This window comes from Mesorhizobium sp. Cs1299R1N3 (genome assembly GCF_037179625.1).
GTDB lineage: Bacteria > Pseudomonadota > Alphaproteobacteria > Rhizobiales > Rhizobiaceae > Mesorhizobium > Mesorhizobium salmacidum.
The window spans coordinates 1-109123 of sequence record NZ_JAPYKQ010000018.1 but is presented as its reverse complement, the minus strand read 5'-3'; the positions used below and the strand labels follow the sequence as shown (position 1 = coordinate 109123).

Genomic DNA, 109123 nt, shown 5'->3' with positions numbered 1-109123 from the left:
TGGATGGAGGCCAACCGATACATCAATATGGACGATCTGCGCGAGCACAAAAAACTCGCTCTACGCCAAGCCGCATGACCAGCACCATGGCCGCCCAATTTTGCAGAACTTGACGCACACAACCTCGCGGGCGCAGAGCCTGCCGGGAACCAGCGACGGCCACGCAGGTTGAATCAGCGTTGGTTCCCCGAGGCGAGGCGACGTCATGAGCATCCTGCAAAGCATCAAGAAAGCAACCGAACAGGTCACCGGTGCCGCAAGACCGGACAGGCAACAGGCGGCCGATCTTGTCAGGCCACGAAAATCGAACGAGTTCAGGTTTGGGGATGATGGCCTGGTGCCCAACCATCCGTCCTGGCCGCTGGTGGTTTATCACGGTGCCGTCACGCTGCCGGAGGACTTCGATCCCGCGGCCGTCATGGAGGAGCTTTTCTCGGCCAATGGCTGGGGGGACAGCTGGCGCAACGGCATCTATGACTATTGCCACTACCATTCGCGCATCCACGAAGTGCTGGGTGTGGCGCGCGGTACGGCGAAAGTCCGGTTCGGCGGCAAGAAGGGACGAACGCTGGCGCTGAAGGCCGGCGACGTCGCGGTTCTTCCAGCCGGCACCGGGCACCAGCGCATCTCCGCCTCAGACGACTTTCTCGTGGTTGGCGCCTATCCGCCATCCGGCACCTATGACGAATGCACGACCGCCGCCGACCACGCCAAGGCCGTGGCGACGATCCCCAGGGTCGGCCGGCCGCGCAAGGACCCGGTCTATGGAAGCAAAGGCCCGCTGCTGGCGGCGTGGAAGAAAGACTGAATTCGCCAAAGGCAGGAGAGCAAAACTCATTGGCGCAAGCCCTGCCTCGGCACGAGCGCCCGAGCGGATCGACGCAACAGCATCACATCGGTGGAACGCTCTCAAACGCCCGCGATCGCCAGAAGCCAAGCCAGGATATCGAGCAACAGAAAGACCAGCGCAAACTGCAACGCCACCCGGAGCCGCTGGATAATTCGCCAGTTGCTGGCCATGTCCGCCTTGATGCGGAGGGCCAGCGCGCGGTGCATGGCCGATATCGTCGTCGGCTTGTCGCCATCGACATAGTGATGGAGCAGCTCTTCTGGATCGAAGCGGAATGTGTATTGATGGTAGGGCCAAAGCATGAAGACGATCAGCCCGCCGATGCTGAACAGCAGGGTTACGGCGGTCCAGTCCCAAACTCCAAGCCCGTTGGAAAGGGCCGCGCCGCCCAGCAACGAGTTTGCGAATGCGGTGGCGAAGATAAGGCTACCGGCGCGGGTGTTCATGTTCTCGACAACGGTCTGCTGATGCGTGAGACCTCTCACCGCCTCCTGATAAATAAACGCAAGACGAGGATCGTCGTCGTCAAGACCGCCTGCGACAGGTCTGTTGCTTTCTCCTCCATGCGGACGTGCGGCCATAAGGGTGCCTCTCTGGCAGGGCAGGGGAGGCGCAGCTTAACCCAAAATCCTTAGCCGTTAACCACTGCCTTTCGAGATGCTTCTACCGCTCCTCGATAATCCGCAGATACGCAGCCGTCACGAACAGAACGATCAGCCCGAACAAGATCCGCCTCGCACCCTCCGGCATTTGCAGGATGGTGAGCAGCGTGGTCAGCACGGTGAGGATCAGCGCGCCGATGATGGTGCCGGTGTAGCCGCCGCGGCCGCCGAAGATCGAGGTGCCGCCGATGACGGCCGCCGCCACCGAAGGCAGCACCAGCGGCTCGGCGAGCGAGAGCGAAGGGGCCTTGATCAGGCCGATATAGAGCAGGCCGGTGATGCCGGCGAGCATGCTGGAGGAGATGTAGAGCGCTGTTATGACCTGCCAGTACTGAACGCCGGAGAGGCGGGTCGCGCGCTCATTGTCGCCGACGGCGTAGAGCAGGCGGCCGAAACCGGTGCGGGCGAGCGTGAAGACGATGAGGGCGGCCAGCGGCACGAACAGCAGCAGCGCGTTGGGAAAGCCGGAGGTGACGCCGGTGCCGAGCCAGGCGAGGAAGTCGGGGACCTTGGCGCCCGACGCGATCACCGTGCGCTGATAGACCTGCAGGCAGCCGGTGCCGATCAGGCTGGTGCCCAGCGTCATGATCAGCGGGTGGACGCGGAAGACGCCGACGCCGATGCCGTTGACGAGGCCGATCAGCACCGCCGGCATCATCGCCAGCAGGAAAGCCACCGCCGGGTCCTGGTTCACCACTTGCGTCGCCATGATGAAGGCGCTCATCGTCGCCACCGTGCCGACCGAGAGGTCGATGCCGCCGGTCAGCATGGTCATGGTCTGGCAGCCGGCGAGGATCGCCAGCGGTATGGCGAATTTGATCGTGTTGGCGATCCAGCGCTCGTTGACGATGCCAGGGCGCAGGATCTGCAGGATCACCACCAGGATGACCAGCAGGATGATCAGCGGGATAAGGGGCCGGTCGGCCATGAAACGCTTCAGGCGGCGGCCGAAGGGGACGGGCGTGATCGCGGTGCTGCTCATGGCGCGGCTCCTGCTCGCGATGGGGTGGGGTAGGTGGCGTTGCAGGGGAAGGGTGGCGCTCTACGGCGCCCCCCTCTGGCCTGCCGGCCATCTCCCCCTCTAGTGGGGAGATTGGATGTCGTGACGGCTTTCGCCAATAGTCGGCGCTGCAAGAATGAGCGGGGCGCCAAAGCTGCCAATCTCCCCCCTTGAGGGGGAGATGTCCGGCAGGACAGAGGGGGGCGCCGTAGGGCACTACGTGCCAATTCACACCTGCTCATCATTGCCGCCCCCGCATGGTGATAAACGCACCGAACATCACCACGGCGACCATGATCAGGCCTTCGATGATGGCGGTGACGTTGGGGTCGATGGCGAGCAAAGTAAGGTCGGTGCGCACCAGGCGCAGCACAAAGACGGCAACGATGGGGCCGAGCAGGCCGCCCTTGCCGCCGCCGAGCGCCACGCCGCCCAGCACGACCGCGGCGACGCTGGCGAGCAGATAGGGGCCGGGGATGGGCGCGCCGATGCCGGTGCTCATGGTCAGCGCCAGCCCGCCCATGGCCGCGAAGAGGCCGGACAGCGCGTAGGCGATGATGCGTGTGCGGGCGACAGGCACGCCGCTGCGGAACGCCGCCAGTTCGCTCGAGCCAATGGCGTAGATGGAAAGGCCGAGGCGCGAGCGCCGAAGCGGTATCCAGACGATGCAGAGGCAGACGACCAGCACCAGCAGCGCCTTGGGCAGCCAGGCATCGATGGTATCAGGCAGGCCCGGTATCGGCACGGTGCCCGAGATCAGCGCCTTCAGCCATTCGGCGGCCGCGCCGCCCGGCGCGCCGAGCACCAGAAGGGCGGCGCCCTGCAGCACGAACAGCATGGCGAGCGTAACGACAATGTCGGGCACGCGGGTGACGACGATGAGCAGGCCGTTGAGCGCGCCCAGCACAAAACCCATGGCGAGCACGAAGGGCACCACGAACAGGGCGTATTCCTCCGAGGCGCCGTTCATCATCGAGGCGGCGGTGACGCTGGTCAGCGCCATCATGGCGGCGACCGAGAGATCGATGCCACCGGCGATGACGACAACGGTCTGCGCGGCGACGGCAAAGGCGTAGGGTAGCACGGCCCGCGCCAGCGAGCCGAAATCGCCGCTGCCATAGCCGGGCTGGATCAGTTTTGTCGCGATGAACAGAACGATCAGCAGAGCAAACAGGCCTGTTACCCAGCCCTGGCGGCGCAGGAAATGGCTCATGGCGTTGCCTCCGGCGCGTCGGAAGCATTGGCCGTGGGATCAGCCAAAATGCCGATATCGGCCTTGGCGCCGCGCGGCAGGCCGTAGGCGGCGCGCATCAGTGCCGGTTCATCCGCTTCCTCGACAGGGAAGATGTCGACGAGGCGGCCGCCGAAGATGACGATGACGCGGTCGCAGACGCGCTGCACCTCTTCGAGTTCGGAGGTGTAGAACAGCACCGACTTGCCGTTGCCGGCGAGCTCGCGCAGCAGCTTATAGATCTCCTGCTTGGTGCCGACATCGATGCCGCGTGTCGGGTCGAAGCACAGGATGGTGCGGGCATCCGCCGCGATCCAGCGGGCGATGGTCACCTTCTGCTGGTTGCCGCCGGAGAGGCGCTGCACCTCGCCCTGGGCGCGAGTATCGATCTGCAGGCGCTGGATGGCGCTCGCGACCGTGGCGCGCTCCTTGCGCATGGCAATTGGTCCCCAGTTACGCAGGGCGGCGCTGAAGGGGAGCGCAATGTTCTCACGCACCGAGCGCTGCATGGCGAGCGCCTCGGAACGGTCGCCCGGCACATAGGCGATGCCGGCGCGGATGGCATCGATCGGGTGGGCGAATTTCACCGGCTGGCCATCGACCTCGATCGTGCCGCCCGACGGTTTGATCGAACCGGCAAGGGCGGCGAACAGCTCGTCCTGGCCCTGGCCTTCCAGCGCCACCACGCCGGCGACCTCGCCATCCCCGAGGTCGAAGGAGACGTCGCTGAGCTTGGTGCCGACGCGCAGGTTGCGTACGGCGATGCGCGGGCGGGCAGCGGGGCGGGCCTTCTCGCTGGCGCCGCAGCCGGCGACATGGGTCTTGACGATGCGGCTGCCGAGCATCAGCTCGACGATCTTTTCCTCGACACCCGGCACGATGTCGACGACGCCGACGGTTGCGCCGTCGCGCAGCACCGTGGCGCGGTCGCATAGTGCGGCGATTTCGACGAAGCGATGCGAGATGAAGATCACGGCGCGGCCGGCGTCGCCCTGGCGGCGCACCACCTCCAGCACTTTTTCGGCAAGGTTGGCGGGCAGTGCCGCCGTCATCTCATCGAGCAGCAGCACATCGGGCTCGACGGCCAGCGCGCGGGCAAGGTCGAGCACGCGCAGCACGGCCAGCGGAATGTCGCGCGCGGTGTCACGCAGGTCGAGGCCAGGAATGCCGAGTTCGCGCACCCAGGCGCGGAACGGCTCGACCGGCGTGCCGGTCAGCCGCAGATTGGACAGCACGTCGAGATCGGGGATCAGCGACGGCTCCTGGTAGACGGGCAACAGCCCGGCGCGCCGCGCGGCGGCGGGCGAGCGTATGTCGCGCGCCTCGCCACGGATCAGGATGCGCCCGGCATTGGCTGATATGGCGCCGGTCAGGATTTTCACCAGCGTCGACTTGCCGGCGCCATTGGCGCCCATCAAGGCGTGCACCTCGCCCGGTAGGACGGAAAGCGACGCGTTACGGAGAGCCGCGACCGCGCCGTAATTCTTGGCGACGCCCGTGGCGTCGAGGAGGAGATTGGTCAAATCGTGTGGTTCTCGGTGAAGCTGTTCAGATGTTTGAAGGAGCTCAATTGCTTTGACAGGTTGGCACTCTACGAGGCCCCCCTCTGTCCTGCCGGACATCTCCCCCTCAAGGGGGGAGATTGGCCGTCGTCTCGACTTTCGCCAACTTTCAACGTTGCAAGACGAGAGCCGGCGCCGGAATTGTCAATCTCCCCCCTTGAGGGGGGAGATGTCCGGCAGGACAGAGGGGGGCGACGTAGAACGCCGACCTTCGCATGACGAGGAGGCGACCCGCCGTCCTCGTCATGTAATTCAAACCCGGCTTACTCCCCCGGGCCCTTGCAAGCCACGATCTGGTCCTTGGTATACGTCGTCCAGTCCGGGATCGAGATCGAGACCGGCCATTCCGGGCTGAGCGACGGGTCGGCGGCGGCCTTCAGCTTGGCCTTGCCTTCGTCGGTGGCGTTGTCCCAGAGCTGCGGGTCGACCAGCACGGTCTGCTGGGCCGGCTTCTTGCCGTCGAGGATATGCAGGGCGAGCGTTACACCGGCGCCGCCGATCGAGCCGGGGTTGGTGACGGCAGCGCCGACGAGGCCCTTGACCGAGCTCAGCTGGCCGACGAAGCCGGCATTGTCGGCCCCGACCACCGGCACCAGCGGCGCCTGCGATTCGACCAGCGCGTCGACGATGACGTTGTCGATGCCCGAGGTCCACACGCCGTTGAATGGCGTGCCGGTGGCCAGGAACGACAGCATCTGCTGCTTGGCCTGGTCCTGCTGCCAGCCGGTGAAGACTTCCTGCGCGACCTTCACGTCGGGGAATTCGGCCAGCGCCTTCTTGAAGCCTTTGTCGCGATCGCTATCGGCCGACGCACCGGCCGCACCGCGCATATAAAACACCTCGCCCTTGCCGCCCATCTGGCCGAACAGCCATTTGGCGCCGAGATAGGCATATTGTTCCTGGTTGTTGGAAATGATATAGGCCGACGGTTCGGTGACCGCCTGGTCGACGGCGACGACGACGATGCCGGCCTTGGTGGCTTCTTCCAGGCCCGCCTTGATGCCGGCCGGATCGGCGGGGTTGACGACGATGGCGTCGACCTTGGCGCTGATCAGGTTGCGGATGTCCTCGAGCTGGCCGGCGGCATCGGTGTTGCGGTGGGCGATGTTGAGCTTGGTCACTTCGCCGGAGGCGAGCGCCTGCGCCTTCATGGCGCACACCATCTCCTCGCGCCAGCCATTGCCCTGCACGGTGTTGGAAATGCCGATCGTGTATTTGCCGGCGGCGGACGACACACCCACCGAGGCCAGCAGGGCCGCGCTGGCAAGCAGCGGGACCATGGTCAGATATTTCTTCATTTCAGTCTTCCTCCACATTTGTTTTTCAGTTCAGTTTTAATCCGCTAAGCCGCGCCACTCACAAACAGAGACAAGTGGCCCGCCATGCCATCACTTGACGAAGGGACGCAGCACGTCGCGGGCGAGCAGAAAGCCCCGCTTCACCTGATCGTCGCTGCCTTCAAATCGCCTGTCCTCGTGTTCGATGATGACCGATCCGTCATAGCCTGCGCGATAGAGGCCGGAGAAGAAGCCGCTCCAGTCGACATCGCCCAGCCCCGGCATGCGCGGCACCTGCCAGCCTATGCCGGCTGACAAAATTCCGCGCTCGTACAAACCATCATGATCAATCATCAGGTCCTTGGCGTGGACATGCAGCATGTAGGCGCCGAATTCCCTGATGAAGCGGGCCTGGTCGATCATCTGCCAGACCAGGTGCGAGGGGTCGAAATTCATGCCGACATCGCCGCCCCAGGTCTCCAGGATGCGGCGCCAGACCTGCGGCGAGTAGGCGATGTTGTGCCCGCCCGGCCATTCGTCATGGCTGAAGATCATCGGGCAGTTCTCGAAAGCGAGTTTTATCCCGTGGTCGCGCGCATGGGCGACGATTTCAGGCCAGACTTTCAGCGCGTCCTGCCAGTTGACGTCAACGGTCTTGGACGCATCGCCGCCGCAGAAGGTGTTGACCACTGATACACCCATGTTTGCGGCCAGCACGATGACCTTTTTGAGGTGGCCGATGACCGCTTCGCGGTGCGCGGCATCGGGATGCAGCGGGTTGGGATAATAGCCGAGGCCGGAGATGGACATGTTCTTTTCCGCCAGCGCGGCGGCAATCTCCTTTGCCCGCGAGGCCGACGTGCCGGCAGCGTCGATATGGCTGGTGCCGGCATAGCGGCGGGTCGCGCCGGAGGTTTTCGGCCAGCAGGCGATTTCCAAGGCCTCGAAGCCGACGGAGCTTGCCCAGCCGGCGACCTCGCCAAGCGGCGCCTCCGCGAACGGTGCGGTGAGCAGTCCAAGTTTCATCATGCCTCCCCTGACCGCGAACCCGCGATCGATGCCTATAATGCCGATTGTTTGGATCGCTTCAACCTCGCGACCTCGTCTTGTTCGAGACTGTGACGGACTGCCGCCATCGGATCGTCCGACAGCAGTTCGCCAAGCGCCGAAGTCGCGACCTGCCGGAACGTCTCGTTCGCGGCAAGGTCGGGATCGAAAATCGTGTCGATGGCCAGGATGGCGGAAGCCAGAGCCGGCGCATCGTTGCCCGTCGCGTCGGCTATTGCCGCGACCCTGCCGGCATAGGGATCCGAAACCGGCCAGCGTTTGCCGAAGCGGGCCGAGGCCAGGATCAGATAGGCCATCCAGCCGGCGACCGGCACCGACAAAAGGCCGATGCTGGCCCCTTGGTTCAGCCGGTCGCGGATCGGGTTGAGCAGGCGCTGGACGATCTTCTGCGAGCCATCGGTGGCGATCTGGTGGTTGCGGTGGCGGATGGCGGTATTGCGCAAGCGGCCGAGGCTCTGGTCGACATAAGCCAGTGGCTCCATGCCAGGCACCGGCGTCAGCGTCGGCAGCGTTTCCTCGACCAGCATGCGCCTGACGAAGACCGATAGCAGCGGGTCGGCGACGGCATCGAATGTGTGTTCCAGCCCGGCCAGCACGCCGAGCGTGGCGAGCGTCGTCTGCGCGCCGTTCAGCACCCGCATCTTGAGATGCTCGAAGGGCGTGACATCGTCGACGAAAGTCGCGCCGGCCAGGTCCCAGCGGGGCACGCGGCCGGCGAACTTTTTCTCGATCACCCATTGCCGGAACGGTTCGCCGACGGCGACGGCGGCATCGCGGTAGCCGAACCACTGCTCGACGCTATCGAGATCGTCCTGGGTCACCGCCGGCGCTATGCGGTCGACCATGGCTGAAGGGAAGGTGGCGTTGGCGGCGACCCAGTCGGTCAGACCATTGCCGCGCCGCTCGGCAAAGCTCCGCACGACATTTTCCAGGATGACGCCGTTGGTCGGAATGTTGTCGCAGGAGAGCAGTGTCAGCTTCCGGCCATGCGTGGCCCGGCGCATCTCCAGCGCCCGTGTGAGGATGCCGGGCACGCTGCGCGGAGTGTCCGGGTTGGCGAGGTCATGGACGATGTCGGGATGGCCGAGGTCGAGTTCACCGCTCGACGGAATGTGGCAATAGCCTTTTTCCGTCACCGTCATCGTCACCAGTTCGATGTCGGGCGAGGCGAGCGCGGTGAGCGCCGGTGCGGCGCTGTCCTGGCTGTCGATCACCTTCACGATGCTGCCAATGACGCGTGCCTCGACATAGCCGTTCTCGCGGATCAGCCTGGTGTAGAGGCCGCCTTGCCGGCCGAGCGTGTCGGCGAGGATGGGCGGGCGGATGTTGATGCCGACAATGCCCCAGCGGTCGAATTGCAACGACAAGAGGTCGTCGGTGTATTCAGCCTGATGGCAGCGGTGGAAGGCGCCGACGCCAAGATGCGCCATTCCCGGCGCCAGCGACGTGCGGTCATAGGATGGCCTTTGCACGGCAGCGGGAAGCCGCTCCAGCAGCCTGGGCTCGAGCGTTTCGATGCTGCTCACCGGTTCGCCCCGATCACCGACTGCTCCTGGTCGATCACCGCACCGGTCATTGGCCCGGCCGCTTCGGAAAGCAGGAAGACGGCGAGGTTGGCGATATCCTCCGGCCTGAGTAGCCGGCCAAAAGGCTGCGCGGCATTGGCGGCGTCGAGCCAGCCCGGGCCGTTGCCTAGCGTCTCGGCCTGCATGATGCGTTCGGCGGGCGTGTCGGTCCAGCCGACATTGATGCCGTTGACGCGGATGCGGTCGAAGCGGTGGGCGTTGGCGGCGTTCTTGGTCAGCGTCGCCAGCGCGCCCTTGGTGGCGGAATAGACGGCAAGCTCCGGCGAGCCGCAATGGGCGTTGATCGACAGGATGTTGACGATCGCCCCGCTTTGGCCGCGCTTCTTCATATCGGCGATCGCGGCCTGCATCAGGAAGAAGGGTGCGCGCGCGTTGACCGCGAACAGCGCCGCCCAGTCGTCCAACGACGCGTCGAGAAAGGAGGCGCGGTCGGTCAGGCCGGCGGCGTTGACCAGTCCGTCGATGCGGCCGAAGTGGTCGATGCAGGCCTGCGCCAGAGCGGCGGGGGTTGCCGGATCCTCCAGGTCGGCGGCGACGAAGAGCGTCGGCGTACCCAATCGCGAAAGCTCCGCCGCCACGGCATCGCCGCGCTTGCTGTCGCGTCCGGTGATCAGCAGGCCAGCAGCGCCGGAACGCGCCAGCGTCTCGGCAATGGCGCGGCCGATGCCTTGCGTCGACCCGGTGACCAGTATCACCTTGCCGTCGAGCCTGGTCTCCATTCCTCCTCCCGGAACAAAGTTTCTATTTTTTGAAATATGGAACGATAATTCCCGGTAGTCAATTGTGCCAGCAGCGCCTCATGTGCCGCGCCGCGCTGCGACGCCTTGGACCAGCGCCATGCCGACCGCCAACGATGCCGCCAGCGAGCGGAAACCGGCGAAGTCGGACTCCACCACCTCCAACCAGCTGTCCGAGAGCCGGATCAGCGGCGAGAAGGTACTGTCGGTGATGGTGACGATGCGGGCGCCGCGTTCGTGCGCCACCGCGACGAGGTCGGGCGTGATCGAATTGTAGGGGCTGAAGGAGACCGCCAGCACCGCATCCTGCCTGCCGATGCAGCCGACCTGGTCGAGCGCGGAGGAGCCGACATTGTCGACCAGCACATTGCGCACGCCTTGCTGCGAAAGCGTCAGCGACAGATAGGTGGTGACGGGGAAGGCGCGCTTGGAGCCGATGACGTAGATCAGGTCCGCTTCTGCCAGCGTCCCCACCATCTTCTCGAAGCTTTCGACATCGAAGCCGCTTTCGATGCGGCCGAGCGAGGCCTGCGAGGCGCCGACCATGCCGTGCAGGAAATGCAGGGCGGCGTTGGGCTCGGCCTCGGCGCGCGGCTCGCCGCGTCCTTCCGGCCAGGATCCCTTGACATGGTCCTTGAACAGGCCCTGGAAATCGGAAAACCCGGAATAGCCGAAGATCTGGGCAAAGCGCACCAGCGTCGAGGGCTGGACGCCGGCCTGCGCCGCCACCTGGGCGATGGTGCCGAGCGCCACCTCGCTCGGATGCTGCCACAGGAAGATCGCCACCTGGCGCAGGCGCTTGGGAAAATGCACGGTGCCGGAAGACAGCACGGCGCGCAGCTCCTCATAGGTCCGCGGCTGTATATAGCCAAGCGCCGCCAGGGAACGCCCGCGCTTGCGCGTCGCGGCTTCCTCGGCACTCGATCGTCCGGATGGTTTTCTCGCCCCGCTCATGAATTCAGGCTAGCGCGATACGATCGTTTTACAATATGGAAATTGGAAATTCCGTTCGAAGCGATGTCTTAGAGAGGATGTAAACGGTTCAAAGTTGGGCTCTACGAGGCCCCCCTCTGTCCTGCCGGACATCTCCCCCTCAAGGGGGGAGATTTGCAGTGTTGATCGCGGCGCCCTTCCTGCAACGCTCATGGTTGGCGAAAGCATAGGCGACGTCCGATCTCCCCCTTGAGGGGGAGATGTCCGGCAGGACAGAGGGGGGCGCCGTAGAACTCGACGGGGATAGCCAGGAGGAGAAAACATGGTCTACGCAACATCGGATGGATCGACGCGCCTGCGTCTGCGGGTCGGCATGGTCGGTGGCGGCCGCAATGCGTTCATCGGCGCGGTGCATCGGCTGGCCATGCGCCTCGACGACCAGATCGCGCTGGTTGCCGGCGCGCTGTCGTCCGACCCGGACAATGCCGCCGCCTCGGCCGCCGAGATCGGCATCGCGCCGGAGCGCAGCTATGCCGATTATCGCGCCATGGCCAAGGCAGAGGCCGCGCGGCCGGATGGCATCGAGGCGGTCGTCATCGTCACGCCCAACCATCTGCACGCGCCGATCGCCACGGCCTTCCTCGAGGCTGGCATCGATGTGATCTGCGACAAGCCGCTGTCGACGACGCTCGGTGACGCCGAAGCGCTGGTGGCGCTGGCGCGCGCGAAAAAGCGCCGCTTCGTCGTCACGCTCAACAACACCGGCTACGCCATGGTGCGCCAGGCGCGCGAAATGGTGATGGCGGGCGAGCTTGGCCGGATCGTGTCGGTGCATGGCGCTTATATCCAGGACTGGCTGACCAAGCCGATCGACGCCGACGGCCAGAAGCAGGCGGAGTGGCGCACCGATCCGGCGAGGGCAGGGCAGTCGGCGGTGCTGGCCGATATCGGCGTGCACGCCTTCAACCTGGCAAGCTTCATTTCCGGCCGCGAGGCCGAGACGGTATCGGCCGACCTGTTCACCGCGGTGCCCGGACGCCGGCTCGACGACAATGCCCATGTGCTGGTGCGCTGGACCGACGGCGCGCGCGGTACGATCCTGGCCAGCCAGACGTCGCCCGGCCACTACAATGATCTCTCCGTGCGCATCTATGGCGACAAAGCCGGACTCGAATGGTCGGGCGCGCGGCCGGAGGAACTGCGCTTTTCGATCCATGGCGAGGAAACCCGCACGCTGGTGCGCGGCGGCCATGGCTCGACGGCTGAATCCCGCCGCGTGTCGCGCATGCCGGCAGCACACCCGGAGGGCTATATCGAGGCCTTCGCCAATTTCTACCGCGACGCCGCCGACATCATCCGCGTCCACCGTTCTGGTGGCGCGGTCGATCCGGCCCGCGCGGCGCAGGTGCCCGACGTGGTCGACGGCGCACGCGGCGTGAAGTTCGTCGCCGCGGCGGTGGAGTCGAACGCGGCCCGCGGGGCGTGGACGGCGGCACGGTTCGGGTGAGGTCAGCCTAGGAATTGGAACGGAATTAGCCGGCGACGGACAACCGACAGGATAGAACGAATCTTCTCAGCCCGTCGGAATCCAAGGGCTGCCCGAAGGCATAGCCTTGCAGAATGTCGCAGCCAAGCGCTTTAAGCAGACGGGCGTGCTCCATCGTCTCGACACCCTCCGCTATGATCTCGATGCCGAGGGATTTGCCAATTTCGATGATCGAAGAGACGACTTGCCTCTGCTGGGGCGAATTCACAATTGGATCGACCAACTGGCGGTCTATCTTCAGGCGGCGAGGTTGCAATTTGAGCAGACTGACGATTGAGGCGTAGCCGGTGCCGAAATCGTCGATTTCGATGTCGATGCCGAGTTGCTTGATCTGCTCGACGTTCCATGTGACCAGGTCATCGTTGTCGTCGAGGAAGATGGATTCGACGAGCTCAAAGGAGAACGTTCCCTTCCTGATGTTGAGATCTCGCAAACTCGCTATGAGTTGCTCATCGTGAAGGCGCCGTGCCGAAACGTTGACTGACATGCGCGGAACGCCAATCTTCTGCGCGGACCATGCTTCGAAATCCAAAAGCGATTGCTGGAGGATTTTGTGGTCTATTATCGAGACGACGTTCAGTTCTTCAGCGGTCTTCAGGAAAACGTCGGGTGTTAGAATGCCCTTCTCAGGGTGGTTCCATCGCGCCAGCGCTTCAACTCCCACGATCTCCTGCGTCCTGGCGCTAAATTGAGGCTGGTAGAATACGATGAATTGATTTCGTTCGAGCCCGGCGAGAATTTCGTCGGCAATTCTCTTCGTGTTGACGATTTCGCTTTGCAACTCGCCGCTGAAGAATTCATGCCGGTTGCGGCCACGTTTCTTTGCCCGGTAGAGGGCGATATCGGCATTTACCAGCAGCTGTCTGGTATCGGCGCTCGTACCATCGTCGATTGCAATTCCGACGCTGACGCCAAAACGGCACTGGTGACCGTGGTAGTAAACGGGCCTGCGCATCTCTTCGATAATGCGGTCCGCGAGCGCGGCCGCCTGGGCATCGTCATCGTCTATCGTGCAGAGCACGATGAATTCGTCTCCTCCAACCCGAGCGACGAAACCTCGATCGCCGACGTTGGACTTGAGAACGGATGCCGCATGCACCAGCATCGCGTCGCCCGCTGCGTGGCCGAGCGTATCGTTGATGTGCTTGAAGCGGTCCAAATCGACGTGAAGCAGTGCGGCATGGCCGCCGTTCAGCCCGGCCTTTGCCGCGTAATCATTCAGTACCTGGTCCAGGTAGCGCCGATTGGGCAAATCCGTCAGCGAATCGTGCATGGCGACATGTTCCGTGCGCGCCTTGGCAGCTTCGAGTTCCCCATTTTTCGACTCGGCCAGCTGTTTTGCGCGAACTAGATCGGTGTTCAGCATTACATCGGATGTCACGTCCCATTCGGCCCCCACCATTCGTGGCGAATTGGTCGCGGTCTCGTAAAAGATCGCCCTGGACCGGACATGGCGAATTTCGCCGTCTGGACGAACAACCCGGTATTCCGATGAATATGTGCCGCGCTCGGTCACGGCACCGTCGAAGTCTGTAAGCGCCTGAGGGAGATCGTCGGGATGAATGGCCCCGGCCCAGTCGGAATATCCGCGCGGTCCGCTATCAGCCTCCCTGCCATATATCTCGTTGACGCGGTCGTCCCAAGCAAGGTGGTTGGTTTCGAGGTCGTGTTCCCAAACGCCAATGGCCGAGGCCTCCAGAGCAAGTTCCAGCCGTCGCGACAGCCGATTCAGTTCCCAATAGTTTCGCTGCCTTTCATTGATCAAGCGGCCCGCCGCCAGGAAGGGAATCAAAATCAGCGCCGCTGCTGCCGCCATGAGCGCCCGGAGCCGCCAGGCGTTGGCGGGCGTTGAGGGCCAACCGCCCTTGGGAATCGCAGCGATCTGCCAGGAGCCCGATGGAAAAAGAACGTCGGCCGTCACAGGATCGCTTTTGACAACCTGTTCGTCGCCGAAGAACCGCATTCCTTTCGTGCCGAGAGCGTCATTGCCGGTGAGGGCTATGTCGATCCCGAGCTCCTTGTCGAGAAGACCGCTTGCCTGGTAGAGGCGCTGCACGTCGACGACCGCGGAAACGATGCCCCAGAACCGTTCGGTGTTGCCCGCGCTTTTAACGAACACCGGAAATCGGCCGATGAAGGCCTGCCCTCCCTGCGCCAGATCGACTGGGCCGGCAAGAATGAGCTTGCGCTCGTCGCGCGCACGCAGCGCCGCCGCACGCTGCTGGTCGTTATTGCGGTAGTCGAGGCCGATAGCCTTCTCGTTGCCGGCCATCGGGTACATCAAGGAAATGACCAGGTCGGGCGCGCCGGCAATGTTGCGAAGCTGGGACTCTTCGTTGAACAATCTGCTGGCAAGCTCGGTGAAACGTTGCTGTCCCATGTAGGGTTCGGTCGTGACTGCCGCGACCAGTCCTCGCGCCAGCTGAAGGTTGCCGTTGATCTTCCCTTCGAGCTTGGCGCGAACGACATTAACCTTGGCCAGGACGTCCGCGCGGGCGACCTGATCCGAAACAATCTTGTTTTGGTGGTCGGCGAGCACCGCGCAAACGGCAATAACCACAACCGCGATCGCCACCGGAATCCTTGCCGGTGAAAAGACGCCCCCCTTAACGCGGGCGAACGTACTGGCGAAAAAAGCCAATAAAGCTATGTTCCCTGTGCTTCTCAGGCCCTCTGGTCGAGCCTCATCAAGAGAATATTAGTTCGCAATAACTTAATTTTGACCTTCACATTGTTTAAAAATTTTCCGCCTTCGGAGACTGCTGCGCGGAGAACGCACACCAGGACCTGCCAAATACGAAACTAGTGGCTGTCGAGCTTCTTCTGGGCGATCCGATACGTCCCGACGCCGCGCTTGGTTGCCCCGATTGAATAGGCCATCGGAATCTTGGGAGCGTTTTCGGGAAGGCCGTACATATCCTTGCCGGCCCTTACCGCGAATGAAAAGTGCTGCCAGGAAACTGTGTCGTGCTCATTGAGGAAATCAAGCGTCAGGCCCGCGGCGATCAAGGCGTTCACCACGTCGCTGATCGGATGAATCCATTCATAGTAGCGGGGATGCTTCAAGGTGCGCTCATCGCCGGTGTAGGTTAGCTCCTCGTTCCAGACGAGCGGTCGCGCTACAGGCGTTCGCCAATCGTCCTTCAACTCGAGCGCAGCAGCCTTGCGATTGCACTGGAACATCAAGGGATGGCCTTCGGCCATATAGAGCCGGCCGCCGGGCCGCAGAAGATCGGCAACCACCCCGGCCCAGCGGAAGACATCGTCAAGCCAGTTCACCGATCCCCAGGTAACGTAGACGATGTCATAGGTCCGGTCGAGCGCTTCGACAGCCTCGTATAGTGGCGCTTCCACGAAGCGAACGTCGCTGCCCGCCTTGGAGGCGAAAACTCGCGCCGCGGCTATCGCCCTTGGTGAAAAATCCAGGCCGGTCACACTGCCAGCGCCGAGATTCCTGAGACTGATCGTGTCGAGCCCGATGTGGCACTGCAGATGGACGATGTCCTTGCCGAATAAGTCACCGATCTCGCGCGCTTCCAGCTCATAGAGATTGGATCCACCAGCCAGCACGTTCTCGATACGATAGCTGCCGGTTCTGTCGGTCGCGTGCAGTTCGGCCCGGTCGTCCCAATTCAGGAGGTTCGCGTCCATGAACGGTTCCAAACTGTCCCCCGATCTCAGCCATGGCATGGTAAACAGCTGGTTAACGCAGATTGCAGCGAGCGGGCGTGCACGTCAATCCCGGCGCCTTGCGGTGTGTCGCAACTGGCAGGGTAACTGGCGCGGTCATCGCAGATGCGGTGCCCGCTAGGGGTGGTTGGCAGCTTATCGCGACCGCATCATGCCGCCCCCAGCCGTTCCGCCAGATCCGTCAGCATCGGGCGCTGGCCCTTCAGGATCTTCACCTCGGCTTCGGCCAACGTGAACCAACCGGCTCTGTCGACCTCCGGGAATTCCTTCATCCTTCCGGACCTCGGCGGCCATTCCATGGTGAAAATGTTGCTCCCGATAGTGGCCACGTCGATGTCGGCCTCGACGGACCAGGCCATGACGATCTTGCCGCCCGGTTGCCGGTAGTCGCCAAGGCGGGCGAAGAGGCCTTCGACCTTTATACCGAGCTCTTCCTCGGCCTCGCGTAGTGCCGCTGCCAGTTCGTCCTCACCGTCGTCGACAAGGCCCTTCGGGATCGACCAGGCGCCATAGTCCTTCTTCGCCCAGAACGGGCCGCCGGGATGGACCAGCAGCACCTGGATGCTATTACCGCCGCGGCGATGGATCAGCAGGCCCGCGCTGCGTTTTGCCATGTTTGCACGTCCGTTTGCGGCACTGGTGCGAACCCGGCCGATCCTGCGTTGATCATTGCCGACCTTGCACCGGGAAATTGCGACGCTATGTCAGGCGCATCTGCATTGCACCTCATGCGCGAGTCCGGCAATCTGATAGCATCGTTTTCGGGGCGGCGTCGAAAGTCAGGTGAGGCGTCTGAATGCAGCTGGGTCTGATCGGCTACTACAGCGACTTCGTGGTCTATCCCCTGGTGATCGCCATATTGGGCGTGGCTGGGCTGATCGAGGCCGGAGAGGAAAGCGCGCCGGATTGGATCGGCACGGCGCTGATCTGCCTTGGCCTGTGGACGCTGATCGAATACGTCCTGCACCGGTTCGTGCTGCACCACGTCCCCTGGATCCGGGACCTGCATGACCGTCACCATGTCGAGGAGCGCAGCCCGGTGGGCACCCCCACCTGGCTCAGCCTCGGCGTGCATGCGCTGGTGGCGTTCCTGCCTGTCTGGATGGTCTCGGATTTCGTGACCGCCAGCGCGGTGAGCTGCGGGTTGATGCTGGGCTACCTCTGGTACATCAGCGTCCACCACATGATCCATCACTGGCATCCGGCCCATCCGAGCTATCTCTATACGCTCAAGCGTCGCCACGCGGTGCATCACCATATCGACGACAACGCCAATTTCGGCGTGACGTCGATATTCTGGGACCGGATTTTCGGCACCGCGCGGCTTTGACGTGGGGTCTTTCGACAGGCCACCAACATCATTTGTGGTCCGCCGTGCGGTCGAGCGATGAAATCTAAGCCGAGCGATCTGGCCAGAATAACCAGATGAGCGCGGCGGCCATCAGAATCCAGATTCCGACGATGAATGCGAGACCGACGCGGCTGGTCGGTTTGGATCGGCGAATGGCCTCCGCGCGAAACTCCGCCATCAGATCGGCGGGGATCAACTTCACCGCAAGCAGGATGCCGAGTGGTACGATGATCAGGTCGTCCAAATATCCGAGTACGGGAATGAAATCGGGTATCAGATCGATAGGACTGAGGGCGTAGGCGGCGACCACGCCGGCGGCAAATTTGGCGTACCAGGGAACGCGAGGATCGCGGGCGGCCAGCCACAGGGCTACCACATCGCGCTTGATTGCCCTCGCCCATTGCTTTGCCTTGTCAAGGATAGTCACACGGCAACTCTCTTCTTATAGGACCCCGCACCGTAGGTCTCTCCGCTCGTTACAGCATGATCCGCTACCCAATTTCGGGTAGTGTCTCAGTTTGAAATCTGGAGCCGCAAAAGCCGTTGTCGCGGGCCGTCCCGAACTCCTATATGCTTAGCGGAAAGCATGGAGGCGCGGTTGCCATACGTCAAAGTGGAAATTGCCAAGGGCATCGCATCGGTCAAGCAGAAGCGCGCCGTCATACGCGGCATGACCGACGTGCTTGTCAAGGAGCTTGGGCGCGACCCGGAATACGTCTTTGTCGTCATTGACGAGGTGGACACAGATAACTGGGGCCGCAAAGGCGAGTCCCTTACCGAGCTTTGGAGGCAGCGCGATGCCGACCGGACCTAAAGGATAGAAGCGCCGCGCCGATGTGATCGGCAATGCTGTCCGCGTCATGCGCATTGCCACAGGCGAGGAAACCGACGAACCGAAAGCAAAAAGCTATAAGAAGGGCCTCGCTCTAAGGCTCCCGCTAAACCGGCAACGAAAGCTGCGAAGCCTTGGCCCTTTTTGAAACAAGGTCATACGGATTTTGAGCCGGAAGGTAGTGGCGAGGGGCCGAGGCTCCTCCGTTCACAACTCCTTTTCAGCCAACTCCCTGAATTCGTCGGGCACCGAGCGGGCCGCTTCCAGTGCCACCGTGCCGTAGCCGACAGCCTGCTTGCCGAAGCGCTCGCGGATCTTGTCGATGGCGCGGTCGGCGCCGAAGCGGGCGAGACCCTTTTGGCTGCCCGGGCGGCGCTTCTCGTCGGCGAGGCCGAGCGGCAGGTCGAGCTGCAGTTCGGCGCTTTCCTCCAGATGTGACACCGAGATCGCCAGCAGCGAGATGGTCTTCTCACGTGGATGATCGGCGAGCACGCCGCGCACCAGGTCGCCGGCGATCTCGGCCAGCATGGCGGTCGCCGAGATCGGCTGCTCCAGCGTGATCGAGCGGGTGACGGCGCTGAGATCGGCGAAGCGCACGCGCACCGTCACCGTGCGGCCGGGGCGGTTCCTGGCGCGCAGCCGGCTGGCGACGCGGTCGGCCAGATGCAGCAGTGTCGGCACGATCACCCGCGCCACGGCCGGCTTTTGCCCGAGCGCCGACTGCGCGCCGGCCGAGTGCGCCCGGCGCTTCGTCTCCAGTCTGCGCGGATCGCGGTTCCACGACAGGGCCGCGAGCTTTTCGCCGGCGGCGGGGCCGAGCAGCCGGGTCAGTGCGCCGCTGTGCGTCCGGGCCAGCTCGCCGATGGTCTCGACGCCGATCTCTGCCAGCCGCGCCCTGGTTGCCGGTCCGACGCCCCACATCAGCGCGACCGGCAAATCGTGCAGGAAGGCAAGCTCGGTGCCGGGATCGACCACCACCAGCCCGTCGGGCTTGGCGACCTGCGAGGCGATCTTGGCCAGATGCTTGGTGCGCGCCACGCCGATCGAGATCGGCAGGCCGAGTTCGGCGCGCACCCGGCGGCGGATCACGGTCGCGATCTCCCGGGGAGAGCCGAACAAATGCGTGCAGCCGGCGACATCGGCGAAGGCCTCGTCGATGGAGATGCGCTCGACCACCGGCGTGAAATCGTCGAGCACCTTGATCGCCGCGTCGCCCAGCCGCTGGTAGTGGCTGAAATTGCCGCCGACGAAGATCAATTGCGGGCAAAGCTCGCGCGCCTTGCGCCCCGGCATGCCGCCGCGCACGCCAAAAGCGCGCGCTTCGTAAGAGGCCGCGAGCACCACACCACCACCGACCGCGATCGGCTTGCCGCGCAATGTCGGGTCGAGCAACTGCTCGACCGAGGCATAGAAGGCGTCGAGATCGGCATGCAGGATGGTGGCCGTCGTTTCCATCCTGTTCCGCTCATCCGCGATTGCTGATAGACCAGAACACATAGAGAACAAATGCAGATCGTTGTCAATGCGGGGTCGTAGGATCCGTCCTTCTTCCGTGGGGGAGGAGGAAAGGCCTAGACAATATGTTCCGCCCGCAGCGCTGCCTTCATCCGTTCCAGCGCCGGCTCGCCCCCGGCCGCCAGTTCTTCTGTGATGCGGGCAAGTTGACCGTCGGCCTTGCGGTGCCTGCTACCCCACGCGCCAAGCGTGGCCAGCACGGGCAAGAGGTCGATGCCGGCCTCGGTCAGCCGGTAGATCGCCTTCAGCCCGTGGCTGGGATCGTCGCTGCGGGTGAGGATGCCTTCATCCTGCAGCGTCTGCAGCCGCTCGGCCAATGTGCGCGAGGAGATGCCTTCATCGGATTGCAGGAACTCGCGAAAATGCCTTTTGCCGGCGAAGACCAGGTCGCGGATGATGAGCAGCGTCCAGCGGTCGCCGAGCAGTTCCAGCGACAGGTTGATCGGGCAAGCGGATCTTTCGCGCGTCGACATGCCAATAGTTCCATTTTTAAATCACTTTACTATTGACACCATTTTTCCAGCGGGTCAAATAGTTCCAAAAGTAAACCACCTCCAGCCAAATCCGACGAGGACACCCCGATGAAAAAGCTCATTCTTCAGATGCAGATGTCGGTCGACGGTTTCGTCGGCGCCGATGCTGATCAGCCGTGGCAGCTCTGGGAGTGGGGCGACGACAATGGCTGGGACGCCGAGCTGAAACAGGATTTCAACGCCGTGTTCGCCGGCATCGACACCATCCTGCTCAGCCGCAAGATGGCCGAGGAGGGTTATCTCACCCATTGGGGCAATGCGGCGAGGAAATATCCGGCTGATCCGTTCTATGCCTTCGCCCGGCGCATCGTCGACGCGCGCAAGGTGGTGCCGAGCGACAGGCTCGAGGCCTCGCGCTGGGAGCGCACGACGGTGGTGAGCGGCGACCTGCCGCGCGAGGTCAACGCGCTGAAGGCGGGCGGCGGCGGCGACATGGCCGTCTTCGGCGGCGCCGGCTTTGCGTCGGCGCTGATCGCGGCTGGGCTGGTCGACGAGTTCCAGCTGTTCGTCAATCCTGCCGTGCTGGGCGCCGGCCGTCGCATCTTCGACCAAGGTGGGTTCCAAAACCTGCGGCTGCTCGGCTCGAAGGCCTACGCCTGCGGCATGGTGGTCAGCCGCTACGCGCCGGCAGGCTGATTGCCGGCGTACAGGCCTGGCGCCGACAAAAAAGACGTTTGGCCGGAATCCTTTGCCCGCTTCTCTTCGTCTTCAAGGTGCGGTCGTCGCAAGGGCGGCCGCATCAATCTGAATGGAGAGACAGACCATGATCCTGGTGACAGGCGCCACCGGCCTGAACGGCAAGGCAATCGTGCGCGAGTTCGCGCGGCAGAAGCATGAAGCGAGGGCGCTGGTTCGCGATCTGGACCGGGCATCGGCGGCGGGGCTCGGCGGACTTGCCGGCATCGACCTGATCGAGGGCGATATGCGCCGGGCGGACACGCTTGGCGCGGCACTTAATGGCATCGATCGCGTGTTGATGATTTCGACCGCCGCCGAGGACATGGTCGAGACGCAGTGTCGTTTCATCGATGCCTGCAAGCAGGCCGGCGTCGCGCATGTGGTGAAGTTTTCCGGTGCCGAATCCAACATCGGCTATGACGCGACGAAGTTCCGCTTCACGCGCATGCATGAGGAAATCGAGCGCTATCTCGAAGCGGTCGGGATGGCGTGGACCCACCTTCGCCCCAGCCAGTTCATGCAGGTCTATTTGCGCGACGCGCCGACCATCGCCACCGAAGGCGCCTTCTATCTGGCGCTTGGCGACACCGAACTGTCGCCGGTCGATGTCGAGGATATCGCCAAGGTCGCCGTCCGGCTGCTGTGCGACGGTGGCCACGAAGGCGAGAGCCTCGACATGACCGGACCCGAGGCGCTGACGATGAGCGACATCGCGGCGCGGATATCACAGGCGGTCGGCAGGCCGGTCCGCTATGTCGATGTCAGCCCGCGGGAGCGCCGGCGCAATCTGCTGGCCGCCGGCGTCCCCGCCGACTTCGCCGACGCACTGGACGAACAATTGGCGGAGCGGCTTCGGCGGCCGAAATCGCGTGTGCATCTGGCGACGCATGAGATGTTCGGCGTCCGACCGACGCCGTTCGTCGAATTCGCCCGGCGGCATGCCGCGATGTTTGGAGGCTGAGCGCGTCCGCAAAAAAGCGCCCACCGCCACGTATCCTTTTTGCCTGCCCGTACGTCTCTGCCTTCCGAAGGTCGCGTCTTCCGCGATCCGCAACCCGAGGAGAATATCATGGCGAGCATCGAGAGCGAGGCAAACAGGAACCATTACGCTATTATGGCGGCCAATGCGGGCAAGCTGACCAGCCCGCAGGCGATCATCGACCACAACGATATCCACTGGACGGCGCTGACCGGCGAGCCGCGCGGCGTCGACTATATCGAGGTCGATGCCGGCGGCGTGCCGGCGATGTGGGTCGTGCCGAAAGGCGCCGACGAGCAGCGGGTGCTGTTTTATGCGCATGGCGGCGGCTTCATCGGCGGCTCGATCTACACCCACCGCAAGCTGGTCGGCCATCTCGCCAAGGCCGTCGGCTGCCGGGCGCTGCTCTACGACTATCCGCTGGCGCATCAGGCCAAGCATCCGGCCCAGCTCGAGGCCGCGCTATCGGCCTGGAGCTGGCTCGTCGACCAGGGCTTCGACCCCGGGCGGATCGTGATTGCCGGCGACTCCTGCGGCGCGGTGCCGACCTATGGCGTCCTGCAGCGGCTGCGTGCGCAAGGGCGGCCGCTGCCGGTCGCCACGCTGATCATCTCCGGCTGGTTCGACATGGCGCTGACCGCCGCCAGCTATCAGACCAACCGCGAAAAAGACCCGGCGTTCGCCAAGGAAGCCGTCGACTGGCTGGCGGCCAATTTCATCGGCGATGCCGATCGGCGTGATCCCGAGGTCAGCCCGCTCTACGCAGATCTCTCCGGCTTTCCACCCGTCTTCCTGCAGGCCGGCGCCGACGAGACGCTGGTCGACGAAAGCCGCATGTTCGCCGAGCGGGCGAGGCAGGCGGGGGTCGAGACGCGGCTCGACGTGTTCGACGGCATGCTGCACTCCTTCCAGATGATGGCCGGGCGGGCGCCGGAGGCCGACGATGCCATTGCCCGCTTTGCCGCCTGGGTACGGCCGAGATTGGGACTGACGGCTGCCGGTGAGAAGACCCGCGAAAAGGCGGCGTGAGCATGCGACGGCTGATCGTGTCGAGTTTCGTCTCGCTGGACGGCGTCATCGAGGGGCCCATGACATGGGCCTCGCCGTTCTTCGTCGGAGAGAATGTGGACCATGCCTTGCAGGCGCTTTCGAACGTCGAGTTCTTCCTGCTTGGCCGCGCCACCTACGAGATGTTCTTCGCGCGCTGGCCTGGGATCAAGGGTCCGTACATGGACCGCATCAACGGCCTGAAGAAGCTGGTCGCCTCGACGACGCTGAAGACGGTGTCGTGGAATGCCGCGCTCATCAACGGCGACGTCGCCGAGGCGCTCGCGGCGCTGAAACGCCAGCCGGGCGGCGACATCCTGAAATATGGCGTGTCGCAGCTCGACCGCACCTTGCTTTCCGCGGGGCTGGTGGACGAGTATCATCTGTCGATCGTGCCGACATGGGTCGGGCACGGCAAGCGCGCCTTCGACGATGTTGGTTCCATCAACCTCGATCTTGTCGGCACGCATCGTTTCGACAATGGTGTGGTGACCCTGACCTATGTGCCGCGATGAACCAGCAGATCCGCAAATCTCTCGACACGACGCAAGGCATGCGGGCCTGGCCTGAGCCCGACCGCGTGTTCGACCTGCGCTATGCCGCGTTCCTGGAGACGGTTTCGCATCTGCGCGCCAGGCTGCATCGCTATTGCGCGCGCATGACCGGCTCGGCGCTGGATGGCGAGGACATCATGCAGGAGGCGCTGTTCGAGGCCTATCGCAAGATCGAGCTGCTCGACGACGCGCAGGCGCTACGGCCGTGGCTTTTCCGCATCGCGCATAACAGGTGCATCGACTTCATCCGCAATCGCCGCACGCGGCACGCGGCCGAGGCCTCCTATGCCGGCGACGACATCGTGCTGCCGGTCGAGCCGGCCGGTCCGGGGGCCGGCCGCGCCATCGAGCGGCTGGTCGTGCATCTGCCACCGAAGGAGCGCGCCTGCGTGCTGCTCAAGGATGTCTTCGACCATTCACTGGAGGAGATCGCCGACCTCGTCGGTTCGACATCGGGTGGCGTCAAGTCGGCGCTCAATCGCGGCCGCGCCAAGCTCGCCGCCCTGCCAGCGCAACCGGTCGCGGCGCCGCCACACGATCCTGAACTGGAGCGGCTGCTCGACCGCTATGTCGCGCTCTTCAATGCCAGGGACTGGGACGGCGTGCGGGCGCTGACCAGCGCCGATGCGCGCCTGCAGGTTTCGGACTGCTACAACGGCCTGCTCTCGGCCTCGCCCTACTTCGTGGAATATGAGCGCAACGAGCTGCCCTGGCGCATGCGGCCAGGCGCGTTCGAAGGGCAGATCGTGCTGGTCGTCGACAGGCAATATGGCGAGGTCTGGCGGCCGGCCTATCTGGTGCGGATCCGTGCCTATGGCGGCGTGATCAAGAGCATTGCCGACTATTACGCGTGTCCCTGGATCCTGGAGATGGTGGCCGCCGACGGATGAGGAGGCTCGGCATCGAAGACCTTCGGAAATAGCCACGTGAGGTTTGACACCAAGGCGCAACGTGGGCGTATTCGGAGCAGGTATAGATGCGGACTGGACGGGGAGCGGGGCGCATGGCCATCAAGAGATTGCCGTATTAGATGGGGGCTGCTTCAGCGGCTTTGTTTCCTCCGGGGTCGGGTTTTCCGTCCAACGCCGTACCCCAGCTTTCGGATTTGAAGGCTGGCAAGCCCAGCACGCGGAATGTCGGCAATTGCGCTCCGGCGAAATGATCCGCCGAGGCCGGCGGGGACTTCTGTTCGCACCTCACTTCGCGTCATGAAAAATGATACCGACGGTATGGCGCATGCCTGAGCGCAGGCGGCTGACGCCGTGGCGCAGATTGACGCGGTAATTGCCTTTGGTTCCCTGCACCGGCCGGTTGTGGACGGCGAAAGCCACCGCGTCGCCCTGGCGCAAGGGCACCACTTCGACCCGGCTCTGCATGCGCGGCCGCTGTTCGGTCAGCGCGAATTCGCCGCCGGTGAAATCCTCGCCGGGCTCGGAAAGCAGGATCGCCACCTGCAGCGGGAAGGCGAGGTCGCCGTAGAGGTCCTGGTGCAGGCAGTTGAAGTCGCCAGGCACATATTGCAGCAAGAGCGGCGTCGGCCTGACCTGGCCGGCGGCATGGCACTGTTCGAGAAACGCTGCATGCGTGCTGGGGTAGCGCATGGCGATCCCCATGCGCTCGTTCCACCGGTTGGCGACCTCGGCCAGCCTCGGATAGAGCGCGCCGCGCAGGCCGCCGATGAGATCGGGCAAGGGATAGCGGAAATAACGGTATTCGCCCTTGCCGAAGCCATGCCTGGCCATGTGGATGTGGCTGCGGAAATGCTGCTCCTGGGGATAGAGGCCGGCGAGCTGCCGGCACTCTTGCGGTGAGAGCAGCTTTTCCATCACCGCGCAGCCGAAGCCGTCGAGCTCGGCCGTGAGCGCCGGCCAGTCGTAGGCGGCGATGCGTGTCTCGGCGGCTTCGACCAGCGATGGTGCAACCCTGGCGTCGGCGTTCATATCGCGGCCTCCCTTTCCAGCAAGGCGCGCTTGCGTTCGATCCCCCAGCGGTAGCCGGACAGCGAGCCGTCGGCGCGCAGCACGCGGTGGCAGGGAATGCCGAGCGCGATGGCGTTGGCGGCACAGGCCGTCGCCGCGGCGCGAGCGCCGTCCGGCATGCCGAGGCGCCGGGCAAGGGCGGTGTAGGTGGTGGTGGCGCCGCACGGGATCGTGCGCAGCACCGCCCACACACGTTGCTGGAAGGGCGTGCCGTGGCGCATGTCGAGCGGCAGATCGAGACCGGCGCCGGGCGTTTCGATGAAGCGCGCTGTCGCCGCGAGATCGTCGCGCAAGCCGGCTTCGTCTTCGAGCAGCACCCTGCCGGGGAAGCGGTCGGCGAAGTCCTGTTCCAGCGTCTTAGCGTCGAAACCGATCAGGATGGCGCAGACGCCGACGGGGCTGCGCGCCACGAGGATGTTTCCAAGCGCGCACTGGCCGATGGCATAGGTGATGGTGTCGAGGGCGGCGGCGCTGGCGGCTGTCGCCGGCATATGGGCTTGCATGTGGTTCATTGCCTTCACTCCTTGTTGTGCCTGAACCCTAGCCACGGGCCGGATGTTCCTCACTCCGGTGCTTGCTTTCAAATTGAAATTTCAGCTCACGAGCGCTCACCACGACCGCCGAGTTCTGTGGCGCCCCCCTCTGTCCTGCCGGACATCTCCCCCACGAGGGGGGAGATTGGCTGTCATCGCGGCCTTCGCCAATCTTCCAACGTCGCAAGAAAAGAGCCGACGCCACAACTGCCAATCTCCCCCCAAGAGGGGGAGATGTCCGGCAGGACAGAGGGGGGGCGCCGTAGAGCGCTAAGTGTATCTAAGCGACACGCGTGACGGACACTTCGCCGAGCACGAACACCTCGCCGGTCACCAACCGCAGCTCGAACTCACCGCTCGCTGTGCGGCCCCATTCGGCCTGGCCATCCTCGACGAGCTCTCCCATGGCGGCCATCACCAGCGTCTTCGCGTCCTCTCGGCTGACGGCAGCGCCGTTGGCGACCTGGCTGTTCGCACCGGCGGTGGAAGACCTGGCCATCGCGCGCATTGTCGGGTCTCCTCAGGCCCGCGAAGGCCGGCCGGCTTCGCGGTCGAGCAGCGCGCGTTTGCGCTCCGCGCCCCAGGCATAGCCCGACAGGGCGCCGTCCTTCCTGATCACGCGGTGGCAGGGAATAGCGACCGCAAGAGTGTTGGCCGCACAGGCGGCGGCGATGGCGCGGGTCGCTTTCGGCGCGCCGATACGCCGCGCGATCTCGGCGTAGGAGACGGTGCGGCCGGCCGGGATGTCCCGCAAGGCCTGCCAGACGCGCTGCTGGAACGCGGTGCCGCGCACGTCGAGCGGCAGGTCGAGACCGAGCGCCGGCGCCTCGACGAAGCCGACGACGCGGGCGACGAGCGCCTCGTAGTCGCTGTCGCCGCCGACCAGCCGCGCCTTGGGGAAACGGTCCTGCAGGTCGCGCACCAGCGCGTCGGGATCCTGGCCAAGCAGGATCGAGGCGACGCCCTTGCGGCTCGAGGCCACCAGGATGGTGCCGAGCGACGTTTCGCCGACGGCGAAGCGGATCTCTTCGTTGGCGCCGCCGGCACGGTAGCGCGTCGGCGTCATGCCGAGCATGCCGGTCGATTTTTCGTAGAAACGCCCGCTCGAATTGAAGCCGGCATCGTAGATCGCCGATGTCACGCTGGCGCCGTCTTCCAGGCCCTGGCGGACCCGGGCGGCACGCTGGGCCGCTGCATAGTCTTTCGGCGTCAGCCCGGTGACCGCCTTGAAAACGCGGTGGAAATAACCGGGGCTGCGGCCGGCGACATCAGCCAGTTCGGCGAGCGAAGGTTCCACCTCGCTCGCCTCGATCCTGCGGCAGGCATCGGCGACCATCGACGCATTGGCGACCTCGAGCGAAGGTCCGTCCGGATTGCAGCGCCGGCATGGGCGAAAGCCTGTCGCCTTCGCCGCCTGTAAAGTGTCGTGCAACTGGACATTGGCGGGGTTGGCGCGCCGCGATGGACAGGACGGCCGGCAATAGACGCCGGTCGTCGCCACGGAATACCAGAATTCCCCGTCGGCCGACTTGTCGCGCGCCACGATGCGCGCCCAGCGCGGATCGTGGGCCACCGGCAGCGGCGCGGGTTGCAGATGTTTGGCCAGGGTGATGAACATGGTGCATTGAAGCCTCCAAAAGCCGGCCTCGCCACCCGTTTCCTGCCAAATGCCTGTCGAACTATCCTACGCCGCGCGTTTGGGTTCCACCGCGAACGGGCTGAGGCCGAGCCACGTCTGCATTTGCCTGCCGATGGCCTGGTCGCCGGTCAGGACGACCTTCGCACCGGCCTTTTCGACGGTGAGCACTCCCATCCAGATCGCCGTCATCGTGTGCAGGTCGGTCGAGACATAGAGGTCGACGTCGAAGCCCGGATCGTACCAGCACAGGTCGACTTCACCGTGCTTTTCGACGATCAGCCACCAGGAGCGTTTGGAGGCGGGGAGCTCGTGATACAGAAATTGTATCACCGTGCGTCCCTCGGGCAGCGGCAAGGGGTTCAGGTTGCGCCGCATGTCCCACATCAGCAGCGACGGATCGAGGTTCTTGAGGGACAGCCGGGACTCGACCCATTTCTGGCCCCAGAAGCCCATCGCCTCGACGACCGGGCGCAGATCGCGGCCGGCCTCGGTCAGCCGGTAGTCGAAAATGCCTTTTTCTCCCTGGACCTCCTTGCGCTCGACGATCCCCGCCAGCTCAAGCTCCTTCAGCCGTTGCGACAGAAGGGTCGGCGACATTTTGGGCACGCCGCGGCGCAGGTCGTTGAAGCGGGTCGACCCCGCCACGAGCTCGCGCATCAGCACCATCGTCCAGCGGGTGCACAGCACCTCGGCGGCCATCGATAGCGGGCAGAACTGTTTGTATCCGTGCTGGGTCATGACTGTGCCTCTCCCTCGAACCTTGGGAGAACATTAGCCCTTCGCGATTGAGGCGGCGAGTACAGAAACTGTACCGGCCCAGTACAGATCGCGGACTGGCTGGCGTGGGCCTTGCCATGCGAGCCCTTTGGCCGGTGCACGGGATACCCCTGTGCGCCGCAACCAGAAGACCACAATGACTGCTTACGTTATCGCCGACATCAAGATGAGAGATCCGAAATGGGTCCCGGCCTATGCCGCCTCGGTGCACGACCTTGTCCACAAGCATGGCGGCAAATATCTGTCGCGCAGCGGCAATGTGAAGACGCTCGAAGGCATGCCGCTCGACACGACGCTGATCGCCCTGATGGCTTTTCCGTCGGAAGCCGCGGCGCGCGCCTTCACCAACGATCCGGCCTATGCGCCTTTCGTTTCGGCCCGTCAGGACGGCAGCGACAGCCGTTTCCAGCTGATCGACGACACCGATCTGGCCGGAACGATCCCGTATCTGCCGAAGGGATGACCGGCATTCGCCGCGTCGTTTTCGGGATCTCCAAGCAGCAACAGCCACGGCGCTTGCCCGTCGCGCCGCCGTATTGCCGGCGGCCGGCCAGCCGTGCTTTTTCAACAGGAATGGAATGGATATGAAATCAAACTTTCGCAACGGGCTTCTCGTGGCGGGGGCCATGCTGGCCGTCTGCACCACCTTCGCACAGGCGCATCAGGAGGCGGCGGCGGGCGCACCGGATGCCAGTCCGCTGGCCGAGAAGGTGCGAGCCGCCAACAGCCGGTTTCTCGACGTCAACGCCGCGACGGCGGAAGGCTATGCGCCTATTCCCTGCGCCAGCGGCATCACCGGCGGCGCCATGGGCATCCACTATGTCAATGGCGGGTATCTGAAGGACGACAAGATCGACATCGCCCGTCCCGAAGCGGTGATGTACGAGCCGATGGCCGACGGCACGCTGAAGCTGGTGGCGGTCGAATACATCGCCTCGAAGGGGCCGGCCTCGCTCGAGGGACAGCTGTTCAACTTCAACAGCGCGCCCAACCGCTATGGCCTGGGTGAATTCTACGAGCTGCATGTCTGGGCCTGGAAAGGCAACCCGACCGGCACGTTCGCCGACATGAACCCGAAAGTGTCATGCGAGCACGCGATGGCGCCGAGCCAGTAGCCGGCGCGGCCAGGCGGCGCCAATGCCGCCTGGCCATTGTCCCGAAGTTCCCGTCGACCCCATGAAATCAGCGATGCAGGCGTAGCAGACGGCTCTTGCTGCCTCCGACGAAGCCAGACAGGCTGATCATTGCGATGCCGTTTCGGGCAGCGGCAGTTCCATCCCGGCGGTGTCCCGGCTCGCCCGCGGAAGAACGAAGCGTCCGGCCAGGTACCACAGCAAGGACACGACAAGGACGGAAAGGTAACCGTCCACGGCATAGTGCCAGCCGGTATAGACCGAACCGAACAGGATAAACGCCGCGAAGGACCAGCTGGCAAACGCCCACCGGCGACCGAAACCGCTCAGAAAGAACGCGTTGAGCGTGGCGAAGGCGACATGCATGCTTGGCATGGCGGAAATGCCGCCGCCAAGTTCCGGCCGTTTGCTTTCGAAGGCGGCAAGCAGATAGTTGGCATAGGTATGAACCGGCGCGGCATAGCTGTTGTGCGCCAGAGCATCCCGCAATGCGCCAAATCGGTCGCCGCCATAGAACTGGTCGTGGAATATCGGACCCGTGGACGACAGCAACGTGGCCAGAACCGTGCCGCACACGATCGTGGTCAGCGCCAGCGCCCAGAGATAGCGCAGACGCCCTGCCGGGTTGTTCCAGAAGGCGACGAACAGCAAAGTGCCGAACCATTGCACGTGCCAACCGTATCCGTAGCCGAAGAAAACGACGGCCGAGACGGATTCGGGAACGACGCTGTGCGCCCATGCCCAGGGGTCGGCGCCATGCAACCCAAGATCAAGTTCCGCCAGCATGCCGTCGGCGTGGAATGGCACGAAGTCCGGGATGGAGATCTTGAAGGTGGTGAAGGCCGTGATGCCGAGAAAGGACAGGAGGATCACCGGTGCGGCGCCCAGCCAGCGCTGCCTGATCGTGTCGAGCATGAACCTGGTTGGGTTTTGCCTGGAGAATGTCAGGGCCACCAGGCCGAGACCGGCTGCAAACAGCGCGGGCAGGAAGAAGGCGAACGGCCGGGCGTAGGATTGGGCCAGGTGCAGGTACCGGTCCGGCGCGAGGCAAAGCGCGGCCAGGGCGTAGGCCAGGCATAGAGCGGTCAGCAGCCAGCCGCTCCTGGTCGTCGCGATGTCCAGGTCAAGAACGGCAAGGGTGCGGCCATCGCCGTCCCGGTGTCCGGTGTACGCACTCATCGAAGACATCCCGCCAGCTGCCCAAGATTTCCGAATCTTGTCTATAACGCGAAGTATTACTTTCCGGTTACACCTGGGAGGAAGGCTCTTTCAAGTATCGGACGGATATGATTCTTCCATTTTCCTCAAGGAATTGTTCACGAAGACGTCGACGAAATGCGGCAGTGTCGATGATTGCCGGTTCCGCCGGAAACGCTGCCGCGCCTCCGCCGCGATCGAAGAGGGCATCGTTTGTCTGATTCCCACCCCTCCGCTGCCCGGTAACTGTTTCTTCTCTGGTTTTGCCGCAGATTGCCGGTGGGGTGGGGCAGGCGAAACGGACGATGGCGGGTCAGGGCAAGAAAAGTCGCAACGGAGCGTTCTGGGCCAAGGCCCTGGAGAGCGCCGATCTTGGCGTCTGGGACTGGAATCTTCGCACCGGCGACTGCTTCTATTCGGCGACCTGGGCGCGGATGCTGGGTTACGAGGAGGACGAACTCGCCGATGCCAGCGACCTGTGGCTGCAACTGACCCATCCCGACGACCGGGAACGGGCGCTGGCCAGCGGCGACCGCCACATTGCCGGGCTGACCGACGCCATCGAGACCGAACTCAGGCTCAAGCACAAGCAGGGCCATTGGATCTGGGTGCTCGACCGCGGCGGCATCGTCGAGCGCGACGCCGACGGCAAGCCGCTCAGGCTGATGGGCGTGCAGACCGACATCTCGAAGCAGAAGGCGGCCGAAGCCGCGCTCGAACAGGTCAATATCCGCTTTCGCCTGGCGCTCGCCGCCAGCGGCAGCGGCATCTGGCACTACGACATCGCCACCAACAAGAGCTATTGGGACGCGCGCACAAGGGAGATATTCGGCCTCGTCGCCGTGACCGACGAGGTGACGGCCGATCTCTGGCACAGCTACCTGCATCCCGACGACAAGGACGCCGCCGAACGCGCGCACAGGGTGCCGTTGGAAACCGACGGCGTCATCGCCGCGCAGTACCGCATTATCAAGCGTGACGGCCAGATCCGCCATGTCGAATCGCTGCTGCGCTTCGTCGTCGCGGCGGGCGCGGCCGGCCTGGTTCTCGGCACGGTGCGCGACATCACCGAGGACAAGGTGCGCGAACAGGAACTGGCCTTCGCCGCCCGTCACGACGCATTGACCGGACTCTGGAATCGCACCGCTTTCGACAGGCTGCTCGCCGACCACATCGCCACCGGCGCGTCGCTGGCGGTGTTCTACATCGACCTCGACTACTTCAAGGCACTCAACGATTTCGCCGGCCATGCCGCGGGCGATCTGGCGCTGAAGAGCGTCGCGGCGGGTATTGGCAGTTGCCTGCCGCCGTCGGCGCACGCGGCGCGGCTCGGCGGCGACGAGTTCGCGCTGATGGTGCCCGATTGCGATACCGTGCAAGCCGAACAACTGGCCGGCGCCATTCTGGCGGCCGTGCGCGACGCCGACCTCGGCCTTGCCGCGACGTCACGCCGGCTGGCGGCCAGCATCGGCATCGCCATCGTCCGCGACCGTGTCACCACGGTTGCCGACGCCCTGGCCTGCGCCGACGATGCCTGCTACGCGGCCAAGGCCGCCGGGCGCGATCGCTTCGCGCTGTTTTCGACCGATGCCGTCTCCGGTTCGGGCGGCCTCAACGCGGCACGGCTCGCCGCCGACACGGTGGACGCCATGGACGACGGCAGGCTGAAACTGTTCGGCCAGGAGATCCACCGGCTGGGCAGGCCCTGGGATGAGAGCCGCCATGTCGAGGTGCTGGCGCGGCTTGACGGAAAGGGCGGCCGGCTGATCCCGCCCGGCGAATTCATACCGGCCGCGGAGCGCTTCGGCGTTGCCGCGCGGCTCGACCGCTGGATCATCCGCACCGCGCTGTCGCGGCACGGCGCGGCGATGAAATCCGGCGCGATCACGCTCGGCTTCAACCTCTCGGCGCAGACGCTGAGCGATCCCGGCCTGTGGGACTTCGTCGACAGCATCATCGAGGAAACCGGGGCGCCGCATTCGGGCATCGGCTTCGAGATCACCGAAACCGCCGCCGTCACCAATTTCGATGCCGCCGAAACCTTCGTGCGCAAGGCGCGCGAGCGGCGCTGCAGGGTCAGCCTCGACGATTTCGGCGCCGGCATGAGCTCGTTCGAATATCTCCGGCGCTTTCCGGTCGATGCCATCAAGATCGACGGCTCGTTCATCGAGCACGTCACGGAAAGCCGCTTCGACCGCGAGATCGTGCTGGCCATCGCCAGCATTGCCCGCAGCCTCGGCTGCGCCGTCGTGGCCGAGAAGATCGAGCGGCAGGACACGGTGGCCATGCTGGACGATATGGGCGTCGAGTTCGGCCAGGGCTTCCTGCTGCACCGGCCCGAACCGCTGGAGCGGATCGTGGCGCGCGCGGCGCAAACGGCGGGCGGCGCATCGAGTCGCAAGGCGTCCTGACGGACAACTTGCATGTCGCTCCGAAAGCGGCCTGGATAACGACATTCGTGAAGACGAAGACTTGATGCGCGCAGCCCGAATCCGCTCAGCGCGGCGGGTTTTGTTCAGCCGCGTCGGCGCGCCGCCGCTCGGGGAAATTCCAGCACCCCTGGTTCCGGCTTCCTGTGCTGTGCTTCCGCCACCGTCTCGATCAACAGGTCGAGGGCCTCGCATGTCGAACGGCTCGTCTCGTCATTGCCGCGCAGATAATGGTAGGCGCGTTCGAGATGAAGACGGGCGGCTGAAAAATCACTGTTCAATGGTCCCTCCATGATACCGCCCTAATGTATCTTGGCCGCCCTGGCGCAATTTGAGGTAAATATCCACAGGCGCCTTTTATTCAAATGCCGGCGAATGCCTGGCGGCTGGCGGCGGCACGTCGTCTAAGGAGTGGCGGCGCCGTGGCCTTGCGCGGTCTGGCGGCGCGCCTACGGCTTCTGATTTTATGCATGTCGTTGTCCCGGAACCGAGGACACTTCCGGGCGACATGCATTAGGCTGCGCTCTTTTGTCCGAGTATGAGCTGAACCTTGTCAGGCCGCGCCGCCGGCGAACTCGGTGATACCCGCCATTCGCGCAGCAAACCCATGTCGCCTGAGGAACAGCTGAAATAAGGCCACATTCGAGGGCGAGGGGAGATGTCCAACTGTTTCGGAGCTCTCGCATGTCGCTGTCCGGCACGACAACCCGCTATGGACGCCTCGCCCAGGCATTTCATTGGCTGACGGCACTGCTGGTGCTCATTGCTTTCCTGGTCTCGGCGGGTGGCCCTCCGGAGCGGGTCTATTCAGCGGCCAGGGCGCCCACGCTGCTGCTGCACGAGTCGCTCGGCTTTACTGTTTTCTGCTTGCTGGTCATTCGCCTGGCCTGGCGCCGGTTCGATCGCATTCCCGAGGCGCCGGCCATGCCCGCCTGGATGGAGATCGCCTCGAAGGCGACGCATTGGGCGCTCTATGCGCTGCTGTTCGCGGTTCCGGCGACAGCCATGGTCGGCGCCTTGTTCGACGGCCACCCGGTCACTGTCTATGGGTTGGGCGCGATCGGTCCGTTTTCCGGCACCTGGGGCGCGCCGCTGGCGGAGATCCATGGCACGCTCGGCGATATCATGATGTGGCTCGCTGGCCTGCACGCGGCCGCTGCCATTTTCCATCACGTCTTCCTTCGCGACCGGGTGCTGAGCCAGATGCTGCCGGGCCTGCCCGATCCATCGTCCGGGCAGGGCGGCTGAACGCTGTCAGTCGAGAATGATGCGGATCGCCTGGTCGACCACCGGGTGCAGGCCGCTGGCCTGGAAGGAGAGGCGGTTGCCGGAGCCGACATTGCTGGTCATGGCGATGGTGAGGTCCGTCTCGGGATCGTGCAGCATGACGGCGACATAACCTGGAATGCTGCCCTGGTGGCCGTAGAAGGCGCGGTCGGCATAGGCGCTCTGGAACATGCCCGCGCCGGTCTCGCGCATGCGGGTGCCTGGAAAGCTCGCCGGCACGCGGTGGTCGAACATCTCGGCGAAGAACGGCGGTGACAACAGCTTCCCAGAAAACAGGCCGCGCGTGAAACCCACCATATCCGATGGCGTCGACACCATGTCGCCGCAGCCATAGGCGGCGCCGAACGGGAAGGAGTCGGACGAGTCCTGCAGCTCATCGGAATAGGGCAGCACGCCGTCCATGCGCCACATCTCGCCGCCCGAGGCGATATCGGTGGGCGCGTTCGGCGCCGGCGGCGGCCGATGGTAATAGCCGCGCACCATCGACTTTTCCGGAAACGCTTCGGTCGCCGGCGACCAGGTGTTCTTCAGGCCGAGCGGCTGCAGGACCGCGCTTCTGACATAGGCGCCTAGCGGCTGGCCGGTGACGGCCTCGATCACCGTGCCGGCCAGGACATAGCCGGTGTTGTTGTAGACGGCTGGCCCGCCCGGCGCCTTCTGCTTGTCGGAGGCAAAGGCGATGTCGACCAGCTGTCGCGGCGTCCACTGCCGGCCCGGGTCCATCGGAATGTAGTATTCGAACTCCGGCAGGCCGCTGCGGTGGTTGATCAACTGGCGCACTGAAATATCGCCGGCGCCCGGCAGGTCCGGGAACCAGGATGAGATCGGCGCGCCGAGGTCGAGCTTGCCGGTCTCGGCGAGCTTGACCAGTGCGGCGGCGACGAAGGTCTTGGTGCAGCTGCCGATCTTGAACAGCTGGTCTGGCGTGACTGATGTGCCATGCGCGCGGTCGGCGAGGCCGGCGGTAAGGGCGGTCGGCGTTGAGTCACCCTTGGCGTAGGCCAGCGAGGCACCCACCGCGCCGTCGGCAAGGTAGCTGTTTAGGAGGGAGGTCAGTTTTTTTGGCATGATGATCTCGCTTTTGTGGAGCACGGGATTTTCGCAAATCTGCTGGCGTTGTGCCCTTGGAGAGGCCCCCTCATCCGGCCCTTCGGGCCACCTTCTCCCCGTCGGGGAGAAGAGGGCGCCATGCTTCGTCAGGCTCGCCATTGGAGCTGTTGAAAGGAGAGCCGAGCGCTCGACCACCTCTTCTCCCCTCCGGGGAGAAGGTGGCCCGAAGGGCCGGATGAGGGGGCGGCGCCCAGCCTTACTCCGCCATGTCGACGGCGGCGAAATTCTGCCGGCCGAAAGGGTCGAGCACGTAGTTGAGCACGCTCTTGCGGATCGGGATCGCCACCATCGAATGGGCGATCGGCGCCACCGGCACCTCGGCCTTCAGGATCGCTTGCGCCTTCCCGTAGATCGCGGCGCGCTCTTTCGGGTCGGCCGCGACGCGGCCCTCGTCCAGCAGTTTCTCGAAATCCTTGTCGCACCAGCGCGATCGGTTGGAGCCGCCCTTCACGCCGTCGCAGGAGAGGAGATAGCTCAGCATGTTGTCGGGGTCGCCATTGTCGCTGCTGCCGCCGAGCAGGAAGGTGTCCTGTTCGCCCGCCGCGGTGCGCTTGAGATATTCGCCCCATTCGAAGCTGACGATCTCCGAGTGCACGCCGACCTTGGCCCAGTCGGCCTGGATCATCTCGGCCATGCGCTTGGCGTTGGGGTTATAGGGGCGCGACACCGGCATCGCCCACAGGCTGACCTTGAGGCCGCTTTCGTGGCCGGCTTCCTTCAGCAGTTTCTTCGCCCCATCGGGATCATAGTCGATGCCGGCATCGGTGACGGCGCCGAGCTGCGCCGGCGGCACGACGCTGCCGGCCACCGTGCCGGCGCCGGCGTAGACGGCATCGACGATCGCCTTGCGGTCGATAGCCTTGGCCAGTGCCGTGCGCACGCGCACGTCGCCCAGCGGCTGGTGTTCGACATTGAAGCCGAGGATGCCGATGTTCTGGCCCTTGAGATCGAGAACCGTGATGTCGGGATCGGCACGCAGGTCGGCGACCGCACTTGGCGGCGGCGGTGCGGCGACCTGGCATTCATTGGCCTTGATGCGCTCGACGCGGGTGGTCGGCTCGGGCGTGACGGCGAAGACCAGCGTGTCGATCTTCGGCGCGCCGCGCCAGTAATTCTTGTTGGCGGCGTAGCGGACCTGGCTGTCGGGCACATAGGCCTGAAGCACGAACGGCCCAGTGCCGACCGGCATGCTGTCGATCAGCTCCGGCGTGCCGGCCGCGACCATCTTTTGCGTCTGCTCCAGCGACAGGATGGAGAGATAGTCGAGCGCCAGCCCGGCCAGGAAGGTGACATTGGCTGCCGTCAGCGTGAAGCGCACCGTGTAGTCGTCGACCTTGTCTATTCGGTCGATCAGCGTGCCCATGCCGAGCGCGTTGAAGTACTCGTAAGCGCCGCCGCCGAGCTTGTGATAGGGATTGTTGGCATTGCGCTGGCGGTTGAAGGTGTAGAGCACGTCATCCGCGTTGAAGTCGCGCGAGGGCGTGAAATGCTCGTTCGACTGGAATTTCACGCCGTGCCTGAGATGGAAGGTGTAGGTCTTGCCATCCGATGAAACATCCCAGCTTTCGGCCAGCGCCGGTCCGACCTCCGTCGTGCCCGGCTTGAACTCGACCAGCCGGTTGAAGATCGTCTTGGCGGCGGCGTCCATGGTGGAATCGGCGATGCCGATCGCCGGGTTGAAGGTCTCGGGATTGGCCTCCGAGCAATAGACCAGCGTCTTGGCGTAGGCCTGCCCGCCGACGAGGACGGATGAAGCCAGAACGGATGTGGCAAGCACTGTGCGCAGAACGGTGGATTTCATCGCAAACGCTCCTGATGACACTTTACGGGGTGAGGAAAGAGCCTGAAATTCATGGGGCCGCCGCCGGGACAAGAAAGCGATCAGGCGCCAGCGCCGCGGCGGTGACGCCGAGCGCCGTGACATCCCCCGGGATGGGCTGCTCGCGCAGCAGCGCCGCGCTCAGCCTGGCCAAGGTCAGCGAAACCTGGAAACCGTAGCCGCCCTGGCCGCCGAGCCAGAAGAAGCCGGGAAGGCGCGGGTCGAAGCCGGCGACCGGCGTGCGGTCGGGCGCGAAGGTGCGCAGGCCCGCCCATGGCGTCGACGGACGGCCGATGCGCATTGATGTCGCCTGTTCGATGCGGTCGACGGCGATGGCGACGTCGATGTCTTCCGGCCAGGCGTCGCAAGGCTCGGAATCCTTCTCGTCGGCGAGCGAGCCGATCAGCCTGCCGGCATCGGGCTTGAAGTAGAACTGCTCGTGCAGGTCGACCACCAGCGGCCAGCCGGCGATATCCATCCCGGCGGGCGGATCGAACAGGAAGGCGGTGCGTCGTTTGGGCTGGAAGCCGAGGCCCGGCAGCCCCGCCATCCCGGCGACGACATCGACCCAGGCGCCGGCGGCGTTGACGACGATGTCGGCCGAGTAGACGCCGGCGCTCGTTTCAACCCGAAAAGCGCTGCCGTCGCGTGACATGGCGCGGACCTCCTCGCCGGTGCGGATGATGCCGCCGCGGGCCTTGAGCGCCGAGGCGCTGGATCCCAGCATCTTGCCGGTGTCGACATCCACCGCGTCCGGCTCATAGACGCCGCCGCAGGAGTTTTGCCTGGCAATGACCGGAACCAGCGCGTGGAGCTCGGCCGCCGACAGGCGGCACACGCTCGGCACCAGCGCCTGCAATTCATGAGCCAGCTTGTCGATGGCGGTATCGTCATCAGTCCATCCGACATGCAGCGCGCCACGCCGATGGGCGACGAAACCGCCCTCGACTATCGCCTGCCGGCTGGCCAGCGTCAGCCCGCGCACCAGGCGGTTGCCATAGGTCTCGGTGAACAAAGCGGCGGAGCGGCCGCTGGCGTGGTAACCGAGATGCGGTTCGCGCTCGATGACGGTGACATCGGCCCAGTCCGCCACCTCGGCGGCAAGGGAGAGACCGGCGATGCCGCCGCCGATGACGATGATCTTCGTGGGAGAATTCGACTGCATCCATCAGTCGTAAAAATAATTTCGTATCCAGTCAATATTTAGCGTATAAGAAAATTGTTGGCGTTGTTGATGGCCCGCTCGAGTTCGACTACCTAGGGTGAACCCCGAACCCCGCGGTAGTGGTGCCGCCGCCTCATGGAGCTGACAATGTCGGAGCAACCGAATCTCGGTGATTGTCTGCGTGCCCTACGAAAAAGACATGGCTGGACCTTGCAGGAGGTCAGCTCTCTCACCGGCGTCGCGGTGTCGACGCTGTCCAAGGTCGAGAACGACCAGATGTCGCTGAGCTACGACAAGCTGTTACAGATCTGCGAAGGGCTCGGTATCCATGTGACGGAGCTGCTCAGCGGCGACCGCAAGCAGCCGGCGGCGCGCACCCGCCGTTCGGTGACCTCGCAGTCCAACACGCTGCGCCAGCTGACCCGCAACTACGACTACCGGTATCTCGCCACCGACCTGGTGCGCAAGCGCATGGTGCCGATCCACGCCTATGCGCGCGCCCGCACGCCGGAAGAGTTCGGTCCGCTGACCCGGCATGCCGGCGAGGAGTTCCTGATCGTGCTCAAGGGCGAGATCGAACTGCACACCGACCAATACGCGCCGGTGCGGCTGAAAGCGGGCGAGAGCGTCTACATCGATTCCACCATGGGCCACGCCTATCTCTCGGTGGGCGAGGGCGACGCCGAGATGCTGTGCGTCTGCTCCGGCGACGAGCCCGACATGGAAGGCACGCTGCTCTCCGTGCTGGAGACGGTGGAGGGGTAGGGGCTTTCGAACACCGCCGCCGTCGCACCCCGGGCGCTAATTTGCGTGGTTATCAATGCCTTCCGGAGGCGATCCCGCAATCGCATCTCGGATGCCTCATTGCCGATCCTGCGTCTCCTCTTTTTTCGTGGTGACGAGGTTTGCATCGCGTGCAAGCCTCCATTGCCCGTCTTTCTCCTTGCGCAGGAGCGTCAGCGTATATCCCGACCGATGCACGCTACCGCCCGGCGAGGTGGCGCTCATTTCAATGCGGTTTCGGATAAAGGCCCAGTCTCCAAGCAGTTGCAGTTCGAGGATTTCGCTCGTTCCGTCGATCCTTGCATCAGCCATGCCTTGCGACGCTTTGGCGAAGGCCGCCTTGCCGAACGGCTCCTGGCCGGGAACCGTGAAGATCACGTCGTCGGTCATGAGCGAAAGCACGGTCGCCAGATCGCCGCTTTTGCTAGCCGTCATCCAGGTGTCGACCACTTGCCTGATGGCTTTTTCGTCGTCGTTCATCGCGCAGTCCTCCGGGTGAGTTCGGACATCGGCGAGAGCAGAGATAGTGCGGTCCGCCGTATCAGCAACAACGGTTGCGGCGGCGATCGCAGGCTGATCGGGTGGCGCCCGCTCGCATTGAGTTTTTCTGCAACCTGGATCAGCCTTTCCGGTTCGAACTGGCCGAGGAAACCGGCTATACGGTGCCTCAGCGTCGGCCATGCCGGTTGCAGTTTTGCCGAACCCGAGAAGGAAAACCCAATGAATTCAGAAAAAACAGCTGTCATCGTGGCCGGTGGCAGCGGCATGGGCGCGGCGGCGGCCAAGCGCCTGGCGGCGGATGGGTTCAAGGTGGCGATCCTGTCCTCGTCCGGCAAGGGCGAGGCGCTGGCCAAGGAATTGGGCGGACTCGGCGTCACCGGCTCCAACCAGTCGAACGACGACCTGCAGCGTCTCGCCGACCTGACGCTGGAGCGCTATGGCCGCATCGACGTGCTGGTCAACAGCGGCGGCCATGGGCCGCGCGCGCCGATCCTGGAGATCACGGACGAGCAGTGGCACACCGGCATGGACGTCTACCTGATGAACGTCATCCGGCCGGTGCGCATCGTGGCGCCGCAGATGGTCAAGCAGAAGGGCGGCGCCATCATCAACATCTCGACGGCCTGGGTGGCCGAGCCGAACGCGATGTTCCCGACCTCGGCCGTGTTCCGCGCCGGCCTTGCCGCCTACACCAAGATTTTCGCCAACACCTATGCGGCCGACAATGTGCGCATGAACAATGTGCTGCCCGGCTGGATCGACAGCCTGCCCACCACCGAAGAGCGCCGCGACAATGTGCCGATGCAACGCTACGGGACGAGCGAGGAGATCGCCGCGACCATTGCTTTTTTGGCTTCGGAAGGGGCCGGGTATATTACCGGGCAGAGTATCCGCGTGGATGGGGGTGTTATCCGGGCGCTGTGAGGGATTTGGTCCGATTTTTTGGAGACGCCGGAGGGCCAGCGCCCCCCTCTGCCCTGCCGGGCATCTCCCCCTCAAGGGGGGAGATTGGCAGCTTTGGCGCCGGTTCTTTTCCTCAACACCGAAAATTAGCGAAAGCCATGGTGACATCCGATCTCCCCCCTTGAGGGGGAGATGTCCGGCAGGACAGAGGGGGGCGCTGGCCCGCCGGCGTTCCGTTTTGGGTGCCATGCTCGTCCCGACGCTTCAGTGGCCCGTCACCGCTGATCCGCATCCGTCAGCGTCTGCAGGAACGCCACGATGTCGTCGATCTCGGTGTCGTTGAGCGCCGGCTTGTCGCCGGGTTTCTTGCCGTTGAAGGGTGGGTCCTGGTTGAGATTTTTCCAGTATGCCTTTGGCAGATCGTCATATTGCCTCACCGTGCCGTCTGCATTCCTGGGATACCAGTGGCCGGGGTCGGTGTCGCGGCTGGCGTAGAAGGCGACGGCGTCGCGCAGCGTGTGGAAATAGCCGTTGTGGAAGAAACTCTTGCGCAGCGCGACATTGCGCAGCGTCGGTGTCTTGAACAGGCCGCAATAGCCGGTGCGGCCGTGGAAATCGGTGCGCAGCGGGCCGCACAGGCCGAGATCGGCATAGGCGGGGTCGGCGTTGGCCGGGATGGCCGGATTGCGCGGCACGGCGATGGCGATCAGGCCGAAATCGGTGAATTGCGGCGGCTCGCCGTCATTGGCGGGTTCGCTGAGGTGGCAGGAGGCGCAATTGCCTTTCGCCTCGTCCTCGAACAGGGCGCGGCCGCGCCGTTCCTGCGCCGACAGCGTCGCCTTGCCGGCGAGGAAGGCGTCGTAGCGGCTGGAATAGGGGTAGAAATCGGCGGCGCTCTGCTCGAACGTGCCGAGCGCCTCGGCGGCGGCGTCGAAGGCGTCGCCCGGGCGGTCGAAGACATCGTTGCCGAACGTTGCCTTGAACTCGTCGGCATAGGCCGATCTGCGCAAGGCGGCGGTGACCGCCCCCGCATCCTTGTTGGCCATCTCGAAGGGCGAGAGCAGCGGGATTTTCGCCTGATCCTTGCCGTGGTCGGCGCGACCGTCCCAGGTCAGGCCGCCGGTCGGACCGTTGTCGACGCTCTCGTCGCCTTCGTCCTCGGAATCGTAGAAGTGCTCGGTGAAGGCGGGAGCGGCCTGGAGATAGCGCAGCGAGGGCACCGCGCGCACGCCGGGCCGGTCGAGATGCGGCCCGCCCATCTCGACCGGAGCTGCCGAGGCCGGACCGAAAGCATGGCGCGGATCATGGCAGGACGAGCAGGCCTGCCTGCCCGAGGCCGACAGCGCCGGGTCGAAGAACATCTTTCGCCCCAAGGCGTTCAGCGCCTCGGCGCGCGCGAAAGCTTGCGCGCGGGATAGCGGACCGGGATGGACGCCATCCGCCGTACTCGCGGGCGCGGCACAGCCAAATGTCGAGATCGCGGCAATCGCGATCATCAGGCTTTTCCATCGTCTCGTCTTCATGGAGCATGGTCCGCTTTGGCCGGGAAATAGGAATGGAGTGCAACGGATTGATGACCGGCCCCTGTGCTCACGAAACCGTGTTCGCCGCAGCGGCGGATGTCACAAAGGTGACAAGGCATCCACGTTAGCTGCCCCTATGGTTTCCGCGCCCCTCCAGCCACAGTCAAGCCACGAGGTCTTCCCGATGACGAGGCTCAAGCTCCTCACTTCCTTCTGCCTGGCCGGTTCGGCCCTGCTTCCCCTCGCGGCCAATGCCGCCCCTGCGGGCTTCGACAAGATCGACACCGTCGTCGTCATCTATGCCGAGAACCGCAGCTTCGATAATCTCTATGGCGGCTTCCCCGGCGCCAACGGGCTGGCCAATGTCTCGGCCGATCAGGCGCGCCAGCTTGACCGCGACGGCAAGCCGCTCACCGAGCTGCCGCCGGCCTGGGGCGGGCTGACCGGAAAGGGCGTCACGCCTGTCGTGACGGAGGCTGAGACCGCGCATCTCGCCAACGCCGCCTTCGCCATCGACGATCCCAAGGGCTTCAACGAGGGCACCAACGTCATCACCCATGATCTGTGGCACCGCTTCTACCAGGAGCAGATGCAGATCGACGGCGGCAAGAACGATAAATTCGTCGCCTGGGCCGATTCCGGCGGCCTTGTCATGGGCCACTATGATGGCTCCATCCTGCCGATGTGGCAGGTCGCGAAGAAGTATGTGCTGGCCGACAATTTCTTCCAGGGCGCCTTCGGCGGCTCCTTCCTCAACCATTTCCAGCTCGCCTGCGCCTGTACGCCGGTCTACCCGCACGCCGACACCAGTCCGATCAAGGGCCAGATCGCCGTGGTCGAGGCCGACGGCACGACACTGAAGGTCGCCGACAATTCGCCGGCCTCGGCACTCGGCGGCGTACCGAAATTCGTCAATGACGGCGCCATCACGCCCGACTTCCATGCCGTCAACACCATGCAGCCGCCCTATCAGCCGAGCGCCAACAAGCCGGCCGAGGGCGGCGACAAGGCGCTGGCCGACCCGGCCGCGCCCACCACGCTGCCGCCGCAGCACGACATCACCATCGGCGATCTGCTGTCGCTGAAAGGAGTGAGCTGGGCCTGGTATGCCGGCGCCTGGCAGGCAACGCTCGACGGCAAGAACGCGACGCCGGTGCCGAACTTCCAGTTCCATCACCAGCCCTTCAACTACTTCGCCGCCTACGCGCCCGGCACCGCCGCGCGCACCGAGCATCTGCGGGACGGCGGCCTGGATGGCGCCGAGTTCATCAAGGCGATCGACGACGGCAAGCTGCCGCAGGTCGCCTTCTACAAGCCGCAAGGCAATCTCAACGAGCACGGCGGCTATGCCGACGTGGCCAGCGGCGACCGGCATCTGGCCGACCTCATTTCGCATCTGGAGAAGAGCCCGCAATGGGGCCACATGCTGGTGGTCGTCACCTATGACGAGAATGGCGGCTTCTGGGATCATGTCGCGCCGCCCAGGGCCGACCGGTGGGGCCCGGGCAACCGCGTCCCGGCCTTCATCGTCTCGCCCTATGCCAGGATGGGCACGGTCGACCACACGCAATACGACACGACGTCGATCGTGCGCTTCATCACCGCGCGCTACGACCTGCCGGTACTGACCGGCATCGTTGCCCGCGACAAAGCGCTGGCCGCCAATGGCGAGCCGCCGATGGGCGACCTGAGCGCGGCGCTGGACCTCAGCCGGTAGACCCGACCCGAATCGCGGATACGCCGCCGCGCCGCGGGGCGCGGTGGCCATCTCAGCCGCCATTCACCAGGGCAAGAATGAGCTTCTGCAGATTGCCGCCCTGGCCGAGTTCGACGCGGTCGAAATCGCGGCTTGCCTGCACCCGGGCCTTCGAGATCGCGTCGAGCCGACGGACCACCTCGGCCCTGGTCTTGCTGCATTTGGGATCATCGGGAACAGTCAGGCCGTCGGTCGCGACTTCGATGTCATTGACCATTTGTATCATGCTGGCGCCATGGACCTTCTCATGGGCACTGACGCCGGCGATGAACACTTCCCAGCTCTTCTGGACGGCCGGCGGCAGCGGCGCGGAGGGGCTTGGCAAGGTGTAGGTGATAATCAGTTTCGGCTTCGCCGCCGTCAGCACGCAGGCCTTGCCGGTAGGCTTGTAGTTCCTGACCCCCCAGGTCAGCTTGAAATTGGTGTGGGCGATGGCGCGGGCAATGCCGGCATTCGGCCCGTTCTGGCCGATCGACCGGTAGAGCTCCAGCCCGGACTGGCCTGAAATGGCGTAGGTCTCGACCTTCTCGACCGGCTTCCATTCGGCCTGCGCGGCGAGCGGCGAGGCCACCAGGGCGGCTGTCACAAGACACAGGCGAATACAAGCTCTCAACACCAAGGCCCCCCGCACATGCAATGCCATTCAATGGCTTTTCCTATATGCTGCCGGCGGGTGCTGCAAATGCCCGAAGGGGGAAGTCATGAAAAGATATCTCGTTGCCGCCGGAGCCTTGGCGGCATTGCTTGGCACTGAGCCGGCCTTTGCCGCATCCTGCGGCTGGAGCGCGAAGATGGAAGAAGACGAGGGCGGCAGCGTGCTGACGGCTTCCGTCTGCGGCGGGCCGAAAGGCGACGCGCAGTTGATGCTGACCTGTTTCGACAATCCGGTGCTGAGCTACGACCTCGGTGCCAGCGGCCCGCAACTGGAACCGGGCATCAACGGTTCGTTCGACTTCAAGGCCGATGGCAAGACGGTGACCAAGACGCTGCAGCTGGAGGAAATGTACAATTATTTCGTGGTCGATCTCGCCAAGGCCGATCCGCTGCTCGACCTGCTGCGCTCGAAGGGGGACGTGTCGGTCAGCGCGGCCAAATATGGCGCTATCAGCTTTCCGCTGAAGGGATCGAGCGCGGCCATCGGCAAGGTGCTGGCGCAGTGCGGCAAGGCCAAGCCCGCGGCGGACGGGGATTGATCGGGTGCTGTGCGGCAGCTGTGGCGGCTATCCATATTGTCGTCATCCTGACATCTGAACATCAGCCCGCCACTAGCCCATTGTCACATCCAACTTCGCGAGCGGTGACGCCTCTTCCTTCTCCCCTTGTGGGAGAAGGTGGATCGGCGCGTAGCGCCGAGACGGATGAGGGGTGCCGAAAGAAAATCCGTTGATAATTCAGCGTAATGTGGTGTCGCGAGAAGCATGTTGCCAAGCTGGAACACCCCTCATCCGACCTCGCTTCGCGAGGCCACCTTCCCCCACAAGGGGGAGCTGAACCTTGCCGCCGGGGACGGCTGGCCGTATCTCATCCGCTATGGCCAACATCCAATTATGAAGGCTTGGGCTTCACCGCCAGCCATATTGGCTACAAGAAGAGCCTTTAGCGGACGCCAGCACGCTGTCGCCGGTTCCGGCTTGGCGGCGACTGGCGTATAGCGGAAGCCTTTCAGGCACTATTCAAATCGCCCGGCAAAGCGGATATAGGTCAGTTAGGTTGACCTATATAAGAAACGTCGGGGAGGCATGTCTTGACCCTTTTGAACCTGTTGGCTTCGCGCTCGACGCGCATGAAGGCGTCGGAAATCCGCGAGCTTTTGAAGCTGCTCGACCAGCCCGACATCATCTCATTCGCCGGCGGCATTCCCGATCCGTCACTGTTTCCGGCCGACGCCATCCGCGATGCCTATGCCGATGTGCTGGGCGGGGCGGAAGCCGGGGCGGCATTGCAGTACCAGGTCTCGGAAGGCTATCTGCCGTTGCGGCGCTGGCTTGCCGGGCAGATGGGCAAGCTTGGTATCGCCTGTGACGAGGGCAACATCTTCATCACCTCCGGCTCGCAGCAGGCGCTGGATTATCTCGGCAAGCTGTTCCTGTCGCCGGGCGATACCGCGCTGGTGACATGGCCAACCTATCTCGGCGCGCTGCAGGCCTTCAACGCCTACGAGCCGCGCTACGACCGGCTGCGGCCCGAAGGCGGCAACATGACGCCGGCGGCCTACCACACCGCTGCCACCGCCAATGGCGGGCGGGTGAAGTTCGCCTATCTGGTGCCCGACTTCGCCAACCCGACCGGCGCCACGCTGGATCGAAAGCAGCGCGAGGCGGTGCTCGACCTTGCCGGCGAGCTCGACATCGCCGTCATCGAGGACGCCGCCTATCGGGCGCTGCGCTATGACGGCGAGGGTGTGCCGCCGATCCTGGCGCTCGACTGCGCGCGGTCCGGCGGCATCGACAAGGCGCGCACGCTCTATTGCGGCTCGTTTTCGAAAATCCTGTCGCCGGGCATGCGCGTCGGCTGGGTCTGCGCGCCGCACCACGTGGTCGAAAAACTGGTGCTGATGAAGCAGGCTTCGGACCTGCACAGCCCGTCGGTCAACCAGATGGTGATGCACCGCGTCGCCGAATCCTTGTTCGACGGCCAGGTGGAAAAACTCATCGGCGCCTATCGCGAGCGCCGCGACGGCCTGCTTGGCGCGCTGGAAGTCAATATGCCGGAGGGCGTGAGTTGGAGCCGCCCGGAAGGCGGCATGTTCGTCTGGGTGACGCTGCCGGAAGGCACCGATGCCACGGAACTCCTGGCGCGGTCGGTGAAGGAGGCGCGCGTCGCCTTCGTGCCCGGCAATGCCTTCCACGCCGACGGCACCGGCCGCAACACGCTGCGGCTGTCGTTCACGCTGGCCGACCGTCGCGCGGTGAGCGAGGGCATTCCACGGCTGGCGGCGCTGCTCAAGGGTTAGACCCGCAGCCAAGCGCCGCGCGACCAGACTTCCGGTCAGCCGAAAAGTTCCGTCGGGCCCAAAAAATTGTCGCTGGTTGTCAGCAGATGCAGGCGCCCCGCGTTGACGCCTTGCCGCCCGCGCCTAAATTCGAGGCCTTGCGAGGAGGAGCTTTCATGGAACTGCATCGCGGCCGGCTCATCGACCACCTGCAGCTCGTGGTCCGGGATCTCCCCGCCAGCCGGCGTTTCTACGAGGCGCTGTTCCAGGTGCTTGGTGTCCCGATCGGCGGCACCGGCGAGGACTATTTCTGGGCCGACGAATTGTTCATCTCCAGCGTCGACAGCCGGGCCGCACAGGGAAAGCTGACCGGCCGCCATCATCTGGCCTTCCAGGCCAGGGATCACGCCATGGTCGATGCCTTTCACAGGGCCGGACTCGAGGCCGGGGGCACGGACAATGGCGCGCCCGGCGAGCGGCCCTATCATCCCGGCTATTATGCCGCCTTCCTGCTCGACCCGGACGGCAACAACATCGAGGCCGTCCACCACGGCCCGGCCAACCGGAGTTCCGCTTCCGTGAAGATCACCTTCTAGCAACACCCGGCCGGCCGGGCGACCGCGATGCGCGTCGGATGGTGATTCTCATGCCGCTGCATGTTCCGCGCATTTGGAAAAAACGCGGGACCGGCGCATCCGATCGGATGCTTGATCTGGGCGGCACTGAAATTGTCCTGCAGGGCATGGATAACGCCGCCTCTGGACAAGAGGCAAATCGGTCCCATACGGTGCGGCTTCAGGGAAGACGCGTGCGCGGGAAAGGCCGGTTGGTCGTTGAAAAAGAATGTCTTCTCGTCGGTCGACCTGCCGCCGCATCTCGACGACCGCGCGCGCTTCGCGCTCTGGCAGGACATCCATGTCGCGGAGATATGGTCGGTCGAATACGCCATTTCCGGCAACGTCCCGTTCCAGGCGGATATCGAAGCCACCGCCATCGGGCCGCTGGTGCTGGGGCGGATGGCAGGGACGATCAGGCATGCCAGCCGCAAGACGCGCAACATCGCCGATGACGGCCGCGACGGCTATCTGCTGCTGGTCAACGACGGCGACACCAAGCTGAGCGGCGCGCAGACCGGCCGCGACTACAGCATCGGCAGGGGCGAAGGCGCGCTGGTCTCGGCTTCGGAAGCGCTGGAAATGACCGGCGGCGACCGAAATGTCTGGACCAATGTCGTGGTGCCCCGCGAAATCCTGGAAAATGCCTTCCCCCATATCGAGGATCGCCTGGCGCTGACCATCGGCGCCGACAATGAAGCGCTCGATATGCTCAAGCGCTATTGCGGCTTCCTGGAAGCGGGACCGGCATTGCTCTCGCCCGACCTTGTCGCCCACGCCACCGAGACGATCGTCGACTTGATCGGGCTGGCGACCGGCGCCAAGGGCGAGATCGCCGAGCTGGCGGGCGTGCGCGGCCTGCGCGCGGCAAGGCTGCAGGCCATCCTGCAGAAGATGCGGGACAACTTCGCCGATCCCGCCATCTCGGCCCAGCACATCGCCCAGCATTTGCGGCTTTCCGCGCGCTATGTCCATGATCTCTTGCAGGAAACGGGCTCCAGTTTCGCCGAGCATATTCTCGAACTGCGCCTGCAGAGAGCCCATCGCATGCTGCGCGACCGGCGCAACGACAGCATGCGGGTCAGCGAGATCGCGCTCTTGAGCGGCTTTTCCGACGTCTCCTATTTCAATCGCTGTTTCCGCCGCCGCTTCGGCTCGACGCCGAGTGGAGCGAGGTAGAGCGATTCATGGAAGGCGCTGCCATGATCGCATCGCAATCGGCTGCATGACTGGAGGCAATCCCGACCTGCCGTTCGTTCCGGCCAGCACAAGCGATGACAGCCCATGCCCGAGAATTATCGCGGTGACGCCCGGCAAACCGGCAGCCGCCGCACCGCCCGCCTGCTGCTGCGGCAGCCGACGGCAGCCGATGTTGCGTTTGTGACGCGGCTGTTCGCCCGGCCGGAGCTGGTTGCGCATAGACCTGATCCCAGCCCTGACACGGCGCGGCAAAGCACCGATCGGCTGCTGCGCGACATCGACCATTGGCGCGAGCATGGATTTGGGCGCTGGGCGATCGAGGCGGACGGCGTGCCGGTCGGCTTCGGCGGCGTCACGGTGTCGAAGGACTTCAGGGGGCTCAACCTGTCCTATCATCTGCACCCCGAAAGCTGGGGGCATGGCTATGCCACCGAGGTGGTCCGCGCGGCGCTGGCTTTCGCCTTCGACGACCTGCATGCCGAGAGGGTCATAGGACTGGTGCGCACGGCCAATGCCGCCTCGCGACGCGTCCTGGAAAAATGCGGCTTTCTCCTCGAAGGCCAGGTGACGCTGCATGGCGCGCCGACCAATCTCTTCGCTCTCGAAAGAAGGCGGGAAACAACCGGCACATCCGGGCGATGACAGGGCGGCCAGCCGTCCCGCGCCGGCAGTTTCGCAAGCAGTTCGAGATGGCGAAGACTGGTTCCGATCAGCTTTGCCGATCGCTGCCTTGCGTTGCCAATTCGATGGCTCCGGTGCTAACCGTGAAAATGGCGGACGGGAATCGGCGAAGCAATGCGCGCAGCCTTTCTCAATAACGTCCCGAACAGAACATCTCTTGCCCACCGTGGAGAACCGATTTTTATGCAGAAATCAACCAGGGCGATCCGTGTCGCCGCGTCGTTGCTTGCGATTTTGTGCATGGCCGCACCATTCATATTACCATTTACTCATATATCTTCGGCGCAGGCCCAGGAGGAATATCTTCCGACCCAGAAGGACTTTGTCGGCAAATGGCAACTCAGCGGCGCGACCACCCGGCCGCCGCGCGACTTGAAGGATGCGCCCACGCCGGAACAGGAAGCGGCTGCCAATGAGTTCCAGCAGACGGTGACCGCGTTTTACGGCGCGTTCGATTATCTGGAGATCACCGCGGACGGCCGCTACAATTTCCATCAGCCCGGAGACCCGACATCGGGTTCCTGCGTCTGGTGCGGAACCTGGTCCTTCAGCAAGAGTTCGGCGTGGCTCAAGCTGGACACGGCGCCCAGGCTCGATATCTACGCCAAGGGCGGCGACATACAGATGACCTACACCGCGGAACCCGACGAAAAATCGAGATACGCCTGGCTGGTGTTCGGCTGGACGAAGGTTGAGTAGACGGCGCGCGACGCGCCGGGAAATTCGGCGCGTCCGAGCGGCTTTTCACCCATCTCGTATTCGGCGGCCCGAGGAGTCCACATGAGTCCATTGCCTGAAGCCGTGCCGTTTTTCAGTCAGTGGGAGACGCCCGACATGACGCTGGCGGTGCTCGCCGACGGCGCCGAAGCCGCGTTGCGGCGGGATCCGCTGTGGCAGGGATCGGGTGCCGCCACGCTCGACGAATACGCGGTCTGGGCCGCCAATGTCTGCGGCATGGCTTGCCTCAAGATGATCCTGGCGACGCGCGGCCAGATCGTGCCGACGATCGAGCTGGCAAGACGGTGCACCGGATATGGCGGCTATGTCGTCAATGAAGGCTCGATCAAGGGCCTGATCTACGCGCCCTTCGTCACTTTCGTGAAGCAGGAATTCGGCCTCGATGCCGAGGTGATGACCAATGTCGCGGCAGCGGACGTCCCGGGGATCCTCGCCCGGTCACGCTTCTTCATCGCTTCGGTCAGCAGTTCGATCCGCTGGCCGGAGCGCGAGCCGCCGTCGAAGGGCGGTCATCTGGTGCTGGTCACGGCGGCGTCGGACGATGGTTTTCGCTTCCACAACCCGTCCGGCCATACCAACGCCACACAGGCGGACGCAGTGTTGGCGCCCACCGATTTCGATCGTTTCTTCGCCAATCGCGGCATTGCCGTCAGCATTTGATTTTTGACAGTTGAGGGATTTCGATGACCGGAAAGATCAGGGTTGCCATCCTCTATGGCGGTCGCTCGGCCGAGCACGAGGTGTCGCGGCTGTCGGCGGCCAATGTGCTGAAGGCGATCGACCGGACGCGCTACGAGGTGGTGCCGATCGGCATTTCCAGGGACGGCAGATGGCTGCTGCAGCCGGCGTCCGAGGCCGTCGGCGATGGGGCAGGGGCTCCAGTGTCGGAGGACGGCGTGGAAGTCGCCCTGCTGCCCGGCGGCAAGGGCCGGCTGATCGCGGCGTCGCACAAGGAAACTGACCTGCCGCCGGTCGATGTCGTTTTTCCCGTGCTGCACGGTCCGTTCGGCGAGGACGGCTCGGTGCAGGGCTATGCCGAGGTTGCCGATGTCGCCTATGTCGGCTGCGGCATCCTCGCCTCGGCCGCCGCCATGGACAAGGACGTCGCCAAGCGGCTGCTGCGCGAGGCCGGCCTTGCCGTCGCCCGCTCGGTCACCGTGCTTAGAGGCGATGTCGGTTCGTTCCAGGAAATCGCCGGGGCGCTCGGGCTGCCTTTCTTCGCCAAGCCAGCGCGCCAGGGCTCGTCCTTCGGAGTGAGCAAGGTAAACGACAGGGACGGCTTCGAAACAGCCATCGAAACCACTTTCCGCTATGACGGCAAGGCGTTGATCGAGGAGTTCGTCGAAGGCCGCGAGATCGAGTGCTCGGTGTTGCAACGGGCAGACGGCTCGCTCACGGTGTCGCTGCCAGGCGAGATCATCCCGGCCGGCAAGCATGGCTTCTACACCTACGAGGCCAAATATCTCGATGCCGACGGCGCGGTGGTCAAAGTGCCCGCCGATATTCCCACTGCGGTCGCCGACAGAGCGAGGGACATGGCGGGACAAGCCTTCAAGGCGCTCGGCTGCGAGGCCATGGCGCGCGTGGACCTCTTCCTGCGCGCCGACGGCTCCCTGCTGGTCAACGAGGTCAACACGCTGCCCGGCTTCACCGATATCTCGATGTACGCCAAGGCGCTTGCGGCGATCGGCATCGGCTACAGCGAGGTCATCGACGCGCTGATCGAGCACGCGCTGGCAAGGCATGCGGTGCGCACAGCCTGAAGTCTTCGCCGATCGAGATACAAACCAGGATGATCCCGTTTGCGCTCCGAGCGCCTACCGATCGACCATCGCCATGCCGCGCTCGGTGTAACGCGGGCCAGAGATTTTTCCCGGCGCCAGGGCATCGTCGAGCGCAGCCATTTCGGCGGCGTCGAGTTTCAATGATGCGGCGGCGACGTTTTCCTCCAAATATCTGATCCGCTTGGTGCCGGGGATGGGCACGATGTCGACACCAAAGCCGTTGCCCTTCTCCAGCAGCCAGGCCAGCGCGACCTGGCCGGGCTTGACGCCCCGGGCTGTGGCGACGTCGCGCACCTTGGCCGCCGCGTCGACATTGGCGTCGTAGTTTTCGCCCTGGTAGCGCGGGTCGTTGCGGCGGTAGTCGCCCTCGGCGTAGTCCTCCGCGCGCTTGACCTCGCCGGTGAGAAAACCGCGGCCGAGTGGCGAGAACGGCACCAGGCCAATGCCGAGTTGCCCGAGCAGCGGGATGATCTCCGGCTCCAGATTGCGCTCCCAGAGCGAATATTCGCTCTGCAACGCCGACAACGGGTGAACGGCATGCGCCCGGCGGATGTTGGCCGCACCTGCCTCCGACAGGCCGAAGAACCGCACCTTGCCTTGTGCGACCAGCTCGCCGACAGCGCCCGCGACGTCCTCCAGCGGCACCGCAGGGTCGACGCGGTGCTGGTAGAGCAGGTCGATATGATCGGTGGCGAGACGGCCGAGCGAGGCTTCCACGACCTCGCGGATATGCCCGGGCCGGCTATCGACGCCCACCTGTTTACCGTTTTCGATGCGGAAGCCGAACTTGGTGGCGATGGTCACCTTGTCGCGCTTGCCCTTCAACGCCCGGCCGAGCAGGGCCTCGTTGGTGTACGGGCCATAGACCTCGGCGGTGTCGAGGAACGTGCAGCCGAGTTCGATGGCACGGTGCAGCGTGGCGACGGATTCGGCCTCGTCAGCCGGGCCGTAGGACTGGCTCATGCCCATACAGCCGAGACCAATGGCCGAGACTTGCAGCCCCTGGCTGCCGAGCTTGCGTGTGTCGAGGGTCATGGGTGGAGCTCCGAGAGGGAAGGAAGGAGGTGGCCGGGATTATATAAGGCGCTCGCTCAATTCCCACAGGGTGTCTCGGGCTTTTGGTTATTGCATCGAGCCTGATCGATGAAGATCGAGATGGACCATCGCACTCTCATCGCCGTTCTCGACCAATCCGTTTCCAGGCGGAGCCAATCCGTTGCTCAAAGCGTCGAATTCGATTGCGGCGCCGAGCAGTTGGGCAGCCTGCACGACCAGATGTTCAATGTCCTCGAGGGCGACATTCTCGGCAAGGTTCCTGACCCTGATCCTCTCCGCCACCACCGACACGTTGATGATGCCCACCGTCTTGAATGCTGTGCAGACGGTCGAATAGACGTCTTCACGCAGCATTGTGGAATAGTCGTATCGCATCGAAACCTCCCAAGGCGAGTTGGTTTCCTCAAGGCGGCAAGATGCGCCCGATACCGCGTACTGACAAGTTAAAACTGAAGAATCCTCAAATAAAATCAGTTAGTTAGCAGAGTTACACGAAGGCCCAACCTGCGTTCAATGAGCATCATTGATACCGTGCTGCATTCGCCCATTGGCAGCGCTTGACGTAAGATGAGGAAGTTCCTAACTGTAAGTGCAGTGAGACATTTACTAACTGTGCAAATCTTGCGCGGGAGGCGGATATGGTTGAACTGGAACGTCCGGAACGATTGCAGGTCATGTTGACCCAGGATGAGCTGGCAGCGCTGGAAAACTGGCGTTTCGACAAGCGCATGCCCAGCCGTTCGGCTGCGGTGCGCGAATTGCTGCGCCGTGGCCTTGCCTCCGACGGGTTCCTGACGGCAGAGATGGGGGCCAAGTCGCAGGAGTTCGGCGTGCTCAGGCCCAATGGCGATGGCAAGACGCCGCCGGAACAGGCGGAGTGAAATGCGTTAAGGCCTATCCATCCTCGCGCCGGCGATTGCCTTGATCCGTTTGCGCCTTATCTGATCGGGAGAAGATGCAATTGCGGGTGGCGATGAACGACGTCGACGGCAGCGACAGACAGGGGGCGACCGCTGATGCCCGGCTCGCGGCAATTGTCGATTCCTCCTTCGATGCCATCATCAGCAAGGACCTGAACAGCATCATCCAAAGCTGGAACCATGCGGCGGAACGCATGTTCGGCTATACCGCCGAGGAGGCGATCGGCCAATCCATCCTCATGCTCATTCCTGATCACCTCAAGAACGAGGAAATCGAGATCATCAGCAAGATTCGCAGCGGCGACCGGGTAGCGAGCTTTGAGACGACGCGCAAGCGCAAGGATGGCATGCTGATTTCCGCCTCGCTGACGATTTCGCCGATCAAGAACGACAATGGCGAGATCATCGGCGCCTCGCAGATCGCCCGCGATATTTCCGCCGCCAAGGAGAGCGAGCGCCGCATCAGGCTGCTGATGCGGGAGGTCAACCATCGCGTCAAGAACCAGTTCGCGGTCATCCTGTCGATGGTCAGGGAGACCAGCAAGCGCTCGACCGATCCAGGCGAGTTCGAGGAGTTGATCCGCGCCCGCATCATGGCGCTGTCGCGGTCGCACGATCTGCTCGTCACCTCGGAATGGGCGGGGGCGAGCCTGTTCGATCTGATCCAGGAGCATCTCAAGCCCTTCGGTCTCGAGGAGCAGATCCTGCTCTCCGGCCCGGTCCTGACGCTGCAGTCGAACGCGGTACAGAACCTCGGCATGGCCTTCCACGAACTGGGCACGAACTCGTCCAAATATGGCGCGCTGGGCAGCGAAGGCGGCCGGGTGGAGATCACCTGGACAATCGACTCCGGGACGCAAAACCCCGGCTCCGTCGGCGAGCGTGAATTCCAGTTGACCTGGGAGGAGACGTCGACGCCGCATCCCGGCGACCGGCGGGACCAGACCACGCGCAAGGGGTTCGGCACCGTCGTGTTGCAGCGTGTGGCGCCGCAGTCGCTGGGCGGTTCCGCCATTCTGGAGCGGTCGCCCGGCTATCTCAAATGGCGGCTGAGCGCGCCCTTGGCATCCATCGTCGTGGCGCAGATCGGTAGCGAGGCTGACGGCGTTTCGCCGGGTTCCGGCATCTAGGGCGATCCGCCGGTCCGGAATGCCGCCCAAATCCGTGGCCCAAAATCCGTGTCAGCTCGACCTACTCGACCAGGATATGGGCTTCGCGCGCGGCCTCGACAAAAGCCTCCCTGGCGACGTCGGGGGGCACGTCGCCGCTCGTTGCGCGGCGGCAGGCGCGCAGCGCGGACTGATGTTTCAGGCTGCCGGCATCGCGCCAATGTGTCGTCAGCAACTCGATGGCCTGTTGTGTGTTGGACAGGTTGCGGGTGGCTCCGGTAACGCCGACCGAAACCACGACGGGCTTGGAGAACCACGCGGTTTGCATTGGAACCTGGACCCTGTTGCAGGCATGGAACGTGTTTGGCCGCGCGAGGTTTCATTGCCGCCGATCACTGTAGCGTGAACTCTCCGGCATCTCCCGGCGAAACGATGCCTAGAGGATGTTGGTCGTCACCTCGACGACAATCGCGGCGCCTTCCAGTCCGCCGTTGGGAACATGCACGACGCGCGAGACCCTGAGATCCTGTGGGCTTCCGTCGACCGACAGGGAAACGCTCTCGCCAATCCGCGGCACAGCCTGGAAAGTGGCGTTGGTGGCGTCAGGCCGGTTGTCGATGGATATGCGGCAGTTGACGGTCATGGAAATGTCTCCTTTGTCTGGCCATGCCGGTCGTTAACGTCGGGTCCCTGAAATGGTTTCAGGAGGGCCGGGTCAAACCCGAGAGCCCGCCGATGCCTATCCGCCAACTGGCGACGTTGGTCGCGGCGCGGCGGCTTCGGCATCCGGACTTGTCGTTGCTGGCGGGCTTCTAAAGCGCGTCGCGTCGAAACGGATTCATGCGACGCGCTTTAGGTCCTTATTTTGATGCATGTCGTTCCCCCAAAACCGAGGTCACTTTTGGGCGACATGCATTAGTTGCTGGCTCTCGGAACGAAATAGTTGGTGGTGACCGCATCGCTGCCGGTTCCCCGCGTGACTTGAACCGCGGCATAGCCTTCCGGTGGAATCGAGCCAGTCGCCGTCTGGTCGACCTGCTTGCATCGGCCGACCATTTCGCCGTTCGGCCAGGGTGCCAATCTGGCTTCAAGTGCCGCTTGGCATTCCTCCATCGATGAATAGACGACCGGGCGCGACTCCGTGGGCCGACAGAGCGATGCGCTGCATGAAAGCATCACCATCACCGCCACGGTTCCCGGATCCATGGAATTCTCCTGTTGGCCGACAATGAACGCGCAACAGGCCGCGAGGTTTCATGCGGGCCCAGCGCGCCGCGACGGCTAGAGTCAAGCACGAGGTCTGATAGCGCACTCACGTTTTGCAAAGGCCCAGCGCCTCGGTCTCCGGGCCTTTGGGTAGAGGAAATGCTGGGAACGTCAAAGGCCGAACGAGGGTATCGTCCAAGCGTTTTCGTACCCAAGGTGCGGCTTGGCATTCGTTGCGTCAGTCTGGGTTGATGTTCCCGTTGCAGTGCAGTCCAATTTTGCCGCCACTGACGCCTTGATCGACAAACAAGCACATGCCTTGGCAGCAGTGACTGTTGCCTTTTTTCCATGCGCCGCAGCGACACTCGACCCGGCGAGGACAAGCGCCAGGCAAACGAAGGCGATCTTCATGAGGATCTCCTATTTTAGGGTTGGCTAATTTAACGTTAACGTAACGTTAACTGGCCGTCAATCGCGAGCGAGGTCCTGGGGCGGAAGCCACCTTCCTCCTGCCCGGCAGGATCACGGCCGGTTCCTTACCTGTCCCGGATTGAGTCCGAATTGATGGGAGAGAATCGGGAGCGACCCGACCTGATTCCGTCCACGCCAGTCGCTCGGGATTAACTGCTTGGTTCCCGCTCATGGGCTCGAACCACGATTCACGCCTTCAAAGGGCGCTGTCCTACCATTAGACGAAGCGGGAAAGGCTGGACGTTATGGCGCCCAGGCAGCTTGCGGTCAATTCGGGAAATTGTTGACCGGCTCTTCGCAGCGATAGACCGGGCAGTCGCCATCGCGGGACGGGACATAGGCCGACATCGGCACCTCAGGCCAGTCGCACTCATTGCCGAATTGCCTGACATAGCGGTCATAGGTGTTGCGGCCGGTGGTCAGCACCACGGCGCGATGGCTCTGGATCATGGCCCGGATCTCGCCGCAGCCCATGGTGCGGCTGTCGGGGCGGGCATCGGCCAGACCGGTCGTCGCGAGCACGGCGCCGATGGCCGTCACCAGGGTCAGAACGCGAGCGGACATGACGGTTCTCTTTGCTTCGACAAAATTGCACAGGCGGCCGGTTCGGATTCGCACTGGAACGGCCGCTTGCATTGTCGCACACAACCCCTTTCGTGTCCTTTGGTTCCGCGACAGGCCGTACGGCGCGCGCGTTCGGGCGCGGCGGCCGCGACCATGGTTTCGAGGCGTGTCCGCGCATGCCCGATCCTTTCCGGCTTGGTGAACCCGAAGGCAAGTCTACATCGGAAGAATCAGCCGGCTGATCCGGGGTGCCCGTCGCGGTGGTTAACCGGCGCCAGCCTCGACCTCGCCGAAGAAATCGATCAGCGCGCCAGCCGTTTGCCCGGGCGCTTCCTCGGGGAAGAAATGTCCGCCTGACATCGCGCGGCCACGCACGTCGTCGGCCCAGTTCCGCCATAGCGCCAGCGGTCCGCCTTCGCCGGCATACCATTCGGCGAGCGCGCCTTGCCCGCTCCACAAGGCCAGCACCGGGCAGGCGATGCGCCGGCAGGCGGCTTTGTCCGCCCGGTCGTGGTCGCGGTCGAGCGTTGCCGCCGCCCGGTATTCCTCGCAGATCGCGTGGATGTGGGCGGGGTCGCGCAAGGCATCGACATAGGCCTGGCGGATGCCGGCTGGAAAGACATCGGGCGGCGAACCCCAGCCGCCCAGCGCATTGTCGACGATGGCGTCGGCGGCGCCCGCCAGGATCTTTTCCGGCAAGGGCTCGGGCTGCGCCAGCAAGGACCACGGCCAGTAGCCGAGGGCCAGCCGGGCATCCGCCCGGTCCCAGGCGTCGGCCGTGGGCACGATGTCGAGCACGGCGAGTTTTTCGACGCGGTCGGGATGGTCGAGGGCCAGGCGGTAGGCGACACGCCCGCCGCGGTCATGGCCGGCGACCATGAAGGAGGTAAAGCCGAGTTTGGCCATCATCGCCACCATGTCCGATGCCATGGCCCGCTTGGCATAGGGCGCATGAGCGGCGGCCGACGGCGGGCAGGCGCTGCGGCCATAGCCGCGCAGGTCGGCGCATATGACGGTGAAACGCTCGGCGAGCACCGGTGCGATATCGCGCCACATCAGATGGGTTTGCGGAAAGCCGTGCAGCAAAAGCACCGCCGGTCCGGCACCGGCGCGGCGCACGAAAATGCCGGCGTCCCCGATGTCGACGTTTATGGCTTGGAACTGCTCGAACATAGCTGGCCTCCGGCACAGGCAACGACTGGAGGACGGGGTTGGTTGCAGCGCCTTTCGTGCAAGCACCGACCCCGACGGGCCGGTCCCGGGAATAGGCCTCTTCGCCAATTCATCGGGCCAACCTTTTGAGCCGACGGGCGTTGTCTCCATGAAGGGAAGGCCGCCGCGGGCGGCCATTCAACGAAGGAGGCCGAGATGAAACCTCTCGCCATTGCATCATGCGCCGCGATGCTGGCCCTGGCGGTGCCGGCAGCGGCTCAGACGGATCAACAGATACCGAACCAGCAGACCGACAAATGCCGGGCACAAACGGATCAGGGCGGCAAGCAGCAGCCCGGCGGCGGCGACCTCAGCGAAAAGCTCAACGATTGCGGCGGCGTGCTGAAGCCGCCGCCCACCGGCGACCAGGGCATGGCCGCGCCGGCGCCCGACGAAGGTAATACGCCGATAATCAAGCCGGGCGAAGTGCCGCCCCAGCCGCCGAAGCAGTAGAGCTGGTCAGACGACATCGTCATCGAGGCAGCCGAACCTCGCAGATCAGGAACAATGATCGAACCTGGTTGTGGACTTTGCTTGACTTACCTGACCAGGAGGCCGGCGTGATCGCAGAGCGCGGTGAAGGCCTCCTGCCCCTGTGCCACGCCTTCATTGTTCTGCAGCGCCGACTCGATCTTTTCGCGCGCGGCTTGGTAGAAAGGGCCGCGCTTGGCTTGTGGCCAGTCGATCAGGATTTCACTGGCGTCCTGGAGCGTGGCCACCTCACGGATCGTGTCCGACCCATGCGGCTTGACCCGCAGCGGCGTCGACAGCATCAAATCCGCCATTTTATTTCCCGCTATTGGAGGATGCGCGCTTCGCGCGCGGCGTCGATCATCGCCCGCATCGCCTTTTCCGGCGGCGCCCAGCCATCCAGGGCATCGCGGCAGCTGCGCAGTGCCGCCCGGTAGCGCCGGCCTTGGCCGGCCGGCCAGTCACCAAGGCACTCCAGCCCCTCCCAGGCGCTGCGCACCACGCGCTCCTGCTCAGGGGCGAATTTCAGGCGGATCGGTCGGGGAAACATCTTATCGTTCAACAGTCGTCTCCATGAATTGTGCATGTGAGCAGAAGCCGACATGCACCGAGGAAGCGGCGGATAACGTGGCCGACAGGAGAGGGTTCCAGGCCCCGACGATCAATTTTCAATCTCGCTTTCAGTCGCGCGCGACGGCGTCCGACAATGGCCTGGGCGCGGGCAGATCCGCGGCCTGCGCCCGCGGCCGGTCATGCTCGAACTGCTCGGCGCCGGGCAAGGCATGCAGCCAGGCTTCGCGCCGGCCGGTCCACAATTCATATTGCGGTGCCAGGTCCGTCGGCGCGACGTCGAGGCTGCCGAGCATCACCTCGGCTTCGTTGTCGTCGACCCAGGCGACGCGGCTGCCGCAGGTCGGGCAAAAGCTGCGTGTGCCGTATCTGGCCACTTGGCCCGATGTCTCGAAAGCATCGCGCGGCCAGATGGCAAAGGCCGAATAGACCGAACCGCCCGCCTTGCGGCAGTCCTTGCAGTGGCAGAGGCCGACCCGGGACGGCTGGCCGGTGACGACGAACTGCACGCCGCCGCACAGGCAGCTGCCGGTCCTGCGTGTTGTCTCGGACATGGTCGCGGCCCCTCCCTTTTTCGCCAGTCTGGCTTCGTCAGTTTGGCTTCGTCAGTTTGGCATGCCGCGGGCCGGGCGGGACAGATGCTCGTCTGCCATTTCGTTGGCCAGGATGAGAAACCGGGAAAAAGACATCCTGTTCACCGTACCGCCGGGCCCGGTTGACGCGGCCCGCAGCATCCTCCAACGCGACGCCGGCGAAATGGTTGCCGCCTCGCGGCCGCCTTCTTCTATCCGCGCGCGGCCATGTGGTTGTCGAGCTTCTTGCGCGAGGGGCCGTAGCGCTTGATGATGGTCTGCGCCTCGCTCTGCGGAATGCCGTATTTGCGCGCGAAGGCGGCGACCTCGTAAGTCTCCTCGCTCGAGACCAGCTTGCGGTCCTGTTTGGTCTTCGATTTGTCGTCGGGCATGTCGGGCCTCACTTTCTGTAAGCCGCATGGTCGCGCGGACGCCTGGATGTCGCGGTCAGACATAACACGGATCGGCCATGCTGGTTCCATGGCGGGTGGCGGTGACCGCAGGGCACTTGCCGCCGGCCCCGGTTCATGCCGACGGAGCGGCCGGGTCGGCGCCGTGGCTGCCGGGCGCCCCGCACTCGGCGCAGCGCGCGCTGGCGCCGGGGCAGCCGCGGGAATGCGTGCCGGCGGGACAACAAAGGCCGTTCGAACTCGCCCAATGCGGGCACTGGAAAACCTGTCCGGTGCCGGCGCAGCCATCGCACTCCAGGACCGGCGACCGGACCAGATAGGACTTCGTCCCCAACCTGACGCTTGCGCCCAAAACTCGACCCACCCAAAATTACTGCACGGAACACGCCGTGCATTACAGCATGTCGCGGCGAATAGGATTCGCCTGACCTGCTGTAAGCTTCTGATTTTATGCATGTCGTTATCCCGGAACCCAGGACACTTCCGGGCGACATGCATTAGCCCCAGCTAACAATATCATGTTGCCGGTTACGGACAAGTTTCAGGATCGTTAATTGTTCGTGAACGCCCGGCGCGTGTCGCGGCGGCCGGCAAACCGAGAGAAAAATCGCTGGCTGATGTCGGATCCGCGCGCGGCGGCGCGTCCTTGGGGCTGATGAAACTGGAGGAATACAACCATGCCGTCGCAAATCACACAATCGCCCTGGCAGACCGCGGCTCTTCTCGTCGCCCGCCTGATCTTCGCCGCCGTCTTCCTGATGGCGGTGACCTTCAAGTTCATGGGCATGGAGGCCACGGCGGGTTATATCGCGGCTGCCGGTTTCCCGTTCCCGCTCTTCCTCGCATGGTGTGCCGCGATCCTGGAGGTTGCGCTGGTGCTGTGTTTCCTCAGCGGCGCCTTCTTCACGCAGGCCGCGCTGGTCGCCGCCGCCTATGTGCTGTTCCTGGCCCTGGCCTTCCACGGACCCAGCCACTGGGCCGGCAACCAGGCCGAATTCGGCTTCTTCGTCGACCATTTTTCGTTCCTGGCCGGACTGCTTTTCGCGGCGGTCCATGGACCGGGAAGAATTTTGGCGCTGAACCTGGGATGGCCGGGCAGGGCATGAGAAGCCCGCCCGGGGCAGGGCCTAGCGGCCCGCCCGGGGCAGGGCTTAAGAGCCCGCCCGGGGCAGGGCATAAGAAGCCCGCCAGGCGAGGCGTGAGGAGCCTTCACATCTGGTCGTTATAAGGCTCCTTCATCTGGCCGACCATGCGGGCCAGCTTCGAAAAGGACGGCATGTCCGCCTCCGGCTGGCACTGGTTGGCAAGTTCCAGCAGCCGGATCGGGAAGTTGACGGCGTCGCGGCTCGACGCCGACATGCCTCCGGACCGCTCTTCGCCGGTTTCCAAGGCCTCGGCCTTGCGGAGCGCGATGTCGATCTCTTCCGATGTCAGCACCCCCTTTTTGACCAGGACGTGGTTGATCGAGGCGACGGCCATCAGCAGGCCCTCGAGTTGCAGATTGGCGACGTTCATGGCGATTGCTCCAGTGGCTTGGTTCCAAACGCGCGAGCGGCATTTCCGATCCGACGTGGAGAAGCGCCACGGCCTTTTGGCGACATGCGTCTACTCCTCCGTCAGGCGCTCGCCATATTCGCGCCACAGCGCCCTGACCTCCAGGCTGCCGAGGCGCGGGATCGAGGGGTCGCCGCAATCTATGGCAACGGTGCCGATGTCGTAATTGGGGTAAGCGCCGGCGACGAAGCGGATTGCTTCGCCAAGCGAGTGCACCCGGATGATCGGATCCGCCTGGCCCTGGCCAGTGCTGCGCACACCGGAAACCGTGGCCGGAGCGTGCCGCATCCTGAAGACGGATGCCATGGCTGGTCTGTCCATCGTCCTCTCCACAAGGCCGTGCGACGGGAATCATTCCATGAGCTGCCGCTGATGATTTCACAGGAGCCGGCTGATGAAAAGCCGGATGGCCAATTGTGAATTTTTTCCTAGAACCATTGACCGGTTGAGGGCAGCCATGCTATAAATTTGTCCATGGTGCTGATTTGCGCCAGCGACCCGCCACCGAGGCGGGTTTTTGTTTTTTGGCGCCATGCCAGGGGACGTTGCCGCGGTTGCGAATTTGAATGCCGGCGGGACAGCGCCCCCCTCTGGCCTGCCGGCCATCTCCCCTCTTGGGGGGAGATCAGATACAATCGCGACCTTCGCCAACCGCCTGCGCTCCAGGACTGGGCGAGGCGTCCAACCTGCCAATCTCCCCCCAAGAGGGGGAGATGTCCGGCAGGACAGAGGGGGGCGCCGTAGAGCGCTACCTCCGCGAGATGCGAGACAACCCATGACACGCTACGCCACCATCATCACCGGCGACGACGGCCTTGAGGTCGTCAGCGCCATCGGCGAATTCGAAGGGGCGGCGCCTCGGGCGCGCCTCGGCCGTGTCGAAGCGGTTGCGCCCGGCATGGTGCGGGATGCGGTGGGCGGTTTCTGTTTTCCGCAAGCAGGCATCGACAGCCGCGCTGTCGGTCTTGTCATGGCCAGGCTCAAGGCGCGAGCCAATGCTGCAAAACCAGCAAGCGCGGCAAAACCCAGCACGGCAAGGCAGAAGGCTGCCAAGCGGACCAGGAAGAAATCCGCCCGCTCGAGAAAGCCGGCCAGGCGGGCCAAGCAGGCGCTGCCGGAAGCTGCCGCCGGTGATACCAATGCCGTGGTGCAGATCCATGACTGACGAAACCGGGCCGTCGCGCGCCAAGGCAAGGTGGGTAAAGCGCAAACCCGTCAGCTCGCCAGCCACGAAGAGACCTCGCCCGAAGCGGACGAAGAAGACGCTGGGCGACGATTTTCTCACCGCCGTGCGGGCCGATTTCCGCATCCACGGCGCCGGTGTCCTCGCCGAGGTGCGCACCGAGAAGCCGGACCAGTATCTCAAGATCGTGCTTTCGGTACTGCCCAAGGACATCGATGTCGCCATCAACCAACTGGACATGCTGAGCGATGAGGACATTCGCAACCGAATCCGCGCCCTCGAAGCCATCCTCCGGCCGTTCCTCGACGCCGATCCCGGCGCCGCTGATGCCGGCGAGCGCGGAATATCTGGCGCTGCTGGCGGAGCTTGACCGCCGCCAGCGCGCAAACCAGCTCGCCGCCTACAAGCCGTATCTGACGCTGCCCGTGGTCCAGTATGCCCGCGCCACCGGGCTGCCGCTGGCCAGTGACGAAACGACAACGCTGGCGGCTGCTTTCCTCATCGGCGTCTGCGCCATGTGGATCTCGGATATATTGTTTGAGGTGATTGTGCGGAAGTTCAGGCCAGCGGCGGAGGAGTGATCCCGGGCTTTGCCCGGCGTTGAGAATCCGCGGCTCGGTCGAGCCAAAGCCCGCCTTGGCTCGCGCCAAGGCGGGCTTTTTGCGTTTGTGGCTGCTCGACGGCAGTTGCTATATCCCAATGCAAGGCTGCCGAGTTCGTGGCGGCACTGGTCCGGCACAGGCTTGTGGATGCAGATTGAGAGATATGACGGGGACCGCGAGGCGCTGCTGTCGCTGTTTGCCCTTGCCGACGATTCGGCCATGCAGATCTCCCGCTATATCGATGAGGGCGAGGTGCTGGTTGCTCGCGAGGGCGGCGAAATCGTCGGTCATGCGCAGATCATCGATACAGGCGATACCGGCGCCTTCGAACTCAAGAGCATCGCCGTCACTCAAGCGCGGCAAGGTGAGGGACTGGGCAGGCTTCTCGTGGCCGCGGCAATCACTCGCTGCCGCGAGCGCGGGGGCCAGCGCCTGATTGTCTCGACGGCAAGCTGCGACATTGGCAATCTGCGCTTCTACCAATTGCAGGGCTTTCGGATGAGCCGGATCGTGCGGGACGCTTTCGGACCGTCGACCGGCTATCCCGAAGGTATGCTCGTGGATGGCATCCCGCTGCGCGACCAGGTGGTCTTCGAATATGACCTCGGCGCCGATTGAGGATGGCGGATGCCCACCTGCGTTGCAGTGCCATTAGACTAGCGACAGCCATCGCAAGACTAGCGACAGCCATCGCAGACAATCAATAGCCCGCTCCGGTTCGCCGGGCGGCTATTTTGCGTTTCGGCCAGATACCTTGGCAAGTCCTAAGCCAGGATGTTCACGGCGCGGGCCGCGACCAGCGCGATCGTCAGCAGCGAGATCATCGCCTCGGCCATCATCAGCAGCTTGGCGCGTTGGGAGAGCGGCAATGTGTCGGTTGGCGAAAACGCGGTCGCATTGGTGAAGGCGAGGAAGAAATAGTCGACGAAGCCCGGCAGCCAGTCGCGGATCTCGCGGTCGCTCAGGGTCATTTGCGGAAACAGGAAATCGGCATGGGCGCGTGTGACGAGGCCACAGGTCGGCGGCCCGCCCCGGTCGGTGCTCCAGAACCACAAGGCAAAGACGATCACGTTGGTGACCCAGATGTTGAGCGCGTCGACCAGCAGCGTCTGGCCGCTGGAGCCCGCATGGCCGGCCAGCAAGGCACGCACCAGAAGCGCCAGCGAGCCGCAATTCATGACGCTGACGAGGCCGGTCATCACCAGGGCCGTCCTGCGGATCATGACGCGAAACCGGCCAACCAAATACCAGTGCTCCTCCTCGACCGCCTTCTGGGTGGCGACCTGCGTCCAGGCGGTGGCTACGGACAGGGGTACGAGCAGGGCGGCCTCCAGCGCCGGCGCCAGCCAGCGGGGGCCGAACGAAAGATCGTTGATGACCAGAAGCTGCAGGCAGATGATGACAAGGACCGCCGCGCGCGCCAGCCAGAAGTCGAGCGCGCGGTGGTGGATGACGGCATGCTGGTGACGCATCGAGTATCCGGGATGTTCAAGTGGGATCAGTGTGCGGGCTGTTCTGCCCGGCGACGGCAGTGAGAGACCGTAGATCCCGCTCAATCTTGGTCTTGCAATGACCTGCAAGTATACTTTTTTGTAAGCTTTGATGTTTGGGGCTGTTCGGCAAACCAGGCGATGTGGTCTAAGCGCCGCATGGCGGGAATTGACGACTCCATCGATCGTTGGATGCCGGCAGGGCTGCCTGCCGTGGAACTGGACTCGTCGTCGGTCTGGTCCGCCCTGCTTCGGCACCCCTGGGGTTTGCTGGCGCTTTTGTGCCTGGCGCAGACCCTGTGCTGGACGGTGGTGCCAACACTCATCAATCCCGCACCGCCCGGTGATGTCGTGGAAGGCTTCATGTGGGGCCGCGAATGGGTGCTTTTAACCTACAAGCATCCGCAACTGCCCGGCTGGCTGCTCGAGACCAGCCATCTTCTGACCGGATCGTTCCGCTGGCCGCAATATCTGCTCGCTCAGCTGACGATTTCGGCCACCTTCGTCCTGGTCTATCTGCTGGCCCGCGACATGCTCGGACAACGGCGCGCGCTGGCTGCCGTGCTTTTGATGCCATCGATATATTTCTTCGGCTGGCCGACGCCGCAATTCAATCACGACTATGCGCAGATGCCGTTCTGGGCCGCGATCTGCTGGCTGTTGTGGCGCGCCGGCCGCGGCGACGGGCCAGGCTGGTGGCTGGCGCTCGGACTGGTGTCCGGCGTCGGGCTCTACGCCAAGTTCTCTACCGGCCTGCTGCTCGCCTTCGGCGCTCTCTGGCTGCTGTACGAGCCGCGCGCGCGCAGCCGGCTGGCGACACCCTGGCCATGGCTTGGCCTGGCCGTTTTTCTCGTGGTCGCCGCGCCGCTGGCCATCGCACTCTACCGCATGGATTTCCTGCCGCTGACCTATTTCGCCGGCCGCGATGCGTGGGTGAGCGAGCACCGTGCGCGCCTCTACTATATCGGCGTCCAGATCGCCGGGTTTTCCGGCTTTCTCCTGGTGTTGGCGCTATCAGGGCTCTTGCGGCGCTCACCAGCCCCGCAAGAGCCGGTCGAGCGCGGCACGCTCGTCTATCTCCTATGGATGGGGCTTGGGCCCGCGGCGCTGGTCATGGTGGCCTCGCTGTTCACCGGCGCCGGCGAGGCCTGGGGCGCGCCGATGTACAATCTTGTCGGCATCGTAGCGTTGGCCTTTCTCGGTCACCGGCTCGGCGCCGTCGAGATGCGAAAGCTGGCGATCTGCGCCTTCATCTGCATCGTCACCATGTCGGGTGCCTATGCGGCAATCCGCTGGACGGACTGCAATTTGCGCGGGCGCATGGACGCCGTCTGCTGGCCCGCGCAGCCGATCTCGGACGAGGCCGAGGCAGTCTGGCACGCGGCGGCGCCCGGTCAGCTCGACATCGTCGGTGGCGACACCAATCTTGCCATGCTGGCGGGCCTCAATGCCTATGACCAGCCGTCGATCTTCACCGACCTCGATATGCGGTTCGCACCCTGGATCACGAGGCAGCGGTTGCGCGACCATGGCATGCTGATGATTTGGCGTGGTCGTGGCGTGCCGCCACAGTTGCGGGCATGGTTGGACAACATCCCGGTCAAGACGGTTCTTTTCAACTGGTCGCGCGCGGCGCCGCCGGTAGCGATCAGTTTTGCCGCCATTCCGCCTGGTATGCGATATCTGCCGGTCTCCGCCAGCAGCCGAACCCGGCATCCGCGCGTCTAAGGCGGGCAATGTCATGCGCCGGTTCGTTAGGGCCGCCTTCCATCGGTATGACCGAATGGCCGCTCGTCTGACTGGACGAACCAGGCGACAATGCCCATTTATGGGGATATCCAAATTTGTTGTCGCGCAATTCCTCGGGGAAAGCCGCTACACTTTTCCTGGGATTGCCTTTTGAGGAGACGTTACATGGCGACTTCGAGCGAACGTGCAGTGCTTGCCGGTGGCTGCTTCTGGGGCATGCAGGATCTGATCCGGCGCTTCCCGGGCGTCCTCGCCACCCGTGTCGGCTACAGCGGCGGCGACGTGCCGAACGCCACCTATCGCAATCATGGCACGCATGCCGAAGCCATCGAGATCACCTTCGATCCGGGGAAAATCAGCTTCCGCCAGCTTCTGGAATTCTTCTTCCAGATCCACGATCCGACGACGCGCAACCGTCAGGGCAACGATGTCGGCATGAGCTATCGCTCGGCAATCTACTACACCAGCGAGGAGCAGAAGCGTGTGGCGGAGGACACCATCGCCGATGTCGATGCCTCCGGCCTGTGGCCCGGCAAGGTTGTCACCGAGCTCGCGCCGGTCGGTGCGTTCTGGGAGGCCGAGCCCGAGCACCAGGATTATCTGGAGAAATATCCCAACGGCTACACCTGCCATTTCATCAGGCCAAGCTGGAAACTGCCGGTTCGCGAAAAGGCAGTTTCATAAGATTTTTTGGCGGCGGGCAGAAGCTCCCGCTGGTTGCCACAAGACCATATCAATAGCGGTGTTAACCACCGTCCGGCGGTTGACAGTTCGAATCGGCGCGAGGGGTGCCGCCGGCCGGTCGTGGCGGACACTGAAATCGATGCGCATGGAAATCGCGGAACCTCAGTCCGCGATTTCCATGCTTCGAAAACTATTTCCCGCAGTTGCTGTCGTTAACGGTCGGCTCGGTCGCATTGCCATTGGCATCCCTCTGCGCGCCCTGCGGGTTGTTCGGGCAATTCTGGTCCGCGTTGGAATTCATGTCACCCGGCGCGATGGTCGTGCTGTTGGTTGCGCCCGGATCGATTGTATTGGGCGAAGCAGGGGTAGTTGGGTCCACAGTGACCGACTTGCCGCTGCCGCCGGGCCGATCCGCGCCGGCTGCGCTATTGCTTTGCGCCATGGCGGATGTTGCAAGGGCAATGGTGAAGGCCGAAGCCGCGAGGATTTTCATAAGCATGGTTTGTCTCCATTTCTATGAATTCATCGCCAGAGCGGTTCACGGGCTTCGCGGAAGCAACTGACCGCTCTATCTCTTTGTTTTGACGCAATTCCGGCCAGAAACCGCTTCACACTTTTCCTGCGATTGCGTCTGGTGGGACAACCCCTCGGCATTGCGAAGGTTTCAGACAAATTTCCGAGCCGGCGGCACCCGGTTGCGTCTGCGCTGGCGCAATGCTTTTGGCGCAGCTTGCTGAAAAAACAGCTTCCCCAACCGATCGAATGGTGCTTTAACGCCGCCATCCACAGGGGTGCTCCGTACGGTCGGGGCTGAGACGGGGGCGGCAAGCCCACAGACCCTAGAAGCTGATCTGGGTAATACCAGCGGAGCGAGGCGGGCGATGTTTTCAGGTGCACAGGTTTCCCTATATCCAATGGCCGACGATTTTGTCGGCGTCATCCTGGGTGCGCTCGGCGCGCTCGATCCGTATCGCGACAAGCTCAGGATCGAGACCGACGACATCTCGACCCTGCTGGTCGGGCCCCCCGAGGTGTTGTTCCCGGCGCTGCGCGACCTTTTCGTGGCTGCGTCCGGCAGCGGCAAGCATTGCGTGCTGTCGGCCACCATTTCGCGTGGCTGTCCGGGGGAGCCGGACGATCCAATCTGCCGCTCCGACACGTTCGGCGGACCCGCCGGGCCACTCGGACCACGCAAGCAAGCGGCCATCACCGCCGTGCGCGGCGCGCCCGCCACTGGCCAGCCAGCGGCGGCGCAGTTCTCGCTCTATGTGATGGGCACGGACGACCACATGGACGAGATCTATGGCTGCATCGATTTCCTGAAGCAGTCCGGCGTCTACGATCGCTCCAAGAATTTCTGCACCAAGCTGCGCGGCGATGCCGGCGCGATCTTCTCGGCGCTCGATGAAGCGTTCTGCCGCTTCGGGCCAGGCGCCGGCCACGTGACCCTCGACGTCACGGTTTCGGCCAACAGTCCCACTGCCGTCTGAACCGCTCGCGCCGAAGCGCGCGCGCCGTCAAGGTTATCCTCTCGTGGTTTCATCGTCATGCAACCCGCGTCAACTCGCGGGCTTCTTCGCCCAGGCAGCGCCGGCCGTGATAACGATCGGTCTGGTGCTCGTGGCTTGGGAACTCTATGCAAGCCATTCCGGCGTCAAGCCGACGGTTCTGCCGGCGCCCTCGCGCGTCTTCGAACAGGCGATGCTCAATCGTGACGCGCTGCTCGACAATGCCATTCCCACCATCCGTGCCACGCTGATCGGTTTTGCCTGTTCGCTCAGCGCCGCCTTCGCGCTGTCGATGCTGGTCGACTTCTTCCAGCCTTTGCGGCGCGCGCTGTTTCCCGTGTTTATCGTCAGCCAGACTTTGCCGCTGGTCGCCATCGCGCCATTGGTGGTGCTTTGGTTCGGTTTCGGGCTGACGCCCAAGATCATGCTGGTGGCGCTGGTCACCTTCTTCCCGATGCTGGTGGCCCTCGTGCAGGGCTACGAGGCGACCGAGGTAGAGATTGGCCAGATGCTGCGCGCCATGGGAGCAAGGCGCTGGCGGGTCTTCATGCTGGCACGGTTGCCTTCGGCGCTGCCGTATTTCTTCGCGGGCCTCAGGATCTCCATCACCTACGCCGTCGTCGGCGCCATCTTCGCCGAATATGCGGGCGCGGCCAAAGGGCTGGGCATCTACATGCTCAACGCCAAGAACAATTTCCGTCCCGACCTGGTGCTCGCCGCCGTCGGCGTCAGCGCCGCGCTCACCCTCGTCCTGTTCGGGCTGACGGTGCTGCTGCAGCGTCTTGCCATGCCCTGGGAACAAGCCGCTGGCAGGCAAGCCGCCGGAAGAGGCCCGCAAGCATGAGCCGGCTCGAATTGCGGCATATGCGCAAGGCCTTTGGCGGGCTCGAAGTGCTCGCCGACATTTCATTGCGCGTGGATGCCGGCGAATTCGTCTCGATCCTTGGGCCTTCGGGTGCCGGCAAGTCGACGCTGTTCCAGCTTTTGACCGGCGCCGAGCATGGCGAGGGTGAGATGTTCTTCGACGGCGTGCCGCTCGACGATCACGGCAGGCATTTCGCCTTCATGCCGCAGCGCGACGCGCTGATGCCGTGGCGGCGCATCCTCGACAACACGACGCTCGGGCTCGAGGTGCAAGGCGTCAGCCGCAAGGCGGCGCGGACGCGGGTCGCGCCGCTGTTTGCCGAGTTCGGGCTTGCCGGATTCGAGCGGCATTTTCCAGCGCAGCTTTCGGGCGGCATGCGCCAGCGCGCGGCGCTGCTGCGCACTGTCGTGCAGGAACGCGACATGTTGCTGCTCGACGAGCCGTTCGGCGCGCTCGATGCACTGACCCGGGCGGCCATGCAGCGCTGGCTCGAACAGATGTGGCGGCATCATCGCTGGACGGCGATGCTGATCACCCATGATGTGCGCGAAGCCGTGTTCCTGTCCGACCGCATCTATGTGCTGTCCGCGCGGCCGGCCCATGTCGTGCGCGAAATCAAGGTGCCACTGCCGCGCCCGCGTGATCCGACCAGCACCGCCACACGGCAGGCCGGGGCACTCGAGGCCGAAATCCTCGATATTTTGCTCAACCTCCAGCCATCCAAAGGACATGACCATGACTGACTTGACGCGCAGGCAAGCTCTGCTGCTCACCCTTGCCGGCAGCGTACCGCTGATCACCGGATCGAGCCGCTCCTTCGCGGCAACGCGGAAGGTTACCGTCGCGCTCGACTGGACGGTCAACACCAACCACATCGGGCTGTTCGTCGCCCGCGACAAGGGCTTTTATCGCGAGGCCAGCCTCGACGTCGACATCCTGCCCTATAGCGATACCGGTGCCGGCACGCTTGTCGCCAACCGCGTCGCCGATTTCGGCATCAACGGCACCATCAGTCTGTTCACCCAGAGGACCGCTGGGGCCGACTTGGAGGGTGTCTATGCCGTCGTGCGGTCCGAGACAGGCCGGCTGGTGTTCAATGCGGCGCGCAGCGAGATCAAAAGTCCGAAGGATCTGGATGGCCTGACTTATGGCGGCTTCGGCAGTGCCTGGGAGAACGCACTGATTTCAACCATCATCCGGCATGATGGCGGCAAGGGCGATTTCGAGACGGTGACGCTCGGCACTTCCGCCTACGAGGCGCTGGCCAACGGTTCGGTCGACTTCACGCTCGAAGTGTCGACCTGGGAGGGCGTCGAAGCCGAACTCAAGGGCGTCAAGCAGCGCAGCTTCGTCTACGCCGACTATGGCGTCCCCGACGAGCACACGACGCTTATCTCTTCGAGCGAAGCCTATCTCCAGGCAAATCCCGAGCTGGCGTCGTCCTTCATCCAGGCAACGCGGCGCGGCTATCAGTTCGCGGTCGATTATCCGGAGGAAGCCGCCACGCTGCTGATCGCCGCCAACAAGGATGCCCTGAGCAATCCGGCGCTGATCCACGCCTCGCTGAAGACACTGATCGAGGGGCACTATCTGCGCGGGCAAGACGGCACCATCGGCATCATGGATCCGGCCAAGATGGAAGCGATCGGCTCCTATCTCCTTGCTGCCGGCATCCTGCACGACGCCGATGGCAAGATCGTCGCGCAACGTCCTGATTTTGCGAAATATTTCAGCAATGTGTACCTCAAATAGGCATCAATGCTGAAACCGCGAAAGGATCGTCCGATGCTGGACGTCGGGATGTCGCCAAGGTTGCGGCCCCGACAAACCTCCGGTGCGGCCCTCACCTGCGATCCGGTTTGATGCCGATCTGATCTTCTCGGTTAACGGCCCGGCAATGGTTGCATGCGAGGGTCGCCCCGAGGGATCATCGGGATGCTTGCCTTGCTCATGTCAAAAAGCGACACCCTTTCGCCTGCAGCAGATAACCGGTTTTTGTCCGCGGCGCGCAAGCGCGAGATTCTGCTCGACCTGCGCGAAGGTTTCTTTCGTGTCTGCGCCTTGGTGTGCGCGGGGCTGTTCGTCTATCGCGGCGTCTATCAGCTTATCGAGGATCCGACCCGGCTCAATGCCGCGCTGGTGGCGATTTCCGAGATACTCACCTTCACCTGGCTGCTTCTGTCGCGACGTCCGGTGACGCGTGACTGGAATCCGCTGACGGTCATCGTTTCGGTGTCAGCCAGTTTTGGCGTTGCGTTGATCACCCTCCAACCAGGCATTGCACTCGTCCCCCTTTATGTCGCCGCGCCGTTGCAGTTCATCGCACTGTTGTTCGTTATCTGGGGCAAGATCTCGCTGGGGCGCTCTTTTGCGATCCTGCCCGCCAATCGCGGTGTGATGACGGGCGGTGCCTATCGGCTGGTGCGGCATCCGATCTATGCCGGTTACCTCGCCGGCCATGTGCTCTACCTCCTGTCGGCCTTTTCCTTCCACAATCTCGCGGTCTATGCGGTAATTACCTATCTCCAGCTTTACCGCATCTTGCGCGAGGAGGCCTTGTTGTCCACCGTGGCGGAGTATCGCGCCTACATGGAACGCGTGCACTACAGGCTGTTCTATCGGCTATTCTGAGAACAAGATCGCCAAGGCACTGTTGGCGAACCCATTTTGGGCTGTTCAGGGGCGGGTCGCCTCAACATCGCCCAGTGAATCAAAGACTCCCGGCAAAAGCCATGGTTGTCAGCAGTCCGAGCCCGCCGTTGAGGCGGGTTTTTCTGCGTTTCGGGGCCGAATGTTCCGCAGCCGCAATGGTCCGGCGGAACGCCAGCCCCCCGAAAACGTTCTTACCTTGCAACATCCGAAATGGCGCGATGTTGAAACAGCGCGAAAGCGCCCATTCAGGAGCAGGGAAGGCCATGGGTCTAGGAACGATACTGATCATTATTCTAATCCTCGCGCTGCTCGGCGGCTTCAGCGGTCTCGGCGGTGGCCCGTTCTACGGAACCGGTTATTATGGTGGTGGCGGTCTCGGACTTGTGTTGCTCATCGTCATCATCCTTGTGGTTCTTGGACGCATTTAGCAGTTCGATCACGGCGGCAATCGCAATAGCGTGACCACGCTCACGTCGCCGGGCACCGGATTGTGATGCAAGCAAGCCGGCTTGTGATCCGGCATTCCGCGGGACTCGCGTATGGTGATTGCGGTCCACACCCCCCGTGGAAACAAGAGGAGAAGGTCCCACCCTTTCATCCTCCTCCAAGGCTCGCCCCGGCGTCCCCGGAGCGGGCTTTCCTTTTTCATCAAGGCGATTGCCTCGAAGTGCTGGCTCGCCGCAGGGTGATGCTGGGCCACTTGCGGTGAAGCGTCCGCCCGCGCCGATCGCTGACAGAGTTCACATAGCTGTGCGTGCTCTCGACGAGCCGCTCGGCGCGCTCGACAAGGCGTTGCGCTTCCATGCAGTCGGCTGTCATCGCCGGTTTCACAGATGTTCCACGTTGCAAAAAGTGTAGTAAGGCTGAAGCTGCCAATCTCCCCCTGGGGGAGATGCCCGGCGGGGCAGAGGGGGGCGCTGTCCCGCCATAAGGGTAGAGTCCGGAGCACACCGATGACTTTGGAACTGAGTGCGCTGGACAAATCCATGCTCGGCAGTGAGCAAGGCCCTTCCGTCGCCGCCGCCATGAAGATCCTCATCGCCTTTTCCAAAGCCATCGGCGCCGGCAGCCTGCTCGACATCACCGGTGCCCATATCGATGGCTGCCTCTACCACGGCAAGGCAGGACTCGATTTCGTCGAACGGCTGGTCGAGGGCGGCGGCCGTGTGCGTGTCCCGGCGACGCTGAATGTCGGCTCGTTCGACCTTATCCATCCCGGCATGGTGAAGATGACCGTCGCGGAAGAAGTGCCGGCGCGGCGGTTGATGAAGGCGCATCTGGAGCTTGGCTGCCAGGCGACCTTCACCTGCGCACCTTATCAGACCCGCTTCCGGCCTGAATTCGGCCAGCAGATCGCCTGGGGGGAATCCAACGCCATTGTCTTCGCCAATTCGGTGATCGGCGCGCGCACCAATCGCTATGGCGATTTCATCGATCTGTGCTGCGCCATGACCGGGCGCGCACCGGCCTGGGGCCTGCATCTGAGCGAAAACCGGCGCGGCCGTATCCTATTCGAACTCGACATCGCCGGTTCAGAGCCGAGCGACAGTCTGTTTGTCGGCGTCGGACTGATTATCGGGCAAGCCTGTGGCGACCGCGTTCCGGTGATCGCGGGCTTGCCGAAACCGCGTGACGAGGATCATCTGAAAGCGCTTGGTGCCGCGGCGGCAACGACAGGCGCGGTGGCGCTGTTCCATGCCGTCGGCATCACACCGGAGGCCGGAACCGTCGACGAGGCCTTTCAAGGCACGGTGCCCGAGGAGATTGTCCGCATCAACCGTGCCGACATCGACCATGCGTTGTCCAGGCTGTCGATGGTGCCCGATGGCGCGCCGCTCCGTGCCGTGTCGCTGGGCACGCCGCATTTCTCGCATGACGAATGGATGCGCTTGCTGCCGCTGCTGCGTGCGGTCGCGCCTGACAGGGGCATTCCGATCTATGTCAACACGGGCCGCGCGACGCTGAGCCGGCTGCGGGAGGAAGGGTCGCTCGACGGCATGGAGGCGTTCGGCCTGATCCCGGTCGCCGACACCTGCACCTACGTCACCTCGATCCTCGAGCGGCTCGACGGCGTGGTGATGACCAATTCCGGCAAATGGGCGCATTACGCACCGGGCAATATCGGTGTGACCGTCGCCTTCGCCGATATGAATGACTGCATCCAGTCCGCCGCGGCCGGCCTTGTCGTGCGGGGTGCGTCATGACGCAGCCGATTGAAGTGAAGGTCGTTGAAAGAGCCGGGACATTCCAGCTGACCGGCGCCGCCGAGGGGGAGGCTTTGGTGTTTTCGCAGCCGCTCAGCTTCTGGGGCGGCATCGATGCCGAGACCGGCAATATCATAGATCGTTCGCATCCGGGCCTTGGCCAGAATGTCGCTGGCAGGGTCCTCATCATGCCAAGCGGTCGGGGATCGTCATCCTCATCCTCGGTCTTGGCCGAGGCGATCCGCAGAGGCACGGCGCCCGCGGGTATTTTGTTGGAGCGGCCGGACCCGATCCTGGCCGTCGGCGCCATCGTCGCCGAGTTCCTCTACGGGATCAGCATGCCGCTGGTGGTCTGCGACATAGCCGGTATCGGTTCCGGCGAACGCATTGCGGTTGGTGTTCGCGAGGACGGTGGGGCGAGCGTGCGCAAGATCTGAGACTTGCCTCAAATCTCCGGGATGTTCTCCTTGAAGATTACCTGCAGCCTCGGCTGGTGCAATTCATAGGGCAGCCCCCGGACGGCATGGGTCAGGATGTTGAGCGCCTCGCGGGCCTCGACGCGCGGATTCTGGTCGATGACCGCGTCAAGCGTGCCGTCGAGCAGCAGTTCCTTGGTGCCGTCGGTCGCCTCGTGGCCGAGGAAAACCATGGATTGCGCACGACCGCGCTCCTTGAGCGCGCGCGCGATGCCGGTGTTGCCGGCGCCGACATTGTAGATCGCGGCAAGGTCGGGGTGCCGTTCCAGAAGGGCCGATGCCTCCGAATAGGCCTTTTCGCGGTCGTCGAGCATTTCGCGCATCTCGACGATCTGAAGATTGGGCGATTCTTCGGTCAATATGTGCCGGAAGCCCATCTCGCGTTCCTCGTGGCCGCGATAGGACAGCGAGCCGGCGAACAGCGCCACCTTGCCGGGGCGCCCAGAACCCATGAAACGGTTCAGCAGATAGCCGGCCAGCCGCCCGGCGGCGCGATTGTCGATGCCGATATAGGCGACCCTCGGCACATGCAGGATGTCTGAGGCGATGGTCACCACCTTGACGTCGTTGGCCGACAGCGAGCGGATTGCCTCGCGCACCGTTGGATGGTCGAGTGCGATGACGCCGACGCCTTGCGTCTGGCCGCGCAGATCCTGCAGCAGGCGGGCGAGCCGGTCGGGATTGAAGCCCTCTATGGTGGCGACATGGACGTCGAGATCGGGGCGCGCCAGGGCCTGCGCCTCGATGTGGCGGTGCAGCATCTTGATGAAGGAATTGGTGCCCGCCGGCAGCGCGAAGTCGAGCCGGATGATCTCGCCGGGCATGGGTCGCAGCGACGCTCCGTTTGGGTTCTCGGCGATGTAGCCGAGGCGCTGCGCCATTTCGAGCACGACCTCGCGCGTGCGAGCCCGCACGCCGGGCCGGTTGTTGAGCACGCGGTCAACGGTGGCGGCGGAGACGCCGGCTTCCCGGGCTATGTCAGTCAGGGTGGAACGCACCGTCTTTCATCTCCTCAATGCATCAAGATCAAGCAATGCCGGCTGCAAGCCCGATGACGTCAGCCGCCTCGTTATCCGCGATTCTGATGGGAAATGATGTATCCGGCCTTAGCCGATGTGCAAGCCGTTGGGCTAAAATCGACCCGCCCGGTACGATCATGCAGGGAAAGGAAACACATTTCCCATCAGATCGAGGCATCTGGATGGGTATAGGAATCCCAGTATGGTGCATTTCCCTGCCTCGTTGCCAGGTTATGAGGTATTTTGATTATTTATGATGTTGACAGCCTCGGATAGTGCCGTCAATATCCCTCATGGGCTCGTGGAGGAAACATTGGGCCTGAGGGAGGAATCCAATGTCTGATCTGATCCGCATCTCGCGGCGCCGGTTGCTGGCGTCCGGAGGAAAGGCGGCGGTATTCGTTGCTGCCGCAGGTATCGCACCGCAATTCATTCGTCCCGGCCGCGCCTTCGCGGCCGATGCCCTGGCGCCCGGCATGATCGGCGGGCCGACGGGCTTCGATGGCGCCGAGCGCTACCAGTATGGCGCCGACACCCCTGAGGGTCGCGCCGTCGAGGCCGCCAAGGCGCTGAAGGGCGCCGGCAAGGCGCCGGCCAAGATCGTGCTTGGCCTGTCGGACGGCTCGATCGGCCAACTCACCCAGCCTTTCCCTGCCGGCGCGCCGTCGATCAAGGAGCTCTGGGAAAAGGAGACCGGGATCCCGATCGAGATCGTCGGCCTGCCGAACGGTCAGGAATTCACCAAGACCATGCAGGACATCTCCACCAAGGGTGGGGCCTACGATATCTATTCGACCGAGTGGAACCGCCTTGGCGATCTCGCCGAGACCGGCGGCATCGCCAAGCTCGACGATTTCGTCGCCCAGTACAAACCCGAGTGGGACGATCCCAAGACCGGCTATGTCGACGGTGCCAAGGGCGTGTCGCTGCTCAACAAATATCGCGGCTCGAACTATGGCGTGTCGCTGGACGGCGACTTCCAGACCTGGGTCTACCGCACCGATCTGTTCGGCGACGAAGCCGAGAAGAAGGCCTTCAAGGACAAATACGGCTACGATCTGGCGCCGCCGAAAACCTGGAAGCAGCACGGCGATATCGCTGCCTTCTTCCAGCGCCCGGACAAGGGGCTGTTCGGCTCCACCGACCTGCGCAACCAGGGCTGGGGCTACACCAACTGGTACCAGCGCTATGTCTCGATGGCCTCGCCCAACCAGTTTCTGTTCGGCGATGACGGCAAGCCGCTGATCAATTCCGAACACGGCATCGCCGCCACCAACGAATATGTTGAATCGCTTGCCCATCATTCGCCGGACGCCATTTCATGGGGCTGGCCCGAGCAATACGGCAATTTCGCCAAGGGCGGTGCGGCGATGACCTGCGCCTTCTCCAACCTGCCGAAATTCCTAGATAATGCCGGCAACAAGGATTCCAAGGTCACCGGCAAGATCGGCTCGATGCTGCCGCCCGGCCGCGAGATCGACGGCAAGCTGATCAGCCGCTCCGTGCTCTGGTTCTCGCTGACCGGCATGGTCTCGTCGCAGTCGAAGAACCAGGAGGTCGCCTATCTCCTGCTGCAATGGCTGGGTTCGGCCCGCATCTACGCCTGGATGAGCGCCAACCCCGGCGGCTATCTCGATCCGTTCCGGCTTTCGGACTTTTCCGATCCGCTGGTGCGCCAGACCTATCATGCCTACCACATGGACGTGGTGCGCGAGACGGTCGCCCGCACGGTGCCAACCATCAACTATCCCGGCGCCACCGCCTTCCACAACGCGCTGGACGAAAACCTCATGGCCTCGCTGACCAAGGCCAAGACGTCGGAGCAGGCGATGGCCGACACGGAAGCCGAGTGGAAGAAGATCGCGCGGCGCATCGGCGAAGACAAATTGCTCGAAGCCATCAGGACCAACAAGGAGGCTTGGCCGACCGTTCTCGATCCGATCAGCTGATCCGTCTCCCTGGATCAGAGACGGAGGGGAGGGGCGAAAGGTCTTCCCCTCCGCAACCGACGCCACCAGCAAAGCAGCCAGATGAAGCGTTCCGTCCCCTTCGAGATATTCCGCTACGCCGCGATCCTCGCGGCGATGGCTGTCACGCTGGTGCCCATCTTGTGGATGGTGTCCATGGCCTTCAAGCCGATCGCCGAATGGTCGGCGACCGGTGCCGACCTGACATGGTGGCCGAAGAACCCGACGCTCAGCAACTTCCAGTTCGTATTCGGCGAGTCCACCAACAATCTGATCGTCGCGCTCGACCGCACCGCGCTGAAGCCGATCCTGTCGTCGCTTCTGTCGGCGGTGTTCGGCACCGCGATCGCCATGTCGGCCGGCACCGCCGCCGCCTACGGCCTGTCGCGCTTCGGCTCCGGCCAGAACCTGCCGCTGGCGCTGATTCAGCTCAGGCTGTTTCCGCCGATGGCCGTCATGATCCCCGTCATGATCATGTGGGCCTTCCTCAATTTCACCGACAGCTGGTGGGGGCTGGCGCTGATCTACGGCATCGTCACGCTGCCGTTCGCCTTCTGGCTGATGAAGACCTTCTTCGACGACATGCCGCGAGAGATCGAGGAAGCCGCTTTGGTCGAGGGCTGCTCGCGGCTGCGCGTCTTCACCCGCATCACACTGCCGATAATGCGCGCGCCGCTGGCGAGCGCTGCCCTCTTCGTCTTCATCCTCAACTGGTCGGACTATCTGATCGCGTTGCTGCTCACGACGCGCGAATGGGTGACGATCCCGGTCTACATGGCCTCCCTGTCGTCCTCGATGACGGGACAGCTCTACGGCGCCAAGGCGGCGCTTGGGCTCATTGCCGCCGTGCCGCCGGTCATCATGGGAATCGCCATCCAGCGCCATCTGGTGCGCGGGCTCACTTTCGGAGCGCTCAAGCAATGAGCGCCGTGACCGCAACGATTTCGGAGGACGAGATGGGCGCCGTGCGCGGCAGGCCAGCCCTGCGCGACGAAGGCACGCGGCTGGGCTTTCGCCTGACCTTGCCGGCGCAGATCCTGGTGCTGTTCATCTCGGCCTTTCCGCTCTTGATGCAACTCTACATCAGCGTCACCGACTGGTCGCCGCTTTCGGGCCTCGGCTGGTGGAACGCCTGGGAGATGTGGAACAGCTTTGCCAACTACACCGATCTCGCCGCCGACGCACGGTTCTGGATCGCGCTGAAGCGAACGGTCATTGTCATGATCGTCTGCGTGCCGGCGGAATTCCTGTTGGGCCTCGCGCTGGCGACGCTGTTCGCCGACGATTTTCCCGGCAAGCGCATCTTCTATTCGATCCTGCTGATGCCGATGATGGTGGTGCCGGCGGTGGCCGGCTACATGTTCTTCATGCTTTTCCAGTCGGGTGGCCCGGTGAACGACATCCTGTCGGTCATATCCGGCACACGCGTCACCATCGCCTGGCTGTCGGACCCGACCCTGGCGCTGATCGCGGTGATGATCGCCGACATCTGGCAGTGGACGCCGCTGATGTTTTTGATCCTGCTTGCCGGCCTGGTCGGCGTGCCGGAGGACCAGATCAAGGCGGCGACCTTGCTCGGCGCCAATCCCTGGCAGCGCTTTATCACCATCGTGCTGCCGAAAATGAAGACGATCATCATCATCGCGCTGGCGATAAGGGTGATCGAGAACTTCAAGATCTTCGATACGCTCTACATCATGACCGGCGGCGGCCCCGGCGTCGCCACCGAGACGATCTCCGTCTACATCTACAAGGTCACCACGCAGGACCTGATCTGGGGCTATGTGGCGGCGATCGCGCTGGCCATTCTGGTGGTGCTCTCCATCGTCGCCGTGTTCGCCATGAAGCGCATGGCGCGGGCAAGGCAGGTGCCGGCATGAGCACGATCCAGCTCAAGCACCTCACCAAGACATTCGGCGACTTCGCGGCGCTGAAGACGATGGACCTCGATATCGCCGACGGCGAGTTCATGGCGTTGCTTGGTCCGTCCGGCTGCGGCAAGTCGACGACGATGAACATGATCGCCGGCATGGAGGAGCCGACCAGCGGCAAGATCCTGTTTGGCGAACGCGATATGGCCGGCGTGCCGATGGGCCGGCGCGGCGTCGGTTTCGTGTTCCAGAACTATGCCATCTTCACCCACATGACGGTGCGCCAGAACCTTGCCTACGGACCGAGGATGCGTGGTGCCGCCAAGGCCGAGATCGACCGTCGCGTCGGCGCCATCGCCGAGCTGCTGCAATTGACGCCGCTGCTCGACCGCAATGCCGACCGGCTCTCGGTCAACATATTGCAGCGCGTGGCGATCGGCCGGTCCGCGATCATGGAGCCGGCGATCTTCCTGCTCGACGAGCCGCTGTCCAATGTCGACGCGGCCTTCCGCGCGGTCATGCGCACCGAGCTGAAACAGCTGCAGCGTCAGTTCAGGCAGACCATGGTCTACGTTACCCACGACCAGCTCGAAGCCATGACCATGGCCGACCGCATCGCCGTCATGGACCACGGCGTGCTGCAGCAGGTCGGCACGCCGCTCGAGGTCTACAACAATCCGGCCAATGTCTTCGTCGCCCGCTTCATCGGCGCGCCGGGCATGAACCTGCTCAAGGGCAGGCCGGCGGAGAGTGACCGGGGTCTGGTCGTCGATCTCGGGCCGCTGGGTGTCACACCGCCGCTGCCGGACGAGCTGGCGGCCAGCTTGCGCGGCGCACGCGGCGACGTTCTCTACGGCTTCCGGCCGGAAGAGGTGACCCTGGCGCAAGACGGGCGCGGTCTGGCCATGCATGTCACCTTCGTCGAGCGCATCGGCGCGCGCACCATCGTTCATCTCGGCCAGGGCGAGGGCGCCGTGAAAGCGGTGTTCGACAATGATGTCGGGCTGTCGATCGGACAAACCGCGGTCGTCGCGCCCACGGCGTCATCGGTGCGCGTCTTCGACGCCGCCAGCGGCGTTGCGATGAGAGCGGGCTGAACCATGGCCGACATCGTCTTCCGCAATGTCACGAAACGCTACGGCACGACGCTCGCCGTCGACGATGCCTCGTTCACCGTCAACGACAACGAGTTCTTCTGCTTCTTCGGGCCGCCGCTGTCGGGCAAGTCGACAATCCTGCGCCTGGTGCTCGGGCTGGAGACGCCGGATGCCGGCGAAATCCTCATCGGCGGCAAGCCGGTCAACGCGGTGTCGCCGGCCGGGCGCAACGTCGCCATGGTGTTCCAGAACCTGGCGCTGTTCCCGCATATGAGCGCGCTCGACAATGTCCGCTTCCCGCTGGTCGAGCGCCGGGTCGCCGAGCTCGATATCAAGAAGCGCGTCGCCGCTGTCGCGGCCAAGCTGCATATCAGCCATATCCTGCACAAGCCGCCGGCGCAGCTTTCGGGCGGCGAGCGGCAGCGCGTGGCGATCGCGCGTGCGCTGGTGCGCGACCCCAACGCCTATCTGATGGACGATCCGATCTCGGCGCTCGACGCGCGGCTGCGCGAGGAAACGCGCGTCGAGTTGAAGCGCATTCAGCGCGAGCTCGGCAAGACGCTGATCTATGTCACCCACGACCAGGAAGAGGCGATGTCGATCGCCGACCGCATCGCTATCCTGGACAATGGCCGTATCAGGCAGATCGGCGCGCCGGCCGAGATCTATGACCGCCCGGCCAGCACTTATGTGGCGCGGCTGCTGGGTTCGCCGGTCATGAATATCCTCAAATCCGTTCGCGGCGAGAGCGGCGTCGAAGCCGCCGAAGGCGTGATCCGCATTGCCGACAAGACGGCTCCCGCCGATGCCGTCGAGATCGGACTCAGGCCGGAAGATATCAGGGTCAAGCCGTGGGCGGATGGCGGCTCGGGTCGCCCGGCGCGGGTGTTCGAGGTCGAGCCGCTTGGCGGCTACACCGTGGTGACGCTCGCCGCCGGGCAGGCGCGGCTGAAGGCCTTGCTGCGCGGCCAGCCTGACATCAGGCCCGACGCGATGGTGGCGATATCCTGCGAGCCGGCACGGGTGCATTATTTCGGACAGGGCGGAGGCGCGTTGGCAAGATGAATGCGGCCGGGAGGACAGGATTTCGGGAGGAAGGCATGACAAGCAAGGGCTTCGAGCCGGACGTGAAGGTCCGCACGAAGGAATACCGGATCGGCTGCGTCGGCGCCGGCATGATCATGGCCGAATGCCATCTGGCTGCCTACAAGGAGGCGGGATTCCCGGTGGTGGCGATCGCCTCGCGCACCAAGGCGAATGCGCAAAAGGTCGCCGACCGTTGGAGCATCCCGACCGTCCACGATACGCCCGAACAGCTGATCGAGGACGCAAACGTCGAGATCATCGACCTCGCCTTTCCGCCCGACCAGCAGCCGGCGCTGATCCGCCATGCGCTGAAGCAGAGCCACATCAAAGGGATCCTGGCCCAAAAGCCATTGGCGCTGTCGGTCGAGGAAGCCGTCAGGCTGCGCGACGAGGCGGAGAAGGCCGGCAAGATCCTCTCGGTCAACCAGAACATGCGCTACGACCAGTCGATGCGCGTGTTGAAGCAGATCATCGACAGCGGCGCGCTGGGCGACATCGTCTTCGCGCAGATCGACATGCATGCCATCCCGCACTGGCAGACCTTCCTTCAGGGCTATGACCGGCTGACGCTCGCCAATATGAGCGTGCATCACCTCGACGTGCTGCGCTTCCTGTTCGGTGATCCCGACGAGATCACGACGCTGACGCGCAAGGATCCGCGCACGGCGTTCGACCATTCCGACGGCATCACCGTCTCGACCTTGCGCTTCCCGTCCGGCGTGCTCGCCGTGTCGCTGGAGGACGTATGGTCGGGTCCGCGCCAGGGCGGCTACAAGGACGATCAGCACATCAACTGGCGTGTCGACGGCACCAAGGGCGTCGCCAAGGGCACGATCGGCTGGCCGACGGGTGCCGCCTCGACACTGACATACGCCTCGGCCGAGACGACCGGCGGCGAATGGATCAGCCCAAGCTGGGAGACGATGTGGTTTCCGCATGCCTTCATCGGCGTGATGGAGCAGTTGCAGTACGCCGTGAAGACCGGCACGCCGCCGGCGCTCACCGTCGCCGACAACGTCAAGACCATGGCGCTGGTCGAGGCGGGCTACCGCTCGATCGCGTCGGGCCGCACCGTCAAGCTCTCCGAAATCTCGACAAACTCAATCAGCTGAAACCACCGGCAGCTGAAATCACCGGCAGCTGAAATCACTGGCAACTGAATCGCTTACTGGGAGGAATTCACATCATGATGCAGGCAGGCATTTTCACGGGCTATTTCCCATACGGTCTCGAAGAGACGGCGAAGAAAATCCGGGGGCTCGGTTTCAACACGGTGCAGCTCGACCTGCATTTCAGGGATGTCGACCTGTCGGCCGGCCAGATCACCAAGGACAAGGCCAAGAAGGTGCGCGACGTCTTCCGCGACCACAACCTGCCGGTCTGCTGCGTGTCGGGCTACACCAACATCATTCATCCCGACAAGGCCGAGCGCGACAAGCGCGTCGGCTACCTCAAGGAGATCATCCGCAACGCGCGCGCGTTCGGCTCGCCTTACGTGATTTCGGAAACCGGCACCTACAACACCGAATCCGACTGGGTGCATCACCCCAAGAACAAGACCGAGGAAGGGTTCGAGGAGTGCCGCAAGGTGATCGCGGACCTTGCCCAGACGGCCTATGACCACGGTGCGGTGTTCCTGCTCGAAACCTACGTCAACAACGTCGTCGGCTCGGTCGAAGAGACGGTGAAGATGTTCGCGCAGGTCGACCATCCCGGCCTCGGCCTGCTGATGGACCCGACCAATTATTTCGAGACCCACAACATCGACCGGATGGATCAGATCCTGAACCAGGTGTTCGACACGCTGACCGACAAGATCAAGATCGCGCACGCCAAGGACGTCAAGCGCTCGGGCGAGGACAAGTCGGAGAAGCATGCCGACATCGGCGACGCCGACGCGATGGAAAGCCACACCTTCCGCGGCGTTGGCGAGATCGAGCTGCCGGCGCCCGGCCTCGGTTCGCTGAATTACGACCTCTATCTCCAGCGGCTGGCCGAGAAGCATCCGAACATCCCTGTGATCATCGAGCATCTGTCGGAGGACGACGTACCGCGCGCCAAGACATTCCTCGATGGAAAATTCCGCGCCAACGGCCTGTGATGGCCGGCCGCGCCGCCCGGTGCATGGCGGCGCGGCTACAAACAAGGGAGGAAAGAATGTTGAAATTCGCATTGAAATTGGCGGCCGCCGCGACAGTGCTGGCCGGCGTTGTCCTTGGCACGGCGGCGCAGGCGCAGGACGGCCAGAAGACCTTCTATCTCTTGTCGCATGGCGGCCCGTCGGATGCGTTCTGGATCGACTGGAACGCCGGCGCGACCAAGGCCTGCGACCAGCTCAAGGTGACCTGCAAGATCTCCTTCAGCGGCGGCGACATGGCGGCACAAAAAGAGGCATTCAACTCGGCGCTCGCCGCCAAGCCCGACGGCATCGCCACGACGTCGGCGCAGCCTGGCCTGTGGACCGAAGAGGTGAAAGCGGCAAAGGCCGCCGGCATCCCGATCGTGTTCTTCAACACCGACGATCCGGCGACAGGACGGCAGGCCTATGTCGGGGCCGACCTCAGGGAAGCCGGCGTCACCTGGGCCAAATATCTGGTGGACCACAAGATGGTGAAGCAGGGCGACAAGGTCTTCCTGCCGGTCGAGGTTCCCGGCGCCAGCTACCAGCAACTCGAGACCGAGGGCATCGCCAGTGTTTTCGATCCGTTGGGGATCAAATATGACGTGGTCGACTGCGGCACCGATCCGGCCGGCATCATCGCCAAGATGACCGACTACATGGTCGGCAACAATCCGCCGGCGATCATCGCGCTCGGCGATTCCGTGGCGGCCAGCGTCAAGCGCGTCTTCGATGGCGCCGGTGTGCCGGCAGGCAAGATCCCGGTCGTCGGCTGGGGCAATTCCAAGGAAACGGCGCAGGCCGTCAAGGACGGCTTCGTCAACGCCGCCGCCTGGCAGTACCCGTCGGCGCAAGGCTTCATGCCGGTGGCGCTGCTCGGGCTTGCCGCCTCTGGCGAGCCGATCGGCTACGACGTCCACACTTTCGGTCTGTACGATGCCTCCAGCGTCGAGCCGATCCTGAAACTCTACGACAAGAAATGAGAAAACCAGCGCCCGCTGCCAAGGCGGCGGGCGTCTTTCAAGCATGGTCCAAGCAGTCATGACAATTGCCGCAGAAGACGACGCGCCGAGAGTGAAGGGCAGATCCCGCCTGATGCGCTCGCCGCAATTCTCCTCCTTCGTCATCCTCATCATTTTGCTGGCGGTGTTCGCTGTCGCCGACGCCAATTTCCTGTCGCCGCTCAACATCTCCAACATGATGGCATTCCTGCCCGAGCTCGGCATCATCGCGCTCGGCATGACACTGCTTTTGACGGCAGGCGAATTCGACCTTTCGGTAGGCGCTGTGTTTGGACTGGCGCCAGTCGTGGTGATGCTGCTGGTGCAGAATGGCGGCGTGGATATCGGTGTCGCGCTTCTGGCCGGACTAGTGCTGTGCATCTCGATCGGCGCGATCAACGGGCTGATCGTCACCAAGATCGGCATCTCCTCCTTCCTGGTGACGCTGTCGATGCTGCTCGTCGTGCGCGGGGCAGCGCTCTACATCACGCAAGGCTTTCCGCTGAAATCCTGGGACCAGCCGGGCTTCTTCGTGACGCTGCTCGCCGGCAGCTTCAACATCGGTTCGTTCCGCTTCTATACCTCGCTGTGGTGGTTCATCGGCCTGTCGCTGTTTGCCATCTACATCCTGCGTTACGCCAAGCTCGGCAACTGGATCAGCGCCATCGGTTCTAATCGCAACGCGGCGGTGGCGCGCGGCGTTCCCGCCGACACCGTGAAGATCTGGCTGTTCATCGCGACCTCGGTGCTGGCCGGCCTTGCCGGCATGATCAGCGCCTTCCGCATCTCGGCCGCCTCGCCGGTGGCCGGCACCGGCTATGAGCTGGAGGTGATCGCCATGGTGGTGGTCGGCGGCACGGCGCTGACCGGCGGACGCGGCACCATCCTTGGCACAATCGTCGGCGCGCTGATGCTGCGCGCCATCCGAAACGGCATCGTGCTGATTGGCGTGCCGGGGCTCGCCTACAACATCTTCGTCGGCCTTATCATCCTCGCCATGCTCATCCTGCACGCTTTGCTGCAGAAGAACGCCGCAAGGGGCTGACGATGATGCAAGACGTACTTCGGCTGCAGAACCTGCAAAAGTCCTTCGGCAGCGTGCGCGCGCTGAAGAACGCCTCACTGACACTGCGGGAAGGCGAGGTGGTGGCGCTGCTTGGCGACAATGGTGCTGGCAAATCGACGCTGATCAAGGCGATCTCGGGCGTGTTTCCGGTCGACCGGGGCGATATCTTTGTGCGTGGCGAGAAGGTCTCGATCCGCTCGACGCGCGATGCGATGGACCTCGGCATCGAGACCATCCACCAGGACACGTCGCTGGCGCCGGACCTCAGCATAGCGCGCAATCTTTTCCTCGGCCGCGAGCCGGTCAATTTCGGTTGGCTCGGCGTGTTCGCGCCGCTCGATCTCGCGAAGCTGCGCAAGGCCGCTTCAGAATTGCTGAAACGCGTTGGCATTTCCAAAAAGCTCGACGCCGACGCGCTGGTCTCGACGTTGTCGGGCGGCGAACGCCAGTCGATCGCCATCTCGCGCGCCATGCAGTTTGCAGCCAAGGTCATCATCCTCGACGAGCCGACCAACAATCTCGGCGTCGAGGAAACCCACGGCGTGCTGCGTTTCGTCAAGGAGGTGCGCGACGCCGGCCATTCGGTGCTGCTCATCACCCACAACATCCACCATGTCTTCCAGGTCGCCGACCGCATCGTCGTCATGCGGCGGGGCGAGATCGTCGCAGAACAGACGGTCGCCGACACCGATCTGCTGACCGTGGAAAGCATCATCACCGGCGCCGACATGTCGGCCCTGCTCAAGGAGGCGAGGGCAAAGTGAAGGGCGTCGCATGGTAGAGCTCTACGGCAAGACGCTGTCGCGCCGGCAAGTGGCCGAGCGATCAGGCATGCTGTCGCAATTCGCCGGCGTGCGGCTGATGACGCTCGGCGACGGTGTGGAGCGCGGCATCCGCATGCTCGAATTCCGCACCGGCTCGGGCCTGCGCTTCACCGCGCTGGTCGACCGGGCGCTCGACATCGCCGATTGCGACTATAGGGGGCAGGCGATCGGCTGGCATTCGCCGAGCGGTTTTCGCAACCCCGGCCTGCATGAGTATGAAGGGGAAGGGGGGTTGGCCTGGGCGCGCTCTTTCTCCGGCCTGCTGGTCACCTGTGGCCTCGATCATATTCTGGCCCGCGAAGACGTGCCGGCCGACAGCTACAACTACCCGGGCAAGAAGACGGTGCTCCATTCGCTGCATGGCCGTGTCGGTACGATCCCGGCGCGGCTCACCGGCTATGGCGAGCGTTGGGACGGCGACCGCTGCGTGCTGTGGGCCGAAGGCCTCGTCCAGCAGTCGACGGTGTTCGGCGAGGATCTGCATCTCATCCGCCGCATCGAGGCCGATGTCGGCGGCAACGAGATCCGGCTTTCCGACCGCGTCGTCAATCACGGCTTCAACCGCACCCCGCATATGTATTTCTACCACATCAATATCAGCCATCCCTTGCTGGATGAGGGCTCCCGCTATCTGGCGCCGATCCGCGACGTCGTCTGGGCCTGCCATGCCGGCGAGCGCTACGAGGCACAGGGGGTCGGCTATCGCGCGGCGCCGGCGCCGCAAATGGGTTTCAGCGAGCAGGTCTGGCAGCATGAGATGGCTGCCGATGCCCATGGCGAGGTGCCGGTGGCCGTCGTCAACGACCGTATTGGGCTCGGTCTCGAACTGGTGACGCGCAAGGACCAGTTGCCGTGTGCCTATCAGTGGCAGAATTTCCAGGCCGGGCAGTACGCGCTGGGCATAGAGCCATCGACACACCACGTGCTCGGTGATCTCGCCGCCCGCGAGCGCGGCGAGATGATCTGGCTGGAGCATGGCGAAAGCCGGGCGTACGACGCGGTGTTCCGGGTTCTCGATAGCGCCGGTGAGATCGCAGCGGCCGAAGCCAGGATCGCGGCTATCGCCCGACAGCCCGTGCAGGATTATCCTCAGCCTTCCGGAAACTTTCCAAGACTGGCCGGCAGGACATGAGCGCGACATTTATCCAAAGCAAGCCCTCCGGCCGGCGGACCGGACTGCCAGCGGTGCGCGACGGTTGGAGGTCAGTGTGACGACGATGGCAAAAAAGCGCGACTACAGCCTTGTCGGCGAAAGCACCAGGGCGGCGATCGAGACCGGGCTTGCCTCGGCCGAATGGTACCACACCGACGTCCCGCGCAAGGCGATGAAGGAACTGATGCAGCGTTCCGACGGGCCGGCGATCCGCGACACCATCATCTGGATTGTCGCGATCCTCGGTTCGGCCGCCGGTATCGTCTGGTTCTGGGGTTCGTGGTGGATGGTGCCGTTCCTGTTCGTCTACGGCGTGCTCTACGGCTCGTCGAGCGACTCGCGCTGGCACGAATGCGGCCATGGCACGGCCTTCCGTACGCGCTGGATGAGCGATGTCGTCTACCACATCGCCTCGTTCATGCTGATGCGCAATCCCGTGCAATGGCGCTGGAGCCATGCCCGCCATCACACCGACACCATCATCGTCGGCCGCGACGCCGAGATCGCCGTCATGCGTCCGCCGGATCTGTTGAAGGCCGCGCTTGCCTTCACCGGCATTCTCGATTTCCGCTATTCGCTGCCGACGCTGGTGCGCCAGGCATTCGGCACGCTGTCGGCCGAGGAGAAGAGCTATATCCCCGAGATGGAACGGCATAAGGCCGTGGTCGCAGCCCGCTGGCACGTCGCGATCTATGTGGCGACAATCGCCCTCGCGATCGCGCTGAGGTCATGGATACCGCTGGTGCTGATCGGTCTGCCGCGCCTCTACGGCACCTGGCACATGGTGACGACCGGCCTGCTGCAGCATATCGGCTTGGCCGACAATGTCGTCGACCATCGGCTCAACACGCGCACCGTCTACATGAACCCGATCAGCCGGTTCATCTACTGGAACATGAACTATCATGTGGAACACCACATGTTCCCGATGGTGCCCTATCATGCGCTGCCCAGGCTGCACGAACTGATCAAGCATGATCTGCCCGAGCCGAATCCCTCGATGTGGCATGCCTATCGCGAGGTCTGGCCGATCCTGCTCAGGCAGCTGAAATACGAGGACTACTACCTCAAGCGCGAATTGCCGCCGACGGCGAGGCCCTATCGCGGCGAATTCCACGAGGTCGATATGTCGGCGGCGGCCGAATAGCGATCGCGAATGGTTGCAGGAGATTGAAATGGCCGATTGGGTTGAAGCTTGCGCGGTGGACGATGTCGAGGAAGAGGATGTGATCCGCTTCGACCATGGTGGGCGGAGCTTCGCGATCTATCGCTCCCCGGATGACGAATTCTTCGCCACCGATGGTTTTTGCACGCATGAAAGGGCGCATTTGGCCGACGGGCTGGTGATGGACGACATCATAGAATGTCCCAAGCACAATGGCCGCTTCGACTACAAGACTGGCCAGGCCAAGGGCGCGCCGGTCTGCGTCAACCTCGCGACCTACCCGGTGAAGGTCGAGGCCGGTAAGGTGATGATCCAGATCTGAAGCGCGGGCATGATCAACCGATCGGCATCGCGATGGTAACCAACAGAGGGACGTTTTAATGAGCCGAAAGAGACCGACCGTCGCCGATTTGCGCGCCATGAAGGGCAAGCGTCAGCTGACCATGTTGCGCGTGCTGACCCTGGACGAGGCGGAGGCCGCCGAGCGGGCAGGGGTCGACATCGTCTCGGTGCCGCCCGAACTGGTGCTCAATCCGCAATACCGCGATGCGGCACCCAGCCTGTTCACCATGCCCGGCGACAATTTCTTCGAAATCGGCACCGCGGATGATTTCGTTCGCTGGGCCTTCCGGCTCTATAAGGCAAGCGCCGACGCGGTGTATTGCAGCGCCGGCTACGCAACCATCAAGCGGATGGCGGACGATGCCATTCCCGTCATCGGCCATGTCGGCCTCATTCCTTCGCGCGCGACCTGGACCGGCGGTTTCAAGGCGGTCGGCAAGTCCGCCGACACGGCGATGCAGGTGTTCGAGGCGGTGAAGCAACTGGAGGCGGCCGGTGCCATCGGCGCCGAGATCGAGGTGGTGCCGGTCGAGGTCGCCAAGGCGATCTCGGAGCGCACTTCGCTGATCATGCTGTCGATGGGCGCGGGCACGGGCTGCGACGCGCAATATCTGTTCGCCGACGACATCCTTGGCCAGAACAGGGGTCACATGCCCCGCCACTCCAAGGTCTATCGCAACTTCGCCCCTGAGTATGACCGGCTGCAGGCGGAGCGAGTGGCGGCATTTTCCGAATATGTCGCCGACGTCAACAGCGGCGCCTATCCCGAGGACCGGCACATCGTGCACATGGATCCGGCCGAGCTACGCCTGTTCCTCGACAAGGTCGGCCGGGGATAAGGCCGGCTGCCACGCACCGCCGGCCAGTGCGGCGTGGAGTGCTTCCGTATCGACGCCGAGCGGCCGGTCCTCCTTCAGCGTCAGAACGAGCGCGCGTATCGCCGTGTGGACAGCTGATGTGCGTGGCGCCAGCGTCAACCCTTCACGCAAGTCGATTGCCTGTGCCGCCGCCATCAGTTCGAAAGCGATCAGCCGGCGCCACAGCGCGATCATGTCCGCGCATTTCGATATCGCCAGCGGCGTCTGGGTGGCGTGATCCTCGACGCCTTCCGAAACCGGCAGGAAATCGAGCATCACCGGATTGGCTTTGTGGCGGATGGCGGCCAGGATCGATGTCGCCGTCTTCTGCAACGGCACGAAGCCTGCCGAGGCGCCACCGACCGGCGACAGGTACTTGGGCAGGCCGTTGCGGCCCGAACCGGTGAGCTGGATGAAGCGGGCGGCACTGGCGGCGGCGCATTGCGCGATTGCGAGGCCCAGCGTCTCGAAGGCGAGCGCCAGCGCCGCCGTGTGGAAGTTGCCAGTCGACATCACCACGCCGTCGTCGCCCAGCACCAGCGGATTGTCGGCGGCGGCATTGAGTTCGATCTCGACGGCGCGTCTTGCCTGGCCGATCGCCTCGATCAGCGCGCCATGGATCGAGGGCATGCAGCGGATCGACAGCGGATCCTGTATGGTGGTGGGCGCCGGCGCTTCGTCGCGGGCGAGAAGATCGTGCAGCGCCTTGGCGGCTTCCTGCTGGCCGGCGGCCGGCCGCGCCATGTGCAGGCGGGGATCGAGGATGGCGCGGTTGGCGCCGATCCCTTCCATGGTCAACGCGCCAGCCTGCTGCTGTTGGGCAAGAGCCGACAGCGCGTCCGTGACAACAAGCGCGCCGCTGCCGGCGGAGACGGCGGATGCGTTGATCAGCGACAGCCCATCCTTGGGCGCCAGGCCGATGGGGCCGAGGCGGGCCATCATCAGCGCCTTGACCGCCGGCATGCGCCTTCCCTGATAGTCGGCTTCACCTTCGCCGATCAGCAGGCGAGCAAGCGCCGTCATCAGCACCAGGTCGCCGGCGCCGATCGAGCCCAGCGACGGCATCACCGGATGGACGCCGGCGTTGAGCGCATCGGCCAAGGCGACAAAGACTGACGGGGAGAGGCCGGATCCGCCGGCCGACAACATTGTCAGGCGGGCGAGCATGGTGGCACGCACGGCCTCGACCGGCAGCGCTTCACCGACCGCGCCGCTGCGGCCTTCGAGCAACTGGCGCTGGAAGGCGCTGGCGTCACCCTCGACCGATGTGCCGAGATTGGCGCCGAGCCCGGTGTTCAGGCCGTAGATCTGCTGGCCGGAGGCCGCGGCCTGATCGAGCACTTTTCGCGCCTTCTCCAGCCTGCCAATGACATCGGGTCCGATTTCCACCTTGCGCGCCTCGCGGGCGACAGCGGCGACATCGCCGATTCTGACGCCAGCCCCGGTGAGGACGAGCGTGCTCATGCGAAGCGCAACCTTTGGCCGATGCCTTGCGCCTGTGCCTTGGCCAGCATCGCCTTGCCGAGCGCAATGTCGGACAGCGACAGGCCGCGATGCCAGAACAGGATTGTTTCGTCGTCACTCTGCCGTCCCGGCTTGAGGCCGGCGGCGATCTGGCCGAGTTCGGCATGCAGCGTTGCTTCGCTCAGCCGTCCGGCCTCGACATGGGCGCGCAGCGAGCCGAACTTGCCTCCTTTGCACTGGCCCCAATCGTCGACGACCATCTTCTGCATGATGTCGGTCAGCGACAGCTCCACCGCGCTCATCGTGCCATAGGGGACGACCAGCGCACCCGGCTTGATCCATTCTGTCTTCAGCAACGGCTGCGGCTCGGGCAGGCGCGATGCTTCGACGACAATGTCGGCGCCCTTGACGCAGCTCTCCCAGTCGGCGACCGCAGTGACGGGTTTGCCAAGATCGGCGGAGAGTTTTGCTGCAAAGCCATCGCGGCTTTCCGGCCGGCGCGAATGGACGCGGATTTCGTCGAAATCGAAGAGATGGTCGAGCAGGCGCACGTTCCAATAGGCGGTGCCGCGTGCGCCGATATGGGCGAGCACCTTCGAATTCTTGCGAGCAAGGTGTTTGGCGCCGATGGCGGTGACGGCGCCGGTGCGCATGTCGGTGATGACGGTGGCGTCGAGGATGGCGCGCGGCGTGCCGGTGCGCGGGTCGAACAAATTGAGGATGCCGAATTCCGACGGCAGGCCGTGAAGATAGTTGTCGACATAGTCGCCGACGATTTTCACGCCGGCCGTGTCGAGCGGCGCCACGTAGCCGCGCAAAACATTGAAATGGCCGTGGAAGGATGGGTCGGGTTCGAGGTGGACACGCGGCTCGATCACCGTCTGGCCCTTGCCTTGCGCAACGAGCCCGGCCTCGACCGCGCCGATGATCTCGGCATCGGTCATGGCAAGCGCTTCGATGTCCAGGGCATTGAGATAGTCGATATAGATGGGCTTCATGCGCACGCTGTTCCTCGGCCACCCCGCCCATCCATAACAGGCCGCGGCGCGACACGAAAGTTTGTTGGCTGTTGTCTGGACGCAGTCGGCCAAATGCTGTTCTAAGCGGTCCGTCATGACTGCCATTTCCGAGACCGAAGCTTCAGCCGACCCAGCCGGGAATTCGCGGCGTGTGGCGCTGATCGTCGCCATCGCCTTTTTCATGCAACTGCTGGATTCGACGATCATCTCGACCTCGCTGCCGCAGATGGGCGCCTCCTTCGGCGTGCCGGCGGTGGCGATGAGCATCGGCATCACCGTCTACATGCTGACCATGGCGGTGTTCGTACCGCTGTCGGGCTGGCTCGCCGACCGTTTTGGCGCACGCAACATTTTCCTCGCGGCAATCGCGCTGTTCACGCTGGCTTCGCTCGCCTGCGGCTTTTCGCAGAACCTGACCGAATTTGTCGTTGCCCGTGCCGTGCAGGGCCTGGGCAGCGCGCTGATGACACCGGTCGGCCGCATCCTGGTGCTGCGCAACGCGTCGAAATCCGAATTGCTCAACGCCACTGCGCTGATCACCTGGCCGGCGCTGTTCGCGCCTGTCGTCGGGCCGGTGCTTGGCGGCTTCATCACCACCTATCTGTCCTGGCACTGGAATTTCTTCATCAACATCCCGCTCGGCATGATCGGGCTGGCGCTGGTCGCCCGTTTCATCCCGGGCGACCGTGAAGCCGATGCCAAGCCACTCGACTGGCCGGGTTTTTTCCTGACCTCGCTGGGGCTCGCCTGCCTGCTCTATGGCCTCGAGCGCATCGCGCATCCGGAAGATGGCGCCTGGCCGACGGTGGGGCTGATCGTTGCCGGCATCGTCGTCGGCTGGGTCGCGGTGCGGCATCTCCGTCGCGCGCCGTATCCGCTGCTCGACCTCTCCTCGTTCAGGGTGCAGACCTTCGCCATCTCGACGCTTGCCGCCGGCACCATCTTCCGGGTGGCGATCAACGCCACGCCATTCCTTTTGCCGCTGCTGTTCCAGGTCGGCTTCGGGCTATCGCCGGTCGATGCCGGCATGATGATCCTGGCCTATTTCCTCGGCAATCTCGGCATGAAGACGGTGACGACGCCGACGCTGCGCCGCTTCGGCTTTCGCTCGGTGATGGTCGTCAACGGCATCATCGCGTCCGCATCGATCATGGCGTGCGCGGCGATCTCGCCGCAGACGCCTCAGGGCCTGGTGGTGGCGTTGATGCTGATCGCCGGCCTGACGCGCTCGATGCAGTTCACCGCGCTCAACACGCTGGCCTTCGCCGATATCGCGGCTGGGCAGCGCAGCTCCGCGGCGACATTGTCGTCGATGCTGCAGCAGGTGGCGATGCTGTTCGGCGTTGCCGTGGCGGCGGCGATCCTCAACCTGTCGCAGATCGCCAGGGACCGGCCGGCGCTCGATCTCGTCGATTTTCGAGCAGCCTTCCTGGTGATCGGCGTCATCGGACTGGTTTCGTCGTTCCGTTTCCTGGTGTTGCCGAAGACCGCCGGCGCCGAGGTCTCGGGCCATATTGCCGGAAACTGAAATCGAATTTTCCCGCCGATCGCAGGGGTTAAATTCCGTCTTCGCCTTTCGGCTTGATGCGGTATCTTCGCAGGCACCGACGATGACGCAAACAATTGCCAAAAGCGCAGGAGTTTCCGGGCATTGCGCCAGATTCGGCAATCAATGCGTCCACTTTGCGAATCTCATCGCCAGCCCGCCTTTTGAACGCGGATTCATTTGACGAAGCGGCGCTGAGCCGATTAGCTTTCTCTCCCAGGGATGGCAGCGCTGCCACCGGGGTGAAAGCAGACAATGAACATCGGCGGCTGGCTGAACTTCAGGAGCCTGAATCAGGAAGGCATTGTCTTTGCCATAGCGGTGGTGCTGTTCGTTGCCGCGGCTATAGGCCTGCCTGGCTTCATCGATCCCAACAATCTTGTCGCCATCGTCCGCTCGGTCTCGGTGCTGGGTATTCTGGCGCTGGGCATGGCGGTCGTCATCATCGGCCGCGGCATTGACCTGTCGGCGGTGGCGATCATGGCGATGTCGGTCGCCTGGTATCTGCAACTGCTCAATACCGGAACGCCGGATGGACTGGCCTTCACCTATGTGCTGGCCGGCGTGCTCGCCATCGGCCTGCTCAACGGCTTTCTCGTCGCCTACGCCGATGTGCCGGCGATCTTCGTCACGCTGGCGACCGGCTCCTTCGTCTTCGGCTATGTCCGTTCGCAATTGATCACCCAGGACGCGGTGCCGGTGCCGCAGGGCCATTGGGTGGAACTGCTCGGCGGCCTGCGCTTCCTCGACGTCCCGATCGAGGTGTTCGTCTTCGCGGGTCTCGCCTTCCTGTTCTTCCTGTTCCTGCGCTACACCAAATGGGGCCGCTATATCTATTTCGCCGGCGACAATCCGGTCGCGGCGCGCAATATCGGCATTCCGGTACGGCCGATGCTGGTGCTGCGCTATGTGCTGTCCGCTTTCGTGGCACTGATCGCCGGCCTTTTGACCGCGGCCAGCCTGCATTCGATCAACACGCGCGTCGTCAATTCGACGCTGCTCTACGACATCGTGCTGGTGGCGGTGATCGGCGGCATCGGGCTGTCGGGCGGGCGAGGCGGGGTGCGCAACGTGCTGGTCGGGGCAGCACTCATCGGCATCCTGCTCAACGCCATGACTATCATCGATATTCCGCTGCTCTACCAAAACCTGATCAAGGCGGCGATCCTGCTTGGCGCCATCATCGTCGACGGCATCATCAATCCACGTGACGAACAGACAGCGCAGCAGGGCGACATTTAGAGCAGATGGGCTAGCCCATCTTGCTCGGGGTACCCGGCGCGATCGGGGGCGATCGGCCGGCAATGAAAACCGAACCAGAGGATGACACATGAAACTGATCAGAACACTCATGGCGGCGGCCACGGCCCTTGCCGTCACCGCCTTCGTGGCACCGACCTTCGCCGCGGACGATCCAGGCCCCGCTGCCTATGCGCAAGCGCTGAAAGGCAAGCGCGTCATGCTGGTGCCGCTGGCGATGGGCTTCGACCTGGCGCAGGGCTGGGCGCATTACCTGAAGAAGGAGGTCGAGGCCTGGGGCGGCACGTTCGAGACGCGTGATCCGAACTGGGTGGTCGATGCCGGAGCGCAGGCGATCACCGATGCGATCTCGTCGGACACGAGGCCCGATGTGCTGATCATCCATGCGCCGGACCTCAACTCCTATTCCAAGCTGATGAAGAAGGCGCAGGCCGCCGGCACCTATGTGATCCTCGTCGACAATCCGGCGAATTTCCCCGCCGACGCCTTCGTCGGCAGCGACTGGGACCGGCTCGGCCAGCTCGAAGCGGAGGCCGCGATCAAGGGCTGCGGCGAGAACTCATCCAAGAAGATCGGGCTGGTGCAGGGCGACCAGGCCAACTCTTCCAGCCTCTACCAGTATGCCGGCATCATGAAGGTGCTGGACAAGCATCCCGACTTCAAGGTCGTGGCCAAGCCCGACTCCAACTGGGATGCCACGACCTCGCGCAACGTGACGACGACCATGCTGCAGCAGAACCCGGACATCTGCTCGATCATCGACTTCTGGGATGGTGACGCGACCGGCGCATCCGCCGCGATCCGCGACGCCAAGCTCGACGGCAAGGTGTTTTTGGTCACGACCGGCGGCGGCGAAAAGGCGGCCGACTGCGACAAGCTGCAGGACGGCACTTACGGTGCCGTTGTCATGACGGAACTTGCCCGGCAGTCGGGCGACATAAACGCTATCATCAAATTCCTGCTGCAGAGCGGCCAGCCGGCCGGCACCTCGCACACCTACATCTATACGCTGGAGAAGGCGACGACGAAGGCCGATCTCAAGCCGGACAGCTGCTGGGACCTGAAGGCGCTGCAGGCCGAAGCGGCGGCGAAGTAAGCCGATTGCCTTCAACCGATATCAGCAAGGTGGCCGGACAATTCCGGCCACCTCTTCTCTTTCCTTGTTCTCTCGTGCCCGCAGTGACCTGATGACCTTTCGCGAACGCCTGCAGTCCTGGCGCTACAATCTCGTGCCCGACCATCTGGTCGGCGAGATCCTGACCAAGCGCTGGACCGACAACGCCATTCCGTTCCTGGCGCTGGTGGCGACGCTCGGCGTATTCGGCTCGATCATTCCAGGCTTCTTCAAACTCTCCTCGCTGCAGGAATCGACCCGGCAACTCGGCGAATTCTCGATGGTGGTCACCGGCATGACGGTGGTGATGCTTGGCGGCGGCATCGATCTCTCGGTCGGCTCGATCTTCGCGCTGTCCTGCTTTTCCGCGGTCTATGTCTTCTTCATCCTCGAACAATCGATCTGGCTGGCGCTGGCCGCCTCGCTCGCCACCGGTCTCGTCTTCGGCGCGATCAACGGCTATCTCGTCGGGTACCTGCGGCTGCGTGCCTTCCTCACCACGCTGGTCACCTTCATCTTCGGACGGGCGCTGTTCGACATCCTGGTCACCACCTATGCCGCCGACGTACAGCTTTCGACCGCTACGTCCGACGTGCTCGATTTCATCGGCGACAGCACTTTCTGGGGCCTGTCCGTTTCGGTGTGGCTGGCGATCATCCTTGCCATCGTCACCCATATCGCGCTGACACGCTCACGTCCCGGCTGGCATGTGCTGGCGGTGGGTGGCTCCCGGCGCTCGGCGCACAATGCCGGCATCCGGGTGCGCCGCACCGTGTTCATGACCTATGTCTTTTCCGGTTTCTGCGCCTCGATCGGCGGCTTTCTCATCGCTTGCCGCCTGAGCGGGGCAGGGCCGGGCACAGGCCTCAACCTCGAGATCATGGCGCTGACGGCGGCGGTGGTCGGCGGCGTCAGCCTCGGCGGCGGGCGCGGCTCGGTGATCAAGGGCCTGATGGGCGCCATCATCGTGCTCACCATGACCAATGGGCTGATCCGGCTTGGCTACGGCACCGGCACCAACCAGATGGTACTGGGCATCATGCTGGCGGTGGCGGTGACCATCGACATCCGCTGGCTGAAGAACCGCCACAAGGTGCTCAACGAGGTCTATGTCGCGCCGGTCTATCTCAAGATGGGCAAAACACAGTCCGCGGTGCCGGGCTCCGGCACGCCTTATGCCCTCGACAACCGACTATCGGCTGCGGACCATATCGGGCTCGGTGAGCTGGAAGGGCCAGAAGACGTCATCCTCGACCGCGATGACAATCTCTATTGCGGCACGCGCCATGGCGAGATCGTCCGCTTCTTCGCGCCGGACTATGTCAGGTCGGAAGTGTTCGCCCATATTGGCGGGTTTCCGCTGGGGCTGGCTTTCGACAAGTCGGGCAATTTGATCAGCTGCGTCGGAGCCATGGGGCTGTATTCGGTTTCGCCGCAGCGCGAAGTGAAACGGCTGTCGGCGGAGACGTCGCGCTCCTGGACGTCGATCGTCGACGATGCGCGGCTGCGCGATCCCAATGATTGCGACATCGCGCCGGATGGCCGCATCTATTTTACGGACTCGACCAAGCGGTATGATGCCCATGATTGGGCGCTGGACTCGATCGAAAACCGCGCCACAGGCCGGCTGCTGGTCTACGATCCCAGGGATGGGTCGACGAAGACGCTGCTCGACGGCTACCGCTACACCAATGGTGTCTGCATGGCGCATGACGGCAAGTCGCTGTTCTTCGCCGAAAGCTGGGCCTGCCGGGTGCACCGCTATTGGCTGGACGGGCCGAAGGCCGGCACCGCCGAATGCGTCATCCGCGACATGCCGGGTTATCCCGACAACATCAACCGGGCGTCGGACGGCAATTACTGGATGGCGTGGCTGGGCATGCGCACGCCGAGCTTCGACCTCTCGCTGCGCCATCCCGACATGCGCAAGCGCATGACGCGCCGGCTGCCGCAGGACGAATGGCTGTTTCCCAACATCAACACCGGCGGCGTGGTGAAATTCAACGAAAAGGGCGGCATCGTAGAGGCGATGGGCGACTTGACAGGCGGTGCGCACCCGATGGTCACCTCGATGCGCGAGCACAAGGGATATCTCTTCGTCGGCGGCATCCTCAACAATCGCATCGGCCGCTACAAAATTGCCGGCGCCGACCCGAGCTGGACCAGCCCCGCCTCCTACTGGGGAGCGAAGCCATGATCCTCGATCCGATCCTGGATATGTTTCGTGGCAAGGCGGTGACCATCCCGCCGCTCGACGGCGCCTTCCGCCCCAACACGCGGCTCGATGATGCGCCGGCATTCGCCGAGCTGACCGAGCCGGACAATCTGCTGCTTGCCGATGGCCGGCTGCTGGCCTCCAGCGGCAACGCCGTCTGCGCGATTACTGTCGGTGTAGCACCTGTCGCAGTCGAGATCTTTCCGTCTCCAGTCACGGCGCTGGCGCTGTCGCCTTCAGGCGAACTGACGGTGGGGCTGGAGAGCGGCAAGCTGTTGATCGCGGGCAGGGAGTTGTCCTTGCCGGCAGGGATTGGCTGCATCACCGCGCTTGCCTATGCAGGAGATGGTACGCTGTGGCTGGCCAATGGTTCGGCCGAATTCGCGCCGTCGCAATGGGCCGCCGACCTGATGAAGAAGGGCGCGTCCGGTTCGCTTTGGGCGCGGGCGGCGGGTGGTGAGTTCCGCAAAGTGGCCGGCGACATCGCCTTTCCCTATGGGCTGCATCCAGTCGGGCGAAATGTGCTGGTCAGCGAAAGCTGGCGCCACCAGCTTGTCCGCTTCGATGGCGCGACCGGCAACCGCTCGACGGTGCTGACGCATCTGCCCGGCTATCCCGCGCGGCTGTCGCCTGCTGGCGAAGGCGGGGCGTGGCTGACGCTGTTCGCCCCACGCAACCGGCTGATCGAATTCGTGCTGCAGGAGACGCATTACCGTCAGGACATGATCGACCAGGTGCCGCCGGCCTACTGGATTGCCCCGGCGCTGGCATCAAACCGCAGTTTCCTCGAGCCGCTGCAATGCGGCGGCATCCGCACGATGGGCATTCACAAGCCGTGGTCGCCCAGCCGCTCCTACGGGCTGGTGGTCCGGCTCGACCGGGAGATGCAACCACAATTCAGCCTGCACAGCCGCGCCAACGGCACGCGCCACGGCATCTGCAGCGTGGTGGAGAAAGGCGGCGAGCTGTTCATTGCTTCCAGGGGTGGCGATTGCGTGCTGGCCGTCGACCTTGCCTCGGGAGGTTTCTGATGGAACCGATCGTTCGCCTCGAAAACGTCACCAAGAATTACCGCGGCGTGCCCGCGGTGAAGAACGTCAGCTTCGAGCTACGCAAGGGCGAAATCCATGCGCTGCTCGGCGAGAATGGTGCCGGCAAGTCGACACTGACCAAGATCATCGCCGGTGTGGTCGATGCCACGTCGGGCAAGATGTTCCACAAGGGGCGGGAGATCGCCTACGCCTCGCCGCATGCGGCGCTCGAGGCCGGCATCGCCATGGTGTTCCAGGAGACCAGCCTGGTGCCGTCGATGACGGTGGCGCAAAACCTCTATCTCGGTACTGAAAAATTCCTCAACCGGCTGCGTGGCACGTATATTTCAGCACAGCAGTTCCTGCAGTCGCTGAATTTTCCGGTCGATCCCAACGCCATGGTGGCGACGCTGGGCGCCGCCAAGCGGCAGATGGTCGAGATCGCGCGCGCCGTGCACCACAATGCCGAGATCATCATCTTCGACGAGCCGACGGCGACGCTGACGCCAGAGGAGAAGCGGCATTTCTTCGCGCTGATCCGGCGGCTGAAGGCGAACGGTGTGTCGATCGTCTTCATCAGCCATGCTCTCGAAGAGGCTCTGATGATCGCCGACCGCATCACCATTCTGCGAGACGGCGAACTGGTCATCACTGACGACACATCAACCTTCGACCGCGACAAGATCGTCGCCGCCATGGTTGGGCGAACGCTGTCGGGACAGATTTATCGCCAGCGCGACGAAGCCAAGCTGCGCAAGGCCGGCAAGAAGGTGCTCTCGGTGCAGGACATCTCGATGAGCAATGTCGTGCGCAACAATTCCTTCTCGATCTTCGAAGGCCAGATCACCGGCGTGTTCGGGCTGATCGGTTCCGGCCGCACCGAGACCTTCAAGATCGTGTCGGGCATCTACAAGCGCGATTTTTTGCGCGGTGGGGCGATCGAGCTGGACGACAGGCCGGTGCGCTACCTCGTACCGAGCGAAGCGGTGGCGGACGGCATCGTCTATGTCACCGAGGACCGCAAGAGCGAAGGTATCTTCGAAACGATGGGCATTGCCGAGAACCTGTTCGGCGGGCTGCTGGCGGCGGGCCGCGAACAGGCCTGGGTGATCAACCAGCAGGAGATGCGTCAGCTTTCGGCCGAATGGACCAAGACGCTGAACATCAAGGCGATCAACGACAATGCGCGCGTGGTCGAGTTGTCCGGCGGCAACCAGCAGAAGGTGGTGATCGGCAAGGGGCTGGTACAGAAGCCGCGCATCGTCATATTCGACGAGCCGACGCGCGGCGTCGATGTGGGCGCCATCGCCGAGATCCACCAGATCATCAACAGGCTGGCCGGCGAGGGCCTCGCGGTCGTTGTCATCTCGTCCTATTTGCCGGAGATCATGAACCTGTCGGACCGGATTCTCGTGTGTCGGCAGGGCCGCATCGTCGAGGAGTTTTCCCCGGCGGAGGCGACGGAGGAGAAGATCATGTATGCGGCGGTGCATTAGGGTGTGTTCGAGGAATACCCGATATGTCTGACAATCTTTGCTGCAGACTTCGGAGATTAGCCGACACGACGATCACTTCGTCATCCTGGGGCGAAGCAAGGAGCGAAGCGACGCGGCGCAGACCCCAGGATCCATGCCGGGACTCCGGTGCGTTGCCACGGGGCAGGATTCTGCTCCGCTGCGCTCTACAACTAAGGTCGCGGCATGGATCCCAAGGTCTCCGCGACGGAGCTTCGCTCCTGCTTCGCCCAGGGATGACGAAGTTTTAGGTGCTTCGGCCAACCTTCAAGGTCCCGTGCATTGAGCGCCAAAACTGAGTCAAAAAAGTTGGTTAGCCGTATTTGCTCGAGACGTGATTCGACGGCCTAATTCATCGATACAGACGAAAGGACCAGACCATGGCCACCACAAGACTCCTCAGCGACGCCGAGGTGGAGAAGATCCCGGTAGTGAAGGCGGTGTTCGACGACATCAGGGCGACGCGCAAATCGGACTTCGTCAACAATTTCTGGCGGGGGCTCGCCAATGATCCGGCGGCGTTGAAGCGCATCTGGGAGCAGCTGAAGATGGTGATGGTCGCCGACAGCGCCATCGACCCACTGACCAAGGAAATGATCTATATCGCGGTATCGACGGCCAATGGCTGTTCCTACTGCGTTCATTCGCACACGGCGGCAGCGCGGACCAAGGGCATGACCGATGTACAGCATGGCGAACTGATCTCGATCATCGGGCTCGCTGGCCAGACCAATCATCTGGTCACGGCCATGCAGATCCCTGTCGATCCGCAATTCGAGGTGAAGTGAGGGAGCTTCCGGGCAGGACTTCCATGGACAAAGTCACAACATTTCCAATTTCGCTCCGCGGATACGAGATCGAAGGGCTGGCTGGTATTGACGCGTCGAGGCTGGTGCCGCTGTACCAGGCCTGCTCGGACTATGTCGTGCTGGAAACAGGTCAACCGCCCAATGCGGCCAATGCAAAGGAAGAGTTTGAGAGCTTTCCACCGAACAGGGTGGAAGCAGACAAGTTCGTATTCGGATTGAAAACAATCAGTGGTGAACTTGTCGGATTGCTGGCCTGTGATCGCGATTATCCGCGCGCGGGGTGCTGGTGGATTGCATAGCTTATGATCGACAAAGCGTTTCGTAGGGGAGGGTTGGGGCGGGTACTTTGCCACGACTTTTTCAGATGGCTGAAGTCCCAGCAGGTCGAACGCGTGGAACTCGGCGTGATCACCGAGAATGAACAAGCCCTTCGCTTTTGGCAAGGACAAGGCTTCGAACAGGTGCGGTTGGCAGGGCCGGTCACTATCGGTGCCAAAACGCATATGGTCCACGTCCTGGGCCGGCTGCTGTGAACACGCCATGCGTTCGGCAGGCGTGGAAGGAAAATTTGTCCCCAGCCTGTTAAGGAAGTGACATGTAACGGCTCTAAGGAGACCCCACGCGAAGTCGCTCGCCGGTGGTTTTTCCGGCAGCCGGCTTTCGCAGTGGAGCCGGCATGAAAATCGTCCAGATCACCGATACCCATTTCAGCCCGACCAAGCCGCATTTCAACGGCAATTGGGAGCCGCTGGCCGCGTGGATCGCGCAAAGCGGCGCCGATCTCGTCATCCACACCGGCGACCTCAGCGTCGATGGCGCCGACAAGGATGCCGACATCAGCTTCTGCATGGACCTGATGCGGGAGATTTCGGTCCCGATGCTGCTCGTGCCTGGCAATCACGATGTCGGCCATCTGCCCGGCTCGTTGCAGCCGGTCAATGCGGAACGTCTTGAGCGCTGGCGCCGGCTGGTCGGTCCCGATTACTGGATGGAGGACGCTGGAAACTGGCGATTTATCGGCCTCGACAGCCTGCTGATGGGCTTTGATGATGCCGAGGAAGAGGCCCAGTTCGAATGGTTGCGGACTGTGCTGGAAAGCCGCGGCGGCCCTCGCGTCGCGCTTTTCGCCCACAAGCCGTTGTTCATCGATCAGCCGGGTGAGGGCGACACCGGCTATTGGAGCGTCAGGCCGGCACAGCGCCAGCGTCTTTATGACCTGATCGGTTCCCATGATGTTGCATTGTTCGCCAGCGGTCACCTGCACCGGGCATGGCAAGGCAAATACGAAAACACCGCGCTGGTATGGGGGCCATCGGCAGCCTTCGTCGTCGGCGACATGGAGCGCGACATGCCGGGCGAGCGGCTGCTCGGTGCGGTCGTGCATGATTTCGGCGACGCAGTCACCAGCGAGATCGTCGCAATCCCAGGTATGAGCGTCCCCCTCCTCGACGACGTGGTCGAGGAGGTCTACCCGCACGAGGCGCACAAGGTCCGCGGGAAGGTCGCATCATGAGCGCGCTCTCGCTTCGCGATCTGAACAAGTCCTTTGGCGGCAATGCCGTCCTGAACGGCGTCAGCCTCGACGTCGAAGCGGGCGAGTTCATCGCCTTGGTCGGCCCCTCGGGCTGCGGCAAAAGCACCCTGCTGCGCATCCTCGCGGGCCTTGATCATGCCGACAGCGGCGAGATTTTCGTCGGCGGCAAGGACATGTCGGCGGTCGCCGCGGCCGATCGCAACATCGCCATGGTGTTCCAGTCCTACGCGCTCTATCCGCATCTGACGGCCAGCCAGAACATCGCGGTTCCACTGGCCATGAAGCGGCTGAGCCGGACGCAGCGGCTGCCGTTGGTCGGCTCGGTCCTGCCGGGCCAGAAAGAGATCCGCGCCGGGATTTCGCGCGATGTCCGCGAGATGGCAACCGTGCTGAAGATCGATCATCTGCTCGACCGCAAGCCGGGACAGATGTCGGGCGGGCAGCGGCAGCGCGTGGCCTTGGCACGCGCCATGGTGCGCCACCCCAGCATCTTCCTGATGGATGAGCCGCTTTCCAATCTCGACGCCAATCTGCGCGTCCATGCCCGCGGCGAGATCGTCGAACTGCACCGCCGCGCCGGCGTGCCGACGCTCTATGTGACGCATGACCAGGCCGAAGCGCTTTCGATGGCCGATCGCGTGGCGGTGATGATTGGCGGCAACCTGCTGCAGCTGGCCGCGCCCGAAGCGATCTACAACGATCCCGCCCATATCGAGGTTGCGCGCTTCGTCGGCCAGCCAAGGATCAACGTCATACCGGCGCTCGCCGAAAACGGTCGGGTCAGTTTCGAGGGCATCAGGCTGGCCTTGCTGGAGAAGGTGGCGAATGGCCCGGTCAGCCTCGGCATCCGGCCTGAATTCGTCAAACTGTCTCCCAGCGGGCGGAGCGGCCTTGCCGGGCGGATCGAGCGTCTGGAATTCCTCGGGTCGGAGGTCGTTGCCTATTGCCGGCTCGACGCGACCGGCGACATCGTCATCGCCAAGCTGGCGCCGCACGAGGCGAGGGAGCTCATTGCGGGAATGCCGGTGGTTGTCCTTCTGGCACCTGAACAGGCGATGGTCTTCGGGCCGGAGGGGCGGCGGCTGCGCACCGCGAGTGCTACGCCCGCACGCCAGGAGCCGGCCTATGTCTAGTATCGCGCTGGCGGGCAATGTCCCGAGCGCCGCGGCCCTCCACAGGCGCAGCGAGGATCGCACCGCCTGGCTGCTGGCGGCTCCGGCGATCGTGCTGTTGCTGCTGTTCGTGCTGCTGCCGGTGGTCGCCGTTATTTTTCTCGGCTTCACCGATTTCGAGCTCGGCTATGGCAAATTTCGCCTGGTCGGCTTCGAGAACTACGCGCATCTCCTGACCGACCGCACCTTCCGCAGATCGCTGTGGAACACGTCAGTCTATACCGCGATCGTTGCGCCGGTCTCGATCGTGCTCGGTCTCGGCGTTGCCTTGCTGATCGAAGGCGAACCGCGCGCGCGCGGCTTCTTCCGCACCGTCTATTTCCTGCCTGTGGCTTCGCTGATCGTCGCCATGGCGACTGTCTGGCAGTACCTCTTCCATCCGACGATCGGACCGCTCAACGCGCTGCTTGCGCTCGCCGGCATTCCCGGTCCGAACTGGCTCGGCGCCTCGAGCACCGTGCTCTACAGCCTGTCGATCATCGGCGTCTGGCAGTCGGTCGGCTTCAACATGGTGTTGTTCCTGGCGGGCCTGACGGCGATCCCGCGCGAACTCTATGCCGCCGCACATGTCGACGGCGCGAAATCGGCGCTCGACCGGTTCTTCCTGGTCACCTGGCCGATGCTCGGGCCGACGACGCTGTTCGTCGTCACCATCAGCATCACCAATGCGGTGAAGGTCTTCGAAACCGTGAAGATGCTGACCGATGGCGGCCCCAACAAGGCCTCCGAAGTGCTGCTGTTCACCATCTACCAGGAAGGTTTCGTCTATCTGCGCGTCGGCTATGCCTCGGCAATGACGGTCGTCTTCCTGGCGATCCTCGTCGTGCTGATGCTTCTCCAATACCGCGTGCTCGACCGGCGGGTGCACTACACATGACCAGCATCCCGGCCGGCCGCATCATCCGTTTCGCGCTGCTTTCGCTCGGCGCGCTGATGATCCTTGCGCCTTACATCTTCATGATCTCGACCGCGGGCAAGACGCAGAGCGACATCTTCACTTCGTCGCTGTCGCTCATCCCCGAGCATTTCTATTTCGCCGAGAATTTCGCCAAGGCGCTGAGCAAGGTGCCGATGGCAACGCTGCTGTGGAACGGCGTTGTCGTCTGCGGCCTGATCTTCTTCTTCCAGGTGCTGGTCGCCATTCCTTGCGCCTACGCCATGGCCAAGCTGAAGTTCCGCGCCGCTCGGCTGATGATGGTGCTGGTCATGCTCGGCCTGCTGGTGCCGATCCATGCCACGGCGCTGCCGCTCTACGTCGCCTTCGACAGGATGTCGCTGCTCAACAGCTACACCTCGCTGGTGGCGCCGTTCACCATCTCGGTGTTCGCGATCTTCATGTTCCTGCAGTTCTTCCGCGCCATGCCTGACGACCTCATCCACGCGGCGCGGCTCGACGGCATGTCCGAACTCGGAATCGTCGCGCGCGTCATCGTCCCCAACGCCTGGCCGGCCGTCACCGCGTTCGCGATCTTCTCGGTGGTCGCGCACTGGAACGATCTCTACTGGCCGCTGATCGTCGTCAGCAAGCAGGGCTACGCCACGCCGCCGCTCGGCCTGATGTATTTCCGCGCCGCCGAGGCAGGCGACGACTATGGCGCGCTGATGGCCGCCACGCTGATCATCACGCTTCCACTCGTCGTCGCCTTCCTGTTCGCACAGAAGCGCTTCGTCGAAGGCATCACCATGACCGGTCTCAAAGGCTGACCGGGTCGAACCAGGAGCACGAGCATATGAAGCAATTTCCCAGGATTCTCGCAGCGGCGGCGGTTTCGCTGGCGTTCGCCCTTCCGGCCTATGCCGACACGACGCTGACGGTTCATTACCCGATGCCCGGCTTCTTCAAGAACGTGATGGACACGATCTCGAAGAAGTTCATGGAAGAAAATCCTGACATCAAGATCCAGTTCGCCAGCCCGTCCGCCACCTATGAGGAAGGCATCCAGACCATCCTTCGCCAGGCCGGCACCGACGAAATGCCCGACATCACCTTCATCGGACTCAACCGCCTGCGGATGCTCAACGAGCGCGACGTTGCCGTCGATCTTGGCCCGCTGGTCAAGAAGGAAGGCAATATGGCGGAGCTCGGCTTCTCCGACACGATCCTGAAGCTGGCGCAGGTCAACGGCAAGCAGGTCGGCCTCGCCTTCGCCACCTCCAACCCGATCATGTATTACAATGCCGACCTGGTGAAAGCCGCGGGCGGCGATCCGGACAATCCGCCCAAGACCTGGGACGAGGTCATCGCGCTCGGCGGCAAGATCAAGGCGCTCGGCAATGGCGTCGACGGCATCGATTTCCGCTGGCAGGGCGACGACTGGATGTTTTCGGCGCTGCTGTTCGGCGCTGGCGGAAAGATGCTGAACGAGGACGAAAGCAAGGTCGCCTTCAACGGGCCGGAGGGCGAGAAGGCAATGGAAATCCTGCAGCGGATGGTGAAGGAGGGCGGCATGCCGGTCTTCACCAAGCCGGCGGGCGAGCAGGCTTTCGCGGCCGGCAAGGTCGGCTTCGAATTCCAGACCACCGGCGCCCTGGTCAACACCATCAAGAATGTCGGTGACAAGTTCACGCTGCGCACGGCCAAGATCCCGCTGATCGATCCAATCAACGGCCATCTTCCGACCGGCGGCAACGCCGTGGTCATCCTGACCAAGGATGCGGCAAAGCAGGACGCCGCCTGGAAGTTCGCGAAATTCGCCGCTGGTCCCTACGGCGCATCGGTCGTCGTGCCCGGCACGGGCTATGTCCCCAACAATGAGCTCGCGGCGAAAGCGCCGGAATATCTCGGCGATTTCTACAAGAAGAACCCGCTCTTCCAGGCCGGGCTCAGCCAGATGCCGCGGATGATACCGTGGTATGCTTTCCCGGGCACCAACGGTGTGAAGGTGACGCAGACCATCGTCGACAATCTGTCGCGGATCGTCGACCAGTCGGCGACCCCGAAGGAAGCGCTCACTGACGCGGCAAGCGATGTCGAAGGCATGCTGCCGACGCAGTAAGGGCTGTGGTCTTCCCTTCTCCCCTTGTGGGGTCCGAAGGGCGGGCGAGGCCCGTGACTCGCCCAGGAAGGTGGCCTCGCGAAGCGAGGTCGGATGAGGGATATTCCAGGGAACGGTTGTGTGCGTCAAGTTCTGCAAAATTGGGCGGCCATGGTGCTGGTCATGCGGCTTGGCGTAGAGCGAGTTTTTTGTGCTCGCGCAGATCGTCCATATTGATGTATCGGTTGGCCTCCATCCAGT

General features: G+C 63.8%; 118 protein-coding genes, 1 tRNA gene and 1 riboswitch. Of the genes, 70 read left to right on the top strand and 49 right to left on the bottom strand.

The window, feature by feature from the left end:
• The first annotated feature begins 205 nt into the window (after positions 1 to 205).
• Positions 206 to 808 carry a cupin domain-containing protein gene (locus tag O7B34_RS27285; protein ID WP_337148941.1) on the top strand — a complete coding sequence of 201 codons (603 nt, stop codon included), beginning with the start codon at positions 206 to 208 and terminating at the stop codon, positions 806 to 808.
• Between the two features lie 101 nt (positions 809 to 909).
• On the opposite strand, the gene O7B34_RS27280 is transcribed toward O7B34_RS27285, so the two are convergent.
• The 9 genes from O7B34_RS27280 to O7B34_RS27240 all read right to left on the bottom strand — a co-directional run bounded on the left by O7B34_RS27280 (position 910) and on the right by O7B34_RS27240 (position 10927).
• A complete protein-coding gene (locus O7B34_RS27280; RefSeq protein ID WP_337148940.1) occupies positions 910 to 1431 on the bottom strand; it encodes a hypothetical protein in 522 nt (173 codons plus the stop codon).
• An 82-nt stretch (positions 1432 to 1513) separates the two neighbouring features.
• On the bottom strand, positions 1514 to 2494 hold the full coding sequence (locus tag O7B34_RS27275; protein WP_337148939.1) for an ABC transporter permease: 981 nt from the start codon (positions 2492 to 2494) through the stop codon (positions 1514 to 1516).
• Between the two features lie 259 nt (positions 2495 to 2753).
• Positions 2754 to 3725 carry an ABC transporter permease gene (locus O7B34_RS27270; RefSeq protein WP_337148938.1) on the bottom strand — a complete coding sequence of 324 codons (972 nt, stop codon included), beginning with the start codon at positions 3723 to 3725 and terminating at the stop codon, positions 2754 to 2756.
• Positions 3722 to 5266, bottom strand: a complete 1545-nt coding sequence (locus O7B34_RS27265; protein ID WP_337148937.1) for a sugar ABC transporter ATP-binding protein — start codon at positions 5264 to 5266, stop codon at positions 3722 to 3724. Before O7B34_RS27265 ends, O7B34_RS27270 begins: the two co-directional genes overlap by 4 nt.
• 302 nt (positions 5267 to 5568) lie before the next feature.
• The gene (locus O7B34_RS27260) at positions 5569 to 6603 is read right to left on the bottom strand and encodes an ABC transporter substrate-binding protein (RefSeq protein ID WP_337148936.1); all 1035 of its coding nucleotides are present in this window, start codon (positions 6601 to 6603) and stop codon (positions 5569 to 5571) included.
• Between the two features lie 90 nt (positions 6604 to 6693).
• Positions 6694 to 7608 (bottom strand): sugar phosphate isomerase/epimerase family protein, encoded by a 915-nt coding sequence (locus O7B34_RS27255; RefSeq protein WP_337148935.1) that lies wholly within the window; start codon positions 7606 to 7608, stop codon positions 6694 to 6696.
• Positions 7609 to 7643: 35 nt separating this feature from the next.
• The gene (locus O7B34_RS27250) at positions 7644 to 9176 is read right to left on the bottom strand and encodes a mannitol dehydrogenase family protein (RefSeq protein ID WP_337148933.1); all 1533 of its coding nucleotides are present in this window, start codon (positions 9174 to 9176) and stop codon (positions 7644 to 7646) included.
• The gene (locus O7B34_RS27245) at positions 9173 to 9955 is read right to left on the bottom strand and encodes an SDR family oxidoreductase (protein ID WP_337148932.1); all 783 of its coding nucleotides are present in this window, start codon (positions 9953 to 9955) and stop codon (positions 9173 to 9175) included. The genes O7B34_RS27250 and O7B34_RS27245 overlap by 4 nt, the downstream gene beginning before the upstream one ends.
• Before the next feature lie 78 nt (positions 9956 to 10033).
• Positions 10034 to 10927: a MurR/RpiR family transcriptional regulator gene (locus O7B34_RS27240; protein WP_337148930.1), complete on the bottom strand. Its 894-nt coding sequence runs from the start codon at positions 10925 to 10927 to the stop codon at positions 10034 to 10036.
• 301 nt (positions 10928 to 11228) lie between these two features.
• Here O7B34_RS27240 and O7B34_RS27235 point away from each other — a divergent pair, with 301 nt between their 5' ends.
• Positions 11229 to 12413: a Gfo/Idh/MocA family protein gene (locus tag O7B34_RS27235; protein ID WP_337148929.1), complete on the top strand. Its 1185-nt coding sequence runs from the start codon at positions 11229 to 11231 to the stop codon at positions 12411 to 12413.
• 25 nt (positions 12414 to 12438) lie between these two features.
• Here the strand turns inward: O7B34_RS27235 and O7B34_RS27230 are convergent, their stop codons facing one another.
• The 3 genes from O7B34_RS27230 to O7B34_RS27220 all read right to left on the bottom strand — a co-directional run bounded on the left by O7B34_RS27230 (position 12439) and on the right by O7B34_RS27220 (position 16756).
• The gene (locus O7B34_RS27230; RefSeq protein WP_442921007.1) at positions 12439 to 15021 is read right to left on the bottom strand and encodes a bifunctional diguanylate cyclase/phosphodiesterase; all 2583 of its coding nucleotides are present in this window, start codon (positions 15019 to 15021) and stop codon (positions 12439 to 12441) included.
• A 233-nt stretch (positions 15022 to 15254) separates the two neighbouring features.
• The gene (locus tag O7B34_RS27225) at positions 15255 to 16103 is read right to left on the bottom strand and encodes a class I SAM-dependent methyltransferase (RefSeq protein ID WP_337148927.1); all 849 of its coding nucleotides are present in this window, start codon (positions 16101 to 16103) and stop codon (positions 15255 to 15257) included.
• Positions 16104 to 16291: 188 nt separating this feature from the next.
• Positions 16292 to 16756: an NUDIX domain-containing protein gene (locus tag O7B34_RS27220; RefSeq protein ID WP_337148926.1), complete on the bottom strand. Its 465-nt coding sequence runs from the start codon at positions 16754 to 16756 to the stop codon at positions 16292 to 16294.
• 182 nt (positions 16757 to 16938) lie between these two features.
• Here O7B34_RS27220 and O7B34_RS27215 point away from each other — a divergent pair, with 182 nt between their 5' ends.
• The gene (locus tag O7B34_RS27215) at positions 16939 to 17472 is read left to right on the top strand and encodes a sterol desaturase family protein (RefSeq protein ID WP_337148925.1); all 534 of its coding nucleotides are present in this window, start codon (positions 16939 to 16941) and stop codon (positions 17470 to 17472) included.
• Positions 17473 to 17536: 64 nt separating this feature from the next.
• Here the strand turns inward: O7B34_RS27215 and O7B34_RS27210 are convergent, their stop codons facing one another.
• A complete protein-coding gene (locus O7B34_RS27210; protein ID WP_337148924.1) occupies positions 17537 to 17920 on the bottom strand; it encodes a YkvA family protein in 384 nt (127 codons plus the stop codon).
• Between the two features lie 171 nt (positions 17921 to 18091).
• Here O7B34_RS27210 and O7B34_RS27205 point away from each other — a divergent pair, with 171 nt between their 5' ends.
• Complete coding sequence (locus tag O7B34_RS27205; protein WP_337148923.1) at positions 18092 to 18307, top strand: tautomerase family protein; 216 nt, start codon at positions 18092 to 18094, stop codon at positions 18305 to 18307.
• A gap of 225 nt (positions 18308 to 18532) precedes the next feature.
• On the opposite strand, the gene dinB is transcribed toward O7B34_RS27205, so the two are convergent.
• Both dinB and O7B34_RS27195 read right to left on the bottom strand, forming a co-directional pair.
• On the bottom strand, positions 18533 to 19780 hold the full coding sequence (gene dinB / locus O7B34_RS27200; RefSeq protein ID WP_337148921.1) for a DNA polymerase IV: 1248 nt from the start codon (positions 19778 to 19780) through the stop codon (positions 18533 to 18535).
• 116 nt (positions 19781 to 19896) lie between these two features.
• Positions 19897 to 20313 carry a winged helix-turn-helix transcriptional regulator gene (locus O7B34_RS27195; RefSeq protein WP_337148920.1) on the bottom strand — a complete coding sequence of 139 codons (417 nt, stop codon included), beginning with the start codon at positions 20311 to 20313 and terminating at the stop codon, positions 19897 to 19899.
• A gap of 108 nt (positions 20314 to 20421) precedes the next feature.
• On the opposite strand from O7B34_RS27195, the gene O7B34_RS27190 reads away from it, so the two are divergent.
• The 5 genes from O7B34_RS27190 (at position 20422) to O7B34_RS27170 (ending at position 24521) form a co-directional block, all read left to right on the top strand.
• Positions 20422 to 21009, top strand: a complete 588-nt coding sequence (locus O7B34_RS27190; RefSeq protein ID WP_337148919.1) for a dihydrofolate reductase family protein — start codon at positions 20422 to 20424, stop codon at positions 21007 to 21009.
• Positions 21010 to 21136: 127 nt separating this feature from the next.
• Positions 21137 to 22012, top strand: a complete 876-nt coding sequence (locus tag O7B34_RS27185) for an SDR family oxidoreductase (RefSeq protein ID WP_337148918.1) — start codon at positions 21137 to 21139, stop codon at positions 22010 to 22012.
• A 108-nt stretch (positions 22013 to 22120) separates the two neighbouring features.
• A complete protein-coding gene (locus tag O7B34_RS27180) occupies positions 22121 to 23059 on the top strand; it encodes an alpha/beta hydrolase (protein ID WP_337148917.1) in 939 nt (312 codons plus the stop codon).
• Positions 23060 to 23061: 2 nt separating this feature from the next.
• On the top strand, positions 23062 to 23592 hold the full coding sequence (locus tag O7B34_RS27175) for a dihydrofolate reductase family protein (protein ID WP_337148916.1): 531 nt from the start codon (positions 23062 to 23064) through the stop codon (positions 23590 to 23592).
• The gene (locus tag O7B34_RS27170; protein WP_337148915.1) at positions 23589 to 24521 is read left to right on the top strand and encodes a sigma-70 family RNA polymerase sigma factor; all 933 of its coding nucleotides are present in this window, start codon (positions 23589 to 23591) and stop codon (positions 24519 to 24521) included. Before O7B34_RS27175 ends, O7B34_RS27170 begins: the two co-directional genes overlap by 4 nt.
• Before the next feature lie 306 nt (positions 24522 to 24827).
• On the opposite strand, the gene O7B34_RS27165 is transcribed toward O7B34_RS27170, so the two are convergent.
• From O7B34_RS27165 to O7B34_RS27145, 5 genes are all read right to left on the bottom strand, one after another.
• Positions 24828 to 25571 (bottom strand): 2OG-Fe(II) oxygenase, encoded by a 744-nt coding sequence (locus tag O7B34_RS27165; protein WP_337148914.1) that lies wholly within the window; start codon positions 25569 to 25571, stop codon positions 24828 to 24830.
• Positions 25568 to 26122 (bottom strand): methylated-DNA--[protein]-cysteine S-methyltransferase, encoded by a 555-nt coding sequence (locus O7B34_RS27160; protein ID WP_337148913.1) that lies wholly within the window; start codon positions 26120 to 26122, stop codon positions 25568 to 25570. Before O7B34_RS27160 ends, O7B34_RS27165 begins: the two co-directional genes overlap by 4 nt.
• Before the next feature lie 301 nt (positions 26123 to 26423).
• A complete protein-coding gene (locus tag O7B34_RS27155) occupies positions 26424 to 26651 on the bottom strand; it encodes a hypothetical protein (protein ID WP_337148912.1) in 228 nt (75 codons plus the stop codon).
• A 12-nt stretch (positions 26652 to 26663) separates the two neighbouring features.
• Positions 26664 to 27761 carry a bifunctional DNA-binding transcriptional regulator/O6-methylguanine-DNA methyltransferase Ada gene (gene ada / locus O7B34_RS27150; protein ID WP_337148911.1) on the bottom strand — a complete coding sequence of 366 codons (1098 nt, stop codon included), beginning with the start codon at positions 27759 to 27761 and terminating at the stop codon, positions 26664 to 26666.
• A 66-nt stretch (positions 27762 to 27827) separates the two neighbouring features.
• Positions 27828 to 28520, bottom strand: coding sequence for a winged helix-turn-helix transcriptional regulator (locus O7B34_RS27145; protein WP_337148910.1), 693 nt, complete (start codon positions 28518 to 28520; stop codon positions 27828 to 27830).
• Positions 28521 to 28695: 175 nt separating this feature from the next.
• Here O7B34_RS27145 and O7B34_RS27140 point away from each other — a divergent pair, with 175 nt between their 5' ends.
• Together O7B34_RS27140 and O7B34_RS27135 are read left to right on the top strand one after the other, a co-directional pair.
• On the top strand, positions 28696 to 29022 hold the full coding sequence (locus O7B34_RS27140; RefSeq protein WP_027141451.1) for a DUF1330 domain-containing protein: 327 nt from the start codon (positions 28696 to 28698) through the stop codon (positions 29020 to 29022).
• Between the two features lie 115 nt (positions 29023 to 29137).
• A complete protein-coding gene (locus tag O7B34_RS27135; protein ID WP_337148909.1) occupies positions 29138 to 29674 on the top strand; it encodes a hypothetical protein in 537 nt (178 codons plus the stop codon).
• Between the two features lie 126 nt (positions 29675 to 29800).
• Here O7B34_RS27135 and O7B34_RS27130 read toward each other — a convergent pair whose 3' ends face one another.
• Positions 29801 to 30871 (bottom strand): phosphatase PAP2 family protein, encoded by a 1071-nt coding sequence (locus O7B34_RS27130; protein WP_337148908.1) that lies wholly within the window; start codon positions 30869 to 30871, stop codon positions 29801 to 29803.
• 323 nt (positions 30872 to 31194) lie between these two features.
• Between O7B34_RS27130 and O7B34_RS27125 the strand changes: the two genes are divergently transcribed.
• Positions 31195 to 33300 carry an EAL domain-containing protein gene (locus O7B34_RS27125; protein WP_337148907.1) on the top strand — a complete coding sequence of 702 codons (2106 nt, stop codon included), beginning with the start codon at positions 31195 to 31197 and terminating at the stop codon, positions 33298 to 33300.
• Between the two features lie 104 nt (positions 33301 to 33404).
• Here the strand turns inward: O7B34_RS27125 and O7B34_RS27120 are convergent, their stop codons facing one another.
• Positions 33405 to 33599, bottom strand: coding sequence for a hypothetical protein (locus O7B34_RS27120; RefSeq protein WP_337148906.1), 195 nt, complete (start codon positions 33597 to 33599; stop codon positions 33405 to 33407).
• A 403-nt stretch (positions 33600 to 34002) separates the two neighbouring features.
• On the opposite strand from O7B34_RS27120, the gene O7B34_RS27115 reads away from it, so the two are divergent.
• Positions 34003 to 34566 (top strand): cytochrome b, encoded by a 564-nt coding sequence (locus O7B34_RS27115; RefSeq protein ID WP_337148905.1) that lies wholly within the window; start codon positions 34003 to 34005, stop codon positions 34564 to 34566.
• A gap of 6 nt (positions 34567 to 34572) precedes the next feature.
• Here O7B34_RS27115 and O7B34_RS27110 read toward each other — a convergent pair whose 3' ends face one another.
• The 3 genes from O7B34_RS27110 to O7B34_RS27100 all read right to left on the bottom strand — a co-directional run bounded on the left by O7B34_RS27110 (position 34573) and on the right by O7B34_RS27100 (position 38699).
• A complete protein-coding gene (locus tag O7B34_RS27110) occupies positions 34573 to 35673 on the bottom strand; it encodes a serine hydrolase domain-containing protein (protein ID WP_337148904.1) in 1101 nt (366 codons plus the stop codon).
• A 238-nt stretch (positions 35674 to 35911) separates the two neighbouring features.
• A complete protein-coding gene (locus O7B34_RS27105) occupies positions 35912 to 37516 on the bottom strand; it encodes an ABC transporter substrate-binding protein (protein WP_337148903.1) in 1605 nt (534 codons plus the stop codon).
• A 49-nt stretch (positions 37517 to 37565) separates the two neighbouring features.
• Positions 37566 to 38699: an NAD(P)/FAD-dependent oxidoreductase gene (locus tag O7B34_RS27100; RefSeq protein WP_337148902.1), complete on the bottom strand. Its 1134-nt coding sequence runs from the start codon at positions 38697 to 38699 to the stop codon at positions 37566 to 37568.
• 147 nt (positions 38700 to 38846) lie between these two features.
• Here O7B34_RS27100 and O7B34_RS27095 point away from each other — a divergent pair, with 147 nt between their 5' ends.
• A complete protein-coding gene (locus O7B34_RS27095; protein ID WP_027141459.1) occupies positions 38847 to 39464 on the top strand; it encodes a helix-turn-helix domain-containing protein in 618 nt (205 codons plus the stop codon).
• Positions 39465 to 39560: 96 nt separating this feature from the next.
• Here the strand turns inward: O7B34_RS27095 and O7B34_RS27090 are convergent, their stop codons facing one another.
• On the bottom strand, positions 39561 to 39962 hold the full coding sequence (locus tag O7B34_RS27090; protein WP_337148901.1) for a YybH family protein: 402 nt from the start codon (positions 39960 to 39962) through the stop codon (positions 39561 to 39563).
• Between the two features lie 240 nt (positions 39963 to 40202).
• On the opposite strand from O7B34_RS27090, the gene O7B34_RS27085 reads away from it, so the two are divergent.
• Positions 40203 to 40907, top strand: a complete 705-nt coding sequence (locus tag O7B34_RS27085) for an SDR family oxidoreductase (protein WP_337148900.1) — start codon at positions 40203 to 40205, stop codon at positions 40905 to 40907.
• 254 nt (positions 40908 to 41161) lie between these two features.
• On the opposite strand, the gene O7B34_RS27080 is transcribed toward O7B34_RS27085, so the two are convergent.
• Positions 41162 to 42382 carry a cytochrome-c peroxidase gene (locus O7B34_RS27080; RefSeq protein WP_337148945.1) on the bottom strand — a complete coding sequence of 407 codons (1221 nt, stop codon included), beginning with the start codon at positions 42380 to 42382 and terminating at the stop codon, positions 41162 to 41164.
• A gap of 211 nt (positions 42383 to 42593) precedes the next feature.
• Between O7B34_RS27080 and O7B34_RS27075 the strand changes: the two genes are divergently transcribed.
• On the top strand, positions 42594 to 44126 hold the full coding sequence (locus O7B34_RS27075) for an acid phosphatase (protein WP_337148899.1): 1533 nt from the start codon (positions 42594 to 42596) through the stop codon (positions 44124 to 44126).
• Positions 44127 to 44178: 52 nt separating this feature from the next.
• Here the strand turns inward: O7B34_RS27075 and O7B34_RS27070 are convergent, their stop codons facing one another.
• Positions 44179 to 44808: a DUF922 domain-containing Zn-dependent protease gene (locus O7B34_RS27070; protein ID WP_337148898.1), complete on the bottom strand. Its 630-nt coding sequence runs from the start codon at positions 44806 to 44808 to the stop codon at positions 44179 to 44181.
• 58 nt (positions 44809 to 44866) lie between these two features.
• Between O7B34_RS27070 and O7B34_RS27065 the strand changes: the two genes are divergently transcribed.
• From O7B34_RS27065 to O7B34_RS27030, 8 genes are all read left to right on the top strand, one after another.
• Complete coding sequence (locus O7B34_RS27065; protein WP_337148897.1) at positions 44867 to 45358, top strand: hypothetical protein; 492 nt, start codon at positions 44867 to 44869, stop codon at positions 45356 to 45358.
• Positions 45359 to 45948: 590 nt separating this feature from the next.
• Positions 45949 to 47118 carry an aminotransferase-like domain-containing protein gene (locus O7B34_RS27060; protein ID WP_337148944.1) on the top strand — a complete coding sequence of 390 codons (1170 nt, stop codon included), beginning with the start codon at positions 45949 to 45951 and terminating at the stop codon, positions 47116 to 47118.
• A 155-nt stretch (positions 47119 to 47273) separates the two neighbouring features.
• Positions 47274 to 47693, top strand: a complete 420-nt coding sequence (locus O7B34_RS27055) for a VOC family protein (RefSeq protein WP_337140200.1) — start codon at positions 47274 to 47276, stop codon at positions 47691 to 47693.
• Between the two features lie 237 nt (positions 47694 to 47930).
• Positions 47931 to 48890, top strand: a complete 960-nt coding sequence (locus O7B34_RS27050; RefSeq protein WP_337142663.1) for an AraC family transcriptional regulator — start codon at positions 47931 to 47933, stop codon at positions 48888 to 48890.
• 105 nt (positions 48891 to 48995) lie between these two features.
• Complete coding sequence (locus tag O7B34_RS27045; RefSeq protein ID WP_337148896.1) at positions 48996 to 49553, top strand: GNAT family N-acetyltransferase; 558 nt, start codon at positions 48996 to 48998, stop codon at positions 49551 to 49553.
• 222 nt (positions 49554 to 49775) lie between these two features.
• Complete coding sequence (locus O7B34_RS27040) at positions 49776 to 50291, top strand: hypothetical protein (RefSeq protein ID WP_337148943.1); 516 nt, start codon at positions 49776 to 49778, stop codon at positions 50289 to 50291.
• Between the two features lie 81 nt (positions 50292 to 50372).
• Positions 50373 to 50990 (top strand): C39 family peptidase, encoded by a 618-nt coding sequence (locus O7B34_RS27035; RefSeq protein WP_337148895.1) that lies wholly within the window; start codon positions 50373 to 50375, stop codon positions 50988 to 50990.
• Positions 50991 to 51013: 23 nt separating this feature from the next.
• Complete coding sequence (locus O7B34_RS27030) at positions 51014 to 52093, top strand: D-alanine--D-alanine ligase family protein (protein WP_337148893.1); 1080 nt, start codon at positions 51014 to 51016, stop codon at positions 52091 to 52093.
• A 54-nt stretch (positions 52094 to 52147) separates the two neighbouring features.
• Here O7B34_RS27030 and O7B34_RS27025 read toward each other — a convergent pair whose 3' ends face one another.
• Together O7B34_RS27025 and O7B34_RS27020 are read right to left on the bottom strand one after the other, a co-directional pair.
• On the bottom strand, positions 52148 to 53149 hold the full coding sequence (locus tag O7B34_RS27025) for an aldo/keto reductase (RefSeq protein ID WP_337148891.1): 1002 nt from the start codon (positions 53147 to 53149) through the stop codon (positions 52148 to 52150).
• A gap of 87 nt (positions 53150 to 53236) precedes the next feature.
• Positions 53237 to 53545, bottom strand: a complete 309-nt coding sequence (locus O7B34_RS27020; RefSeq protein ID WP_337142668.1) for a hypothetical protein — start codon at positions 53543 to 53545, stop codon at positions 53237 to 53239.
• 263 nt (positions 53546 to 53808) lie between these two features.
• Here O7B34_RS27020 and O7B34_RS27015 point away from each other — a divergent pair, with 263 nt between their 5' ends.
• Both O7B34_RS27015 and O7B34_RS27010 read left to right on the top strand, forming a co-directional pair.
• Entirely contained in the window at positions 53809 to 54051 is a 243-nt protein-coding gene (locus O7B34_RS27015) for a hypothetical protein (RefSeq protein ID WP_027141473.1), read from the top strand.
• A gap of 74 nt (positions 54052 to 54125) precedes the next feature.
• Positions 54126 to 55220: a sensor histidine kinase gene (locus O7B34_RS27010; RefSeq protein WP_337148889.1), complete on the top strand. Its 1095-nt coding sequence runs from the start codon at positions 54126 to 54128 to the stop codon at positions 55218 to 55220.
• Between the two features lie 61 nt (positions 55221 to 55281).
• On the opposite strand, the gene O7B34_RS27005 is transcribed toward O7B34_RS27010, so the two are convergent.
• From O7B34_RS27005 to O7B34_RS26975, 7 genes are all read right to left on the bottom strand, one after another.
• Positions 55282 to 55527 carry a DUF982 domain-containing protein gene (locus tag O7B34_RS27005; protein ID WP_140510650.1) on the bottom strand — a complete coding sequence of 82 codons (246 nt, stop codon included), beginning with the start codon at positions 55525 to 55527 and terminating at the stop codon, positions 55282 to 55284.
• A 108-nt stretch (positions 55528 to 55635) separates the two neighbouring features.
• Positions 55636 to 55842, bottom strand: a complete 207-nt coding sequence (locus tag O7B34_RS27000; RefSeq protein ID WP_337142671.1) for a hypothetical protein — start codon at positions 55840 to 55842, stop codon at positions 55636 to 55638.
• 272 nt (positions 55843 to 56114) lie between these two features.
• Positions 56115 to 56405, bottom strand: a complete 291-nt coding sequence (locus tag O7B34_RS26995) for a hypothetical protein (protein ID WP_140510654.1) — start codon at positions 56403 to 56405, stop codon at positions 56115 to 56117.
• A gap of 171 nt (positions 56406 to 56576) precedes the next feature.
• Positions 56577 to 56816: a hypothetical protein gene (locus tag O7B34_RS26990; RefSeq protein ID WP_337148888.1), complete on the bottom strand. Its 240-nt coding sequence runs from the start codon at positions 56814 to 56816 to the stop codon at positions 56577 to 56579.
• Between the two features lie 218 nt (positions 56817 to 57034).
• Positions 57035 to 57108: transfer RNA gene (locus O7B34_RS26985), tRNA-Gln, on the bottom strand.
• A gap of 35 nt (positions 57109 to 57143) precedes the next feature.
• Positions 57144 to 57440, bottom strand: a complete 297-nt coding sequence (locus O7B34_RS26980) for a hypothetical protein (protein ID WP_337148887.1) — start codon at positions 57438 to 57440, stop codon at positions 57144 to 57146.
• Positions 57441 to 57704: 264 nt separating this feature from the next.
• The gene (locus O7B34_RS26975; RefSeq protein ID WP_337148886.1) at positions 57705 to 58613 is read right to left on the bottom strand and encodes an alpha/beta fold hydrolase; all 909 of its coding nucleotides are present in this window, start codon (positions 58611 to 58613) and stop codon (positions 57705 to 57707) included.
• A 195-nt stretch (positions 58614 to 58808) separates the two neighbouring features.
• On the opposite strand from O7B34_RS26975, the gene O7B34_RS26970 reads away from it, so the two are divergent.
• A complete protein-coding gene (locus O7B34_RS26970; protein WP_337148885.1) occupies positions 58809 to 59105 on the top strand; it encodes a hypothetical protein in 297 nt (98 codons plus the stop codon).
• Positions 59106 to 59191: 86 nt separating this feature from the next.
• On the opposite strand, the gene O7B34_RS26965 is transcribed toward O7B34_RS26970, so the two are convergent.
• From O7B34_RS26965 to O7B34_RS26950, 4 genes are all read right to left on the bottom strand, one after another.
• Positions 59192 to 59437 (bottom strand): DUF982 domain-containing protein, encoded by a 246-nt coding sequence (locus O7B34_RS26965; RefSeq protein WP_337148884.1) that lies wholly within the window; start codon positions 59435 to 59437, stop codon positions 59192 to 59194.
• 11 nt (positions 59438 to 59448) lie between these two features.
• Positions 59449 to 59685, bottom strand: coding sequence for a DUF982 domain-containing protein (locus O7B34_RS26960; protein WP_337148883.1), 237 nt, complete (start codon positions 59683 to 59685; stop codon positions 59449 to 59451).
• 118 nt (positions 59686 to 59803) lie between these two features.
• A complete protein-coding gene (locus O7B34_RS26955) occupies positions 59804 to 60247 on the bottom strand; it encodes a GFA family protein (RefSeq protein ID WP_337148882.1) in 444 nt (147 codons plus the stop codon).
• 230 nt (positions 60248 to 60477) lie between these two features.
• Complete coding sequence (locus O7B34_RS26950; RefSeq protein ID WP_015317039.1) at positions 60478 to 60657, bottom strand: DUF3606 domain-containing protein; 180 nt, start codon at positions 60655 to 60657, stop codon at positions 60478 to 60480.
• A 695-nt stretch (positions 60658 to 61352) separates the two neighbouring features.
• Here O7B34_RS26950 and O7B34_RS26945 point away from each other — a divergent pair.
• The gene (locus tag O7B34_RS26945; protein ID WP_140713693.1) at positions 61353 to 61781 is read left to right on the top strand and encodes a DoxX family protein; all 429 of its coding nucleotides are present in this window, start codon (positions 61353 to 61355) and stop codon (positions 61779 to 61781) included.
• Between the two features lie 103 nt (positions 61782 to 61884).
• Here the strand turns inward: O7B34_RS26945 and O7B34_RS26940 are convergent, their stop codons facing one another.
• Together O7B34_RS26940 and O7B34_RS26935 are read right to left on the bottom strand one after the other, a co-directional pair.
• Positions 61885 to 62190 (bottom strand): hypothetical protein, encoded by a 306-nt coding sequence (locus O7B34_RS26940; RefSeq protein ID WP_027141487.1) that lies wholly within the window; start codon positions 62188 to 62190, stop codon positions 61885 to 61887.
• 90 nt (positions 62191 to 62280) lie between these two features.
• Entirely contained in the window at positions 62281 to 62550 is a 270-nt protein-coding gene (locus O7B34_RS26935; RefSeq protein WP_140510672.1) for a hypothetical protein, read from the bottom strand.
• A 454-nt stretch (positions 62551 to 63004) separates the two neighbouring features.
• Between O7B34_RS26935 and O7B34_RS26930 the strand changes: the two genes are divergently transcribed.
• The 4 genes from O7B34_RS26930 (at position 63005) to O7B34_RS26915 (ending at position 64632) form a co-directional block, all read left to right on the top strand.
• A complete protein-coding gene (locus tag O7B34_RS26930) occupies positions 63005 to 63394 on the top strand; it encodes a hypothetical protein (protein WP_337148881.1) in 390 nt (129 codons plus the stop codon).
• Positions 63387 to 63782 carry a hypothetical protein gene (locus tag O7B34_RS26925; protein ID WP_337148880.1) on the top strand — a complete coding sequence of 132 codons (396 nt, stop codon included), beginning with the start codon at positions 63387 to 63389 and terminating at the stop codon, positions 63780 to 63782. The genes O7B34_RS26930 and O7B34_RS26925 overlap by 8 nt, the downstream gene beginning before the upstream one ends.
• Entirely contained in the window at positions 63739 to 63993 is a 255-nt protein-coding gene (locus O7B34_RS26920) for a hypothetical protein (RefSeq protein WP_337148879.1), read from the top strand. The genes O7B34_RS26925 and O7B34_RS26920 overlap by 44 nt, the downstream gene beginning before the upstream one ends.
• Before the next feature lie 168 nt (positions 63994 to 64161).
• Positions 64162 to 64632 carry a GNAT family N-acetyltransferase gene (locus O7B34_RS26915; RefSeq protein ID WP_337148877.1) on the top strand — a complete coding sequence of 157 codons (471 nt, stop codon included), beginning with the start codon at positions 64162 to 64164 and terminating at the stop codon, positions 64630 to 64632.
• A gap of 146 nt (positions 64633 to 64778) precedes the next feature.
• Here the strand turns inward: O7B34_RS26915 and O7B34_RS26910 are convergent, their stop codons facing one another.
• Entirely contained in the window at positions 64779 to 65486 is a 708-nt protein-coding gene (locus tag O7B34_RS26910; RefSeq protein WP_140510677.1) for a hypothetical protein, read from the bottom strand.
• A gap of 177 nt (positions 65487 to 65663) precedes the next feature.
• Between O7B34_RS26910 and O7B34_RS26905 the strand changes: the two genes are divergently transcribed.
• Both O7B34_RS26905 and msrA read left to right on the top strand, forming a co-directional pair.
• Positions 65664 to 67232 carry a glycosyltransferase family 39 protein gene (locus O7B34_RS26905; RefSeq protein ID WP_337148875.1) on the top strand — a complete coding sequence of 523 codons (1569 nt, stop codon included), beginning with the start codon at positions 65664 to 65666 and terminating at the stop codon, positions 67230 to 67232.
• A gap of 186 nt (positions 67233 to 67418) precedes the next feature.
• Positions 67419 to 67937 (top strand): peptide-methionine (S)-S-oxide reductase MsrA, encoded by a 519-nt coding sequence (msrA, locus tag O7B34_RS26900; RefSeq protein ID WP_337148873.1) that lies wholly within the window; start codon positions 67419 to 67421, stop codon positions 67935 to 67937.
• Positions 67938 to 68127: 190 nt separating this feature from the next.
• Here msrA and O7B34_RS26895 read toward each other — a convergent pair whose 3' ends face one another.
• On the bottom strand, positions 68128 to 68436 hold the full coding sequence (locus O7B34_RS26895) for a hypothetical protein (protein WP_337148871.1): 309 nt from the start codon (positions 68434 to 68436) through the stop codon (positions 68128 to 68130).
• 278 nt (positions 68437 to 68714) lie between these two features.
• Positions 68715 to 68828: riboswitch (TPP riboswitch) on the top strand.
• Between O7B34_RS26895 and O7B34_RS26890 the strand changes: the two genes are divergently transcribed.
• From O7B34_RS26890 to O7B34_RS26870, 5 genes are all read left to right on the top strand, one after another.
• Entirely contained in the window at positions 68819 to 69427 is a 609-nt protein-coding gene (locus O7B34_RS26890) for a YkoF family thiamine/hydroxymethylpyrimidine-binding protein (RefSeq protein ID WP_337148870.1), read from the top strand. It overlaps the preceding riboswitch by 10 nt.
• A gap of 106 nt (positions 69428 to 69533) precedes the next feature.
• A complete protein-coding gene (locus tag O7B34_RS26885; RefSeq protein ID WP_442921006.1) occupies positions 69534 to 70289 on the top strand; it encodes an ABC transporter permease in 756 nt (251 codons plus the stop codon).
• The gene (locus tag O7B34_RS26880) at positions 70286 to 71053 is read left to right on the top strand and encodes an ABC transporter ATP-binding protein (protein WP_337148868.1); all 768 of its coding nucleotides are present in this window, start codon (positions 70286 to 70288) and stop codon (positions 71051 to 71053) included. The genes O7B34_RS26885 and O7B34_RS26880 overlap by 4 nt, the downstream gene beginning before the upstream one ends.
• Entirely contained in the window at positions 71046 to 72062 is a 1017-nt protein-coding gene (locus O7B34_RS26875; RefSeq protein ID WP_337148867.1) for an ABC transporter substrate-binding protein, read from the top strand. The genes O7B34_RS26880 and O7B34_RS26875 overlap by 8 nt, the downstream gene beginning before the upstream one ends.
• 243 nt (positions 72063 to 72305) lie before the next feature.
• Complete coding sequence (locus O7B34_RS26870) at positions 72306 to 72941, top strand: methyltransferase family protein (RefSeq protein ID WP_337148866.1); 636 nt, start codon at positions 72306 to 72308, stop codon at positions 72939 to 72941.
• A 79-nt stretch (positions 72942 to 73020) separates the two neighbouring features.
• Here O7B34_RS26870 and O7B34_RS26865 read toward each other — a convergent pair whose 3' ends face one another.
• A complete protein-coding gene (locus O7B34_RS26865) occupies positions 73021 to 73251 on the bottom strand; it encodes a hypothetical protein (protein WP_337148946.1) in 231 nt (76 codons plus the stop codon).
• On the opposite strand from O7B34_RS26865, the gene O7B34_RS26860 reads away from it, so the two are divergent.
• The 3 genes from O7B34_RS26860 to O7B34_RS26850 all read left to right on the top strand — a co-directional run bounded on the left by O7B34_RS26860 (position 73226) and on the right by O7B34_RS26850 (position 75603).
• Positions 73226 to 73390 (top strand): DUF3309 family protein, encoded by a 165-nt coding sequence (locus tag O7B34_RS26860; protein ID WP_023768317.1) that lies wholly within the window; start codon positions 73226 to 73228, stop codon positions 73388 to 73390. The genes O7B34_RS26865 and O7B34_RS26860 overlap by 26 nt on opposite strands.
• A gap of 525 nt (positions 73391 to 73915) precedes the next feature.
• Positions 73916 to 75166 carry an aconitase X gene (locus O7B34_RS26855; protein ID WP_337148865.1) on the top strand — a complete coding sequence of 417 codons (1251 nt, stop codon included), beginning with the start codon at positions 73916 to 73918 and terminating at the stop codon, positions 75164 to 75166.
• On the top strand, positions 75163 to 75603 hold the full coding sequence (locus O7B34_RS26850; RefSeq protein WP_337148864.1) for an aconitase X swivel domain-containing protein: 441 nt from the start codon (positions 75163 to 75165) through the stop codon (positions 75601 to 75603). Before O7B34_RS26855 ends, O7B34_RS26850 begins: the two co-directional genes overlap by 4 nt.
• An 8-nt stretch (positions 75604 to 75611) precedes the next feature.
• Here the strand turns inward: O7B34_RS26850 and O7B34_RS26845 are convergent, their stop codons facing one another.
• Positions 75612 to 76640 (bottom strand): LacI family DNA-binding transcriptional regulator, encoded by a 1029-nt coding sequence (locus tag O7B34_RS26845; RefSeq protein WP_337148862.1) that lies wholly within the window; start codon positions 76638 to 76640, stop codon positions 75612 to 75614.
• A gap of 356 nt (positions 76641 to 76996) precedes the next feature.
• Between O7B34_RS26845 and O7B34_RS26840 the strand changes: the two genes are divergently transcribed.
• The 14 genes from O7B34_RS26840 (at position 76997) to O7B34_RS26775 (ending at position 91191) form a co-directional block, all read left to right on the top strand.
• Positions 76997 to 78610, top strand: a complete 1614-nt coding sequence (locus tag O7B34_RS26840) for an extracellular solute-binding protein (RefSeq protein ID WP_337148861.1) — start codon at positions 76997 to 76999, stop codon at positions 78608 to 78610.
• An 81-nt stretch (positions 78611 to 78691) separates the two neighbouring features.
• A complete protein-coding gene (locus O7B34_RS26835; RefSeq protein ID WP_337148860.1) occupies positions 78692 to 79552 on the top strand; it encodes a carbohydrate ABC transporter permease in 861 nt (286 codons plus the stop codon).
• A complete protein-coding gene (locus O7B34_RS26830) occupies positions 79549 to 80508 on the top strand; it encodes a carbohydrate ABC transporter permease (RefSeq protein ID WP_337148859.1) in 960 nt (319 codons plus the stop codon). The genes O7B34_RS26835 and O7B34_RS26830 overlap by 4 nt, the downstream gene beginning before the upstream one ends.
• Positions 80505 to 81596 (top strand): ABC transporter ATP-binding protein, encoded by a 1092-nt coding sequence (locus tag O7B34_RS26825; protein ID WP_337148858.1) that lies wholly within the window; start codon positions 80505 to 80507, stop codon positions 81594 to 81596. Before O7B34_RS26830 ends, O7B34_RS26825 begins: the two co-directional genes overlap by 4 nt.
• A 3-nt stretch (positions 81597 to 81599) precedes the next feature.
• On the top strand, positions 81600 to 82661 hold the full coding sequence (locus O7B34_RS26820) for an ABC transporter ATP-binding protein (protein ID WP_337148857.1): 1062 nt from the start codon (positions 81600 to 81602) through the stop codon (positions 82659 to 82661).
• A 35-nt stretch (positions 82662 to 82696) separates the two neighbouring features.
• Complete coding sequence (locus tag O7B34_RS26815) at positions 82697 to 83794, top strand: Gfo/Idh/MocA family protein (protein ID WP_337148856.1); 1098 nt, start codon at positions 82697 to 82699, stop codon at positions 83792 to 83794.
• A 74-nt stretch (positions 83795 to 83868) separates the two neighbouring features.
• On the top strand, positions 83869 to 84783 hold the full coding sequence (locus O7B34_RS26810) for a sugar phosphate isomerase/epimerase family protein (protein ID WP_337148855.1): 915 nt from the start codon (positions 83869 to 83871) through the stop codon (positions 84781 to 84783).
• 56 nt (positions 84784 to 84839) lie between these two features.
• Positions 84840 to 85784: a sugar ABC transporter substrate-binding protein gene (locus O7B34_RS26805; RefSeq protein ID WP_337148854.1), complete on the top strand. Its 945-nt coding sequence runs from the start codon at positions 84840 to 84842 to the stop codon at positions 85782 to 85784.
• A 58-nt stretch (positions 85785 to 85842) separates the two neighbouring features.
• A complete protein-coding gene (locus tag O7B34_RS26800) occupies positions 85843 to 86847 on the top strand; it encodes an ABC transporter permease (RefSeq protein ID WP_246673646.1) in 1005 nt (334 codons plus the stop codon).
• 2 nt (positions 86848 to 86849) lie between these two features.
• The gene (locus O7B34_RS26795) at positions 86850 to 87632 is read left to right on the top strand and encodes an ATP-binding cassette domain-containing protein (RefSeq protein ID WP_027141519.1); all 783 of its coding nucleotides are present in this window, start codon (positions 86850 to 86852) and stop codon (positions 87630 to 87632) included.
• A gap of 10 nt (positions 87633 to 87642) precedes the next feature.
• Positions 87643 to 88824 carry an aldose 1-epimerase family protein gene (locus O7B34_RS26790; protein WP_337148852.1) on the top strand — a complete coding sequence of 394 codons (1182 nt, stop codon included), beginning with the start codon at positions 87643 to 87645 and terminating at the stop codon, positions 88822 to 88824.
• An 85-nt stretch (positions 88825 to 88909) separates the two neighbouring features.
• A complete protein-coding gene (locus O7B34_RS26785; protein WP_337148942.1) occupies positions 88910 to 89992 on the top strand; it encodes a fatty acid desaturase family protein in 1083 nt (360 codons plus the stop codon).
• Positions 89993 to 90020: 28 nt separating this feature from the next.
• Complete coding sequence (locus tag O7B34_RS26780) at positions 90021 to 90332, top strand: MocE family 2Fe-2S type ferredoxin (RefSeq protein WP_337148851.1); 312 nt, start codon at positions 90021 to 90023, stop codon at positions 90330 to 90332.
• 58 nt (positions 90333 to 90390) lie between these two features.
• Positions 90391 to 91191 (top strand): 3-methyl-2-oxobutanoate hydroxymethyltransferase, encoded by an 801-nt coding sequence (locus O7B34_RS26775; protein ID WP_337148850.1) that lies wholly within the window; start codon positions 90391 to 90393, stop codon positions 91189 to 91191.
• Here the strand turns inward: O7B34_RS26775 and O7B34_RS26770 are convergent.
• Both O7B34_RS26770 and O7B34_RS26765 read right to left on the bottom strand, forming a co-directional pair.
• On the bottom strand, positions 91156 to 92673 hold the full coding sequence (locus O7B34_RS26770) for an HAL/PAL/TAL family ammonia-lyase (RefSeq protein WP_337148849.1): 1518 nt from the start codon (positions 92671 to 92673) through the stop codon (positions 91156 to 91158). The two genes, O7B34_RS26775 and O7B34_RS26770, sit on opposite strands and share 36 nt — an antisense overlap.
• Positions 92670 to 93671: an ornithine cyclodeaminase family protein gene (locus tag O7B34_RS26765; RefSeq protein ID WP_337148848.1), complete on the bottom strand. Its 1002-nt coding sequence runs from the start codon at positions 93669 to 93671 to the stop codon at positions 92670 to 92672. Before O7B34_RS26765 ends, O7B34_RS26770 begins: the two co-directional genes overlap by 4 nt.
• Positions 93672 to 93786: 115 nt before the next feature.
• Here O7B34_RS26765 and O7B34_RS26760 point away from each other — a divergent pair, with 115 nt between their 5' ends.
• From O7B34_RS26760 to O7B34_RS26695, 14 genes are all read left to right on the top strand, one after another.
• A complete protein-coding gene (locus tag O7B34_RS26760; RefSeq protein WP_337148846.1) occupies positions 93787 to 95220 on the top strand; it encodes a DHA2 family efflux MFS transporter permease subunit in 1434 nt (477 codons plus the stop codon).
• Positions 95221 to 95493: 273 nt separating this feature from the next.
• Entirely contained in the window at positions 95494 to 96480 is a 987-nt protein-coding gene (locus tag O7B34_RS26755) for an ABC transporter permease (RefSeq protein ID WP_337148844.1), read from the top strand.
• A gap of 88 nt (positions 96481 to 96568) precedes the next feature.
• Positions 96569 to 97594, top strand: a complete 1026-nt coding sequence (locus O7B34_RS26750) for a sugar ABC transporter substrate-binding protein (RefSeq protein WP_337148842.1) — start codon at positions 96569 to 96571, stop codon at positions 97592 to 97594.
• 91 nt (positions 97595 to 97685) lie between these two features.
• Positions 97686 to 99809 (top strand): ABC transporter permease, encoded by a 2124-nt coding sequence (locus tag O7B34_RS26745; protein WP_337148841.1) that lies wholly within the window; start codon positions 97686 to 97688, stop codon positions 99807 to 99809.
• Entirely contained in the window at positions 99806 to 100858 is a 1053-nt protein-coding gene (locus O7B34_RS26740) for a hypothetical protein (RefSeq protein WP_337148840.1), read from the top strand. Before O7B34_RS26745 ends, O7B34_RS26740 begins: the two co-directional genes overlap by 4 nt.
• Positions 100858 to 102354 carry a sugar ABC transporter ATP-binding protein gene (locus O7B34_RS26735; RefSeq protein WP_337148839.1) on the top strand — a complete coding sequence of 499 codons (1497 nt, stop codon included), beginning with the start codon at positions 100858 to 100860 and terminating at the stop codon, positions 102352 to 102354. Before O7B34_RS26740 ends, O7B34_RS26735 begins: the two co-directional genes overlap by 1 nt.
• 398 nt (positions 102355 to 102752) lie before the next feature.
• Positions 102753 to 103160, top strand: a complete 408-nt coding sequence (locus O7B34_RS26730) for a carboxymuconolactone decarboxylase family protein (RefSeq protein WP_337148838.1) — start codon at positions 102753 to 102755, stop codon at positions 103158 to 103160.
• Between the two features lie 23 nt (positions 103161 to 103183).
• A complete protein-coding gene (locus O7B34_RS26725; RefSeq protein WP_337148836.1) occupies positions 103184 to 103480 on the top strand; it encodes a hypothetical protein in 297 nt (98 codons plus the stop codon).
• A gap of 3 nt (positions 103481 to 103483) precedes the next feature.
• Positions 103484 to 103714: a GNAT family N-acetyltransferase gene (locus tag O7B34_RS26720; protein ID WP_337148835.1), complete on the top strand. Its 231-nt coding sequence runs from the start codon at positions 103484 to 103486 to the stop codon at positions 103712 to 103714.
• Positions 103715 to 103857: 143 nt separating this feature from the next.
• A complete protein-coding gene (locus tag O7B34_RS26715; RefSeq protein ID WP_337148834.1) occupies positions 103858 to 104694 on the top strand; it encodes a metallophosphoesterase family protein in 837 nt (278 codons plus the stop codon).
• A complete protein-coding gene (locus O7B34_RS26710) occupies positions 104691 to 105848 on the top strand; it encodes an ABC transporter ATP-binding protein (protein ID WP_337148833.1) in 1158 nt (385 codons plus the stop codon). Before O7B34_RS26715 ends, O7B34_RS26710 begins: the two co-directional genes overlap by 4 nt.
• Positions 105841 to 106764: a carbohydrate ABC transporter permease gene (locus O7B34_RS26705; RefSeq protein WP_027141535.1), complete on the top strand. Its 924-nt coding sequence runs from the start codon at positions 105841 to 105843 to the stop codon at positions 106762 to 106764. Before O7B34_RS26710 ends, O7B34_RS26705 begins: the two co-directional genes overlap by 8 nt.
• The gene (locus tag O7B34_RS26700; protein WP_337148832.1) at positions 106761 to 107591 is read left to right on the top strand and encodes a carbohydrate ABC transporter permease; all 831 of its coding nucleotides are present in this window, start codon (positions 106761 to 106763) and stop codon (positions 107589 to 107591) included. Before O7B34_RS26705 ends, O7B34_RS26700 begins: the two co-directional genes overlap by 4 nt.
• A gap of 26 nt (positions 107592 to 107617) precedes the next feature.
• Positions 107618 to 108883 carry an ABC transporter substrate-binding protein gene (locus tag O7B34_RS26695; RefSeq protein ID WP_337148831.1) on the top strand — a complete coding sequence of 422 codons (1266 nt, stop codon included), beginning with the start codon at positions 107618 to 107620 and terminating at the stop codon, positions 108881 to 108883.
• Positions 108884 to 109123: the final 240 nt, after the last annotated feature.

Coding starts and splice junctions, on each gene's coding strand:
- O7B34_RS27170 (WP_337148915.1), top strand. CDS start 23,589: ATGAACCAGCAGATCCGCAAATCTCTCGACACGACGCAAGGCATGCGG.
- O7B34_RS26805 (WP_337148854.1), top strand. CDS start 84,840: ATGTTGAAATTCGCATTGAAATTGGCGGCCGCCGCGACAGTGCTGGCC.
- O7B34_RS26850 (WP_337148864.1), top strand. CDS start 75,163: ATGACGCAGCCGATTGAAGTGAAGGTCGTTGAAAGAGCCGGGACATTC.
- O7B34_RS26920 (WP_337148879.1), top strand. CDS start 63,739: ATGCCGGCGAGCGCGGAATATCTGGCGCTGCTGGCGGAGCTTGACCGC.
- O7B34_RS26955 (WP_337148882.1), bottom strand. CDS start 60,247: ATGTCCGAGACAACACGCAGGACCGGCAGCTGCCTGTGCGGCGGCGTG.
- O7B34_RS26950 (WP_015317039.1), bottom strand. CDS start 60,657: ATGCCCGACGACAAATCGAAGACCAAACAGGACCGCAAGCTGGTCTCG.
- O7B34_RS26925 (WP_337148880.1), top strand. CDS start 63,387: ATGACTGACGAAACCGGGCCGTCGCGCGCCAAGGCAAGGTGGGTAAAG.
- O7B34_RS26830 (WP_337148859.1), top strand. CDS start 79,549: ATGAGCGCCGTGACCGCAACGATTTCGGAGGACGAGATGGGCGCCGTG.
- O7B34_RS27060 (WP_337148944.1), top strand. CDS start 45,949: ATGAAGGCGTCGGAAATCCGCGAGCTTTTGAAGCTGCTCGACCAGCCC.
- O7B34_RS27035 (WP_337148895.1), top strand. CDS start 50,373: ATGAGTCCATTGCCTGAAGCCGTGCCGTTTTTCAGTCAGTGGGAGACG.
- O7B34_RS26720 (WP_337148835.1), top strand. CDS start 103,484: ATGATCGACAAAGCGTTTCGTAGGGGAGGGTTGGGGCGGGTACTTTGC.
- O7B34_RS27185 (WP_337148918.1), top strand. CDS start 21,137: ATGATCCTGGTGACAGGCGCCACCGGCCTGAACGGCAAGGCAATCGTG.
- O7B34_RS27040 (WP_337148943.1), top strand. CDS start 49,776: ATGCAGAAATCAACCAGGGCGATCCGTGTCGCCGCGTCGTTGCTTGCG.
- O7B34_RS26935 (WP_140510672.1), bottom strand. CDS start 62,550: ATGGACAGACCAGCCATGGCATCCGTCTTCAGGATGCGGCACGCTCCG.
- O7B34_RS27245 (WP_337148932.1), bottom strand. CDS start 9,955: ATGGAGACCAGGCTCGACGGCAAGGTGATACTGGTCACCGGGTCGACG.
- O7B34_RS27100 (WP_337148902.1), bottom strand. CDS start 38,699: ATGCAGTCGAATTCTCCCACGAAGATCATCGTCATCGGCGGCGGCATC.
- O7B34_RS26815 (WP_337148856.1), top strand. CDS start 82,697: ATGACAAGCAAGGGCTTCGAGCCGGACGTGAAGGTCCGCACGAAGGAA.
- O7B34_RS26745 (WP_337148841.1), top strand. CDS start 97,686: ATGACCTTTCGCGAACGCCTGCAGTCCTGGCGCTACAATCTCGTGCCC.
- O7B34_RS27005 (WP_140510650.1), bottom strand. CDS start 55,527: ATGCAAACCGCGTGGTTCTCCAAGCCCGTCGTGGTTTCGGTCGGCGTT.
- O7B34_RS26780 (WP_337148851.1), top strand. CDS start 90,021: ATGGCCGATTGGGTTGAAGCTTGCGCGGTGGACGATGTCGAGGAAGAG.
- O7B34_RS26990 (WP_337148888.1), bottom strand. CDS start 56,816: ATGAAGATCGCCTTCGTTTGCCTGGCGCTTGTCCTCGCCGGGTCGAGT.
- O7B34_RS27115 (WP_337148905.1), top strand. CDS start 34,003: ATGTCGCTGTCCGGCACGACAACCCGCTATGGACGCCTCGCCCAGGCA.
- O7B34_RS26725 (WP_337148836.1), top strand. CDS start 103,184: ATGGACAAAGTCACAACATTTCCAATTTCGCTCCGCGGATACGAGATC.
- O7B34_RS26765 (WP_337148848.1), bottom strand. CDS start 93,671: ATGAAGCCCATCTATATCGACTATCTCAATGCCCTGGACATCGAAGCG.
- O7B34_RS27180 (WP_337148917.1), top strand. CDS start 22,121: ATGGCGAGCATCGAGAGCGAGGCAAACAGGAACCATTACGCTATTATG.
- O7B34_RS26755 (WP_337148844.1), top strand. CDS start 95,494: ATGAACATCGGCGGCTGGCTGAACTTCAGGAGCCTGAATCAGGAAGGC.
- ada (WP_337148911.1), bottom strand. CDS start 27,761: ATGTTCATCACCCTGGCCAAACATCTGCAACCCGCGCCGCTGCCGGTG.
- O7B34_RS27015 (WP_027141473.1), top strand. CDS start 53,809: ATGGTTGAACTGGAACGTCCGGAACGATTGCAGGTCATGTTGACCCAG.
- O7B34_RS26735 (WP_337148839.1), top strand. CDS start 100,858: ATGGAACCGATCGTTCGCCTCGAAAACGTCACCAAGAATTACCGCGGC.
- O7B34_RS26860 (WP_023768317.1), top strand. CDS start 73,226: ATGGGTCTAGGAACGATACTGATCATTATTCTAATCCTCGCGCTGCTC.
- O7B34_RS27130 (WP_337148908.1), bottom strand. CDS start 30,871: ATGAGTGCGTACACCGGACACCGGGACGGCGATGGCCGCACCCTTGCC.
- O7B34_RS26865 (WP_337148946.1), bottom strand. CDS start 73,251: ATGATCAGTATCGTTCCTAGACCCATGGCCTTCCCTGCTCCTGAATGG.
- O7B34_RS26700 (WP_337148832.1), top strand. CDS start 106,761: ATGACCAGCATCCCGGCCGGCCGCATCATCCGTTTCGCGCTGCTTTCG.
- O7B34_RS27000 (WP_337142671.1), bottom strand. CDS start 55,842: ATGACCGTCAACTGCCGCATATCCATCGACAACCGGCCTGACGCCACC.
- O7B34_RS27260 (WP_337148936.1), bottom strand. CDS start 6,603: ATGAAGAAATATCTGACCATGGTCCCGCTGCTTGCCAGCGCGGCCCTG.
- O7B34_RS27140 (WP_027141451.1), top strand. CDS start 28,696: ATGACTGCTTACGTTATCGCCGACATCAAGATGAGAGATCCGAAATGG.
- O7B34_RS27075 (WP_337148899.1), top strand. CDS start 42,594: ATGACGAGGCTCAAGCTCCTCACTTCCTTCTGCCTGGCCGGTTCGGCC.
- O7B34_RS27045 (WP_337148896.1), top strand. CDS start 48,996: ATGCCCGAGAATTATCGCGGTGACGCCCGGCAAACCGGCAGCCGCCGC.
- O7B34_RS26785 (WP_337148942.1), top strand. CDS start 88,910: ATGGCAAAAAAGCGCGACTACAGCCTTGTCGGCGAAAGCACCAGGGCG.
- O7B34_RS26800 (WP_246673646.1), top strand. CDS start 85,843: ATGACAATTGCCGCAGAAGACGACGCGCCGAGAGTGAAGGGCAGATCC.
- O7B34_RS26770 (WP_337148849.1), bottom strand. CDS start 92,673: ATGAGCACGCTCGTCCTCACCGGGGCTGGCGTCAGAATCGGCGATGTC.
- O7B34_RS26945 (WP_140713693.1), top strand. CDS start 61,353: ATGCCGTCGCAAATCACACAATCGCCCTGGCAGACCGCGGCTCTTCTC.
- O7B34_RS26820 (WP_337148857.1), top strand. CDS start 81,600: ATGGCCGACATCGTCTTCCGCAATGTCACGAAACGCTACGGCACGACG.
- O7B34_RS26730 (WP_337148838.1), top strand. CDS start 102,753: ATGGCCACCACAAGACTCCTCAGCGACGCCGAGGTGGAGAAGATCCCG.
- O7B34_RS27235 (WP_337148929.1), top strand. CDS start 11,229: ATGGTCTACGCAACATCGGATGGATCGACGCGCCTGCGTCTGCGGGTC.
- O7B34_RS26750 (WP_337148842.1), top strand. CDS start 96,569: ATGAAACTGATCAGAACACTCATGGCGGCGGCCACGGCCCTTGCCGTC.
- O7B34_RS27215 (WP_337148925.1), top strand. CDS start 16,939: ATGCAGCTGGGTCTGATCGGCTACTACAGCGACTTCGTGGTCTATCCC.
- O7B34_RS27225 (WP_337148927.1), bottom strand. CDS start 16,103: ATGGACGCGAACCTCCTGAATTGGGACGACCGGGCCGAACTGCACGCG.
- O7B34_RS27125 (WP_337148907.1), top strand. CDS start 31,195: ATGGCGGGTCAGGGCAAGAAAAGTCGCAACGGAGCGTTCTGGGCCAAG.
- O7B34_RS26760 (WP_337148846.1), top strand. CDS start 93,787: ATGACTGCCATTTCCGAGACCGAAGCTTCAGCCGACCCAGCCGGGAAT.
- O7B34_RS27190 (WP_337148919.1), top strand. CDS start 20,422: ATGAAAAAGCTCATTCTTCAGATGCAGATGTCGGTCGACGGTTTCGTC.
- O7B34_RS27280 (WP_337148940.1), bottom strand. CDS start 1,431: ATGGCCGCACGTCCGCATGGAGGAGAAAGCAACAGACCTGTCGCAGGC.
- O7B34_RS26825 (WP_337148858.1), top strand. CDS start 80,505: ATGAGCACGATCCAGCTCAAGCACCTCACCAAGACATTCGGCGACTTC.
- O7B34_RS26855 (WP_337148865.1), top strand. CDS start 73,916: ATGACTTTGGAACTGAGTGCGCTGGACAAATCCATGCTCGGCAGTGAG.
- O7B34_RS27275 (WP_337148939.1), bottom strand. CDS start 2,494: ATGAGCAGCACCGCGATCACGCCCGTCCCCTTCGGCCGCCGCCTGAAG.
- O7B34_RS26840 (WP_337148861.1), top strand. CDS start 76,997: ATGTCTGATCTGATCCGCATCTCGCGGCGCCGGTTGCTGGCGTCCGGA.
- O7B34_RS27285 (WP_337148941.1), top strand. CDS start 206: ATGAGCATCCTGCAAAGCATCAAGAAAGCAACCGAACAGGTCACCGGT.
- O7B34_RS27095 (WP_027141459.1), top strand. CDS start 38,847: ATGTCGGAGCAACCGAATCTCGGTGATTGTCTGCGTGCCCTACGAAAA.
- O7B34_RS26775 (WP_337148850.1), top strand. CDS start 90,391: ATGAGCCGAAAGAGACCGACCGTCGCCGATTTGCGCGCCATGAAGGGC.
- O7B34_RS27085 (WP_337148900.1), top strand. CDS start 40,203: ATGAATTCAGAAAAAACAGCTGTCATCGTGGCCGGTGGCAGCGGCATG.
- O7B34_RS27110 (WP_337148904.1), bottom strand. CDS start 35,673: ATGCCAAAAAAACTGACCTCCCTCCTAAACAGCTACCTTGCCGACGGC.
- O7B34_RS26790 (WP_337148852.1), top strand. CDS start 87,643: ATGGTAGAGCTCTACGGCAAGACGCTGTCGCGCCGGCAAGTGGCCGAG.
- O7B34_RS27055 (WP_337140200.1), top strand. CDS start 47,274: ATGGAACTGCATCGCGGCCGGCTCATCGACCACCTGCAGCTCGTGGTC.
- msrA (WP_337148873.1), top strand. CDS start 67,419: ATGGCGACTTCGAGCGAACGTGCAGTGCTTGCCGGTGGCTGCTTCTGG.
- dinB (WP_337148921.1), bottom strand. CDS start 19,780: ATGGAAACGACGGCCACCATCCTGCATGCCGATCTCGACGCCTTCTAT.
- O7B34_RS27145 (WP_337148910.1), bottom strand. CDS start 28,520: ATGACCCAGCACGGATACAAACAGTTCTGCCCGCTATCGATGGCCGCC.
- O7B34_RS26695 (WP_337148831.1), top strand. CDS start 107,618: ATGAAGCAATTTCCCAGGATTCTCGCAGCGGCGGCGGTTTCGCTGGCG.
- O7B34_RS26740 (WP_337148840.1), top strand. CDS start 99,806: ATGATCCTCGATCCGATCCTGGATATGTTTCGTGGCAAGGCGGTGACC.
- O7B34_RS27010 (WP_337148889.1), top strand. CDS start 54,126: ATGCAATTGCGGGTGGCGATGAACGACGTCGACGGCAGCGACAGACAG.
- O7B34_RS26980 (WP_337148887.1), bottom strand. CDS start 57,440: ATGTCCGCTCGCGTTCTGACCCTGGTGACGGCCATCGGCGCCGTGCTC.
- O7B34_RS26905 (WP_337148875.1), top strand. CDS start 65,664: ATGGCGGGAATTGACGACTCCATCGATCGTTGGATGCCGGCAGGGCTG.
- O7B34_RS27135 (WP_337148909.1), top strand. CDS start 29,138: ATGGATATGAAATCAAACTTTCGCAACGGGCTTCTCGTGGCGGGGGCC.
- O7B34_RS27065 (WP_337148897.1), top strand. CDS start 44,867: ATGAAAAGATATCTCGTTGCCGCCGGAGCCTTGGCGGCATTGCTTGGC.
- O7B34_RS27105 (WP_337148903.1), bottom strand. CDS start 37,516: ATGAAATCCACCGTTCTGCGCACAGTGCTTGCCACATCCGTTCTGGCT.
- O7B34_RS26995 (WP_140510654.1), bottom strand. CDS start 56,405: ATGGATCCGGGAACCGTGGCGGTGATGGTGATGCTTTCATGCAGCGCA.
- O7B34_RS26810 (WP_337148855.1), top strand. CDS start 83,869: ATGATGCAGGCAGGCATTTTCACGGGCTATTTCCCATACGGTCTCGAA.
- O7B34_RS27090 (WP_337148901.1), bottom strand. CDS start 39,962: ATGAACGACGACGAAAAAGCCATCAGGCAAGTGGTCGACACCTGGATG.
- O7B34_RS26890 (WP_337148870.1), top strand. CDS start 68,819: ATGTTTTCAGGTGCACAGGTTTCCCTATATCCAATGGCCGACGATTTT.
- O7B34_RS27195 (WP_337148920.1), bottom strand. CDS start 20,313: ATGTCGACGCGCGAAAGATCCGCTTGCCCGATCAACCTGTCGCTGGAA.
- O7B34_RS26795 (WP_027141519.1), top strand. CDS start 86,850: ATGATGCAAGACGTACTTCGGCTGCAGAACCTGCAAAAGTCCTTCGGC.
- O7B34_RS27165 (WP_337148914.1), bottom strand. CDS start 25,571: ATGAACGCCGACGCCAGGGTTGCACCATCGCTGGTCGAAGCCGCCGAG.
- O7B34_RS26895 (WP_337148871.1), bottom strand. CDS start 68,436: ATGCTTATGAAAATCCTCGCGGCTTCGGCCTTCACCATTGCCCTTGCA.
- O7B34_RS27070 (WP_337148898.1), bottom strand. CDS start 44,808: ATGGCATTGCATGTGCGGGGGGCCTTGGTGTTGAGAGCTTGTATTCGC.
- O7B34_RS27025 (WP_337148891.1), bottom strand. CDS start 53,149: ATGACCCTCGACACACGCAAGCTCGGCAGCCAGGGGCTGCAAGTCTCG.
- O7B34_RS27030 (WP_337148893.1), top strand. CDS start 51,014: ATGACCGGAAAGATCAGGGTTGCCATCCTCTATGGCGGTCGCTCGGCC.
- O7B34_RS26715 (WP_337148834.1), top strand. CDS start 103,858: ATGAAAATCGTCCAGATCACCGATACCCATTTCAGCCCGACCAAGCCG.
- O7B34_RS26965 (WP_337148884.1), bottom strand. CDS start 59,437: ATGGCGGATTTGATGCTGTCGACGCCGCTGCGGGTCAAGCCGCATGGG.
- O7B34_RS26975 (WP_337148886.1), bottom strand. CDS start 58,613: ATGTTCGAGCAGTTCCAAGCCATAAACGTCGACATCGGGGACGCCGGC.
- O7B34_RS26705 (WP_027141535.1), top strand. CDS start 105,841: ATGTCTAGTATCGCGCTGGCGGGCAATGTCCCGAGCGCCGCGGCCCTC.
- O7B34_RS26880 (WP_337148868.1), top strand. CDS start 70,286: ATGAGCCGGCTCGAATTGCGGCATATGCGCAAGGCCTTTGGCGGGCTC.
- O7B34_RS27020 (WP_337142668.1), bottom strand. CDS start 53,545: ATGCGATACGACTATTCCACAATGCTGCGTGAAGACGTCTATTCGACC.
- O7B34_RS27240 (WP_337148930.1), bottom strand. CDS start 10,927: ATGAGCGGGGCGAGAAAACCATCCGGACGATCGAGTGCCGAGGAAGCC.
- O7B34_RS27255 (WP_337148935.1), bottom strand. CDS start 7,608: ATGAAACTTGGACTGCTCACCGCACCGTTCGCGGAGGCGCCGCTTGGC.
- O7B34_RS26915 (WP_337148877.1), top strand. CDS start 64,162: ATGCAGATTGAGAGATATGACGGGGACCGCGAGGCGCTGCTGTCGCTG.
- O7B34_RS26910 (WP_140510677.1), bottom strand. CDS start 65,486: ATGCGTCACCAGCATGCCGTCATCCACCACCGCGCGCTCGACTTCTGG.
- O7B34_RS26940 (WP_027141487.1), bottom strand. CDS start 62,190: ATGAACGTCGCCAATCTGCAACTCGAGGGCCTGCTGATGGCCGTCGCC.
- O7B34_RS27270 (WP_337148938.1), bottom strand. CDS start 3,725: ATGAGCCATTTCCTGCGCCGCCAGGGCTGGGTAACAGGCCTGTTTGCT.
- O7B34_RS27220 (WP_337148926.1), bottom strand. CDS start 16,756: ATGGCAAAACGCAGCGCGGGCCTGCTGATCCATCGCCGCGGCGGTAAT.
- O7B34_RS27175 (WP_337148916.1), top strand. CDS start 23,062: ATGCGACGGCTGATCGTGTCGAGTTTCGTCTCGCTGGACGGCGTCATC.
- O7B34_RS26835 (WP_337148860.1), top strand. CDS start 78,692: ATGAAGCGTTCCGTCCCCTTCGAGATATTCCGCTACGCCGCGATCCTC.
- O7B34_RS26930 (WP_337148881.1), top strand. CDS start 63,005: ATGACACGCTACGCCACCATCATCACCGGCGACGACGGCCTTGAGGTC.
- O7B34_RS27160 (WP_337148913.1), bottom strand. CDS start 26,122: ATGAACCACATGCAAGCCCATATGCCGGCGACAGCCGCCAGCGCCGCC.
- O7B34_RS26875 (WP_337148867.1), top strand. CDS start 71,046: ATGACTGACTTGACGCGCAGGCAAGCTCTGCTGCTCACCCTTGCCGGC.
- O7B34_RS26970 (WP_337148885.1), top strand. CDS start 58,809: ATGAAACCTCTCGCCATTGCATCATGCGCCGCGATGCTGGCCCTGGCG.
- O7B34_RS27080 (WP_337148945.1), bottom strand. CDS start 42,382: ATGATCGCGATTGCCGCGATCTCGACATTTGGCTGTGCCGCGCCCGCG.
- O7B34_RS27155 (WP_337148912.1), bottom strand. CDS start 26,651: ATGCGCGCGATGGCCAGGTCTTCCACCGCCGGTGCGAACAGCCAGGTC.
- O7B34_RS26710 (WP_337148833.1), top strand. CDS start 104,691: ATGAGCGCGCTCTCGCTTCGCGATCTGAACAAGTCCTTTGGCGGCAAT.